The organism is Robinsoniella sp. RHS (assembly GCF_001029355.1).
In the GTDB taxonomy this organism is placed as follows: domain Bacteria; phylum Bacillota; class Clostridia; order Lachnospirales; family Lachnospiraceae; genus Robinsoniella; species Robinsoniella peoriensis.
In genome coordinates this window covers 115,344-212,116 of the sequence record NZ_JNGB01000018.1, presented here as the reverse complement: position 1 = coordinate 212,116, position 96,773 = coordinate 115,344, and the positions used below count along the sequence as shown (strand labels likewise).

General features: G+C 41.6%; 70 protein-coding genes, 1 pseudogene and 1 riboswitch (1 of these 72 only partly in view). Of the genes and pseudogenes, 7 read left to right on the top strand and 64 right to left on the bottom strand.

The genetic code is table 11. The annotated features are described in order from the left end of the window. Positions 1–124: 124 nt before the first annotated feature. The 25 genes from RHS_RS10375 to RHS_RS10250 form a co-directional block, all read right to left on the bottom strand. A complete protein-coding gene (locus RHS_RS10375) occupies positions 125–592 on the bottom strand; it encodes a hypothetical protein (protein WP_047833123.1) in 468 nt (155 codons plus the stop codon). Positions 593–1,137: 545 nt separating this feature from the next. Next, positions 1,138–2,103 (bottom strand): glycosyltransferase family 2 protein, encoded by a 966-nt coding sequence (locus tag RHS_RS10365; protein ID WP_047833121.1) that lies wholly within the window; start codon positions 2,101–2,103, stop codon positions 1,138–1,140. Positions 2,104–2,195: 92 nt separating this feature from the next. Next, positions 2,196–3,506, bottom strand: coding sequence for a UDP-glucose/GDP-mannose dehydrogenase family protein (locus tag RHS_RS10360; RefSeq protein WP_044296689.1), 1,311 nt, complete (start codon positions 3,504–3,506; stop codon positions 2,196–2,198). Positions 3,507–3,920: 414 nt separating this feature from the next. Then, the gene (locus tag RHS_RS10355) at positions 3,921–5,519 is read right to left on the bottom strand and encodes an aldolase catalytic domain-containing protein (RefSeq protein WP_044296690.1); all 1,599 of its coding nucleotides are present in this window, start codon (positions 5,517–5,519) and stop codon (positions 3,921–3,923) included. A 207-nt stretch (positions 5,520–5,726) separates the two neighbouring features. Then, positions 5,727–7,484 (bottom strand): glycosyltransferase family 2 protein, encoded by a 1,758-nt coding sequence (locus RHS_RS30750; RefSeq protein WP_027296786.1) that lies wholly within the window; start codon positions 7,482–7,484, stop codon positions 5,727–5,729. 180 nt (positions 7,485–7,664) lie between these two features. Then, a complete protein-coding gene (locus RHS_RS10345) occupies positions 7,665–8,315 on the bottom strand; it encodes an HAD hydrolase-like protein (RefSeq protein WP_047833120.1) in 651 nt (216 codons plus the stop codon). Between the two features lie 8 nt (positions 8,316–8,323). After that, positions 8,324–9,061, bottom strand: a complete 738-nt coding sequence (locus RHS_RS10340; protein ID WP_027296784.1) for a 3-deoxy-manno-octulosonate cytidylyltransferase — start codon at positions 9,059–9,061, stop codon at positions 8,324–8,326. Then, positions 9,058–9,969 (bottom strand): 6-hydroxymethylpterin diphosphokinase MptE-like protein, encoded by a 912-nt coding sequence (locus RHS_RS10335; RefSeq protein WP_027296783.1) that lies wholly within the window; start codon positions 9,967–9,969, stop codon positions 9,058–9,060. The genes RHS_RS10340 and RHS_RS10335 overlap by 4 nt, the downstream gene beginning before the upstream one ends. Positions 9,970–10,040: 71 nt before the next feature. Next, complete coding sequence (locus RHS_RS10330) at positions 10,041–11,321, bottom strand: CDP-glycerol glycerophosphotransferase family protein (protein WP_395022004.1); 1,281 nt, start codon at positions 11,319–11,321, stop codon at positions 10,041–10,043. Positions 11,322–11,334: 13 nt separating this feature from the next. After that, a complete protein-coding gene (locus RHS_RS10325) occupies positions 11,335–12,066 on the bottom strand; it encodes an ABC transporter ATP-binding protein (RefSeq protein ID WP_027296781.1) in 732 nt (243 codons plus the stop codon). Beyond that, complete coding sequence (locus RHS_RS10320) at positions 12,067–12,858, bottom strand: ABC transporter permease (RefSeq protein WP_027296780.1); 792 nt, start codon at positions 12,856–12,858, stop codon at positions 12,067–12,069. A gap of 14 nt (positions 12,859–12,872) precedes the next feature. Next, a complete protein-coding gene (tagD, locus tag RHS_RS10315; RefSeq protein WP_027296779.1) occupies positions 12,873–13,262 on the bottom strand; it encodes a glycerol-3-phosphate cytidylyltransferase in 390 nt (129 codons plus the stop codon). Positions 13,263–13,525: 263 nt separating this feature from the next. Then, complete coding sequence (locus RHS_RS10310) at positions 13,526–14,767, bottom strand: CDP-glycerol glycerophosphotransferase family protein (protein WP_395022001.1); 1,242 nt, start codon at positions 14,765–14,767, stop codon at positions 13,526–13,528. A gap of 65 nt (positions 14,768–14,832) precedes the next feature. After that, entirely contained in the window at positions 14,833–16,020 is a 1,188-nt protein-coding gene (locus RHS_RS10305; RefSeq protein ID WP_047833119.1) for a CDP-glycerol glycerophosphotransferase family protein, read from the bottom strand. Between the two features lie 8 nt (positions 16,021–16,028). After that, on the bottom strand, positions 16,029–16,901 hold the full coding sequence (locus RHS_RS10300; RefSeq protein WP_395021997.1) for a glycosyltransferase: 873 nt from the start codon (positions 16,899–16,901) through the stop codon (positions 16,029–16,031). Continuing rightward, positions 16,847–18,238: a sugar transferase gene (locus RHS_RS10295; RefSeq protein ID WP_027296776.1), complete on the bottom strand. Its 1,392-nt coding sequence runs from the start codon at positions 18,236–18,238 to the stop codon at positions 16,847–16,849. Before RHS_RS10295 ends, RHS_RS10300 begins: the two co-directional genes overlap by 55 nt. 114 nt (positions 18,239–18,352) lie before the next feature. Beyond that, entirely contained in the window at positions 18,353–19,162 is an 810-nt protein-coding gene (locus tag RHS_RS10290) for a hypothetical protein (protein WP_027296775.1), read from the bottom strand. Positions 19,163–19,174: 12 nt separating this feature from the next. Beyond that, positions 19,175–20,212, bottom strand: a complete 1,038-nt coding sequence (locus RHS_RS10285; RefSeq protein WP_027296774.1) for a DUF6077 domain-containing protein — start codon at positions 20,210–20,212, stop codon at positions 19,175–19,177. A gap of 56 nt (positions 20,213–20,268) precedes the next feature. Beyond that, positions 20,269–21,123 (bottom strand): dTDP-4-dehydrorhamnose reductase, encoded by an 855-nt coding sequence (gene rfbD, locus RHS_RS10280; RefSeq protein ID WP_027296773.1) that lies wholly within the window; start codon positions 21,121–21,123, stop codon positions 20,269–20,271. A gap of 83 nt (positions 21,124–21,206) precedes the next feature. After that, positions 21,207–23,204: a DUF2142 domain-containing protein gene (locus RHS_RS10275; RefSeq protein WP_047833118.1), complete on the bottom strand. Its 1,998-nt coding sequence runs from the start codon at positions 23,202–23,204 to the stop codon at positions 21,207–21,209. Next, positions 23,197–23,577: a DUF2304 family protein gene (locus RHS_RS10270; RefSeq protein WP_047833117.1), complete on the bottom strand. Its 381-nt coding sequence runs from the start codon at positions 23,575–23,577 to the stop codon at positions 23,197–23,199. Before RHS_RS10270 ends, RHS_RS10275 begins: the two co-directional genes overlap by 8 nt. 70 nt (positions 23,578–23,647) lie before the next feature. After that, positions 23,648–24,337: a glycosyltransferase family 2 protein gene (locus RHS_RS10265; protein WP_027296771.1), complete on the bottom strand. Its 690-nt coding sequence runs from the start codon at positions 24,335–24,337 to the stop codon at positions 23,648–23,650. A gap of 13 nt (positions 24,338–24,350) precedes the next feature. After that, entirely contained in the window at positions 24,351–25,145 is a 795-nt protein-coding gene (locus RHS_RS10260) for a glycosyltransferase family A protein (protein WP_047833135.1), read from the bottom strand. A gap of 115 nt (positions 25,146–25,260) precedes the next feature. Beyond that, the gene (locus RHS_RS10255; RefSeq protein WP_047833116.1) at positions 25,261–26,505 is read right to left on the bottom strand and encodes an oligosaccharide flippase family protein; all 1,245 of its coding nucleotides are present in this window, start codon (positions 26,503–26,505) and stop codon (positions 25,261–25,263) included. A gap of 9 nt (positions 26,506–26,514) precedes the next feature. Next, positions 26,515–27,390: a phosphorylcholine transferase LicD gene (locus RHS_RS10250; RefSeq protein ID WP_044289764.1), complete on the bottom strand. Its 876-nt coding sequence runs from the start codon at positions 27,388–27,390 to the stop codon at positions 26,515–26,517. A gap of 295 nt (positions 27,391–27,685) precedes the next feature. On the opposite strand from RHS_RS10250, the gene RHS_RS10245 reads away from it, so the two are divergent. Beyond that, a complete protein-coding gene (locus RHS_RS10245) occupies positions 27,686–29,251 on the top strand; it encodes an MBL fold metallo-hydrolase (RefSeq protein WP_047833115.1) in 1,566 nt (521 codons plus the stop codon). Between the two features lie 56 nt (positions 29,252–29,307). Here RHS_RS10245 and RHS_RS30745 read toward each other — a convergent pair whose 3' ends face one another. The 3 genes from RHS_RS30745 to RHS_RS10230 all read right to left on the bottom strand — a co-directional run bounded on the left by RHS_RS30745 (position 29,308) and on the right by RHS_RS10230 (position 35,035). Beyond that, positions 29,308–31,539 (bottom strand): N-acetylmuramoyl-L-alanine amidase, encoded by a 2,232-nt coding sequence (locus RHS_RS30745; protein ID WP_395021990.1) that lies wholly within the window; start codon positions 31,537–31,539, stop codon positions 29,308–29,310. A gap of 117 nt (positions 31,540–31,656) precedes the next feature. Continuing rightward, complete coding sequence (locus RHS_RS10235) at positions 31,657–33,201, bottom strand: BCCT family transporter (RefSeq protein ID WP_047833114.1); 1,545 nt, start codon at positions 33,199–33,201, stop codon at positions 31,657–31,659. Further along, positions 33,182–35,035, bottom strand: coding sequence for a phosphotransferase (locus RHS_RS10230; RefSeq protein ID WP_395021988.1), 1,854 nt, complete (start codon positions 35,033–35,035; stop codon positions 33,182–33,184). The genes RHS_RS10235 and RHS_RS10230 overlap by 20 nt, the downstream gene beginning before the upstream one ends. Positions 35,036–35,171: 136 nt before the next feature. On the opposite strand from RHS_RS10230, the gene RHS_RS30740 reads away from it, so the two are divergent. The 3 genes from RHS_RS30740 (at position 35,172) to RHS_RS10220 (ending at position 38,922) form a co-directional block, all read left to right on the top strand. After that, a complete protein-coding gene (locus RHS_RS30740; RefSeq protein WP_395021986.1) occupies positions 35,172–35,294 on the top strand; it encodes a hypothetical protein in 123 nt (40 codons plus the stop codon). A 407-nt stretch (positions 35,295–35,701) separates the two neighbouring features. Beyond that, on the top strand, positions 35,702–36,565 hold the full coding sequence (locus tag RHS_RS10225; protein WP_047833112.1) for an NTP transferase domain-containing protein: 864 nt from the start codon (positions 35,702–35,704) through the stop codon (positions 36,563–36,565). A 125-nt stretch (positions 36,566–36,690) separates the two neighbouring features. Then, on the top strand, positions 36,691–38,922 hold the full coding sequence (locus RHS_RS10220; RefSeq protein ID WP_047833111.1) for a L,D-transpeptidase family protein: 2,232 nt from the start codon (positions 36,691–36,693) through the stop codon (positions 38,920–38,922). Positions 38,923–39,070: 148 nt separating this feature from the next. Here RHS_RS10220 and RHS_RS10215 read toward each other — a convergent pair whose 3' ends face one another. The 7 genes from RHS_RS10215 to RHS_RS10185 form a co-directional block, all read right to left on the bottom strand. Then, positions 39,071–39,334: an HPr family phosphocarrier protein gene (locus RHS_RS10215; protein ID WP_027296760.1), complete on the bottom strand. Its 264-nt coding sequence runs from the start codon at positions 39,332–39,334 to the stop codon at positions 39,071–39,073. Between the two features lie 2 nt (positions 39,335–39,336). Then, a complete protein-coding gene (locus tag RHS_RS10210; protein WP_027296759.1) occupies positions 39,337–40,662 on the bottom strand; it encodes a YbbR-like domain-containing protein in 1,326 nt (441 codons plus the stop codon). Further along, a complete protein-coding gene (gene cdaA, locus RHS_RS10205) occupies positions 40,640–41,503 on the bottom strand; it encodes a diadenylate cyclase CdaA (protein WP_044289762.1) in 864 nt (287 codons plus the stop codon). The genes RHS_RS10210 and cdaA overlap by 23 nt, the downstream gene beginning before the upstream one ends. A gap of 44 nt (positions 41,504–41,547) precedes the next feature. Further along, positions 41,548–42,579: a hypothetical protein gene (locus RHS_RS10200; protein ID WP_395021983.1), complete on the bottom strand. Its 1,032-nt coding sequence runs from the start codon at positions 42,577–42,579 to the stop codon at positions 41,548–41,550. Continuing rightward, a complete protein-coding gene (locus RHS_RS10195) occupies positions 42,557–43,033 on the bottom strand; it encodes a hypothetical protein (protein ID WP_044289761.1) in 477 nt (158 codons plus the stop codon). The genes RHS_RS10200 and RHS_RS10195 overlap by 23 nt, the downstream gene beginning before the upstream one ends. Before the next feature lie 71 nt (positions 43,034–43,104). Then, entirely contained in the window at positions 43,105–43,824 is a 720-nt protein-coding gene (locus RHS_RS10190) for a ComF family protein (RefSeq protein WP_047833110.1), read from the bottom strand. Between the two features lie 58 nt (positions 43,825–43,882). Then, positions 43,883–46,120, bottom strand: coding sequence for an ATP-dependent RecD-like DNA helicase (locus tag RHS_RS10185; RefSeq protein ID WP_047833109.1), 2,238 nt, complete (start codon positions 46,118–46,120; stop codon positions 43,883–43,885). Here RHS_RS10185 and RHS_RS30735 point away from each other — a divergent pair. After that, positions 46,091–46,354, top strand: a pseudogene (locus RHS_RS30735) (DUF6783 domain-containing protein). The gene RHS_RS10185 and the pseudogene RHS_RS30735 sit on opposite strands and share 30 nt — an antisense overlap. A 58-nt stretch (positions 46,355–46,412) precedes the next feature. Here RHS_RS30735 and RHS_RS10180 read toward each other — a convergent pair. The 28 genes from RHS_RS10180 to addB all read right to left on the bottom strand — a co-directional run bounded on the left by RHS_RS10180 (position 46,413) and on the right by addB (position 92,365). Then, positions 46,413–47,402 carry a rod shape-determining protein gene (locus RHS_RS10180; RefSeq protein WP_044296560.1) on the bottom strand — a complete coding sequence of 330 codons (990 nt, stop codon included), beginning with the start codon at positions 47,400–47,402 and terminating at the stop codon, positions 46,413–46,415. 283 nt (positions 47,403–47,685) lie between these two features. Beyond that, positions 47,686–50,826: a hypothetical protein gene (locus RHS_RS10175; RefSeq protein ID WP_047833108.1), complete on the bottom strand. Its 3,141-nt coding sequence runs from the start codon at positions 50,824–50,826 to the stop codon at positions 47,686–47,688. 4 nt (positions 50,827–50,830) lie between these two features. After that, a complete protein-coding gene (locus tag RHS_RS10170; RefSeq protein ID WP_047833107.1) occupies positions 50,831–52,333 on the bottom strand; it encodes a response regulator in 1,503 nt (500 codons plus the stop codon). 55 nt (positions 52,334–52,388) lie between these two features. Continuing rightward, entirely contained in the window at positions 52,389–54,179 is a 1,791-nt protein-coding gene (locus tag RHS_RS10165) for a histidine kinase (RefSeq protein ID WP_044296557.1), read from the bottom strand. A gap of 124 nt (positions 54,180–54,303) precedes the next feature. Next, positions 54,304–55,134, bottom strand: coding sequence for a carbohydrate ABC transporter permease (locus tag RHS_RS10160; RefSeq protein WP_027296751.1), 831 nt, complete (start codon positions 55,132–55,134; stop codon positions 54,304–54,306). A gap of 2 nt (positions 55,135–55,136) precedes the next feature. Next, a complete protein-coding gene (locus RHS_RS10155) occupies positions 55,137–55,994 on the bottom strand; it encodes a carbohydrate ABC transporter permease (RefSeq protein WP_027296750.1) in 858 nt (285 codons plus the stop codon). Positions 55,995–56,161: 167 nt separating this feature from the next. Then, positions 56,162–57,598: an ABC transporter substrate-binding protein gene (locus tag RHS_RS10150; protein WP_027296749.1), complete on the bottom strand. Its 1,437-nt coding sequence runs from the start codon at positions 57,596–57,598 to the stop codon at positions 56,162–56,164. Positions 57,599–57,725: 127 nt separating this feature from the next. Beyond that, positions 57,726–59,513: a glycoside hydrolase family 2 protein gene (locus RHS_RS10145; RefSeq protein WP_047833106.1), complete on the bottom strand. Its 1,788-nt coding sequence runs from the start codon at positions 59,511–59,513 to the stop codon at positions 57,726–57,728. A gap of 126 nt (positions 59,514–59,639) precedes the next feature. Then, positions 59,640–60,464 carry a carbohydrate ABC transporter permease gene (locus tag RHS_RS10140; RefSeq protein ID WP_027296747.1) on the bottom strand — a complete coding sequence of 275 codons (825 nt, stop codon included), beginning with the start codon at positions 60,462–60,464 and terminating at the stop codon, positions 59,640–59,642. Next, on the bottom strand, positions 60,461–61,357 hold the full coding sequence (locus RHS_RS10135) for a carbohydrate ABC transporter permease (protein ID WP_047833105.1): 897 nt from the start codon (positions 61,355–61,357) through the stop codon (positions 60,461–60,463). Before RHS_RS10135 ends, RHS_RS10140 begins: the two co-directional genes overlap by 4 nt. A 35-nt stretch (positions 61,358–61,392) precedes the next feature. Further along, positions 61,393–62,817, bottom strand: coding sequence for an extracellular solute-binding protein (locus RHS_RS10130; protein ID WP_027296745.1), 1,425 nt, complete (start codon positions 62,815–62,817; stop codon positions 61,393–61,395). Positions 62,818–63,244: 427 nt separating this feature from the next. Continuing rightward, positions 63,245–64,165: a transcriptional regulator gene (locus RHS_RS10125; RefSeq protein ID WP_027296744.1), complete on the bottom strand. Its 921-nt coding sequence runs from the start codon at positions 64,163–64,165 to the stop codon at positions 63,245–63,247. A 142-nt stretch (positions 64,166–64,307) separates the two neighbouring features. Further along, a complete protein-coding gene (locus tag RHS_RS10120) occupies positions 64,308–66,953 on the bottom strand; it encodes a family 78 glycoside hydrolase catalytic domain (RefSeq protein ID WP_047833104.1) in 2,646 nt (881 codons plus the stop codon). Between the two features lie 130 nt (positions 66,954–67,083). Continuing rightward, positions 67,084–68,085 carry an AraC family transcriptional regulator gene (locus RHS_RS10115; protein WP_047833103.1) on the bottom strand — a complete coding sequence of 334 codons (1,002 nt, stop codon included), beginning with the start codon at positions 68,083–68,085 and terminating at the stop codon, positions 67,084–67,086. Positions 68,086–68,331: 246 nt separating this feature from the next. Further along, positions 68,332–71,181: an excinuclease ABC subunit UvrA gene (gene uvrA / locus RHS_RS10110; protein ID WP_027296741.1), complete on the bottom strand. Its 2,850-nt coding sequence runs from the start codon at positions 71,179–71,181 to the stop codon at positions 68,332–68,334. A gap of 1 nt (position 71,182) precedes the next feature. After that, positions 71,183–73,165, bottom strand: coding sequence for an excinuclease ABC subunit UvrB (gene uvrB / locus RHS_RS10105; protein WP_047833102.1), 1,983 nt, complete (start codon positions 73,163–73,165; stop codon positions 71,183–71,185). 316 nt (positions 73,166–73,481) lie between these two features. Beyond that, the gene (locus tag RHS_RS10100; RefSeq protein ID WP_044296550.1) at positions 73,482–74,222 is read right to left on the bottom strand and encodes an ABC transporter ATP-binding protein; all 741 of its coding nucleotides are present in this window, start codon (positions 74,220–74,222) and stop codon (positions 73,482–73,484) included. Positions 74,223–74,350: 128 nt separating this feature from the next. Beyond that, positions 74,351–75,466 carry an ABC transporter substrate-binding protein gene (locus tag RHS_RS10095; protein WP_044296549.1) on the bottom strand — a complete coding sequence of 372 codons (1,116 nt, stop codon included), beginning with the start codon at positions 75,464–75,466 and terminating at the stop codon, positions 74,351–74,353. A 114-nt stretch (positions 75,467–75,580) separates the two neighbouring features. Next, on the bottom strand, positions 75,581–76,345 hold the full coding sequence (locus tag RHS_RS10090) for an ABC transporter permease (protein ID WP_027296737.1): 765 nt from the start codon (positions 76,343–76,345) through the stop codon (positions 75,581–75,583). Beyond that, the gene (locus RHS_RS10085; RefSeq protein ID WP_027296736.1) at positions 76,314–76,610 is read right to left on the bottom strand and encodes a thiamine-binding protein; all 297 of its coding nucleotides are present in this window, start codon (positions 76,608–76,610) and stop codon (positions 76,314–76,316) included. Before RHS_RS10085 ends, RHS_RS10090 begins: the two co-directional genes overlap by 32 nt. A gap of 106 nt (positions 76,611–76,716) precedes the next feature. Next, a riboswitch (TPP riboswitch) is annotated at positions 76,717–76,827 on the bottom strand. Between the two features lie 14 nt (positions 76,828–76,841). Beyond that, positions 76,842–77,096 (bottom strand): HPr family phosphocarrier protein, encoded by a 255-nt coding sequence (locus RHS_RS10080; RefSeq protein ID WP_027296735.1) that lies wholly within the window; start codon positions 77,094–77,096, stop codon positions 76,842–76,844. Further along, the gene (gene whiA / locus RHS_RS10075) at positions 77,089–78,057 is read right to left on the bottom strand and encodes a DNA-binding protein WhiA (protein WP_027296734.1); all 969 of its coding nucleotides are present in this window, start codon (positions 78,055–78,057) and stop codon (positions 77,089–77,091) included. Before whiA ends, RHS_RS10080 begins: the two co-directional genes overlap by 8 nt. Positions 78,058–78,068: 11 nt before the next feature. Next, positions 78,069–78,926 (bottom strand): RNase adapter RapZ, encoded by an 858-nt coding sequence (gene rapZ / locus RHS_RS10070; protein WP_027296733.1) that lies wholly within the window; start codon positions 78,924–78,926, stop codon positions 78,069–78,071. 2 nt (positions 78,927–78,928) lie between these two features. After that, positions 78,929–79,840 (bottom strand): UDP-N-acetylmuramate dehydrogenase, encoded by a 912-nt coding sequence (gene murB, locus RHS_RS10065; protein ID WP_047833101.1) that lies wholly within the window; start codon positions 79,838–79,840, stop codon positions 78,929–78,931. Positions 79,841–80,150: 310 nt separating this feature from the next. Further along, entirely contained in the window at positions 80,151–81,317 is a 1,167-nt protein-coding gene (locus RHS_RS10060; RefSeq protein WP_047833100.1) for an aminotransferase class I/II-fold pyridoxal phosphate-dependent enzyme, read from the bottom strand. A 222-nt stretch (positions 81,318–81,539) separates the two neighbouring features. Continuing rightward, on the bottom strand, positions 81,540–85,037 hold the full coding sequence (locus RHS_RS10055; RefSeq protein WP_047833099.1) for a YfhO family protein: 3,498 nt from the start codon (positions 85,035–85,037) through the stop codon (positions 81,540–81,542). A 129-nt stretch (positions 85,038–85,166) separates the two neighbouring features. After that, the gene (gene addA, locus RHS_RS10050; RefSeq protein WP_047833098.1) at positions 85,167–88,925 is read right to left on the bottom strand and encodes a helicase-exonuclease AddAB subunit AddA; all 3,759 of its coding nucleotides are present in this window, start codon (positions 88,923–88,925) and stop codon (positions 85,167–85,169) included. Positions 88,926–88,927: 2 nt separating this feature from the next. Next, a complete protein-coding gene (gene addB, locus RHS_RS10045; RefSeq protein ID WP_047833097.1) occupies positions 88,928–92,365 on the bottom strand; it encodes a helicase-exonuclease AddAB subunit AddB in 3,438 nt (1,145 codons plus the stop codon). A 613-nt stretch (positions 92,366–92,978) separates the two neighbouring features. On the opposite strand from addB, the gene RHS_RS10040 reads away from it, so the two are divergent. After that, positions 92,979–93,659, top strand: coding sequence for an ABC transporter ATP-binding protein (locus RHS_RS10040; RefSeq protein WP_027296726.1), 681 nt, complete (start codon positions 92,979–92,981; stop codon positions 93,657–93,659). Then, positions 93,659–96,337, top strand: coding sequence for an FtsX-like permease family protein (locus RHS_RS10035; protein ID WP_047833096.1), 2,679 nt, complete (start codon positions 93,659–93,661; stop codon positions 96,335–96,337). Before RHS_RS10040 ends, RHS_RS10035 begins: the two co-directional genes overlap by 1 nt. A gap of 45 nt (positions 96,338–96,382) precedes the next feature. Here RHS_RS10035 and RHS_RS10030 read toward each other — a convergent pair whose 3' ends face one another. Continuing rightward, a protein-coding gene (locus RHS_RS10030; RefSeq protein ID WP_047833095.1) for an ATP-binding protein crosses the window boundary here: on the bottom strand, positions 96,383–96,773 show its final stretch. The gene runs 782 nt beyond the window's last position; only the last 391 of its 1,173 coding nucleotides appear in the window; the start codon falls outside the window, past its right edge; it ends in the stop codon at positions 96,383–96,385.

The following is a 96,773-nucleotide window of genomic DNA, read 5'->3' as shown; positions in this document are numbered from 1 at the left end:
ATCGACAATAAAAGTAGACTTAAAAAAATAACATGCAATATTTCTTTTCCATCTATTCATAATAACAATATTATATAATCCCAATATTATAATGGGTGTTACTATAACCTGTAGAATCTGAACATTAAAAAATTCCGTCGCTTCCAGTGTCATTCATATAATAAAATGTTGAAATAAGAATCATCATTATCGTAATTATGGAAACATAAAAAATTATTAATGAGGACCTATTCTCTATATCTTTCCATTCTTTTTTATTAAAATATTTTATAATGTAACTTACACCAGGCATAAATATCAGTAATGTATTAAGGGATAATGCGTAAATTTTCCCCAATATACTTTGTACAAATACTAAGGCTCCATTATCCCAGGCTTTTATTATACTATTAAATAATGTATATAAGCTGCTATTAATAATGTTTCCACTATCTTGATAAATTCTGTTATTCCATAAAAACTCAATTATAACACCAATCGCTAGTAAAAAAAGAACTATTACCCCCAAAAAAATAGCCTGATATTCTGTAAAAATTTTTCTTTTTACTAATAGTAAAATAAAAGGAATCGTGGCAATAATTACAGCGATCATTAGTGCATGTATCCACACACCAAACGCAAGTAAAAAAAGCTATACAAACAATCTTCCATGACTCACTTTTTTTAAACAAACTTATAAATAGAGCTAATATCATCCAAAAAACAACCATAATTAACAAATATGGTAAAGCAAGAGATTTAATAATTACAAGTCCTGGGCATAAAGCCATGAATAAACTTATTATAGTTAATTTCATTTTATTAACTTGGGGTAGCATATTGTAAAATACATATAATGATAAAATATACGCAACACATAAAAAACATATATTTAATATAATGGATATTTTATATACAGCTCCTGCACTATGAAATAAAGTTATTATAGGAACTAGAAAAAGACTATATCCAAATGATAATAATGAATTCTGCTCCATATATGGAGACCAATCTATTCCTTTTGTTGTAAACGCCATTCCCCATACTTGGACTTCATCTTTCATATCCAATATTTGTGAATGTGAATTCAAAAAAATCAAGCTTGAAATAATAATTATTCCAAGCATTATTAACTGTACGGTCCTTAATTTAAAATCACTATTCTTTATCATCCTCTTCTTTAACTCCATCATAATCCAACTTTCTAACATGATACTGAATATCTTCTAATAACTTTCTATTTCCCGAAATTATATCAGCCTGCAAACCAACAATTCCAGTCATTACACCTAATATAATCATCATACTTGCTAATATAAGAGATTGGGTATGTCCATTTCCCTGTCCGATTATAAGAAAGTACAAAAACCTTACCCCCAACCCTATTCCAACAATCGATATCAAACTCCCAATCACCGAAAAGAAATACAACGGCCGATACATCATAAACGCCCGCACAATCGTCAGCATAGACTTCTTCACATACCCAAACATACTGCTAAACAATCTCGACGGTCTGAGTTCTCCATTCGTTCTAATTGGTACAGAAGTACAAGCCATCTTATTTCTCCCAGCCTGTACAATCGTTTCTAATGTATACGTATACTCATTAATAACGTTCATCCGCAGCGCAGCTTCCCTGCTATATGCACGAAATCCACTTGGTGCGTCCGGAATATCCGTCTTAGAAGCCTTACGAACAACCCAGCTTCCAAAATGCTGCAGTCTTTTCTTTAACGGCGAAAAATGTTCCGTATTATCAATCGGTCTTTCCCCAATAACAATATCTGATTCCCCATCCAATATCGGTCTTACCAGTTTTTCAATATCTTCCCCGCAATACTGATTATCAGCATCTGTATTAACAATTATGTCCGCACCATGTCTAAGACAGGCATCCAGGCCTGCCATAAAGCCTTTTGCAAGTCCTTTGTTTCTTTTGAAATTCACTACATAGTGAACCCCCCAGTTTTTTGCAACTTCTACCGTATTGTCCTTGCTTCCATCGTTTATAATTAAATATTCAATCTCATCGATGCCGTCAATCTGTTTCGGCAAGTCATTCAGTGCAATTTCTAAGGTTTGTGCTTCGTTATAACATGGAATCTGAATAATCAATTTCATAATTATTTATCAACCCTTCCTTTGTTCTCTTTTTTCTTTCAACCACCCAAAAAACGGATATCTGCAAAAACGGATATCCGTAATTTCTTGTCCTACATTAACTCACTATTCACTGTTTTACGGCCGATCGAATTATATACTATTTTTGTATCTGCAAACGCATCTAAGGAATAACAATTTCTTCCATCTAATACGATAGGTTTTCTCATGAGTTGTTCGTACTTCTTTATATCAAATTTCTTTACTTCATCCCACTCGGTAAAGATAAAGCAGATATCCGCATCTTTTAAAGTCTCTTCGATGCTTGAACAATAATCAACTTTCTTTGGATAGAGCTTTTTAAAATTCTCAGCTCCTACCGGATCCCAGGCTTTCACATGGGCACCGTCTTCCAGAAGGATAGGAACATTCACAAGTGAAGCTGCTTCCCTCAGATCATCGGTTCCAGGCTTAAAGGTAAGACCCAATACTGCCACATTAAGATCTGTGAAGTCTTCATAATATTTTTTTGCTTTTTTCACCAGTTTTAATTTCTGGTTTTCATTTACATCAATGGCCGCTCTGATTGTCTTTATTTCGTTGTCATTAAAACTTGCCAGCCAGCTTAAGGCTTTTGTATCTTTTGGGAAACAAGAACCTCCATAGCCGATTCCTGAGTTTAAGAACCGTTTTCCTATACGGGCATCATATCCCATTCCTTTTGTAACATCTTCAATATCTGCACCTACGATTTCGCAGAGGTTAGCGATCTCATTTACATATGAGATCTTCAATGCAAGGAAATCATTGGATGCATATTTTATCATCTCTGCACTTCTTCTGTCTGTAACAATAATCGGTGCATCGAATTTTTCATAAACATTCTTTAAAACTTCACCGGCTTTTTCATCTTCCACACCGATGACAATACGGGATGCATGAAGTGTATCCAAAACTGCGGTTCCCTGAGATAGAAATTCAGGATTAGACGCTATATCTACTTTGACATCATGTACCAAACGCTCCCGAAGATAGGATTCCACCTTGTCGTTGGTACCAATCGGAACAGTAGATTTTACTACAACTACACAATCCCGTTCTACGGATTGCGCGATCTGTTTTACTACTTTAAAGACATAAGCCAGATTTGCGGAACCATCCTGTTTTTCCGGAGTTCCCACACCAATAAAAATGGCCTCCGCATCCTTATATGCAGCGCCATAGTCCGTTGTAAACTGCAGATGATCCATGCTTTGCTGCATTAATTCATCCAGTCCAGGCTCATAGATAGGGGATATCCCCTTTTTCATTTTTTCAACTTTTTCTTCATCAATATCAACACAAGTTACATCGTGTCCTTTACTCGCCAGGCACACACCTGTGACAAGGCCGACATAACCGGTTCCTGCAACTGCAATTTTCATTTTATCTTCTCCGCATAATATTCACAATATAGTGTTTAAATTATATCATATGTTTTAAAATTTTACCACCCTATATAAGGTTATTTTTTACATATTTTTTGCTAATTTTGACATTCCGAGGCATTTTAGTTCATACTTTTATAATATTTGCTTCATATTTCACGCTAAAGACAGATCAAAAAAGTACTGTTTCTATTTAAATAGGACACGCTCTAAGGCCCATCTACCTGATTCTGAACATACCGTTCTCCGGGCATACCTCTTCTCATTGAAAGAGCTATCAGGTCAAATCACCGATAGCTCTTACCTGCATTTTATAACTTTTTCAAATTTCAAATAAAATATGTTGTATCAAAATATTCAAAATGCCATTTCGAAAAGAAACTTCTGCACGTTTTTTGTAAAATGATAATTCTATTTCTCATAGAATGTATCTGTTATAAATTCCACAGAGATATGATCATCCATCTTTTTCAGGCAGTCAATCACATACTGGTTCATACTATTTGACTTCTCTTTTTCAATCCTGTATTCCATGCTGGAATTGTAGTAATTATCTTCAATCGGTGAATAGCCATCAAAGCCGGCACATGCCACATGATCTACTTTTACTTTCATCAATGTTTTCAGGAGCATGATAAATGCATTATCAATAATCTCAGCATCTTCATCTACCAGTGAACTATAGTTTAAGGTGTAGTCAAAGCTCCCTTTTGTGTTCGTTACGTTTGATGTGGCAATTACCTTGGTATCACGGTTCTTATACTCTGTGATCACGCTGTTCAGCTGAACATACCTTCTTGAATTGCTTAGGAATACGTAATCAACCATAAGGGCTCCCGGTATATAATTTGTAGAGATGACAACCGGATGATTTGCTTCAATATAAGCTTTGATTTTTTCTTCCTGAGCCTGGACATTTTTACCTGGTCCAACTAACAGAATTTTCTTTCCTGCAAACTGTTCTTCCAGTTTTACCAGATCATCCAGATCATTACATTCTGAATTCTGATACTGATTATACAGATGTTCGATATGCTTCTGATCGTATAATAATTTCTTTTCAAATTCAATGCTGTCCAGTATTTCATTTAAGGACTTCAGGGATAATGTATGCTTGTCCATTAAATATTTTACATAACTTGGATGGCAGTTATTGGATGCCGACAGATAGAAGAAAAGATTATACCCCCATGGACTCTTTTCATAAATATTCATGATGTTGATATCGATTGCTTCTAACATCTGGCTGATATCATAGTTTTTTCCACAATTGGTGTTCAAATACATTGACAGCAATTCCATCGGCGCATTACCAGCACTTTTGCCCATTCCATAAAGAGTTGCATCCACTACTACCATACGGTCTGTGTGAGCTTTCAAAACTTCCATACAGTTGGAATACGCCAGCTGGAAGTTGTTATGGGAATGATATCCTACACCAATTTCCGGAATGAGGTTATGGTCTAATAATTCAAAATAGTGCATCAGATGTTCCTGATGAAGTAATCCATAGGTATCTACAATGGATACTGCGTAAGGTTTTAACTCATTTACGAGATCGATAAGATCCAGCATTTCTCTGTCTGAGTAACTTGTAATCGAAACTGCCTGGGTAAATACCTGATAGCCCAATTCTTTTACCTGACGGCAGAACGCAATTGCTTCATGCATCAGATGTTTTTTAAAGATTACCCGGATACCATCCAGATAACTGTCCTTGCAGGGAGACAGATTTTCTATTCCGCAGGTTCCGAAATCGATCATTCCAACAACCATTGCCTGTCTTCTGTCAAGCCCGCCATAGATTTTTTCTACGCAGTCCGTGTTCGGCATGATGGTACGGTCGATATCAAACTCGTGTCTTTCATCCAGGAATCCGACTTCGATCATGTCTACATTTGTGCTGACCAGTCTTTCAAATAAACTCACAATGTTGTCATGTCCAAATCTCCAGTCATTAACATAACCACCGTCACGTAAAGTACAATCTAATAATTTTATATTATTCATTTTATTCTCCTGTTCTTAAAATATATTGACTCTTCAATATATTGTTTTACAAAAACTGATATAGGTTACTGTAATACAGAACCTATTATACAGGTAAATTAGTATTTTGTGAAGTATTTTCCTATTTATGGTCAGCATTCAGACTTTTGATATATTATATTCTGTGCTTTATTCTTTTGCAATGCTGCAAATTTCTACTGATCTATTCTATCTGCTTCCCAAAATCTTCAGACACACGCGCATAATCAATCTTCCAAATCCATTCTTTTTCAACGCATTGCCTACACGGTATTCATCTGTATTCTTTATCTCTTTTAATTCAGCTGTACATTTCTTATATTTTTTCTTAAGCTCATCACACTGCTTTTTTGTTTCTCCATATTTAAACTTCCAATTCTTAATCTGAGTACCCTGCCACGGCACCGGATAATTTGCAATTCCGGCAAGGATTGATTTTGGAATTGTAAATAATTCTTTCGGATTCATGTCAAACTGCGTACATTGACTCAGATCTAATATGGTTCCTTTGACCGGCGTCATTGTTGCCAGTGGTGATAATAATACAAATGGATGTTTTGAATAAGTGGTTCTTCCATTCATCTCTACAGCATACTTCCCTTTAAGCACACTCTCTATCTGTCTTTCCGGATCTGCCTCTGTCTGGGTTTTACAATTGACCAACCCGTTAATTATCTCTTTTATAACAGGGTTGCCCTTTGCTGCGCCAAATACCTTATCTGTAAAATGTTCTTCATCAAAAAAGCTAAAGAATGCCGGATAACAGCGCATACAATCAAATGGTCCATTTATTTTCATGTTGGAGCCAAGATAAAATCCGCCTTCTGCATAAATTTTCTTTAACGCAAAATATCCGACTACCAATTTAAAATTCTTTTGAAGAAATGCCTGCTCTATCATCTGGTTTTCATGCACATCGCAGTTTTGCGGACTTAACACCACTGCCTCCCCCTCTTCACGAAAGGCCTGCTGTGCTGCTTCTGACGCCTGTTCGGATGTGATTTCCTGTGAAAATCCATCCAGATAAATTCTCTTAGGCATTGCCTGCTCTGTTAAGCTCAGATAATAGGTGATTTCCTTATACTTCTCCGGCTTAGCCAGATAGCATGGATTCTTTTCAATCAAAGATGTAAGTGACTTGAAATACGAAAAGAACTCATCCCCAAAATACCACATTGCTTTCGATTTATCAATGGTCTTTTCTGCCATATTCATTACGATTTCATTACGATATTTTGCATCAATATTCTCAATTGCCATTTTTGCAGCTTTTACAAAATCTAAAATTTTCTTTTCTTTTGTGCGGTGTACTGTGGAGTCTTCCCGATCCATCCAGTAATAAACCGGAGCCGGCTCATATCCGACTTTTACAGCCGCTGCGATCAAGATTGGAATATAGGCTACATCCTGGTAAATCATGTCTGCTGTTCCGCCCGTTTTTTCCCAGAGTTCTTTTTTTACCAGAAGGCTCCATAATGTAAATGGTGTAATATCCAGAAGCATACTTTCTTTGGTAACCGGTCCCGGCAGCAATCCCAACAGATATTTTCCGTTACCCCTTACCCGGTAGGAAGCGCCATAGATCAAATCACAATTTTCTTTTTGGGCACGTGCATACATGCGCTCTAAGGAATTCTCGATCATGTAGTCATCTGCATCACAGAACGCAAGATATGTACCTTTTGCTTCTTTAATTGCCAGGTTTCTTGCAATTCCCTGCCCATGGTTTTCCGTATGCAGAACCTGCATGATCTCCGGATATTTCTTTTTGTATTCATCCAGAATCACACCTGAACTATCTGTCGATCCATCATCGATGGCCACTACCTCTATTTCTTTCATGGTCTGGTTTACAGCAGAATCCAGACATCTTCTCAAATATTTTTCCACATTATATACCGGTATAATTACCGAAATCAGTACTTTTTTATCCATTCTTTTATCCATCCTCTTATCTCCCTGACTCATTTATATTTTTCTGTTCCGGAGCCTGTTTGAAAATCGCTTAATTCCATTCATTCATTCCGCAAACCGCAGCAGATTGTTGCTAATACTTTCCAAACTGGTTCTAACACAAAACCCCGCGAACAGACATCCTTTCGAAAAAGCATGTCTGTCTGCGAGGTTCTATACCCCAAAAAATTCCCTGATGTCCCCAACTGTATCAGCAGAAAACACATACGGATACTCTTTAACATCATCTTCAGTTCTAAATCCAAAACCAAAAGTGACCGCCATAAAATCAACCCCGGCTTCAAAAGCTCCCACTGCATCAGAAGTCGTATCCCCGATCAGGATTCCTTCTTTTGAAAATGCAAGCCCCATGAGGGATTCACAGCGTTGAAGTACATCTTTTTTTGTCATTTTGCTGGCAAAATCTGATCCGCAAATTATGTCACAGTGTTTGCTTATTTGAAAATGTTCTAGTATTTCGATTGCATAGTCTTCTCTTTTCAAGGTAGCAACCCCGATTTTGTAACCATTTAAATGCAGGGCATTCAGCAAATCATAGATACCCTCATAGGCTTCAGCCAAAAACAGATCATGGTTTTTATACCGATCCCGGAAAATTTCCGTTGCCTGATCGGCTTCTTCTTCTGATAATCCATACTGCTTCATCAATGATTTTTTAATTGGCGGGCCAATAAAAGTGCGCTTTACTTCTTCAGCGAGAGGCTGATAACCCATCTTTTCGATCGTATAGTCCACACTTTTCAGTACGCCTGCTGAAGTGTCCAGCAGGGTGCCGTCCAGGTCAAATATTACAGCTTTATACATAAAAACTCCTATCCTACAATTCCTTCAGCAACCATTAGGTCCTTTACCATTTCCAGATCCTTAGGTGTATCTACAGACACTGTTCTGCAGTCTACATCCACAAATTTCACTTTTTTATGATGTTCGATGTAGCGGATCAGGTCGCACTCCTCTACCTTCTCCAGCAAGCTCTGTGGAGTGGTGACGAAGAAATCCAATGCTTCTTTTGTAAATGCGCAGATTCCAACGAATTTCTTATAATCGAACTCCAGACTCCCCTTTGGATAGGGAAGCGGGCTTCTGGATGTATAAAGGCCGTCGCCTGCTTCGTTTGCAATCATTTTAATATTTGTAAAATCAATAACTTCCGGTCCTGTCTTAATCGTGGTCATTGCATTTGCCACAAAGAATTCCGGTGTGTTTTTCGCTGTTTCCACTACTTTCTCAATTGCCTGGGCTTCGATTAACGGCTCGTCTCCGCCGATAAACACGTAGATATCTGCAGGAATCTTATCGGATACTTCGTGCGTCCGCTCTGTAGGATTGGTGTGCTTTTCACTTGTCATTAGCACCTTGAATCCATATCCCGTGCAGACATCGTAAATTTCCTGATTATCCGTTGCTACATACACTTCATCAAAGTTTCTTACCTTGCTTACCTGCTGATATACCCACCAGATCATTGGTTTGCCATGAAGATCCGCCAATGGTTTTCCCGGAAATCTGCTTGATTTGTATCTTGATGGTATTACTCCTACTACTTTCATGCGTTCACGCCTCCTAGTATGTCACTCAGGTTTACTCTTTCAAATGACTCCAGAGCGCCTCCTCTGGTTGCATTGTAAATCTTGACATCTCTCTCATTTGCAAAATCATTTAATTTATTATAAGCAAAAATCGCTTTCTGCCTGTAATATTCAGATACCTCTTCTTTTGTCAGATCCTGAGCTTTTAATCGGTTCTCAATCCGTTTTACGTCCATCTGTTTCATATCATCACTCAGATAATCTTTGATAAAATGGCTGTCTTTTGCTAAGCTGGATGTACAGTCCACACCAATCAGATAGATTTCTTTAAATCCCATGTAAATGGCAAGCTCTATCATAAATGACATAACCGTAGCACCCGACGGAACATAATATGACAGAAAATTGTTACTGATCTTATAGGGTTCTTTTGCCACATTGTAGACATAGGTGCTGTCCTTCGGCCTTTTTTTCATATAGTGATAAGCAGTAAGATTTACAAAGAAAGGTGCCTCTACATTGTCTGCAATCTCCTCTGACAGATTTTTTGCAAACATCACATCAATAAGGCAATGGTAAGTGGGCCTCCACTCTGTCTGGTCAAATATTTTATAAACCATATTGCAGCCAATCGTTGTCTCATCTTTAATCAGGTCCAGATCGCTGCTTGTTAAGCTCGGACCATTTCCCACCAGAAAGCACCGTTCACCCTGATGCTTATCCTTATAAGACTTTAATCGTTTACTGTTTGCCAACAGACAGATACCTCTGCCGCGAAATACACCGGATAATCGAAAGTAACCTTCTTTTGTTTTCTTAAAAACCAGTTTTATCAGCTTCTTAATACGTCGAAAACCTTTTTTTATGAATCGAATTATCTTTTTCACGCGCCAGCCAATGCCGACTTTCAGTTTTTCTGCGAATCCCATTATTACACCTCTGACTTCTATAATTTCGTAAATGATATCTTCCATGCATTTCGGATCTGTAAAAATTTATTTTACTTCGCCGGAATACAGATATCCAAAACTTTCTTACTGGTATCAGGTCCATCCAGATAATTAAATTTCTGATTGAATGACTGATATTTTTCATCTACCGTAAAGTTAGCAAACAGATTCGTGATGGCATCCGCAAGCTTGCTTTCTTCCTGAATAATTGGTCCTGGAAGTTCTTCCAGCTCCAGATAGAAGCCGCGGATCTGGTTCATATATTCATCCAGATCATACATATAGAACAATACCGGTCTTTTCAAATTTGCAAAATCAAAAAATGCACTGGAATAATCGGTTATCAGCATATCGCTGACAACATACAGTTCATTGATATCATTATGTTCCGATACGTCCACGATTCTTTCCGGATAGCGGTATTCACCCGTGAATTTATTCAGGTGATGGGTACGGAATAAAATTACGTATTCATCTCCCAGTTTCTCCGCCAGGGCATCCAGATCCACATGCTGCTGATAGAGATATCCCTGTCCTTCCACATACTGATTATCTCTCCAGGTTGGAACGTATAAGATCGCCTTTTTATCCTTCCCGATATGGAGCTGTTCTTTTAAACGCTCCACATCCTGACTGGTGTGTGTGAAAAGAAAATCATTTCTGGGATATCCGGTTTCCAGGAGAATCCCTTCTTTACCGAACCGGGAAATTCCAAAAGAAGTATCAAATTTTTCACTTGCAAACTTAGAAGGAGACAGGAAATAATCCAGCTTCTTCACATGCTGTTTGTATTTATGATAGTTTTCCTTTAGGGAACGTTTTTTATCACTGTCAAATTCAATATCCAGTCCAAGCCTTTTTAAAGGGGTACCATGCCATGTCTGTATGACTACCTGGTCCCTCTTCGGATAAAGATAGTTGGTCACAGATGCATTGCATACCCAGTATTTCGCTTTCGCATGATATTCATAATACTTTTTGGAACGCACTTTTGTAATAAAAGTATTTTTGTTTTCTTTTAAAAACTCAAAATTCTTTGTATTCTTAAACACCCATACAAATTGAAAATCTTTATAAGCTTCATCTGCCAGCATCGCCTCATACAATGCCCTTGGGCTGTCACCATACTGTGAGCCGAAAAAGCCCGTAAAGATAACCATATGGCTGTCTGTTGGTGTCTTAATACCATACCAGGTACATTTCAGTCTACGCATCAAATACACATATTTCCGGTAGAATTTTAATACTGCAGGATGATTGCTGCTGCATTTTTTCAGAGTTCTTTTTATTTTACCATGCAGTCTCCCTGCTAAACTTTTGTTCTTTGACATGCCTAATGCCTCCTTACTGCATAAATTCTTCATATACCGGCAAAACTTCTTCTGCAGTTCCAAGCATCTTAACTTCCCCGTCATGGAGCCACAGGATCCGGTCACACAGTGATCTGAGGGTATCGTTATTATGGGATACAATGACTACGGTACGATCCTTTTCACTGATCAGTTCTTTCATCTTGCGGTAACTCTTCTTTTTGAATTTTGCATCACCAACACTTAATACTTCGTCAATGAGCATTATGTCGGTCTTTAAAATAGCGGTAATGGAAAATGCCAGCTTGGAATACATACCGCTGGAATAGGTCTTCACCGGCATGTTAATAAATTTACCAAGTCCTGCAAATTCTATAATCTCTGGCATCTGTCTGCGAACCTCTTCTTCCGTAAATCCAAGGAGCATACCGGAAAGCATAATATTTTCCTTACCGGACAGGCTTTTCTGAAAACCAACTCCAATGGACAGGAGTGATACGGTATGTCCAAAGAGGTCAATGGTTCCGGAATCCGGTGAGAAAATTCCCGCAATCGCCCGGAGCATTGTGGATTTTCCACTGCCGTTCTTCCCAACAATACCGAGAATTTCTCCTTCCCGCACCTGAAAAGAAACATTTTTTACCGCCTCATGGACTTCCGTCTTTGTCTTCTTTAATTTAAAAAAGTTCTTTTTGATGGAATATGCATTTAAGCATTTATAAGAAATATTCAGGTCTTCCACCTTAATCGCATTTTCAACACTCATCTATATCACCTTCACGTAACTGTTCTCATATTTGTAAATCACCCGCACACCTATGCACGACAGAACAAAACCGATCACCAGCCACATTAACATAAATTTATGGTGAGGGAACTGGGAATACAGCATTGTGCGTCTCAGAGAATACATTATAAATGCAGCAGGGTTAAAATTAAGCAGGAGATTCTTAATAGGTGCCGGTATCTGATTCATAGAATCTATTGCATAAAATACTCCTGACATATAAAAGATCAATTTCAAAAATACCGTCAAAATATTCTGCAGGTCTTCGATAAATACACCAAAATGGCATACGATTGCACTTATACCAAAGGTAAACAGACAAAGAATCAGGATCAGCGGTATGAAATATAAGATCTTAAAACTAAATGGTACTCTCCAGATAACCATCATGATAATTACCAGTCCAAAAGAAACCATCATTTTAAATCCGTTTACCAGCATATTTTTTAAAATCAGCATATATTTTGGTACATACACTTTAGAAACAACCGCACTATTGCTTTTTACAACCCTTACACTGCTGATGACCACCTTATTGAAGAAATTCCAGACAGAAAGGCCGATAAATACATAGATTGGGAAAAAATCTATTTTTTTATTGCTGAACACTATCTGAGCAATAAAAGTATATACCATCATAAAAAGCAGCGGATCTAATATCCACCACAGCCAGTTTAAATAAGAACTGGCAACTTCCGATTTCAGCTCAGATCTGGCAGCATACATGGTATATTGATAAAATTTTTTAATATCATTAATAAATCGTTTCATGAATTTTCCGGCTCCTATTTCTTTAAATCCTGTTTTATCTGGGTTGTGGAAATCTCAGGCGTTCTGGGCAGATATACCACATCACAGTATTCTTTCAGGAAATCAAACTTTCCTTCCCAGTCATCCCCCATTACAAAGGTATCCACTTTGAATTCTTTCACATCACTGATCTTCTGGTCCCAGGAATTTTCAGGGATCACAAGATCCACGTAGCGGATCGACTCCAGCAGACGTTTTCTTTCACTATATGGAAAATAACATTTTTTCTGTTTTTCATCCCAGTTAAATTCATCCGTAGACAATGCTACGATCAGGTAGTCTCCAAGCGCCTTGGCTCTCTGAAGCAGATTAACATGTCCATAATGGAGTAAATCATATGTTCCATAGGTAATAATTTTTTTCATCTTTATGCCCATTGCATACCGCAGGTTTTCTGCGATACTGCCACAAATAAAACAAGTTGAAAGAATTACAGCGTGGCTTCCTTTCCATTTCTTATTTTTTCTTTCAACGTTTCACCTCATCTAAATGTACGTTCCGTAATAAACATTCCAGATATTATATCATACAACATTTCCAGGTGCAACTCCCGGCGCAGTTTCACAGATGTTTCAAATTTCATGACACGTCTGCCTCACTGCCTGAACATATCACGCATCATCCCCTCTTAGGATCTGATACAGGTTTCCAGCACGGCACGGCTTGCATTTTCTCCGTAGTGCGGATTGTAAATTTCATTGAATTGTCTGTACTTTTCATCATACCGGAACTCGTCCATAGCTTCCCGGATAGCACCGGGCAATTCCTCTTCTGTCTTTATAATTTTCCCTGGCAGGGTGTCCACATCTATATAAAAGTCCCGCATCTCGTTTTTATACTGTTCAAAATCATACATGTAGTAAATGATTGGCCTCTTCAGGTTAGCGTAATCAAAGAATACACTGGAATAATCCGTCATCAGCAAATCACTGACAATATACAGATCATTAATATCTCCATACTCTGAAACGTCGATGACAAATCCTTCAAACTGCTTTAGATCAATGACATTTTTAATGAAGTAATGGGTCCGGAACAAGATGACACATTCTTCTTTAAATTTTTCCTGCAGAACTGCAAAATCCAGTCCAAGGCTATAGGTACATCCAATGCCCACCTCCTGCATGCTGTCACGCCAGGTAGGTGCATACAGAATCACCTTTTTCCCTTGTGGGATATGAAGTTTACGCTTGATTGCTTCTGCCTGGTCTTCTGTATACTGATACAGAAAATCATTTCTGGGATACCCTTTTTCCACAAAAATATCCGCTTTTCCTAGCGCTTTCAGATTAAATGCGGATGTAATCTTTTCTGTATAGAACGGTGACGGAGATATAATATAATCATATTTCATAGCATCGTATTCATACTCTCTGTTCAGTTCCCGTTCTTCCTGGGCACCGCCTTTATGCACTTTCACATCAAACCCTAATCGCTTCAGCGGCGTACCGTGCCAGCACTGAATATAGACCTGATCCTTCTTTTTCTGTATTTCATCCAGCATCCTGCTGTTTGTCACCCAGTATTTTGCCTGTGCCGCATAACGGAAATACTTTTTACTTCTATGCCGGATCACTATGGTATCTTTTCTATCCGCTAAATCCCGGTGGCACTCAGGATCTTCAAAGGCCCATACTTTCTTATATTCGTCATACCTGCTGTCCCGGATCATCTCTTCATAGACCGCCTTTGGACTGCAGCTGTAACTCTTACCCTTATAGGCCTCAAATAAAATTAATTTTTCCTGGGTAGCATAACGCCTTTCATACTCCAGCTTGTTACGCGTCCTCCGGTAAAAACTGCGCAGCCTTACACAACCTTCCCGCACAGCGGGATTGGCGCTTAGCATTTTCAGTATTTCTCTTTTCATGGGTACCTCTTTTTCTTTCATTTCAAACACGTTCCAGCCCCTTTAGAGACTGCTTTAAATTGCTCCTATTTGCTAATGCCCGCAAATTCCAGCAGCCTTCTGCAGTTCCCTCCGCCTTTGTAATGATTTACCTTATCATTAATTTCAAGACGTTTTTCCTTATAAGCATCCTCACCTGCAATACAATCTTCTAAAAATCCATAGAAACCTTTCTGGCTTTCAATAATCTCTCCAGGCATGTAATCCAGGGGATTGTCCACTACAAAACCTCTGTGGCTTCCATATTCTTTCATGTCTTCTATGATAAAAGCTTCCGGTTTATCCAGAAGTAAATAATCAAAATATACAGATGAATAATCGGTAATCAAGGCATCGGTATCTTTCAGCAGTCGATACAAACGGACTCTTTTCTGATCCAGATAAGCATTTGTCAGTATCTTAATATTGCTCATATCCTTAATCGCCAGCGCCTCCAGATTCTGTGCCGGATGGAGTTTGATCAGCAGCAGGCTGTTATGCTCCTTCATAAAAGCATTTAGTTTTGTAAAGCTCTCTGCCGTATGAAACAAGGGAATGCCTGCATTTTTTACATAGTCCTCACTAGAATCCATAATCAGCTTATCCCGTGAAATACGATAGGTCGGCATCCAGGCAAATACCTTTTGATAATCTCCCTTTACAATTGAAAGCTTATGAAATTCATCTTTTTTTGAAAACAAATCATCATTCCGAGGATGTCCGGCAATGATTACCTGATTCAGTTTGCAGTTAAAAGCTTCCGCCATAATCGGACGGAACATTTCACTTGGCGCTGTTAAATAGGTAAAAAAATCATAGTGGTAATCTCCCAGCTTGTCCTCCAGCATATGATTGATCTTTTTTAAAGGGGTTCCATGCCAGTAGTCAATCGACACCTGATCTTTTGTGGGCATGATTGCCAGAATTTCCCCATGGTAAAAAATAAATCCCGACGTCATAATTTCCTTTAAACTTCCCGCCAGATTTACAAACCGGACATTTTTTCTCACCAGTTTCTGATAGTCCCGGGGTCTGCCAACTGCACAGACAATCTCATATTTTTCATAAAATTTATACTTCATCAGATAGCAGAACAGTGTTTCGCTGTTATCATAAAGTTCTCCTTTACAGAAGATCAGGATTTTTCTCTTATTTTTAGGAATCACCTTATTTACTGCCGATAATACTGATCCTCCGGCAAAATATATTTTCCGTTTTGCTTTTCCTTTAACCATAAACGCTCCTACTTTGTCTTTCTTAAAATTACTTCATAGAATTTCTTCCGGAAGCCATTGGGTAAAATGCAGATCAGAACCTGTCCGCCTGCCGAAATCAGAAAATCCATCCAGGTAGAAATACCGTTCTTCTTTAAATACCACCTGAACTTCACTGCCAGTTTTGCATAAGCCATACCGCCCCGTCTTGCAAACATGCTCTCTCCTGTTCGCACATAAACAAGCGGCTCTTGTATATTATATCCAACAGCACCGTTTTTCAACATTCTGGCCCAGAGATAATAGTCCTCAAAATAAGGGAAGTCCTGATAACCACCGGCCTTTATCACCGCGCTTTTACGATACATCACCGTTACGTGGTTAAATGGATTTCTCCTGCCTGCACACTTTAAAATGGCCTCATTGGTCTTCGGCGTTACCCTTTTCCCGGAGATTTCATGCATATCACTTGCAAATTCCTCGATAATCCCACCTGTAATGTCCACCTGTTTTTTATTAAATATATAGAGCTGCTTCTCACAACGGTCATTCCGGCTGATATCATCGCTGTCCATGCGGGCAATCAACTCATTTCTGCAATGCTTTATTCCGGTCTGCAGCGCCGGCCCCAGTCCGCCGCATTCCTTTAAACGTACAACAAGGAACACCTCCGGATATTGCTCCTGGAAATGTTCCACCACTTCGTCTAATGCTTCTGTTAAAGGTCCGTCACAGACCAGTACAAACTGGTCCGGAAGCACTGTCTGATCCATCATACTGGAAATTGCCGCTTTTAAAAATGCGGGTTCTTCCTTTTTATATACAGACATTAATACAGAATATTTATTTATTTGTTCTCTTTTTTTGCTTCTTCCTCTTTTGTCGCCGCTGTCACCTGCCATGCCTCTACTCCTTCCGTATTTTCTTTCTGAAAGAGAATTTTAACTGTCATCAGCATAAGCTTCCAGTCCAAAAGATAGGTATAATTTTCAATATACGCTAAATCCAGTTTGAGCTTATCGTAAGGAGTGGTATTATACTTACCATACACCTGTGCATATCCGGTGAGTCCGGCCTTCACCTTTAAGCGGTAATCGAACTCCGGAATCTTTTCTTTGTATTCCTTTGTAATCTGCGGACGCTCCGGTCTTGGACCCACCAGAGACATATCCCCTTTCAAAATATTGAATAACTGAGGCAGCTCATCAAAATGAATGTTACGGAGCACCCTTCCAACCGGTGTTACCCTGCTGTCCTGCTTCATCGCAAGGCGTGCTCCCTCTTTCTCAGAATCTACTCTCATGCTTCGAAACTTCAGTACATAAAATGTCCTGCCGCGCTCGGTCAGTCGTTCCTGACGGTAAAACACAGGACCTCTGTCATAGCATTTGATTAAAAGCGCAATGATCAGCATAAACGGAGATGCAATTACAACTCCAAGACCGGAAATAATAATATCGGTCAGACGTTTTGCCGTCTTCTGTTCAATCGTAAGGCCTCTGTTGCGAAACAGCAGAAGCGGTGTATCAAACAGATGTATGCTGTCGGAACTCATAATCATTACATCCGATATTTTTGGAATACAGTAACACCGGATATCTTTTTCAAAACAGTATTTTAACAGCAGATTTCTTTCATGGGAAGGCATATCTCCCAGAATTACTGCCTTATAGCAATCAATTTTACTTTTCAGCTTATCCATGCCATCTCCCAGATGAATAGACTCGCAAATATCATATTTATCTTCCCTGGAGGAAATCTTGCGGATCAGATCCTTTGGATTTTTCTCTCCGTATATCAGCAGCATCTTCCTTGGGGGATATATATGCACGTAAATCCAGCGCATCATAAGCACCCACAAAACGACGATTACTAAATCAATTGCCGTAATATAGAACATCGGCAGCACATGCGCTCCAAAAGTCCAGCGGCCAATCAATGCCATCTGCAGGTAAGTTATTCCGTTCACACATAATACGGATGCAATCTGGGAATAGAGCACATCAAGTACCCTTAAATAACCTACTTTGAATCCTCCGTACAATTTGTAGAAGAAAAACAGCATCAGTGCATACATTCCCACAACTACCCAGTTACCTCTTACAAACGTTGTACGGATAACCCCTCTGGAGTCATAATAGGAAAACCAGACATATGCATATATTGCTGTCTGTACTGCCAGAATAAGCGCAGAAGCAAAAAACATGATGACTCTTTTATATTGTTCTCTTCTCTCCACTAATATTTACCCCTCTTTATTTTTCAATGGTTCATCATAATTATACATCAATACTTGCCAGACTCTATATTACAACAAATTTTACAAAAATACAACAAAAAAGACGTGGCAATCTCAGGCATTATTGGAACTGGCTGTCTCTTCTTTGGGTGTTAACGGTGCAGTATCCTTATAGATTATATAACCATTGGTCTGTCCAATTGCCTTAAACTTCCTTAATTCTATTTTCTTTTTTGAGTCCGCCGTGTCATAATATACCAGATAATTGCACCCGGCCTTTCTCGCCTGCCTGATGATGACCCTGAAATCCGGATTTTCCGATATCATCTGTTCATGTATTTTCCTGTCTCTCTTGCTAAATCTTCCTTTTCTTCCGTATGCCAGTCCAATGCCTGCATCATACTGGCGTATATAACCAGCCAGATCATCGGGAACCACAGCCTTTACCGTCTCACCTTCACCACGGTTCTGTGTAATGATTTCACAGATAGCGTTTGCTGCCGAAGGCAGTTTCTGCAGATTTTCCGTCTTATGAAGAACTGTCCCTGAGACGTAGACAAAATTTCCGGTTACGGCAAGAACACCCATCAGCGCCACAAGCATAACCCCTCTTTTTAATTTTGTATTCTGTGAATACCAGGCTCTTACTGCCACATAGGATAAAACAAGGGGTATGGGCAGCAGCCAGAACATCCGCCAGTAAACATCTCTTCCCACACAGTAATCCATAATAATTTTAGCTGTCAGAGGAAAGAAATAGATGCATCCAAAAGTTACCGCATATCCCACAAATAATTTTTTATTTTCTTTTTCTGCTTTACTACAGGCAATGTAGATAATTGCCGCAAGAAATAATCCCACATGCATGCCGTCAGCCACATACATCCTGTAACGTTCTAATGTCAATCCAAATATCTCCAGCATGTATACAGCCTCCTAACGTATCAAAAGATACATTCCCGCACAAATCAGGCAGGGAATGCAGCATATTACTGCTTTTATAAATTTTCCTAAGTCTCTGCCGCCAATCCCATACAGAATTGCAAAAATGCCAACCATAACCGGCGCCAGCATGATTCCCATGGATGAAACCAGACAGCAGGAAAGCAGAAGGCAAAACAATAATGACCATTCACGCAGGCTGCCGTTTTCTTTCAGCAGACGGATACACATGTAGAAAAGTGCCGGAAGCAGAATCGCTGCCAATACCGCTTTCCCCTGCCAGATACGCACCAGCATAAACGTCCCCTGGGTGTACACGGAATAATAGGAAAACACGTGTATTACGGAAAGGAAGCACAGGAACAGCCCACTTGCCTTGCGGTCCCCCGCAAACAGTTTTTCACCTAAGAGGGAATATACCATATAAGCCAATGGCACGAAAAACACCGGCATAATCGTATGTGCAACAATTGCCGGATGCATCTGCACGCTTTCACTGATAAATGCCAGGAAGATTGGAAATGGAGAAAGAACATAGCGGGAAGGCAGACTTTTTAGCAGGTCTCCCGTATAAGCATCAAAACGAAACATTCCATTTGTATGCACTGTGGTTGTAGCCGTTGCCACATAAAAGGCATCATCCAGATCGTCCAGCCTGAAAATCAGGTACGCCGCTACCTGCACTGCAATCAAAATCAGCGCCAGATAGACAGACCAGGGGGTTTCTTTCATGCCTTTCCACTGGAATACCACCATTTCTTTCGTTCTTCTTACATTTAAAATAATGGAAATTACTGCAAGCAGCAGCATACTTCCGCCATAGATATACATCAGTACATGAAAACTGACTTCTGCGAAAATAAGGGGAAGCGCCAGCACTTCAAACACGGCAAACATGGTAATATAACCATACAGCGCCGCCATTTTTAAACTATTTTTTTCTTTATCTTCCACCCGGGTAAACAGCATACCGATACACACCGGTATTACTGCAAACCACAGGAGGATGAGTAAGGCTTTTACCAGATACACGTCCTACCACCTTTTCTTACGGTCAGCGCAGTAATTGCGCAGACCTGATATATAAGTTACAGTGTTTTCATATATGCAGCCAGGGCATCTTCCCAGGGCGCAAAGCTGTAATCTGTAGTCAGCTTCAGCATATAGTTTTCCAGTACAGAATAAGCCGGACGTACGGCCGGGGTTGGATATTCTGCAGTAGTAATACTATCCACCTTTGTATCTTTACCTGCCAGGCGGAATATTTCCTTTGCAAAATCTGCCCAGCTGCACATACCCTCGCAGGTACCGTGAAAAATCCCATAATTAGATGTCGGAATGAGATATTTAATTGCTTTTGCCAGTTCAACCGCACTGGTAGGTGTACCATACTGGTCTCCCACAACCCTTACCGTGTCGTTTGTCTCCGCCAGACGAAGCATGGTTTTCACAAAATTCTTTCCTTCTCCATAGAGCCATGCGGTACGTATTATAAAGAAGTCTTTGGCAAACTGCTGTACAAACTGTTCTCCCGCCAGCTTCGTTGCCCCATACATCCCCTGTGGGTTTGGCGCATCAAATTCCATATATGGTTTTGTTCCATTTCCTTCAAATACATAATCGGTAGAGACATGTACCATTTTAGCACCTGTTTTCGCCGCTGCAATACTTAAGTTTCTGGGGCCGATGGCATTAATGCGATATGCCGCATCCTGCTGGGATTCACATAGGTCCACGGCAGTATGTGCCGCACAGTTAATGATTACATCCGGTTTTACTTCCTCAATGACAGACATTACCTTATCAATATTAGTAATATCCAACTCCATTACATCGGGCTGAAATACATCTGTATTGATAATTTCTACATCCGCATCGTCTGCATACTGCTGATTAATTGCTCTTCCTAATTGTCCGTTACATCCTGTTACTAAAATTTTCATGTTTTTATTCTCCTTTTATTTTTTCGTAATTTTTAACTATATAAATTATCGGTACTGTTTAGCATTCTATCTGCTGGTAAAAATTATCTTGTTATGACTTTCTGGAAGATTTCCCAGACTACCATAAACTGTATCAGCCCAACGCTCATGATCAGATTCATGTTAATGCTCTTTTTCAGGGTTATATTTCTGCTTCGCAGAAGGAGTACCACAAGCGGGAGCACCGGAAGGAAATACCTTCCCTGAGTTCCTTCAATTACTTTAGAACCAAATGGCGTCCATGTCAATAAGAACACCATCATCAGTGCACCAATAACCCCGGCACTGATCAGTGCCATGATCCACTTATCCTTTTTTTCCAGATAAAACGGTTCTTTTTCTTTTACAAACACAGAAAGTATCAATATAATTGCCAGTGCAAAAATCAGAACATCTGAAACTTTTATATCCAGCCAGCCCAGTTGCCCGCCCATCATTGTTTCAAAATAAAAATCCGCATATTTCCGAAATGATTCGTAATACATCTGGATAATCGTGAATGGCTGGGATAACAGCCCACTTAAAGTGTACCCGGAACTTTCAACATAAGACAGGGTATTTTCCTGTCTGCTCAGATATTCTGCCATTGTAACAAGTCGAACGACAGCCAATGACAGCACCCCTCCCGCACAGACGCTTAATCTTCCCAGAATACAGCCGATTCTGGTAGCCGATTTCTTAACCGGGATCAAAAGTACCAACAGGCATAAAAGCACGTAGACAATCTTGCAGGGTGCCATTAGCACAGCCAGAATAATTAGTAATATCCAGTCTGCCCGGTCAACATTATCCTTTTCATATGCCAGATAAAGGCAATGTGCGGTAAACCATGCGCATATTCCTATAATAAAGGAATCATAAGAGAAAGATCCGCCTAATTCCAGGGAAATCGGAAGCAGTAAAACCGTCAGCATCAGTACTTTTGCAAATGGCATCCGCTTTACTGCAAAATATCCGCACAACAGGTAAAATGCCAGCGCAAACAGTCTTCCCAGCATTAATAAACCTACATTTCCTATATTCAGCAGCCGGGCAAGAGAAATGCCTATAATCTGAGGTGTATATACAAATGCAGGTACTCCTGACAATGGCCCACCCGGAAAAGCAGACAGTCCCTTTGCTCCTGCAGTATCAAGAAGATGATCTGCAACCAGTCCGTAAGTTTCCGTATCCGGACGCTTCTCCAGGACTCCCATTAACAGATCGTCCTCTCTTGCAATAGTATTCCCTTCATCATTCACCGCTTCTTTTCCCATTAAACTATTAGAAAACGCATAGGCAGTATAGATATGTGCCTGTTCATCCGGCGTTGAATAAGGCGGAAGAACAAAGATATAGAGTACGCCCAGGCAGATACCCATTAACAGAAACAGCCTGTGAGCCTCCCACTTCATGCCATATCCCAAAAACCAGAGCAATACCAGCATTGCAAAAAGTACAACTGTGATACCCACAAAATAAATTTTCAAATAGGACTGGTCACCATACGTAAAGGTTATATGCAGGCTTCCTTCTTTTTTCTGTCTTCCTACAATTAATTTCTGTCCTTTTATAGATTTGTCAGACTGGTAAACCGTAACTGCATTCCCTGCAGTCCCATCTTCCGAAGCAATCGTTAATATAAACTCCTCTTTCTCTTTTACTTCAATGGTATTTTTCAGAACAAATTCCACCGGGGTATTATCCTTAAGATCTTCCGTGGAGACATCCCAGTTTCCCACTAATATACCTGACTTTATATTCTTCAGCTGAATATTCAAGTGAGCATCATTTTTCCTGTCATAAGTAGCAAAAGTCAGCCTGATTCCGGAAAAACTGACGTTTTCCATTCGGAAACTCTGTTCAATCTTGGTATCTTTAGTGATCTCACCAACTACTGCTTTGTTGCCTCCAATTTTAAAAATCTCTCTGGGCCGGTTCAGACTGGGGCTGACGTATTCCCGGTACATCACGACAGTATGAAATATAAGCATCAGGAAAACCGCAAAAATCAGCACCGGAAAGAATATATTCTGCTTCTTTCTATATTTCTCCCTATTCATCTGCCTGCTCCTTTATCTTCATTTCTTTCATCTGCATCTCCTGCATCGTCCGCTCAAGCAGCGCCTGATGCTGGGCAAGAGCTTTTACACGTTTTGAAAGTCTGGAAACCGCAAGGCTCAATGAGAAAATAATAACCAGTGAAAAACAAAAGCCCATAAAAAATATCATATTGACCGGCAGGGATACGCCCAGCAGGTTCGTAAGCCGGTCAGTCAAAACCGGAAAACAGGTTAATACCGTTACACCAATTGCCAGTAAAGTCCACGGCAAAGCATATCTTAAGCTAATCGTTCTTTTTTTTACCATACATGCCAGCACAATCAGTGCTGCAGCAACAGTAATCATAATGATAATCTGCGATCTGATACTCATATTCACACCTCTCTGCCTGCATGGGAATCACAGCAGGACGCATTTACATAAAAGCAATTTTCTTTCAACCTCAGCCTCTCCATGCGGCCATAAAAATAGCCAGAGTTACCTTTATCATATAATACACCGACTTCAAGGGCGATATGGAAGATACCCCCTCCTCCCGCTGTTTCATGACAACCGGTACCTCACCGATTTTTCTGCCTGCTTTAATAATTGCTACCGCACTTTCAGGCTCTGGATAATCCTTGGGATATTCCCTTGTAAATACTTCTATTACATCACGGCTCATCATACGCATTCCTGACGTAGGATCTGTAATCCTCACCTTGGTCAGTGCATAAATCAGCCAGGAAAAATATCGAATTCCCATTCTTCGGATTCCGGAAGACTGAAATCCCTGTTTTTCTATAAATCTTGACCCAATCACCATATCAATCTGATTACAGATGAGACTTTGCTCCATCTCTTTTAAGAATCGGGCATCATGCTGTCCATCTCCATCCATCTGCACCGCCAAATCATATCCTCTGCTGGCAGCATAGAGAAGACCGGTCTGCACCGCCCCTCCAATCCCAAGATTAACCGGCAGATGAATCACGGAAAAATCATGTTCTTCACAAATATCCTTTGTATTATCAGTTGAACAGTCATTGATAATGACATAGTCATAATCCGGTGCCTGTTCCTGAATACTCCGGACCGTTGAATAAATACTGGCGCCTTCGTTATAGGCTGGTATAATAATCAGTTTCTTCATAGGTGCTCCCCAACTACATATTATTTGATTCCTCACTTCTCCCGTAAACAGAAGCTAAAAGCTTTGCAACCGGCAATGGCCAGAATTTACGGAACATGGCGATATCCTCGTCCCGCCTGCCCGTATCTTCAATAATTCTGGTAGTCGCAGATTCTTCATGTATCCGGTGATACACCAGACGCTTCTTACAGTAAAGAAAAGCCCCTTCCTCCCTGGAAATCTTCTCCCATGCCTGCCAGTCTTCATTACTTCGAAAACCCGGCTGAAACACAGGTGCTTTTACATTTTCTTTTGCAAATCCCACAGACGGACAGCAAATCGGTGAACCCAGGGAAAGAATTCTCCTTCGGATAAACCTGCTGTTCTTTGCCGCCTTTATTTCCATTGGAATCAGCATCAGCCTTTTCACTTTTAATAATGTGTTTGAAACAACGATTTTCCCTTTTCTGATTTCCCCGTAATCAGTAAAAAAAATCAATGGCCGTTTTGCCGAATCCATCATCCTGCATAGTTCTTCTGTATATTTTTCATGATAGATATCATCCTGATGGGCGATCGTAACATACCTGGTGTCAGCCTTTTCATATGCAAAATTCCAGTCCTGGATGATTCCCTTTTCTCCTCTGTTTATAAACAGTGATATCTCATTTTCCCTGCTGATACGCTCTATATAGGTGCTGGGTGTTGAAGTCACCATAATGATTCTGCCGGGATGTGACTGCTTTTTCAGTGAGCGAATACATGCCGCAAGATAGGGGCTGTCCCCATAGGCACATATTGCAAATGTGTGTTCATAATTATCTTTCATATTTATACCCATTACATATTACAGACGAATCTGCAATACTGCTATTTCTTTTTTCTTTCAGCCTGGCAGTCCATAAAACCTGGTTACTTTCGGCCAGAGTTATTGTATCATAAAATTAAGATCTTGACAACGACGCTGATTTTCCGATCCGATTCTGCAGAAATACAAACAAAAGTACAATTTCAACGGTAAGACCCAGAATCGTAGCAAAACTCGTGCCCTGCATGCCCCATAACTTTATGAAAACTACCGATGATACTGCTCCTGACACAACGGCAGCTACATTACTGATGATCAGTCCTCTAAAGTCCTTAACAACCGTCAGTACACCGCACAGCAGCCAGCTGAATGCAGTGAGAATGGTACACGCTACCAGCGGCAGTAACAAATCAGTATAAGGCAGTATTTTTTCTCCGATTAATATCAGAAGCCCCCACTCCCCTAAAAGCGCTGCACCTGCCATAGCAGCCACAGATACTGCTCCTACTACTTTTACACAGGTGAACAGAAGCTTCCAGAATCCAGCCCGGTCCCCTGCATGATACTTTTCCGCAAAAGCCGTTACGAAAGGATTAAAAATGTAAGTAGATGCCATCTGCACAACCAGGGTAGGCGCCGCAATTGCCGCATACACACCCAGCTTGTCATTTCCGCAGAATTTCTCCAGGAAATACCTTGGAATAGAGCTGATTGCAGCGTTTAGAAACAAATAAACCACTAACGGAAAACACCTGATAAGCAATTCCTGTACTTTTTTTAAATTACCATCAGATTTTATATTGGTTATACGCTTCACATTCCTGCGGTCATAGAATATAATAACGAGAAATGTAGAAAGCGCCATTGCCCCAAAAGCAACCGGAAGACTATTGAATAATCCCAGAAAAACTAAATAAGAGCAAAGCATTACCACACCGCGGATTACCATAGATTTTCCCAGATAATCCATACGCCAGTATTTTTGAAAAAATCCGGCATAGACATCAAAAAGAGCTTCTCCCAGACGGAAGACCATATAGATTATAATACTTAAACTGGATATCTTGTCGTATCGGTTTATCACTACAAATGCTGTACAAAGAATAAATGCTGTTAAACCGGTCGCTGCCCTGCTCAGTACATAGGTTCCCTGGGAATATTCATTCTCCGTATCTGCCACCTGGAAAGTACGCATCCCATAGACTGCTATGCTATAGAACATATTGGTTATGGACATAGCCAATGTCAGAATACCTGAATTTTCAAATCCGGATATACGGATCACCAGAACGCTCAAAAGCCATTGACACCCCAGATAAACCAGACTTCCCCAGGTATTCCAGAGAATACTGGTTTTAATCGACATTTTTTTATCTTCCATAGTCATCCCTTACTTTTTATCAGGCACTTCTGCTTCCTGTTTCCCAAAATCCAACTGGTATGGACAATGATTATACCTTTTTTCCACCGGTGGAAGCTGCATATAATCGCCATAATAAGCAGACAGCATTTCGTGCATATCATTGGGAAACGTGAGTTCCAGATGTTCAAACTTCATCTTCTTCAACGGATACAAATCTTTCCTGTCTATCATGCTTGCAAAGGGTCTCGCCTCAGGCAGGTATGCCAGCCTTTTAGTCTTCTGCTTATTATATTTCGTACAGCATCTCTTTCCACGCAAAAAAACGCCTCTCTTGGAAATATGCATCGCTTTCATAAGCTTGTTCCCAACCTGGCACGCAGCCAAAACCAATTTTAATTTTTTACCTTCCAGCAAAAGGCTTGGCTTTGAAATACTGCATAAAATCAGCAATTTACTGTAAATCCATGCCCCATATGCCTGAAGTTTCATCTTCCAATTACAGTCCGGAACATTGTCATAAGCATACAGATCCAGAAAAATCCCAAATTCACAATCCACATCCTTCATTGCGTATTCCCTGAAAACCGTTCCCTTTTTACACATACGCGCAGTAAAAAGCGGATAATTTTCATCGGAATCTCCGCGTAAAATCGTATATTTATCTTTCAGTTCCTCTCCTGCAAGTTTACAAAACCGCTCATAATTTTTTCTTGTAAATGCCAGATCTATGTCGTCATCCCAGGGAATAAACCCCTGATGCCGCAGTGCTCCGATTGCAGTTCCTCCAATTCCAAAATACGGTATCTTATGCTTCTCACAAAAATCCACAAAATCCTCCAGCATCTCCAGCTCCGTTGCCTGAAGCCTGCGAAGTGTCTCATCATCATATTTCTTTCGCTGCATAATTTTCCCCTCAAAATGTATTTATTACAAATCTTTTAATTCCTGTTAATTATAATATAACATTTTAATAAGAATTAGACAACTGTTAATTGTGATGAGGGATGTTACAAAAATGAAATTGGGTATTGCTGGGTAAGGGACGCATACAAGTTTTCCCCAGACACTTGTAAAGAACTTTCTCTTAGGGTATAATCTAACCTGTATCATATAATGCTGACTATGTCTGAATAAGGGGGAATGTCATACATTTTGCAGCAGTACTGATTTAATACCAATGAATAAGGGGATTTAGATAATGAAAAGAAAATTTAATGTAATGTTTACGGCAGTGGTTATCTGTCTGGCTTTTCTATGCCTGCCACTGGCAGCTGATGCATCCGCTAAGAGCAAAACACGGATTCATTTTATTTGTATTGAAGGCAATAACGATGCCATCCTGCTGGAGAGTAACGGACACTTTGGAATGGTGGATTCCGGCGAAGACAGTGACTTTCCAAATGGAAATAATTCGAAATACCCTATGCGTTCCGGTACCAACACTTCCGGGGGGCACGAACAGGAAGTCATTAAGTATTTGAAAAAGGTTGGCGTAAAGAAGCTGGATTTTTATATCGGCACTCATGCTCACAGCGACCATATTGGAAGCGGGGATGAGATTTTAAAAGCTTTTAAAACAGAACGCCTGTATCTCAATAAATACAGTGACAAATACATCTCAGTGAAAACAAATCTCTGGGACAACCAATATTGTTATGATACGCTGATCTCTGCAGCTAAGAGACGCGGTACGAAAATTATCCAGAACTTTTCCAAAAAATCGAATCGGGAATTTACCCTGGGAGATATGCAGATCGAAATTATGAATTATAAGCGCTCCACGGATTCCAAAGGAAACATCGCCAAACGGCCGGATGACAATTTTAATTCACTGGGTGTGAAAGTAACAGTAAATGACCTCACTGCTTTTTTAGCGGGAGATATCAACAATCTGGCACCTGATTACGATGAAAGTAAGCTGGCAAAACAACTGGGGCCTATTGATCTGTTAAAATTGGGACATCATGGTATCGGCGATGCCAATTCACCCAGCTATCTGCGTATGATATCACCGGATTATGCAGTTGCAACCGGTTTAATTACCAATATGTCCGCCTCCGTGAGAAATACGCTGAGCAATATAGAATGTAAGCTCTTTACCACAAACGGACAGCCAAAAAATTCAGCAATCATAGCCGATATGAGCAATGGTAATACACTGAATATGATCTCTCCCGGGAATCTGACCCTGAAAAAGAAAAAGGTCGGATCCAAAAAGCAGTCAGCTTTTTATACATCCAATAACAAAAAGTATTCCAGAAAGAACACCTGGATCTACTATAATGAAAACTACTATTACATAAACAGCAAAGGCTATATAGAAAGAAACAGCTGGAAAAAAGAAGGAAATTACTATTATTACCTGGATAACAATGGTATCATGCAGATGAATGCATCAAAAGTTCGTGGTATACCATACTCCTTTGATGCCAGCGGCAGACTGTCAGAGGGCGGCTGGACAAGGGGATCTACTTCCTGGTCCTATGCAGATAATACCGGAAGGGCTAAAACAGGTTGGGCAAAACTAGACGGCAAATGGTATTTCTTTAATAAATCAGGAGTCATGCAAACCGGATGGATTACCCTTAAGAAAAAACAGTATTTCTTAAGATCCAATGGACAGATGGCAGCCAATACCTGGGTTACCTTCGGCGGTGTTAAATATTATGTAGGCAGCGACGGTGTCATGCTCCGCAATACAAAGAAAAAAATCAAAGGCAAGATATACCGTTTTGATGACGGTGGAGTTTGTATCAATTATTAAACAGTATAAAAGAGCCGCATCGGTAGAACTTTACCGATACGGCTCTTTTCATGCTTTTATTTCTTATTTTTACAAACTCCGTTGGCATCAAACTTATATGTCTTCTTACCTATTTTTAATCTTTTTCCTACAGCTCTTACGCCATCTGACTTCACATAATACCATTTTTTCTTATAATGAATCCAGGACTTTGTCTGCATTTTTCCCTTTACGAGATAATACCACTTTCCGTTGCTTTTCAGCCAACCGTTTTTTGCAGAACCATCTGAACGAAGGTAATACCAGTTTTTTCCAAGCTTAATCCAACCGGTCTCCATATAACCCTTTTTATTGAAATAATAACGTTTTCCTTCAATGGTAACCCATTTTTTCTTAGGATAAGTACCATTGCCATAGCGATACCACCAGCCAACATTATCCTTGACCCAGCGATTTGACAATAGGACACCTTTTTCATTCAAAAATACGGTTTCTTTATTGATCACCTGTTTTCCGGTCAGGGCCGCGCCATTATCTCCAAAATAACAGGTTTTGCCGCCCAACGTCCGCTTTCCGGTAACCATATAACCATTTCCGCTGAAATAATACCATTTCCCCTTAATCTTCTTCCAGCGCTTTACCATGGAACCGTCCTTATTCAGATAACATTTCCTGCCCTTATAGGTGATCCATCCGGTCGCATTCTTTCCATCCCATTTTTTAAAATACCAGGTGCTGCCTTTCAAAGTCCAGCTACCGGCAGGAATTGCAATTATAACACCTTTTTCATCCAGGGATACTTTTTTCCCTCCTATGGTCTGCACTCCGGTCATAGCTTCTCCGGAGGGCTGAAAATAATGAATTTTACCGGATATCTTCTGTTTGCCTGTAAGCATGATTCCTCCGGCATTAAAGTAATATACCTTTCCGTCTATGGTCTGCCATCCGGTAGCTCTGCTTCCATCCTGCTTCACATAATATGTATTGCTGCCATCCTTTTTCCATCCGGTATCTACAGCCGGCGGCGGATTCGTTCCGGAAGAACCGGAATCTTTCTTTTTCAGTCCATAATATGCTGCAATTGCCTTGGCATCTGCAACACCAATCTTCTTGATCTTCGAATTGCTGCCGTAAAATTTCACACAGTCATTGGGATTATTGACAAACCCATGCTCAACGATCATTCCCGGAAATCCGGCAAGGACACATCTTCTTACGATTCCATAATAATCAGCCAGAGTCCCGTTTGGATACTGATCCCCTGTCTCCGATAATCGGTACTGTATTCCCTGATTCTTAAACCCTGCCGCATTCAGCTTATCCAGAATCGTATATGCGATATCGTGGGAAGCCTGTGTGATATCGCCCCGGTACTGACCTTTTGATAAAAATACCAAAGCCCCGGATACGCTGTACTGCTCATTACTGTTAGTGGAATTAATATGCTGGCTGATAAATACGGTCGCACCAACAGATGCTCCAAAATCCACTCGCTGATATAATTCCATATACTTGTCGGTAGAACGGGTCAGATATACCTTTACCCCTTCATACTTTTCCAGTTCTTTTTTCGTGTACTTGGAAATCTTTAGCGTAATATCTTTCTCAATATAAGCTTTTCCATTCCAGGTTCTGCACGCTCCTGATTCTGAGCCTCCATGCCCCGGATCCAGAACTACTGTAATTTGCCCATCCGAACCGGCTCTCGGTGCCGAATAACCTCGCAACTTTGGCGCTTGTGCACCCGCCAGTGCCTGCGCCTGGTTCAGTGCATTTGTAATTCCTGCAGAATCATCTGCCAGAACTCTTTTTACGGTATTCTCTTCTGCTTTTTGATCCGCATCAGACTGAACGCTTTTCGCCCTGCTTTTGGAAGATTCGCCATGGCTTCCTTCCACTTTTGAAACAGCAGTGTCACCGCTGGCACGATATGCTTTTAAATCAATATTCCGGTTAACACCTCCGCACACCAGCTCTATCCTGCTAAGGCTGGTATCCGCAAGCCCGCCTCCTTTAACAAGAAACGCAGCATAATTGCCGGATATCTCTGTAACATTCATTTCTCTTTCCGTTCCCGAACCATCCCGGTAATATAACCTGGCTCCGGTCAAAGTTCCATTTCCATCCGCAATCTCCGCCACGATCAACTGTCCCGCTTCACTTGCCATAGACTGCGGCTCCACGTACATCATTTTCAGAATATCTGTGGCTGGCTTTTGCTCCGCTGCGCCGGCAATTTCTGCCGGGATCATGCTAAAGAGCATGACAAATGTTAAAAGCCATGCAACAACTCGTACTCTCCTCTTCATATGCATCTTTTCCCCTGTCTTACCTTTTGTGTGTTAGCTAGTAACTATTACCATTATAATTTTGGAAATCATTATTGTCAAGAAATCATTACAAATTTATAAACTAATTATTACAGTTTATTTGTTAATTTTGCCATTATCCTGTTTGATTTCTTTTATAAAACTCACCACAACCAAAATCATAATAATCCCCAGAGGAAAAGCGGCAATAATGGAAATCGTCTGGAGCATGGATAACGTACTATCAGAAAACAAAAGTGCTATTGGTAGCAGCAGAAATACCAGTGCCCAGAATGCCCGGAGCTTCTTACGGGGTTCTTCTCTTGTTTCCATATTCTTTTCCGAGTACCCTGCCACAACCAGGGTAATTGCATCAAATGTACTTGCATAAAATGCAATCATCGCCAAAATCAGAATCAGCAGCACAACATCGGTTATCGGAAATTGCCCAAAAACCTGCATAATTACTTCTGATGGAGATTTTCCGGAAGCAAGCTGTCCAGCCAGATCCAGTTTACCGCTAGTCTGCAAATGCAGCCCGAATCCTCCGAACACAATGAAGGATGTATAGGTTCCAAGCAGTCCGCATGAAATCCCGCCAAAGATCGTCTGGCGCAGAGTCCTCCCTTCTGAAATCCTGGCAATAAAAAATGGAGTAGCCACAAACCAGGCGATCCAGTAAGCCCAATAGAATATCGTCCAGTCCTGCGGAAAACCGGAGCCGCCGCTTCCAGACAGACGAAGGGGATCCATCCACGTTGCCATACGGAAGAATTCATTCATAACCGTTCCAATAGCTGTTACTCCGGTTTCTATAATATAGATTTTCGGACCAAAAACTAAGAATACACCAATTAACAGAACAAAAATTACCACACAGATTCCCGCCAGATGGGAAATCGCTTTCATCCCTTTCATAACAGCCACAATGAAAACCAGGCCGATGACTGCCAGAATTACTATGGATAAAAATGGTGTGGGCTCAATCCCAAGTATTTTCCCCACAGCCTGGGCAATCAACGGAGTGGCCAGGGAAAATGTAGTTGCTGTTCCCGCCAGCAGACCTACGATGGAAAAAATATCAATTAACTTTCCTGCCTTTTTATCCACATGATCTTTTAAGACCGGTCTGCATGCTTCTGAGAGGGTTTGTCTTTTTCTCTTTTTCACAAACATCATATAGGCATAGGCACAGGCAGGCAAAAGATAAAATGCCCAGGGTATCGGACCCCAGTGAAACAACGGATAAGCAGAAGCATAATCCTGGTGCTGGGCAAGCGTCATCGCTTCTTTTGCAAATGGTTTTGCACTGTAGTAATAACACCATTCAATCAACGACCAGTAAACAATATCGGCAGCCATGGTAGAAGTAAAGATCATTGCACCCCAGCTAAAATTATTGTATCTGGGTTTTTCCAGATTTCCAAACCGGATATTTCCATGTCTGGAGAATGCCAGTCCGACTGCAGTAAATAAAATGCCCAGACCCAATATAATATAGAAGAAACCCAGTTTATTTACAAACACTTCCCGGAGCATACCGGTAATACTCCCGGCAGTTTCCGGAAACAGCATCAATACCACGGAAATAACAGCAATAATCCCTAATGGCAATAAGGTAATCGTCCAATCAATGGTTGGATCAAATCTTTTCTTTTTCATATTCTGCCTCATATTCTTTCTTCATGATTAAAGCTCTTAGGAATCTTCCTTCCCCATATGCTCCAAAATCTTCACCTTTCGTTTCTTTCGCAATTGTCCAGGCACTCCAAAGGACATCCTGGCAAATTTGAAACATCAAAAGCTTCTGTTTCTCCAGCCGCCCGGGTTCTTTCTCCAGATAATACTGTAAATACAATTCTTCTTCCTCTTTAGAAAATTCACATTCCAGCAAATGTGCCGCCACATCCCACAAGGGATCATTATATCCAGCATACTCCCAGTCAATCAGGTACATCCTGCCTTTCTCATCAGACACAAAATTTTCTGCTACCAGGTCATTATGACAAGGCCTGCGATCTGCCTTGATCTGATTCAGATCAGATTTCAGATGATAAAAAAATGATTCCAGCTCTTCAAATCCTTTATAAAATCTCCCGCCGTTTTTTAAAATCTCACGTTTATATTTATCATACTCCTCCCAGACATTGAAATCCCCCTGCAGTTTTACTTCAGAATTATGAAGCTTTTTCAAAATAGCCGTGGTTTTTCTCATATAAGCTTCCAGCCTGGCACTACCGGGATTTAACGTTCTGGCACCGGTTATGTATTCGGTGACTTTAACCCCTTTTACCGGGTCGAAATACAGAATGGGTGGATTTAATCCAAGTCCGGAAGCTATCCGGCTGTTATACTGTTCGGCACAACGATCAATAAATACTTCCGTACAGGCACCCGGTATCCGTAAAATATAATCCCTCCCTTTTACCCTTACAAAGAAATTCTGGTTGGTCATCCCTCCGCCTATGCTGACCTGTTCTATTTCCTCTTCCTTTAAATGCATACATTCCTGCAGTGTTTCTCTAGCCTTATTTTCCTTTCTTAAAACTGCTCTTTTCTTCATTTTAGGAAATAAAATACTGGATGCTTTCTGATACAGCGTCTCATTTTCTATCACACTCCAGATCAGATCATCCACCAGGATTCCGGCTATACGATAAATCCGACCTATACTTTCAATTGCATATTCATAATTCAAATATGGATTTTCATTCTTTCCATAATACTGCACCATTTTTTCAAACAGTTCCCCTGATATCTTACTGACACCAATCAGTTCAGCATCAATACGGTTCAATTGCTTAATATCCTTGGAAATACGGAAAATGCTCCCATTTTCATCCAGTTCCACATATGCCTCGTCCATGGAATCACTGGGGCCTGCAAGCAGCATACAGTTTTGCTCTTCTGATTTTAGAATCTTTTCAATTGCAACTTCTTCCAGGATCTGATTACTTTCTACCAAAAGAAAATCTTCCGTCAGATATGCTTCAGCCGCAAACAGGGAAGCCATCGTTCCGCTCCATTTATATCTATTGTTTTCCACCAGAATAATTCCCCGGTGGTCAAAATAAGTCTCATACTGTTCTTTCCGGTCCCCTACCACAACGACTATTTTCTCTATTCCCTGATTATGTAATGCCTGTATCATATGTTCAATCAGCGGCATTCCGCCAATCTCTAAAAGTCCTTCCGGTTTATCAAAGGCAGGATTATGCCCTGCCGCCAGAATTACTGCAAGCTTCACACCGTTTGCATTTCCCGAAAAATCTATTTTCTCTGTCTGTTGGATACGAATTTTTTCTTCCAGATGCTTTTTTCCGGTATCCGAAACCCGATAGATCTTACCCGTCTTTTCCAGTAGACCTTTGTCCGCCATTTCCTTCAGGAGATAATTCACCTGACCCAAAGAAATCCCCATAGAATCCGCCAGCTTTCTCTGACTCTGCATCCCCTGCTGATTTATAATATATAACATGCGATCGTATTTATTCAATGCCTTTTCACCTCCGTTCAAAATTTGAACATATTTATTGTACAAAATTTGAACACTGATGTCAAGTTGATTTGAGTTTCTACTGGGAGAAAATTGGGGTTTTGCTGAGGAAGGGGACGCTTTGTGTCAGGAGATAATGCCCGGAAAGATGGGAGTGGGAAACTTGTATGGACTCCGTCAGCTGGCCGCAGAACTGGTATTTTCTAACCTTTCCGAAGCGCTTTTTGGCGGCACGCGGGCATTCACCGAGACATCCTGATGCATTTCCCGGTTCAGTGCCCGCTTAGTATCCGATGGGAGCCAGTCGGATACTATCCGCCAAAAAAACACTTCGGAAAGGTAAGTAAATACTCAGCTCTGCTCTACGCTTCCTCCGTCCATACAAGTTTCCCACTCCCATCTTTCCGAGATCCAGGTTTTTGCCACAAAGCTGGTTTTCTCAGCAGGGCGTAGACCCCTGGGCTGTGGCAGGCTGTTCGTTTTTGGATGTAGTAGTGTGTGTTTCAGCAGTTCTGCGGTAAGCCTTCCAAAACGCCTGCCATGGTCCGCGCACTACATCTATCTACAAAGCGTCGCCCTTCTCAGCAAAACCCAAATATTTTTCTGGACTTTCTCTCCTAATTCTTCTACAATAGTCACATCAAATATCACACAGGAGATTTCATAATGAAAATCAAAGTCGAAAACGCCATTATTCTGGCTGCCGGATTTGCTTCACGTTTCGTACCTCTTTCACTGGAGTACCCCAAAGGGCTTACCGTCGTAAAAGAAGAGGTTCTCATTGAACGGCAGATACAGCAATTGAAAGAAGCCGGCATTAACGAAATCATAGTCGTTACCGGATACCTTAAAGAACAGTATAATTATCTGAAAGAAAAATATGGGGTAATCCTGATTGAAAATACAGAGTATTCTACCCGTAATAACCATTCTTCTATCTATGCAGCCAGAAAATATTTAAAAAACAGCTATATCTGCTCTTCCGATAATTATTTTCCTGAGAATCCATTTCACAGTCAGGAAGTCCATGCCTTTTACGCGGCAGTGTATGCGGACGGACCTACAGATGAATGGTGTATTGCAGCAGATCCCAACGGATTAATTACTCAGGTAAATATCGGCGGAACAGATGCCTGGTATATGCTTGGACATGTATTTTGGGATGCCCGTTTTTCTTCGCGATTCCGATCAATTCTGGAAAAGGAATACCAGGATCCTTCTATTCAGAATTTTATGTGGGAACATTTATATATAAGGCATATTTCCGAACTGGATCTATATATAAAAAAATATCCCCGGGATTCCATTATGGAATTTGATTCTTTGGAGGAATTACGCAGCTTTGACGACTCTTATTTAACCAATAGTAAATCGGCAATATTAGAAGATATATCATGTCAATTGTCTTGTCAGGAGTCTGAAATTCGTAACATACAACCCTTTCATGATGGTTTTGGAGTTTTAGGATTTACATTTACATGCAGAAAATGCACATATTGTTATTGCAACGGATGTCTTACCGGAAACTGACGTTCTATTTAATAAGTTTTTCTTAATTTTTCCGGTATAGGGGGATTTCTCATTGAAAATATAAAGTTAATATATTACACTAGTGGGGAGAACGTTTATGCACAATTAGAAAAGGAGCTTTATTTATGAAAATGAAAAAAGTATTAGCGGCTCTTTGTCTTTCTGCATGTCTGACTTTAGGCTTGTCCTCCGTAGCCTTTGCAGCTGAATCACCCGATGGTTCTGCTCCAAAGACTGTTCAGACAACCAACGTCAACACGGCATCAGAGACAGAGTCTAACACAGAACCTGTTACGGAAGAAACTGCCACTCAGCTTACTAATGAACGTGATTCGGAAACAGAAACACCGGAAAATACAGAAAGTACAGAAGCTGAGACGACATCCGAACCTGTTACAGATGCTACCGAACCTGTTACGGAACCTGCTACACCACCTGCAACAGAAGCTCCCATTCAGCCATCCACAAATGCTCCTAAGCAAGCGGACGAAACCGAAGCTGTTATTGAAGAAAACGGCTGGCATACCGTAGATGGCAAAACATATTACATTCAGGATGGAGAGCGCCTGAAAGGGATAATAAAGGAAATCGATAACAATAAATATTATTTTGATGCGAACGGTATTCGTGTATCAGGTCAGGTTACCATCGAAGGCAAACAGTACTATTTTGATGCGGATGGCATCATGAGATTTGGCTTTCAGACGATCAACGGAAAAAAATACTTCTACAATGCAGACGGTTCCATGCTGATAGGAAGCAATGCACCACAGAAGATCAATAACACTCTGTATTTCGTTTTGTCCACCGGAGAAATCAAGCTTAAAAGCTGGAACACTTATGCAAACAAAAAATACTACTCCAATCCGGACGGTGTATTAGTAACTGGTTTGCAGACAGTAGACGGCAAAAAGTATTACTTTAATGGCGATGGTTCTTTAATTATCGGTAAGAACAGTGCTATGAAAATCAACAATGCATACTATTTTGTGATGACGAACGGGGAAATCAAAACAAACGGCTGGAATACAGCAGCGGATAAGAAAAAATATTATTCCAATCCGGATGGAACACTAGTTACAAAAACAGTCAAAAAAATTGGTTCAAAGTACTATGCATTTAATGTTTCCATGTATAAAAACTGCCTGAAAACAATAGGTGGCAAAAGATACCTCATTTCTTCCAGTGGTGTTGTTCGTACAGACAGAATCACTACATACAAAGGTAAAAAATATTACTCAGACAAATATGGACGTATTAAAACCGGAGTTTTTAAATACAAAGGCAAAAGATATTTTGCAAACAGTAAAGGTCAGATCCGTATCGGACGTTTTACAGATTCCGGAAAATCCTATTATTCAAATAAAAAAGGGCAGTTGTATACTGGCTGGGTAAAATACAAAAACAATTATTATTACTACAACAAATCCACCGGCGTTATGCAAAATGGGTGGCTTAAAAGGGGTAAGAGTACTTACTACCTGAATTCCAAGGGTGTTCGCCAGACAGGCTGGGAAAAGATTAAAAAGAAATGGTATTATTTCGCTTCTAACGGTAAAATGCTTACCGGCAGAAGAGTCCTTGGCGGATCTACTTATTACTTAGATTCTAAGACAGGCGCCATGAAAACAGGATGGCAGAAAATCAGCGGCAAGTATTATTATTTTAACAAGAGCAGCGGTGCCATGAAAAAGGGCTGGATGAATCTTGGATCCAAGACCTACTACCTGGAAACAGATACGGGAGCAAGACGTACCGGCTGGCTGACCTATGATGCTAAGAAGTATTACTTCAACAGTAAAGGCGTTATGTTAAAAGGCAGACAAACCGTTGATGGAAAAGTATACAACTTTGGTTCCAGCGGCGGAATTGATTTATTATCCACCGGAACACTTACCGTGAAAGTAAACCGTGCAGCAAACACCATTACCGTGTATGCAGACGGTGAACCAATCAAAGCAATGCTTTGTTCTACCGGTATACAGGTTGGATGGACTCCACTAGGTAACTTTACAATGCTGGATAAACTGCGTTGGCATGAATTAGACGGACCCAGCTGGGGACAGTATTGTTCTCACCTGACCCCGGAGATCCTGTTCCATTCTGCACCGGTAACCAGATACAGAGATCCGAACTCCTTACCGGCAGCTACTTATAATCAGCTTGGAAAACCTGCATCCCACGGATGTATCCGGCTGACTGTAGCAGATGCAAAATGGCTCTATGATCATTGTCCAATTGGTACAAAAGTAACCATCTATGATGATGCAAGTAACCCGGGACCACTGGGAAAACCTGCATTACAGTATATGGATGCCAATGCAACACATGATCCGACTGATCCGTTATTTCACTAGAGCGTATTTAAAAGTTGAATTGCGCAAGGATGTACTGGATGTATACAAGAAAAGCTGCAGGATTAAACATCTCCTGCAGCTTTTCTTTTTTGCCTGAATAAATTACTGATATAAAAAACCCTGCAGATTGAACTCTGCAGGGTTTTCCTTATTCTCCCAGTCCGCTCTCTATGGCATTTACAAGTGTTTCCAATGCTTCATTCTCATCTTCACCTTCGCAAACCAGTTCAATTTCATCGCCGCATTTGACACAGGCACCCAACACACTTAATACACTTTTTGCATTTGCCGTACTGCTGTCTTTTGTAAATGTGATTAAGGACTTAAATTGCATCGCTTCTTTACAAAGTACCCCTGCCGGCCTTAAATGAAGGCCCGTCGCATTCTTCACTGTTACCTTTTGACTAACCATAATTATTCCTCCACCGTACTTTTTTCTGTAATTGCAGTTTCTTCTTTTTTCTCCAGATTCACAACAATTATTACATCAGATGCCAAAACATATCCTTCTGGCAGTTCCACTTTTAATGTTACTTTATAAGTTCCAGCTGTTTTATAATCGCTTAAATCCAGTGTCGCCTTAATATCTTCTGCATCAAACTCATTTAGCTCACCTGTTGTAGTTGTGATTATGATTGGAATCTTATCCGATGGCGTCAGTGTTATCTTTAAATCTGTCGGAATATTTTTCGTATTTAGCCTGTTCACCGGTAAATACACCGTTTTTGTTCCTGCTTTTTCAATCCCGACCGTTACAGTAACGGTATCCGTTGCTGTCTCCACCAATTTCAAATCATGCTGTTCCGCCAACATATCCTGAAGCTCAATCTTCTTTGTAACATCAGAAGTTGCCCCTTCTACTGAAACATCCTCATTCAATTGCAAATGACCGTTCAATTCCTTTAAAGCGCTTTCTGTTCCTGCAAGGCTGATTGTTTCCGGTGTTATCGTAGTATCTGTCTTCTTATAACCAACTGCCGGCATACCCACTACATTCACATCCAGCTTGATATCGGGCTGTACCCTCCACAGATCTGCAAAGACCTCCACAGATCCTAATTCTGTGATTGGAACACCACTGGATGTCTTACATTCCATACTCTTCATTTTCGTCTCAGCAAACTCTTCATCATTTTTATCGATGATTTTGAGTGTACCTTTCAGGCTTTTACTTTCATTCAGTCCGTTAACATCCACTGCAACTACGACACGGCTGATAATATTAATCAAAGACTGTGGTCCCGCTACAATAATCGAATCCCCCTGCTTTACGGTTGCATTTCCGATAACATAACCTGTTTTGGGGTTTCCCGTAGTCACAGCTTTTACCGCAAATGATTTTTCTACCTTGGGCTCAATTCTGACCTTTAGGGAAGACGGCTCTACCTTTATATTTTCTTTTTTAATGGATGAGTTCTTACAGGTTATTACATACGGTACGGTCCCCAGGTCATTAAGATTCTCAAGATCAGCCGTTACTCTGAAATCAGAGTTGTCCAGTTCCTTTATCACTGAATTTCTTCCTGTAACATACACGGTAACCGTATCTGTATTATTCAGAACCTCATAGACCTTACCCAGCTTTTCCATACTCTCCTGATTTTCCATTTCTACCTGTATATTGGTAAATGGCTTCGTTTTTTCCGGATCATTATCCTGAACCACGATCATCCAGATAAAAAATGCCAGTACAATGGAAATCAGTTTTAGACCAAAGTTATTCACCAAGCTTTTCTTCATTTTTACCCTTTCCTTTCCAAAGTCTGAACTTTTTCGTGTCTACGGATTTATCCTGAAGAATCACTAATTGCTGTCTCAATACTGCTGCGTCAACATCCCGCATTAGTTTGCCCTTGCTGGCAAGTGAAACGCTTCCCGTCTCTTCTGAAACAATAATTGTCAATGAATCAGTCTCCTCACTGATTCCAACACCGGCTCTGTGTCTGGTTCCAAGTTCTTTGCTGAGCGCCAGGTTATCCGATAAAGGCAGGTAACAGGTAGCGGAAATAATCCGGTTCCCCCTTACAATCACTGCCCCATCGTGAAGCGGCGTATTATGCTCAAATATATTAATCAGTAACTGGCTGGTTAATATGGAATCAATAGCGATCCCCGTTCTTTCATACTCAGCCAGCGTAACATTATTTTCAATGACAATTAATGCACCCGTCTTAACCTTTGCCATCTCAACTGTTGCTTTCACCAATTCATTTACCGTTTTATCACTAAAACGTTCTCTGATATCTCTGGCTGTATCAAATGGCGTTAATGTTGTAAATATCTTTTTCTCTCCCAATTCTTCCAATGCCCTGCGAAGCTCCGGCTGAAAAATTACCATTACTGCCATAAATGCAAAACCAATTCCTTTATTAATCAAAAATGTTATGGTATCCAGTTCGAAAATATTGGCTATTAAAACAAACAGCCCCAGGAGCAGGATCCCCTTTAACAAAGTCCATGCCCTTGTATCCTTTATCCATACCAGAAGTCGGTAAACGATAAATGTCAGGATAATTATTTCGATCACATCTCTGTAGTTAATATTGGAGATAGGCTCCGTCAGCTTATAAAGATTTACCATAAAAAATCTCTTTATAACCTCCACTGCTCTCACGCCCCTTCTAATTAATAATCTTTAATATCCAAATCCGACCTTCCCGGTTCCCCTCTTCGAACCCGATTCGGCCTCTTGGCAGCGCCGCTCCCCTCATTTCTTGATTTACGCGCCGGCTCTTCATGCCGTATCTCTTTTTGCCTTGGCTTTACCATCGTCTTCGGCACGGCTTTCACAAAATAGTAATAATCATCATCTTCAAATTGTACCTTTTGTGTCCTCTTATAATCTACTTCAAATAAAAACAATTTTACTAAAAATCCTATAGCTGCCGATACTGCTGTGCCAAGAATGACTGCCAGGAAATTTTTTCCAGTTCCCATAACCATTCCACCCATCAGGGTGCTGATCAGGAATATGAATGTTCCTACCAGTATAGCAACAGACCAGGCATATCTAATCGCCATGCGTCGAATTACATAGACCATAACAATGACTGCCAGCATCGTTATAATGGCGATAATCATCTCCGGATTTTTTAAGATGCTGTCCAACAGGCCCGTCAATTTCTGAACCATGGCCTCGGTAGCATCTTTCGCCGTTGCCGATACGCCTTTTGCCTTGTCATCCAAAACAGATACGGTATAAAATCCTATGGTTCCAAATGCTATCCCGATTCCAGCAAAAGGTGTCCTGACAAGCCCCAGTACCAAAGGTACCGCACAGGGAATATTAAGCCCACATGCAATTGGTGTCAGAATAATTGCCAGACTCTCTTTGGGGGCAATCCCAAAGTAAAGCAGCAGCATTACCACCAGTATTCCGGTGCCAATCAGAAAAGCTTCCAGTGACAGAGCATATAAATGCCCGATTATAAATGCCGCGCCAAACAAAACAATTGCATTTAACGGCAAAAATGAACAAACTAATGCTAATATTATTACAATGACCGGATTATTCAGCAGATGCATCTGCCCCAGTTTGAAATTAATCATCATAAACGCACATAGTGCTATTAAGAACTTTCCAATGGAAACCAGATAGGAATCATACTTTCCATAGAAATTCTTTATAATTTCCTTAAACTCCAGTAACGTTCCCATGCCTGTCTCCTCCCAGTGTTTTACTTCGATCCCTGTTGATACCCGATGCAGATTGCAGGCCTGCTTCCTCACGTTCATATTCTTTTTCCAGTTTTTCCAGCAGTATCTGGTAATACTCAAGGTCTTCCTTTGCCCTGATATATTGAAATGAAAAAATAATATAGGTAATGATTGAATAAACAACCAAAACCACTACATATACAACAACAATCCGCATTACCAGTGCGCCAATGTCCATACTGGTTATCTCTTTTACCAGTTTGTCCATATTATAACAGCCCCATGCCAATAACCCCAGTAAAAAAACAATTGTTATACGGATTGCATTTTTAATCATATGTACGCCAATATAATCACTGCGGAAATAATTCTTTACTTTATACAATTCCTCTTCATTTCTACTCTCAAAAATGGCCATTCTTGTCATGAGCTTTATGCGTTTTTCATTAATCATACAGGCCTCCTCAAACATAGCTATACTTTATTTAGTATAGCACAAAAACAGTCTATTGAAAAGTTTATTGTTCAGGAACTTCCTTTTCCGATACACAGACTGATATAATATACCTTTCCAACTCCATGCTCCCGCAGAACTTTTGCAACGGCATCCACCGTACTGCCTGTGGTATAAACATCATCAATGATCAGAACCACATTTAATTTTACATCAGGCTGTTTGATTTTAAAAGCATTTTTCAGATTCTTTTTTCGCTCTTTGCGGCTTAAATCCTTCTGGGAATCTGTATTTATTACCTTTTTCACCAACTTTTTCCGATAGGGAACGGAAAGGAGGTGCGCCGTTTTCCGGGCAAGCACTTCTCCCTGATTATATCCTCTCTTCTGCTGCTTCCTCCAATACATGGGAACCGCAATGACAGCATCCGGATTCCATTTGTGAACCCGGGTTCCCAGATGCTTATAGATTTCTTCAGCAAAAAAGTCAGCGTATTCTCTTTTATTATTGTATTTTAACTGACGGACAGCTTCCTTCATCTCTTTCTCATAAAGATACACTGCCCCTCCGCACTCATAAGTATGCGGGTGCCGGGTGCAGTCAAAGCAATATTCTGCCTCTTCCCATAACATTGGCTTTCCGCACTTTTTGCAGAGAGGCTCACTGAGGGGTTTTACTTTTTCCCGGCATTTTCTGCATGCCGTTCCTTCTGTCCGCTTTACAATTTTTCCGCAGAGGGGACACCTCCTGGGAAATAAAATGCCAAGAAGCAGCTCTTTTATTTGATTCATTTTCTACCTGAAACTCTCTCCCAAGGGTTTTTCAGTATTAAAGAGTTTTTCAGAATCTTTATTGTAATTCTCCCTGCCTAAGATCGTTTAATTCTTTGATCCGCTCCTGAAGTGTCGTATAACGTTTCTGTTCAAATTCATTTTCTACCATCTGATAAAACGTATTTGGGCTTCCTACCAGCGTTACGCATTTTCTCGCTCTGGTTACTGCCGTATAGAGCAGGTTACGGTTCATCAGCATTCTGGGGCCATTTAGCAGCGGGATGACTACAGCGGGATATTCGCTGCCCTGGGCTTTATGGATGGTAATCGCATAGGCAAGCTCCAGTTCATCCAGTTGTTTAAATGAGTACTCTACAAACCTGCATTCATCATATTCTACGGTTAGCAGTTCCGAAAAAGTGTTAATCTCGCGGACAATCCCCATATCACCGTTAAAAACACCATCACCCTTTTCAATGGGAATTCCGTATCTTCCGCGTTTTTCCCACTGAATCTGGTAATTATTTTTAATCTGCATGACCTTGTCCCCTTCCCGGAACAGACCGTCCCCATGTTCCCGCTCATTCTTGCTTTTCTCCGGCGGGTTCAGATACTGCTGCAGTATACCGTTTAAACGATCTACCCCAAGCAGTCCCTTGCGCATGGGTGTCATAACCTGAATGTCAAACATAGAGGCATCTACAAATTTGGGAAGCTTTTTCTGTATCAATGTCAAAACCACGCTTATGATAACATTTGCATCATTGCGCTGCAAAAAGAAAAAGTCCATACTTTTGTTATCCAGTACCACTTTTTCTCCCTGATTAATCTTATGGGCGTTGACTACAATATCGCTTTCACTTGCCTGGCGGAATATTTTCGTAAGGCGCACTACCGGGAAACAACCGGAATCTATCACATCCTTTAGAACGCTTCCAGGTCCCACCGACGGCAGCTGGTTCACGTCACCAACCAGAATCAGCCTGGTTCCCACAGTTATGGCACTTAAAAGAGCATATATCAAATGTATATCTACCATGGACATTTCATCAATGATGATGACGTCTGCCTCCAGGGGATTCTGGGCATTCCGCTCAAACTGTACCCTGCCTGCCATTTCCTCCATCCCTCCGGATAACTCCAGAAGCCGGTGTATGGTCTGAGCCTCGTAACCGGTAGCTTCCGTCATACGTTTCGCAGCTCTTCCTGTGGGAGCCGCCAGGGATATCATTAATCCTTCTGTTTCAAAATAATCAATCAGGGCATTAATCGTCGTTGTCTTACCGGTACCCGGACCTCCGGTGATAATCAGAAGTCCGTTTCTGACTGCTTCTGTGACTGCAGACTTCTGCATTTCGTCCAGCTCTGTTTCATTTTCCTTTTCTATGGTACTGATCCGGGAAAGGATCTTTTCCTCAGAAACAACGCTGGAAATATTCAGATCATGAAGCATTTTTGCCGTATTGAGTTCCAGATAATAATAGGATGCGCTGTATACCAGCACTTTACCTGCTTCTTCCTTTAAAATGACTTTACGGTCGACTGCCATATCCATCAGATGTTTATTCATCAGATCCGGCGCAATGCCAAGGAGTTCTCCTGCCCTCTGAAACAGGATTTCTCTGGGCAGATACACATGTCCTTCCTGGGATGCCTGCAGCAGACTATAAAGAATTCCGCTCTTAATCCGAAAATCAGAATCAGTATGTATACCAACCTTAGACGCAATCTCGTCTGTGATGCGGAATCCCACCCCATCAATATCATCCGCCATTTTATATGGGTTTTCCTGGATGATCTGATAGAGGTTCTGTCCATATTCTTTATAAATCTTCACTCCAAGGGCAGTGGAAATACCGTATTTCTGTAAAAAAATCATCGCTTTACGCATATCCCGTTTTTCTTCAACCTGAGCTGAAATCTCTCTGGCTTTTTTTTCACTGATCCCCTTAATTTCTGCCAGACGTTCCGGTTCTTCTTCAATAATCCGAAATGTATCATCTTTAAAACGGCGCACAATCCTGGCTGCCAGCGCCACGCCGATTCCCTTAATTGCACCGGAGCCCAGATACCGTTCTATCGCCATGGCATCTTCCGGCGCCTTAATCTCATAACTTTCTATCTGGAACTGGCGGCCATAGGTAGCATGCTCTGTATAATGCCCCTGGGCTTCGATTAATTCACCGTCTCCTATATACTGAAGCATGCCAACGCAGGTAACTTCATCCCCTTTGCTGACAACAGACATCACCGTATATCCATTATCGCTGTTCCGAAATACAATATGATCTACATAACCTTCAATTCTTTCCATTCAACTTCTCCTGTGGCTGCTGTCTGCACGCACCCGTGTTATTTTCAGACACGCTCCGGAGCATGTCTGAAATTTGCTTTCCGGCAGCTGTGCGTCACACTTTGTGGGAGATTCGTGTCAAATGAAGGGCGCATAGCGGGCTATGTAACCTGAATTTGGTGCGAATATACCGCAAAGCGGGACGTGCAGATGGCGGGAATGAATTTTCAGACACGCTCTGAGGCTGTCGCTTAAGTTTCACGGCGTCAGATCACTCTGCTTGTCCGGCAAACCTAAACCACAGCCTCATTTTTTAATTTTTCTCTGCAGACATCAACTCTATATATCTTCCGGTACCAACAACTACTGCAGTCATGGGTTCCTCTGCAGTCATGGTGTTAATGCCTGTTTTTTCTTCTATTAATTCTTCCAGTCCATCCAGCAGCGCGCCTCCTCCGGTAAGCACAATTCCTCTGTCTACCACATCAGCCGCCATCTCCGGAGGGGTCTTCTCCAGTACATTTCTGACTGCATCCACAATCTGTGTGGTTGCTTCTTTCAGCGCTTCCCTCACTTCTTCTGAAGTAATCTTCACTGTTTTCGGAAGGCTGGTTACCAGATCCCTTCCTTTCACTTCCATCACCTTTTGCTGAGGACGCTCAATTGCCGTTCCTACATGAATTTTAATATCTTCTGCCGTTCGTTCTCCAATAAGCAGGTTGTGCTTTTTCCTTACGTAGCGGATAATCGCCTCATCAAAATCATCTCCTGCCACTTTGATGGAAGTACTTACCACTATTCCATTCAATGAAATAACTGCAACATCGCAGGTGCCTCCCCCGATATCCACAATCATATTCCCGCAGGGCCTTGATACATCAATGCCCGCACCGATTGCTGCCGCTATAGGCTCATCTATAATCTGCACTTCTCTGGCTCCTGCCAGATATGTAGCATCTTCCACTGCCTTCTTCTCAACTTCCGTAACGCTGCTTGGAACACTGATGCTGATCCTTGGCTTGCGAAATGACAATTTGCCGATTGCCTTTTGTATAAAATATTTTAACATCTGCTCCGTAACAGTATAATCGGATATTACTCCTTTACGAAGCGGACGGATCGCTACTATATTACCCGGAGATCTGCCAAGCAGTACTCTTGCTTCTTCCCCGATTGCTTTAATCTTATTTGTGTCTCTGTCAAAAGCCACCACTGAAGGTTCTTTTAATACGACGCCCTTTCCCCTGACATACACAAGGATACTGGCCGTACCCAAATCGATACCGATATCTGACGACGCCATCTTACTACCCCTTTCCAAAAACTGTTGTGCCTTTTATTATATACAATTATTACAAAAATGAAAAGCATTTTTTAGTAAATTAACATTTTCTTTATAATTAGAACATAGTTTGAACACATTTATGTTTTATACTATGTTTATATTAGCAAACAAGCTAATATATTTCATAACTCACACTTCGCAGCCCCCACACGCTGCGAAGTACTCCCTCAAAATATTTTTAATTTTTTCTCTTTCCTTTAGAAAATCCTCAGCGTGCGTTGCTGAGGATTTTCTTTTTGTGCTATTTAATTATTACGTTTCTTTTTGTTAATACCGGTGCCTTTAAAAGTCCGGTCTCCCGCAGCTGATATTCATATGCCCAGCTGCTTCCTTCTGTTCTCCAGGCATTCGGTCCGATCCAGTCTTCTGTGCGGTTACAATTGTGTATGGTACCAAATGTGTTTACCCGGTTCCCAAATGCCGTCAGATCTATTCTATGGATTCCGGCATCTGCTTTCCCAAGTTCCAGACGATAAGGCGAATAACAGATATATCCTGCTTCTTTTCCGTCTATTGCTGCCTTTAATACCGGGTTGCGGAACATGGTGGCTTCCAGTGCCAGGAACGCTTCTTCCGTATTTACGGTGATATGATAGGTAACATTACCTCCATAGAATGGCAGTCCCTGTCTTGTTATATCCCCAAAATAAAGGGATGTCACCGGGCTTATGACCACTGCACTGCTGCCCTGTGCCCTGACGCCAAAATCTCCCAGAAGATACATTGCTTCCACATTCCTTTTAGAGTTGTAGGGGATTTCTGTAATCAGTACATTTTCACCCTTTCTAAGCTGTGACAGCTCTATCACATCGATTTCCCTGTCCGTATACCATCCGGTTCTTTTTCCGGCCATCTGCTCACCGTTGAAAAAGACAAGGGTGTCTTCCCCATTTTCCAGTGCCAGACTTACCTTCGGTAATTCAATTTCAGAATATATGCTAAAACGAAGACTTAATTTATGTTCATAAGGTTCCTCCTCCTGATTGAGCCACGGCTGCGCAAAGGCTTCCATGCGAAGGGGATATGCTAATTTTTCCCGGAACAGATTATCAATTCTCAGAATTTCTTCTTTTTCCTGCCAATCCTCTTCATCAAACCGGTACTGCGCCATATCCAGAAGGTATACATTTGGCTCACTTAAGGTTACCGGTACTTCTTCCGGAAGCTGAATCTGTTTCTCCCTGCTGCAGTCTTTTAGTGCCTCTTCCTTCCGATTCTCTGCATCACATAAATTCTTGCCGCAGTTTACTGCTTTTAAATGCAGAAGAAGGCTGTCATGTTCAAACATGCTTCTTTCCAGTACCGTATAACCATTTTCCAGCACTGTATCCACCTGGTGAATCTCCCCGGTAAGGGCATCGTAGCGGGTTATCCTATAATTTCCCCGGATGCGTATAGAAAGTTTTTCCTCTGCCGGAATATCACTGTTAGGCATAGGCATCACATGTGCCAGGAACAGCCAGCGTTCTTCTCCTTCATTACGGAGCTGGTAGATGATGTTCCCCGTCCGGTTTCCATCTTCATTTCGGATATCCAGTTCCCGTTCTTCTTCTAATGCCCCAAGCAGGGAATTACGGTTATAGGGAATACAGAGGCATTGCCGTGCCAGTTCTTTAACCTCATTACTTGGTTCTACCTGAACCATCTGCGCAGCCTCTCCCATGAAAATAACCTTTCCTCCCTGTGCCTTAAATTGTTTCAGGATCTCCAGGGTAGAACGTCTGATGGTTACACATCCCGGAACCAGAACCGTCTCGTATTCCATCTCTCCTACCTTAAGCTTCTTACCCTTCACCTGTATCTCATTTGTCAGTTCCGGCAGCAGAGACTCTGCAAGGAAATCAAAATCTACCAGGCCATAGAGCATCCATTCAATCAGATTCTTGAAATTTTCATCCATTTCCCGGCGGATGCCTCCCGTATGTTCTTCCGTTCCCCAATAGAGCCAGTAAGATTCAATGGGATGGATGACACCTACTTTTACGGAAGGTTTTCCTCTGGTAAGGGCTGTATTTAATCTTGCAAAATAATCTTCTACATAATGATACTCTTCATACCATGGGGACTGGTAGCCGATGGCAGCCGGATAATCCCTCTTCGCCTCTCCCGCCATTGATGTCCAGGTAAGATGGGGCACCCGCACGGTTACTCCCAGCGCAGCCTGCCAGTCACCCTGAAGCTTATGTCCCCGGAAATCAAAATCCCAGTTGGTCACCCCGTAAAGTTCGCTGATGACACCGGGTCTTCCGTACTGCCTTGCTGCGCTTTCTGCCTGCTTTGCGGTGGACAATTCTCTTCTGTCACAGAGCATATCAATTCCGGGCAGTGTAAAAGAGCGGTAGGATCGCATTGCTTCTCCCAGTGCCGCTGTCTGGGATTCCAGCGTAGGCTCTTCCATCATATGTCCGGTAAGCAGAATATCATGTGCTTTACACCAGTCGCCAATGGTATCTGCAAATGCATCTGTAAAACGTTCACAAATGTGGTCGTGGTAGTTATACCGGATCTTTGAAAACTTTCCTTCTCCCAGCTCCCAGAACAATTCGGGAAGCCCTGCTAAAAGACTGTGTCCGTATACATCCCTATAGGTATCTTCCAGATCATCCGTAAATGGTATGGTAACCTCTTTTCTTTCCTTTGCAAATGCCAGCCTTGTCTTATGGGAAAACTGGGGTTCATCCGTAAATATTCCCGGGATGGATTTACCGAACTCATCTCCCAGTTTCTCATAATATTTCTCATGTGTCACTTCTACAAACCGCTTCACAGCCGCTTTATCCAGTGTGTTCAGATACGCCTGATTATTAAACCATGGATTATCACCCGATATTTCCAGATATGCATACCAGGGCTGGTAACCGGAACGGATTTCTTCATTCTCTTTAAGCATCTGGTAATCATTTAGAAAACCATTCTCTATTTTTACCTGATAATGTGCCAGGAGTCTGCGGTTGTTGCTGCGTACCGCCTGTCCGCTGGAAGATAGCTGATTGGATTTCTCATTCTTGTCTTCCAGCGGGACGGGACTAAAAACCAGGAACCGGATACGGTACTTTTCTTCTCTGGTCACAAGCCCTCCGCCTGCTCCGGATGGCCAGCGGTCTTCATCGTAAAGCCACGCCAGCATTCCTCTCTTTTTCGCTTCCTCATCTGTATAGCGCACCAGATCCATAAATTCTTCGCCCAGATATTCATTTGCCATCCCTGTCCTGCAATGAATGTGACCGCCTCCCATGCCCATTTTCTGTAACTCTTCTAAGGTATGGTCAACTTTTTCTTTGTCCATTTTGCAATTCCATGCCCAAAATGGCGCCCCCCGGTATTCAGAAGACGGATTCTGAAATGTTTCTTTTGATAATTCCCCTGTTTTTTTATACAGCATCGCTCTACCTCTTTTCTTGTTTTTCTATATTTTCAATAAAGTCAGTGGGACAAACTCCTGTATAGGAGCGAAAAATACGGCTGAAATAAAACTGGTCGCTATATCCCACCTGTAATGCAACATCCTTTACAAACACCTTGCCGCCATTACTCATCAGATCTTTTGCCCGCTCCATACGCAGCATTGTCAGATAGTTGTTAAAAGACAACTCTTCGTATTTTCGGAACAGTTTGCTCAAGTATGTCTGTGATACTCCAAACTCCTTACATACCATGCCCAATGTAACCGGTTCGGCTACATGCTTTTTCAGATATTCTTTAATGCTTTCAAAATAGCCCTGGGTATCCAGTTTTGTCTGGCTCTGGATTTCCTCTTTTTTATCTTTAAAAAGGACTTCATTCACATTTTCAGCCAATTCCTCTACGTTCCCGGAGTAGAAAAAAGCTTCTTCCAGCATAAATTCATAGTCGTTGTTCTCTTCTATCTGCCCACTGTAACGCTGCATCATATAAAATATCTGTCTCACCATCCCCTCTACCCAGATCTGGGGCCGGTTTTCATCCTGCCATAAGTTCAGCAGACGCTTGACTTCTCCTTTCATTTTATCATATTTTTGCTTTTCAGCCAGTATCTCAAATTCCCTCAGATACTCAGGATGGTTTTCAAACTTCTCCCCGGCACATCTTTTATCAAGCTCGTCCATAATCAGAATCTGGGTCTTTCCCAGTACTGTCTTTTTATCAATCATCCGGTACAGACGCTTAACCGTTTCCTCCATTTCCATTACTTCAAAGGGATTACGCATAATCACAGCTGTCATATAAGCCGATACCGGCTGTTCTTTTGCGATCTTTCCCCGTATCATGCTTTCAAAACTGGTCATAAAAATCAATTCAGCAGGACAGATGTACAGAGCTTCCATTTCATCCCTGCCATATACAAACATCATTTCATGAATATCCGAAAATATTTCCCGTCCTGCCCCATTCATAAAACGCCTGGGCAGTCCATTGAGTCTCACCACTGCTCCATAATACTGGTTTTGTGGAAAGTACCGTTTCAAAACCGCCTCATCTATGTCAATGCCCCGGCATATTTTACGCATGACGTCATTACGCTCCAGATAATAACGTTTTCTCAGCTTTTCCTCCAAAAGGTCAAACAGGCTTTTCAGCTCTGAGGGCATAACCGGTTTTAAGATATAATCCGTAACACCTGATTTGATCGCTCCCTGGGCATATTCAAAATCCTGGTATCCGCTTACAATAACGGAAATCATCCAGGGAAATTCTTTTTTAATCCCGGCAACCAGCTCCAGCCCATTCATAATAGGCATACGAATGTCGGAAATTACCACATCCGGCTTATTTTGCCTTACCTTGTCCATTGCTTCTTTTCCATTCTCCGCCCGTTCAATCACCTGGAACTCCGGACACTTTTTTTCTATAATAGTACAAATATGATTCAGTGCAGCCGGTTCATCATCTACAACGATTACTGTGAACATCTCTTTTTCTCCTTACCTTCTCATTACTTCCCATGGCATAGCCTGCAATACAGCCTCAGTTTTTTAACTTTCCACCTATCTTTACTACTGCTCCCGTATCACAATTATTAATTTCAAATACAAGATCTTCATTATATAACAGGTAAAGTCTTGCATAGGTATTAATCAGTCCCATACCTCCGATTTCCATTTCCACGTTGCTGCGTTTATTGCCCAGCCTGTCCCGAATCCTGGCTATTTTATGCTGCAGATCTTTCAGCACCTCCTCTTCTATCCCCTGTCCGTTATCCGATACCTGAATATACCAGAATCCGTCCTCTTTCCAGCCTTTGATATCTATCTCCATAATATGGGAGGTCTGGGTAAATCCGTGGTTGATACTGTTCTCTACAATCTGCTGCAATACAATTTTGGGAATAATCTCTGCTTTGATTTCTTCCTCCACTTCCATATGGTATTGCAGTTTGTGTTCATACCTGGATTTAATCAGATAAAAATACTGTTCCAGATACTGCAGCTCCTGACCGATGGCAGCATAGCGCTCTACCGTACTGGTAGCATACCGGAGCATTGCAGCCAGACTGCCGCAGATCTCACAGATTGTTTCGTCCCCGCTGTTCATTCCCCTGTTTGCAATTACGTTAAGAACATTATACAGAAAATGCGGATTTACCTGTGCCTGAAGAGTATCAAACTGCGCCTGAAGCTGCAAAATTGACAGCCGCTTTTCCTTAACAATCGATTCATCCAGACGGGTTAACACCTTTTGATAGGATTTACTGAGCGCCTCCATCTCATCGTTAGATGTATCTAAATACACCTCCTGATCCAGATTCTCGATCCTGGTATTCTCCATTTGCTCTCTTAATTTTTGAATAGGTTTTGTCAAATGCCCGGATACAATAAACACAAATACCATGGAAATCATAAAAAAGCATCCCGCAATCACAAAGGTTAAGGGTGCTACATATCCGATTTCCCGTTCTAGCTGGTTCATATTTTCTATGACCATGATCTTAACACCGGTTTCTTTAGAATTGCTGATAGCTATCAGTTCTTTGTTATTTGTAACATCATTCCGGTATTCGGCCACTCCAAGCTTATCTTTTTGGGCCAGCTTTCGGTAAAAATCATTCTGGTTTCCTTTTAAAGTGGAATACAGTATCTCTCCGTCTTCGGTCACTGCTGCCACATCCATTCCTGATTTCGGCAGCTCAAACAGCTCTTTTAAGTTATTTACGCCGGGTGGCACTACAGTTCTCTGTACTTCAATATACCCCATAGATTTTCCCTGTATTTCTCTGGCAATTGAATAGACCATTTCCTGACTTTTCAGTCCCCAGTCATCTTTATGTATCCCGATCAGAACTGGTTTTCCACGATGTCCCTCTACTTTAGAGAGCCATAACAGATCCTCCGTTTTTTTATTTTGATTTATTATCCTGTTTTCATAATTGGAACTTCCCACTACATCTCCGTATTGATTGAATACCAGAACACGATAGAAATTCTTGATCATATAGTCCGTATTGATCCCGGACTGAATTGTCGTCTTCGCTTCTTCAATATAACCCGACTGGCTTTCGTTGTTGTGATCTGTACTTGCCAGCATCCGTATGGAAGACAGCATTCCGGTATCTGACAATATGTAGTCTGTAATAGATTTCATGGTTTTTATGGATTCATCAAACTGATTTGCCAGCCTTTCTGAAATAAACTGCGTATCATTGTATTCGTTATTCTTATATTCCCGAATTGTATAACGGTTGTACGCAAGCCCTAGTATAAGCGCTGCCATCAACACAAATACTGCATAAGATAATATCATTCTTGTCCGAAATCTCATATGTCCCTCCTATGTCTTTTCACCATTTTATTACGGGAATATTATAACTGCAGATATGCTAAAATACCAGTACAAGTAAAGAATAAACCTCTTCTCCCTTGTACCGGTTATTTACTTTTCTTTTTCAGCCCTTCACGGCTCCGGCTACCATACCATCTACAATTCTTTTGTTAAAAATAATAAACAGAATTAACATTGGTATTGTAATTATCAGAACATCTGCAAAAAGCAGGTTATAGGAACTTGAATACTTGCCCATGAAGCTGTATAGCGTCAGCTGGACAGTTGCGTTTTTATTTCCGGGAAGAAAATATAACGGATTAGTAAAGTCATTAAATACCGTAACTGCGTTCAGAATTGTAACCGTTGCAGTTACCGGTTTCAGCAGTGGAAAGATCACTGCAGTAAACAGTTTGCTTCTTGTACAGCCATCGATATACCCCGCCTCTTCCAGCTCTGTCGGAATTGAACCCATAAATCCACGGTAAAGCATAATTGTGAACGGTATCTGTAATGCTACTTCTACCATGATCATTCCAAACATGGTTTTATAAATATGTAAACCCTGCATTACCCAGATTGTAGGAAGAATAGCCGGCGGAACCATAAGACCAGACATTACGAGAGCATTTACAACACCAGTGGTTTTATCATTTCTTCTTTGCAGAACATAGCCTGCCATAGCGCATACTATAATCAAAACTACAACAGATCCTGCCGTCAGAATAAAACTGTTCTTAAATGCCGTAATTACAATACCATTACTGGTTGTCAATACCTGCTTAAAGTTATCCCACTGTAATTCTTTCGGCCATGCAATGCTGAGCAGATTGGCTTCTCTTCTCTCTTTCAGGGAATTTACAAACATGAAGATAAATGGAATAATAAAGATAAAAAATGCAACTACAATTCCAATCACATCTCCTGCTGCATAAAGCGCTTTCTTTCTCTTCATATTTAGTCAACCTCCTTACTTAACAAGAATCTCTGTAACGGGAATGCCAGAATCGCAATCATTACAAACATAATAACATTACCCGCCGTTGATAATCCATAAAAACCAGCCGCATACTGTTTGTAAACTATGGATGCTACAACGTCTGTAGCAAAACCGGGACCGCCGCCTGTCATTGCCCAGATCAGGTCGAAGCAGCGCATACCACCGATAAATGCCAGTATAATAACAGAGTTCATTGCCGGACGGCAAAGTGGAATAGTTACACTCTTCAGCTGCTGCCACGCGCTTGCTCCATCGATGGAAGCTGCTTCATAATATGTTTTGTCTATGGACTGCATGCCCGCGATATAGATCACTGTTGCAACACCGACTCCTTTCCAGACATCGACACCAATTACGGAAAAGAGAGCCAGATGGGTATTCCCCAGCCAGTCTACCCCATTTAATCCAATTGCCTGAAGCGCTGTGTTAATGAGTCCTTTGGAAGGATGCATCATGGCACTGAATACAATACCTACCGCAACGGTACTCACCAGATTTGGAAAAAATACGATGGAACGCAGAATATTTTTACTTTTTATCTTGCTTGTGAGAAATACGGCAATAAAAAATGCAATTACTACTTTTAAACTACAAGTTAAAAATGCATAGATTAATGTGTTCTTGATACCGATATTCAAAGACCTCTCTGAAAAAAACATTTTAAAGTTGTCCAGTCCAACAAAGGTGAAATCTTTAAAGTTCCATACTGTCAAGCTGAAAAACAACGACGTAAGCATTGGAATAATGAAAAAAATAGTAAATATGATCAGTGCCGGTGCCATAAACCAGGTTGTATAAATCTTCTTCTTATTCATACATTTTCCCTTTCTCTCTTTTATAATTATTGTCTGCAGTACTTATGTAATTCCAGACTGATAACCATGCATGGGAAACAGTCTTTATTAACAGCACGTCATACATGCTTATCAATTTGGAAAGGGCTGTTGCAATTGTTTTGCTCCAGCCCCTTTCCGAATGTTTATTATTTCCAATCCAGACCTAACTGTACTGCCTGTTTTAAACAATCTTCGTCATATGCTTTCGCTGCCTCTTCTGCTGTTGTCTGACCAGAGCCGCATTCCTGGCAGATTGCCGGACAATTTGACCCTTTTACTGCTGTCTGGAATTCCAAAGCTGTAGATGTCTTTCCTGCATCAAAGTATGCCTGTTCCTGTTTTACCGCATCATATGCGTTGTCCGGAAGTTCGTATCCTTTTACACAGTATGGTCCATCCGGTAATATTGCAGACGTATATGCATCTAATGCTTCGTCAGAGATGTAAAATTCCATGAATCTCTTGATGTCATCTACTTTATCAGAATTTTTATTTCCATACCATGATGTAGGCATCCATACTGTTAATCCGTTATCATTCGCGTCATCGCCAGGTACTGCAAATACACCTACTTTATTAACATCTTCCCCGTACAGTTCATAGATATTGGATAATGCCTGTGTCAGTATGATCCAATGAGCACCTTCTCCATTTACGATCATATCGCAGCCGTCATCATAGGTAGTTGCAAGATAATCTGAATTATAATACTGTGTTGTATCTGCTAATTTCTCAAAACTTCTGAGGGCTGCAGGAGTCGTTGCATATTTTGCTGTTCCAGCCTCAAAATCTTTTGCAAAGTTAGGTTCATTTGCCTGAACATTGTAGTGATCTCCCAGATACAATACCTGTGATGTCCAGCTGTCTGCAAATGTACCGATAAGGGCTGTCTCACCTGCTTCTTTTAATACATCACAATTCTTTTTAAACTCATCCCATGTCTTAGGAATTTCCAGATTATATTTTTCGTATAATTCTTTGTTATAAAGAATAGCGCCTGCCTGTGTGGAAGCTGCCGGGACACCGTATACCCCATTTTCCACGGTAACGGATGCTTTGTATGTATCATCCAGCTTACTTGCCCACTCTTCACCGGAAATGTCAATGAAGTATTCTGCAGGATTGAGTGCTGCCAGAAGAGAACCTGAATTGTATCCGCATAAATCTGCCATATCGCCGGATGCAAGGCGAGTCTTAACAATATTATCACCATCTGCTCCGCCAGCTCTGGTTTCGATCTCTACTGTAATGCCTAATTTCTCTTTTGCCAGATTACAAACTGCCTCAATACCGGCCAAAGTCATATCGGTGTCAATCAGCATGGTCAGGTCTGCTTCTTTATATTCCCATTCCCCATCTGCTTTTGCAGCCGTTGTAGAAGCTTCGGAACCTTCTTCTTTACTCGCTGCCTCTGTCTCTGTGTCTTTTGCTGCATCGCCTGGTGCTTCTGTCTTTGCCTCAGTTGCTGCGTCCGTGGCTTTTGATGCTTCTGTCGTCTTTGTTTCACTTCCTCCGCATCCCATAATACTGCCGGCTGCCATTGCTGCTGCAAGTAAAAGTGCTGTTACCTTTCTGATCTTCATTTTGTTTCCTCCCTTTTCTTTACTTCGTTTTGTTGTTTCCTGATGTATTTAATTTAACATAAGGGTAAAAAAAAGAACATGGAGAATCAAATCTTTCTCCATGCACTTTTCAGCACAAAATGATATCTTATTCTGCTCTCCAGCATCCCCCGGGGCGTTCATTAATCTCTTTAATCACCTCAGGATCTACCTTAAAGCTGCGGTCAATGTTCATAAGTCCATTGATCTCCTGCTGTACATCCGTTACCTGGGTATAACAAAATCCGCAGATATAGGGCGTCTTTTTTATTGCTGTGGTAATCGAATCAAATCGCTTAATAAATTCTGCTTCATCTCCTACCTTATTGCCATATCCCCAGCCTGATTCCCCATTTTGAAAAGCAATTCCGCCGTATTCACTGATGATAACTGGCTGTCCTTTATATGCATATCCGTCCGCCATAGCAGATTTATGATTACTGTGATAGATATCGGTACTGAGGATTTCCTCCTTATAACGGTTATAACGGTCGAAGAAGAGATCTCCATATTCTTCATAATCATGCAGCGTAATAATATCAGAAACCGTATGTTCCCATCCATCATTTACAATTACAGGCCGGAACCGGTCAAATGATTTTGTCAGATGATAAACCGCCTCTGTAAAGTGCTGCTGCTTTCTGTCTGTTTCCACCTTGGATATTCCCCAGGATTCATTAAAAGGTGTCCAGGTAATGATACTTGGATGATTATAATTCTGCCTTACAATATCCATCCATTCCTCAGTAAATTCCTGGACAGCGTCATCAGAAAAACGGTAAGCCGCAGGTACTTCACTCCAAACCAGCATTCCCTTCACATCACACCAGTACAGAAACCGCTCGTCTTCTACTTTTTGATGCTTCCGAAGTCCGTTGTATCCCAGTTTCATAATCTTCTCGATATCTTCTACCAGCGCTTCCTCATTTGGAGGGGTCAGATGGGAATCTTCCCAATATCCCTGATCCAGAATCAGACGCTGATAAAGAGGTCTTCCGTTTAACAGAATATTACCCCTGTCAATTCGAATTTCTCTCATTCCAAAGTAAGACAGAACCTCATCGCATACCTTTCCATCTTCCAATATTCGAATGGAGATGTCATATAAGTCAGGACGTTCCGGTGACCATGTACGAACGCCCCATTCGTCTGCTTCCCGGGAGAATACATTCATTCTGGTTTCCACACGGCTTTCCAAAACGGAAATTACCGTTTTATTCACAATCGTTCCCTGAAATGAAATTTCTACTTCTGCCGCCAGATTCCCTGGATATGAGTCAGCCGTTATCTCCAGTTCCAATTCTACGCAATCCTTTTCCAGCAAAGGCGTAATCTTTACTGATGACAGATTCATAACAGGTACATATTCCAGCCATACAGTTTTCCAGATTCCCGTTGTCTGCACATACCAGCAGCCAAAATTCTCGTCTTTCCAACGCTGTTTCCCTCTGGGCTGCGCCATATCAAAGGAGTCATCCGCTTTTACTATGATTTCATTTTCACCATCTCTTATAAAATTGGAAATATCAAAGGAAAATCTGGAATATCCGCCTCTGTGGGCGCCAGCCAGTTCCCCGTTAACCCACACTTTTGTCAGGAAATCGCTTCCTTCAAAATGAAGCATTAATTTTTCTTTTTCCAGACGATTTTTGTCAGCAGTAAACTTTTTCCGGTACCAGACATGATCATGCCTGTTCTCATCTCCAATCCCGCTCAACTTCGTTTCATAGGTAAATGGAACCTCAATCTTAAGTTCTCCGGGAAACTTAGTATAAAACTTTTCTTTTTCTCCCACGTTTCTGTCATCAAACAGAAAATCCCATGTACCGTTTAAGTTCTCCCACTCCTGACGTACCAGCTGGGGTCTGGGATAATCTTTTTTGTAACTTCTCATCATATATACCTTTTTGTCACAATTTTTATGACACTGCCACATATAGCAGGATGAAAGAATGATATTGTGGCATTTTCCCTTCTCTGATTTTATCTTTCATCCTTTTTCATTTACCTTCATTATATCACATCATCCTTTTACACCGGACATGGTAATCCCCTGTACGATCTGTTTTTCAAATAAAATATACAATAGAATGATAGGAACAGATGCCACCATATTTGCTGTCAGAGGTTTCACATAATCTACGGTGTAAGTACCCGCAAAAGTAGGAATCCCGATTGGAAGTGTAAACTTCTGACTGCTCATGGCACATAACAAAGGCCAAAGATAATTGTTCCAGCTTCCGATAAACGCAAATATGCATACGGTTGATATTACTGCTTTGGATAATGGCAGTAATATCCGGAAGAATATGGTCATTTCTCCGCCTCCATCGATTCTTACTGCCTCCATTAATTCATTGGGCAGTCCACGGAAAAAAGTAACCATTATAATCATATTCATAGACCCTGCCACAGCCGGTAAAACCAGGCCTGCATAAGAATCAATCAGATTCAGGCCATTCGCCGTAATAAAAAGAGGAACAATGGTTGCTTCTGCCGGTACCATAATACCCAGCAGAAAATAAAAATATATTGCCTTACTTCCTTTAAAATTTATTTTAGCGATAGCGTAAGCTGCCATTGCCGATAATAATACCGTCAGACCCGTGGTAATAACTGCAATAAACAAACTGTTCATCAGCCATCTTGCCACCTCACTGTGAAGAATGATTTCCGGATAGTTACTAAGCGTATAGGGCGGAAGAAACCAATCCACAACCGAAGTAATCTGCTTTCCTTCTATTTGAAATGATACTGCAAGTGACCATAATACCGGCGCTGTAAAAATAATTGCAATTACTATGGAAATCGTCGATAATATCACATTTCCAGGTTTTATTTTCTTCATGAATCCCGTTCCCCCTTCCTCTGTATCATTTGTTGTACCAGCGAAAGTACGACCAGAATCAGGAATAGGACATAGGACATTGCCGAGGCATAGCCCATGTTGTTTTTCTTAAAGGCATTTTCATAGATATACTGGATTAAAGGCCTTGTAGAAGATGCCGGGCCACCTCCCGTTATCATATAAATCTGTCCGAATACTTTAAAGCAGGCAATTACCTGCAGCAGCACTACCAGATACGTGGTAGATTTTAACAGTGGCAATACGATGGAAAACAATTGCTGCCGTTTCGTAGCCCCGTCGATTGCTGCTGCTTCAAACACCTGGGGCGAAATATCCTGTAACGCTGACAGATAAAGCATCATACTGAATCCTACTGTCCACCATACCGTCATGGATGTAATCGTCCCCCAAACCAGGTTTCCATCCTGCAGCCACTGGAGTTCCTGGTTTGCCCCCAGAACTCCTATGGCATGAAGAAATCCATTGATAAACCCCCTGTATGGTGCGAACATATATTTTGCAATAAATGCCGCCACCGAAACGGAAAGGACACTTGGCAGATAATAACAGATTCTGAGGCCTTTTTTTATCCTGGTAGGGCGGTTTGCCAGCAGTGCCAGAACCATAGCAGTAATCACCAGAAGCGGTGCAGTGATCAGCACAAATACCGTAGTATTCTGAAGCGCTCCCCAAAAGTTTTTATCTCCTATAAATTTCAGATAATTATCCAGTCCTACAAATTTTAATTTCCCCATCAGTGTCCACTTATGAAGACTGACGTAAACCCCCTGAACCACAGGCCATATGGTAAATACGGTATACAAGATAAAAAACGGTGCTACAAAACCAAGTGCAATGAAAAGCTGTTTTCTTTTATTTCTTGTTTTATGCATTTCTTAACCTCCCGTTTTCCTGGAAATTGAATCTGTTATTCCAGATTCGCTTCCAATTCCCCGTAAAGATTATCGATTGCACCCTGCGCATCGGTCTGTCCCGTCCAGTATGCATTCAGACTGTCTATCATACCTGCTTTCATACCATAGAAATTAGGATTTTTAGTTGGCATTACCGCTTTGTCTAATGCACTCTTATAATCACTTCTATAAGGCAGTTTTAAATAATCATCACTTTCCAGAACCTTGAGGTTTGCCGGTATCTGACCGGATTTTGCCCAGGTCGCACCGCCGTCTGAAGATGCAGCCAGTGCGAATTCCACTGCCGCAAGAGTCTCGTCTTCTGTCCTTTCTTTGCTGAAAGGAATAATCAGTGTATGGGAGTCTGCCCAACAAGCATCATTATCAAACAACTGTGGAAACGTCTGTGCACCAAACTTCAGGTTTTCCGTACTCTCAAGCGCTCCTGTCGCCCATGTTCCCGCAAACAGCAGACCTGCTTTACCGCTTTGGAAAAATGCCTGATGATCATCTATTCCTTCTAATATGTATCCTTTGTCATAAAGACTTTTCACAAATTCTGCTGCCTTTACGGCTATTTCTTTATCCATTGTTACCTGTGTGCCATCATCGCTGACCAGGGCTTTTCCACCCATCTGATAGTAAGAAGCCCACCATAAACGGTATGGATCATCACCGGAATTAGTTAAAGATAATGCACTGCTGCCTTCCGGGATAACTGCTTTTATTTTATCCAGGACAGCATAAAACTCGTCTGTACTTCCAATATCCAGCTGACCGTTTTCATTTAACTCCACACCGGCATCCGTCAGAATATCTTTGTTAAAATACATAATTTCAGCATGTGTATCCAGAGGAACCGCATATACATCTCCGTCAAAAGTTACACTGTCCAGTGAGTTTTGTGAGAACAGACCGGATAAATCCACGCCCAGCTGATCCAGATAGTCATTTAATGCAATTACTGATCCTTCATTTACTAATTCGGGCAGTTTGGACACATGGGATATTCCGATATCCGGTCCTTTCCCGGCAGCAACAGCTGTTTGCAGCTTTGTATAATAATCATCCCACACTAACATGATTGACTGCACGCCCATTTTGGGACTTCCCCCATTATAATCTGAAATAATCTGATCCATAAATGTTCCGTCACCGCCACTGAACAGGGACCAGAAAACCAGCTTTCCATCATCTATTTTCACATTTTCCGGATTGTTCACGGTACCATCCTCGTTTACATCTGTTACAGCACCTGACGCTGTTTCTCCATCAGATGAACTGTCTGATTGTGCACCAGCGCTGTCAGCCTGGGTATTTATTTCTGTTGAATCTTTGCTCCCTTCCTTATTATCTGCCGTTGTACTGTTTCCACATCCAGCCAATGCTGTTCCTAAAACGCAAACCGCTAAAATCACACTCACTATTCTTTTTTTCATAAAGAACCTCCAACATTATTATAGGTTTTTAAGCTGCTCCCTGTTAGTTTTGCCGGCACTAACGAGTTATTTAAACATATTTACTGTTTAAATAGATAAAATAGAGAATCAAAAAATATTATTATAACAATATTTCTGTTTCTATATTTTGTATATTACGTTATTTTACCATTTTTGTCAATATGTATTTTGCATTAATTGTATAATTTCACATTTATTTTGCTCTATTATTTTTTATCACCATAAATCATGTCATAATATGTATATTTTTCTCACATAGTTCTATTTTTGCAGCACAGATTCTTCACGTCCCTCTGTCTGTAATCAGGTAAACAAAAAAAGATCAGCCCTAAAGGCCAATCTTTCTTTGCCGTTTATTTAAAACAGCCATTACCTGTATTTTAATTTCAAATACTGTTTACACTTTTTAATATTCGATATTCATTACGATATCCTGTTCAAAGTCTCCATATCCTCTGCCAAATATATTGAATCCACCCACATATTTTGTATGTTCCTTATTTCCAATCTTTACATCTATATACGGCAGAGACATTAGATTCAATTCCTCTACTTTGATATCTGAAGCCCTGGCTTCGTTGATATATGCCCCATCCTTGCGAACTTCCCATGTCATGAGCAATCCATATTGTGTAGAACCATTGGGCCATATGGAAGGATTCAGCCTTCCCCGCCTCGCCCCAAAATCTCCCGGGCTTGTCCAGGTTCCGCACTCCGTACCATTAATCCAGACTGTTATATCAGATTTCCAGTCCTCTCTGTAGTTTGGCGCTTCGGAACAGATTTCTAAAGAAACGCTGATACGTTTCGGTAATCGTTTTTTAGGCACTGCGTTTGCAAACTTATATTCCACAAAACCTGAGGATGTCCATAAGAGCTGGGCATTTACCCTTTCCGGCAAATAAAAACTGTACTCCGCATCTTCCATTCCAATCACTCCGGATCTGCTGTATAATCCACAGGTTGGCGATACATTGCACGCGCAATAGGCACCTACCGGCATCTCAATGCTTGTGATTTCATCAATATCCGTATTCACTGCTGACAAATCAATCGTAATAAAATCTCTTTTTCGGTTACAGAGCTTTGTAGACCCCCGGGTTCCCGGCTGCGTCTCCATTCTAATCAATCCCGCCTTCTCCAGAATCTTCAAGTGCAGCGCCGCACTTGACGCAGGAATATCCAGTTTCTTTGCAATGTCTCCAATAATTAACCCCTCTTCATACAAGAGTTTTAATATCTCTATCCGAATAGGTGAAGACAGCGCCTTCCCTACATTGCAAAGTTCCTCTTCACTTGTCATATCCAATTCTAATATCTTTGCCAAGTCTGCTCCCCCTCAAATGCTGTAATATTTCATTTAAAATGGCTTTAATTTTTCCCTTTAAACTCCATTATTATACCGCATCCAATCTGTAAATTCAATGAGAAGCTGAGAGCTGCCAGGTGAAACTCAGAAAGGGAGACAATCATTTTCTAAAGCGTATACTATAACATCCTGATCCTGCACTTGCGCTCATAAAACCATTCTCTGCCACAAACTCCAGACCATCCCCGTCCAGGACTTCTTTTGCCTGATCCAGACAAATCTTAGCCTGTGTATTATGAGGAATACGTACTTTCATAGTTACCTCATCGCCGGAAACATTCCATTGGGAGGTTATATCTCCATATACCGAACTGTAATTTGCTTTCACATAATCCAGTCCGCCGCCAATTCTTGGATATATGGTGGTGAATTTATAACCACTTTTTTCTTCGTCTGCTTCGATTCCGGCAACTACACGGTACAGCCATTCACCAATTGCACCATAAGCATAATGGTTAAAGGAGTTCATGTCCGGGCTCCACATGGTTCCATCCGGTTTCATGCCATCCCAGTGTTCCCAGACTGTAGTCGCTCCCATTTTTACCTGATACAGCCAGGATGGGAAATCATCTTTTAACAGCAGTTCAAAAGCTTCTTTTGTATGTCCGTTCTGGCTTAAAGCATGGCAGAAATACGGTGTCCCCACAAATCCGGTAACCAGATGTCCATTTTCTTTATCCAGTAATCTCAATAACCCTTCCACTGTCTTTTCCCGGTATGCTTCCGGAACCAGGTTAAAATACAGGGCTACAATGTGCGCTGTCTGTGTCTGGGCAGTCATATTCCCTTCACTGTCAAAGAAAGTTCTCTGGAATTTATCCACTATTTTTTCATACAGATCACTGTATTGCTTCTCATCTTCGCTGTTCCCAAGTATCCTGGCAATCTTCACAAATAATCCGGTTGAATATGCAAAGTATGCGGTACAGGTCAGGTCATTTGGGGTAGCCCCAAAGTAGCTGCCTTCTTGTGCATCCAATGCCACCCAATCACCAAACTGTAATTTATAATTCCAGATATAGTCTTTTGCATGTTTTTCCATGAAACCGATCCATGCTTTCATACTGGAATACTGATCTTCTAATATCTTTTTATCTCCATAAGTGAGATACATTGTCCATGGGTTAATAACTGCTACATCAGCCCATGCCGCTGCAGAATGACTTCCCTGTTCTAACAGCCAGTCACCATCTGTTTTACCGGAAAGAATGTCTGGTACTACATGGGGAACTCCTCCCTCTGGTGTCTGATCAGCTGCTACGTCTTTCAGCCATTTTGCAAAGAAATGATAAGTGTTCATGAGATAACTTGCAGTACGGCAGAAGATCTGAGCATCTCCGGTCCATCCAAGTCTTTCATTTCTCTGCGGGCAGTCTGTAGGCACATCTACGAAGTTTCCTTTTAACCCCCATAAAATATTATGCTGAAGCTGGTTGATATCCGGATTAGAACATGTAAAGGTACCTGTCTGTTCCATATCAGAATGTACCGCATATGCAGTGAAATCCTCTATTTTAGGTTCACCCGGATAAGCTGCAATCTTCGCAAACTGGAATCCCATAAATGTAAAATTAGGATGGTATTCCGCTTCCTGATCATCTTTGCAAATATATGTAAGAGTCTCTTTTGCCCCTCTTAAGTTATCCAGATAGACATTTCCGGCTGCATCTAATACTTCAAAGCAGTTAAGTTCTACTCTATCTCCGGCTTTTCCTTTTACCTTTACATGAATCCAGCCGGTCATATTCTGACCAAAATCAATCACGGTATCACCCTGTGGTGTTTTAAAAATTCGTTTTGCCGCTACCGGCTCTACCTCTGTTACTTTGCTGAAACTCTGTGCTTCCAGCACTTCTTTATTGAAAGAAACAGTTTCTACATCCCAAAAGCCTTCTGCTGCAAATCCGGCTTCTGCCCAGCCTTCTATTTCCTCTCTGGCATCATAAATCTCTCCATCATAAATCTCGGAAAACAAAACCGGTGCATTACATCCCTTCCAGGAAGAATTGGTCACTATTGTATCTGTGGTTCCATCTTCATATGTAATACATATCTGTCCTAAAAATGCTGTCTGATCACCATAATTATTGCGGTTGCCCACAAATCCCATTTTACCTTTATACCATCCTGCTCCCAGCATTGCTCCTACACCATTTTCTCCTTCTTTCAAAAGCGTGGTGATGTCGTATGTCTGGTAAGTTAAATGCTTCAGATAAGAAGTCCAGCCCGGTGTTAATTCATCTGTTCCAACTTTTTGACCATTAATATAAAATTTATATAATCCCAGGGCAGTAGTGAATGCATAAGCTGCTTTAACTTTTCCTTTCACTCCGAAACTGCTTCTTACATAAGTCCCTTTGGACTCACCTGCATTCTCTTTTGTCTCTGCCGAGATGAATTCTGCTTTCCATTCCTCACTTGTGAGCAGCGCCGTCACAAAATATCCTGTCTCACTCCATTCGCTGGATTCTCCATCTGCATCAGAAGCTTTCACACGTACAAAATATTTTTCAGAAGATTTTATCTGTAACCCATTTGCAAACACGTGAGCGGATTCATCGCTTGTAATCTTCCCGCTGTTAAAAAGCAAACGTTCAAATTCTTCGTCGGCTGCAATCTGCAGCTCATAAGATGCCTGCATAACACTGCGTTTATTACTTTCTAATATCCAGCCAAACTGTGGTACCTCAGTAACTCCCACGGGATTTTCCTGGTAATTCATTTTTAACTTTGCTATTTTCAACATTGTACTACCTCCATTTTTATATTTGTTTCCATGCCCATCCAACATTCAGTTACCATATTTATATTATATAGATTACATGAAAACAGCAGGTTGTACAATAACGGTTCTTTATGCTTCTATTGACCATTTTTTAGGTTGTGCTTTTCCGGTAATCTCCGGGAGTGCATCCCACAGCAGCCCTGAATTTCTTATAAAAAAAGTTCATATTGTTATATCCGCACATGGTTACAATTTCCGTTACCGGAAGGTCCGTATTCTCCAGCAGGATCATCGCTTTATTTAAACGCTGTTCCTGAACATGCTCTACAAAGCTCCTACCCGTCTTTTCCTTTAGGAGATTGGTCAGATACGCAGCATTGAATCCAAAATATTTCGCCATCCCGCTCAGTGTACAATGTTCATAGTTTTCTTCTATATACGATAATACTGAGAGAATCTGAACATTGTGGGAAACATCCTTTTCTTTTTCTTTGGACGCATCCCGGTAGGTTCTCAAAAGTTCTGTGAAAAGTATGACCATATAACTGTCAAGTACTTCCTGTACTCCCAGGTCTTTATTATAATATTCCAACAGAATCTCAACCATGATCTTTCTGACCCTTGGATTGTTATGTGATGGAAAGTATAAATAATGCTTTTTCTGCTGATTTCTTGTCACCGCTTCCATCAAAAACTGGGATAAGATCCCTTGTTTGGTCATTCGTGACAAAAATGCAGATGCAAAAAATTCTTTTCTCATCAGGATATTCAGTATAATGTCATTCTCACCTGCTTTTTCTATGGAATGCACCACACTGGTATCGAAGATACACACATCTCCTTCCTGACTGACTACTTTTCTTCCTTCAATCATCTGGACACAAGTTCCTGACCACACATAATTCAATTCAATATAGTTGTGGGCATGGGGCTTAATATCCACAAAACGGTCCTGCCGGTTAACACCGATATTCTCATAAGGATTCATAAAATAATCCCCTTCAAATAAATATGCTCCCTTTTCCATGGAACTATATTTACTATATTCTCTATGAATCCTGGGATTTTCAAAATCCACTGTCCCCTTTACCAGATTTTCCTTCTCCTGTTCCGTAAAAGAACGCAAAAAAATATCTAATTCATCTTGAGTCATATTACCTCCTGATCTGTTGCTCATCCAGCTCTAACTTAGAATGTGCCTGAAGCACACTTTAGTAATCATTCTAAACAATATATCGAAGTTCGTCAAATACCTTCCGAAATAATCTCATTTTACCTAAAGCAAAAACCCGGTATCATGCCGGATTCCACAGATAAGTTTTCTTATTATTTATATATAGAAAACTTATCTTGAAAACCAGGATGATACCGGGTTCTGTTTCACCCTTACCGTTTACCACTATGCTTCTTCTAAATTCAGGTATTTAGCTACATACTGTCCGGTATAAGATTTTGGATTACGGGCGATTTCTTCCGGTGTACCACTAGCGATAACGGTACCACCTTTGTCTCCGCCTTCCGGGCCGATGTCGATAATATAATCTGCCGTTTTAATTACATCCAGGTTATGCTCGATTACCACTACCGTATTCCCACCTTCTGACAGACGCTGTAATATCTCGATTAATTTATGAACATCCGCAAAATGAAGACCTGTAGTCGGCTCGTCCAGAATGTATATCGTCTTTCCTGTACTACGCTTACTCAATTCTGTTGCCAGCTTGATTCTCTGGGCCTCTCCACCTGATAAGGTGGTTGACGGCTGTCCCAAACGGATATAGGATAATCCCACATCGTATAGAGTCTCTATTTTCCTGCGAATGGATGGAATATGTTCGAAGAATGTCATAGCTTCTTCCACGGTCATATCCAAGACATCATAGATACTCTTACCTTTATATTTAACATCCAGCGTCTCACGGTTGTATCTTTTCCCCTGACATACTTCACAGGGTACATATACATCGGGAAGAAAATGCATTTCTATTTTCAGGATACCGTCACCACTGCAGGCTTCACAACGGCCGCCCTTGACATTAAAACTAAATCTTCCCTTCTTATATCCTTTCGCTTTTGCATCAGAGGTAGATGCAAATAAGTCACGAATCTGGTCAAACACGCCGGTATAAGTAGCCGGGTTTGATCTTGGAGTACGTCCGATTGGTGACTGGTCGATATCAATCACCTTATCCAGCTGGTCAATTCCTTCGATAGTTACATGCTTTCCGGGTATCACTCTTGCCCGGTTCAAATCCCTTGCAAGCCTCTTATATAAGATCTCATTTACCAGAGAACTTTTACCGGATCCGGATACACCGGTTACGCATGTCATAACTCCAAGGGGAATCTCTACATCTATATTCTTCAGGTTATTCTGTGCTGCACCCACGACTTTAATAAATCCTGCCGGCTCTTTTCTTATTTTCGGAACCGGAATCTTAATTCTTCCGCTGAGATATGCACCTGTCACAGATTTTTTATTTTTCATAATCTGTTTTGCCGTTCCTTCAGCCACGACCTCACCGCCGTGTTCTCCTGCCCCCGGTCCAATATCCACGATATAATCTGCCGCCAGCATTGTGTCCTCATCATGTTCTACTACAATCAGAGTATTTCCCAGATCCTTTAAATTATTTAGTGTACGCAGCAGCTTATCATTATCCCGCTGATGCAGTCCTATACTTGGCTCATCCAGAATATACGCAACCCCTACAAGCCCTGACCCGATCTGCGTAGCCAGACGGATACGCTGTGCTTCACCACCGGATAAAGTTCCGGTTGCCCTTGCCAGTGTCAGATATTCCAGTCCAACATCGATGAGGAAGCCGATTCTTGCTTTAATCTCTTTTAATATTTGATGTCCAATCATTTCCTGGTGTTCTGTCAGCACCATACTATCCAAAAACTTCTGGAGTTTCCGTATAGACATTGCCGTCACCTGAAAAATATTGGTATCGTTAATTGTAACCGCCAGGGCTTCCTTTTTCAGTCGCTGTCCTCCACAGGTCTTACAAGGTGTTACTCTCATAAATGCTTCATATTCCTGTTTCATGGAATCGGAACCTGTTTCCCGGTAGCGGCGTTCCACATTACGGATCAGCCCTTCAAACGCAACATCATAGACACCTTCTCCACGCTGTCCGCGGTAATATACTTTCACTTCTTTTCCATTTGTCCCATGAATGAGCATATGGCGGATATTTTCCGGCAGATCCTGATACGGCATATTCAAATCAAATTTATACTCTTTTGCCAGTGCATCCAGAATCGCTCTGGTATAACTGCCTTTATCAGTACAAGACTGCCAGCCCATCACCGTAATCGCTCCGTCCGCAATACTCAGTGACTTATCCGGAATCATCAGTTCTTCATCAAACTCCATCTTGTATCCCAATCCATAACAATCCGGACATGCACCGAAAGGATTGTTAAAAGAAAAGCTTCGGGGCTCGATCTCATCAACACTGATACCGCAGTCCGGGCAGGAAAAACTCTGGCTGAACCGCACCGGTTCTCCATCCTGGACATCTACTAGAACCAGTCCTTCTGCCAGATTCAATACATTTTCCAGGGAATCTGTCAGCCTTTTCTGTATCCCTTCTTTTATAACAAGACGGTCTACAACAATTTCGATATTATGCTTTTTATTTTTATCCAGTTTTATTTCTTCAGATAACTCATACATATTCCCATCTACACGGACACGGACATAGCCACTGCGCTTTGCCTGCTCAAACAGTTTCGTATGCTCGCCTTTTCTGCCCCGGATTACCGGTGCAAGAAGCTGAATCTTTGATTTTTCCGGCAAGGACATGATCTGATCCACCATCTGGTCCACCGTCTGCTTCGCGATCTCTTTCCCGCACTTCGGACAGTGGGGGATACCAATTCTGGCATACAGCAGACGGAAGTAGTCATAAATTTCCGTAACCGTTCCAACTGTGGATCTGGGGTTTCTGTTCGTTGATTTCTGATCAATGGAAATCGCCGGCGGAAGACCTTCAATACTCTCTACTTCAGGTTTTTCCATCTGTCCCAAGAACTGTCTTGCATAGGATGACAGAGACTCCATATATCGTCTCTGCCCTTCTGCATAAATAGTATCAAATGCCAGGGAAGATTTACCCGATCCGCTTAGCCCGGTCAAAACCACAAATTCATTTCTGGGAATATTCAAAGTAACATTCTTTAAATTATGCTCGTTAGCTCCTCTTATTTTTATATACTGCTTACCATTTTTTACTGCCATTCTATTCTATCTCCTGTAATTGTTTCTTTAGTGTGATCATCTTGTCACGTAAATCTGCAGCTGCTTCAAAGTTTAATTCTGCCGCTGCCTGCTTCATCTGTTTTTGAACCTCTCCAACCAGTTTTTCCAGTTCTTTTCTGCTCATGGATTCCGGATCTTTTTCGAATTCCATTTCATTTTTAGCCACTGCCTTGGATATACTGATAATATCACGTACCGCTTTTTTAATGGTCTGAGGGGTAATTCCATGCTCCTGGTTATAAGCTTCCTGCACGGCACGCCTTCTCTGTGTCTCGCCAATTGCCAGTCTCATAGAATCCGTTATCACATCTGCATACATGATAACATGCCCGTCTGAGTTTCTGGCCGCACGTCCTATTGTCTGTATCAGACTGGTAGCGGAACGCAGGAAACCTTCTTTATCCGCATCCAGAATTGCAACAAGGGTAATCTCCGGAATATCCAGACCTTCTCTTAACAGGTTAATTCCAACCAGAACATCAAATACACCCAAACGCATATCGCGGATAATTTCAGACCGCTCCAATGTATCGATATCCGAATGCAGATACCTCACTTTAATTCCAATTTCCCTCATATAATCTGTCAAATCTTCAGCCATGCGCTTAGTAAGGGTTGTAATCAGAATCTTATTGCCTTTATCTACTTCTTTATTTACTTCTCCAACCAGATCATCGATCTGGCCTTCTACCGGGCGAACTTCAACCTGGGGATCCAAAAGTCCCGTCGGCCGGATAATCTGCTGTGCTCGCAGCAGTTCATGCTGTTCTTCATAATCTCCCGGTGTTGCAGAGACAAACATAATCTGATCAATTTTATTTTCAAATTCTTCAAAGTTCAATGGTCTGTTGTCTTTTGCAGAGGGCAGCCGGAATCCATAATCAACCAAGGTACTCTTTCTGGACTGGTCACCTGCATACATTCCCCGAATCTGGGGTACCGTCTTATGAGACTCATCTATAATCATCAGAAAATCATCCGGGAAATAATCAATCAGTGTATGAGGGGTCGCTCCCGGCTCTAATCCCGATAAATGTCTGGAATAATTTTCAATACCGGAACAGAATCCGGTTTCCTTCATCATCTCTATATCAAAATTCGTTCTCTCGGAAATTCTCTGAGCCTCCAGTAGCTTGTCTTCACTTTTGAAATATGCCACTCGTTCCTTCAGCTCTTCTTCAATATTGGCTGCTGCTTCCAGTATTTTCTCCATGGGAACAACATAGTGGGATGCCGGGAAAATGGCAATGTGCTCCAATGAACTTTTAATCTCACCCGTTAATACATCGATTTCTACGATACGGTCAACCTCATCTCCAAAGAACTCCACTCTTACAGCCGTATCACTGGAATCTGCCGGAAATATTTCAAGTACATCCCCTCTTACCCGGAAGGTACCACGCTTAAAGTCCATATCATTCCGGTCATACTGAATGTCAATCAGCTTATGAACCACTTCGTCACGGTCTTTTTCCATTCCCGGGCGCAGTGAGATTACCATCTCCTTATAGTCTACCGGGCTTCCCAATCCATAAATGCAGGAAACACTGGATATAATGATAACATCATCTCTCTCTGCCAGGGATGTGGTCGCTGAAAGCCGAAGCTTATCTATTTCATCGTTTATGGATGAATCCTTCGCTATATAGGTGTCCGATGAAGGGACGTAGGCTTCCGGCTGGTAGTAATCGTAATAGGACACAAAATACTCCACCGCATTCTCCGGAAAGAACTCCTTAAACTCACCGTAAAGCTGGGCAGCAAGGGTTTTATTATGTGCGATAATCAGGGTTGGTTTTTGTAGTTGCTGGATGACGTTTGCCATCGTAAAGGTCTTACCGGAACCTGTGACTCCAAGTAACGTTTCAAATTGGTTGCCTTCTTTAAAGCCCTGAACCAACTCGGCTATAGCCTGCGGCTGGTCGCCGGTGGGCTGATATTCTGATTGTAATTTGAACTCCATAATGTATTTTACCTCCGTGGTGACCGAAAAAGTATAGGTTCAAAGAATGTCTGTCTTTTGCAGGTTACGCTAATCCTTCACTGCTTTCCAACAATAATCCATCATAATTGCTCACATACTCTTTGTCCTGCAAAATCCGATATTATTCAAATTCGCTTTCTGCAAAAACTTCAGATTCTTTTTTCATCATTATTAACTGTGTCCTAGTATACCACAGCCCACACTATTTTTCAAACATTTGTTTGCTTTTTTACAATATTTCTCATTCCTAAAAAAAGCCATTATATCAAGGTCTCCCTTTATATAACAGCTTTTCTTATTGTTCTAACGCTTTTATAATCTCCCGCTTATAATCCAGAAATGTATCTGTCAGGTTGAAATCAGCCCTTCGGGGCTTTGGCTCCTGTATCCGGATTTCTTTTGTAATCTGCCCTGGCTGCCCGGTTAATAAATAGATGCGGTCTGACAGGATAATGGCCTCGTCTATATCATGGGTGATAAATATGGTTGACAGCCGGATATGTTCCATGACATCCAGATACCATTTATGCATTGCACCTTTTGTAATCGTGTCCAGGGCACTGAACGGTTCGTCCAGAAGTGCCACTCCCTGAGAAAACATATAGGTTCTTAGCAGCGCCGCTCTCTGCCTCATTCCACCGGAAAGCTGGCTGGGATATTTTTTCTCTGTTCCTTCCAATCCAAATTCTTTAAAATAGGAAGATACTTTTTCTCTCGCCGCTTTTTTCCCGATACCTTTTACCAGAAGGGGGAGCGCCACATTATCTTCAATTGTCCGGTACGGAAGCAGCAGGTCTCTCTGAAGCATATAGCTAATGTACCCGGCCTGTCCGGTAATATTTTTTCCATCCAGTAAAATTTCTCCGCCATCCGGTGAAGCCAGCCCTGAAATAACGTTAAAGAGTGTGGTCTTTCCCACACCGCTGACCCCCAGAAGGCAGACCAGTTCCCCTTCACTTACCTCTATTGATACATCTGATAATATCTGTTTATCTTCAAATGCCTTTGATATATGGTTTGCCGCTAATTTTATCATTTTGTCCCCCTGAATCGTGCAAGCTGGCTTGTGCTATTCCTTAATCAGCAGTGTGAAAGCTGTGCTATATCTTAATCAGCAGTGTGAAAGCGATTTTCTTTCACACTTGTCCCACTGAATCGTGCTGCTTATTGTGGTAAATACTCGTTGGAAAAACCGTATCCTGCAGGAATTTCTTTATCTGCCAGCTTGTTTTCATTAAGCCAGCCATAAAACCCATCCCATCTTGCCGCATCGATATATCCCCAGCTCTTTGCATCCGACTGATATTGGTCCTTTAAATATTCCTGGCTCGCCTGAACCAGTTTGCTGTCCAATTCCGGTGCTGCCTTGCAGAGAATATCCGCCGCACCAGCCGGGTCCTTAATGGCATCCTCATATCCCTTTGCCAGAGCCGACATAAATGCCTTTGCTGCATCCGTATTATCTTTCAGAAAATCATTATTGGCTACAATAACAGGGGTATAATAATCAAATACCGGGTTGATATCCTTAAATGCGAAATAATCTGTTGGCAGGTCATTTACCTCTGTAGCAATACCACCCCACGCATAATATACCCATATAGCATCCACCTGTTTTGATTTCAGAGCAGTCACTTCATCTGTTACTGTGCTTGGAATCAGTTTCACTTTACTGAAATCACCGCCATCCTGTTCTACTACATTTGCAATCATCGCTTTTTCTACCGGTAGATCCCAGGTAGCATAAACATGGTCTTCCATCCCTTTGGGTGCGTCCATGCCTTCCCCTTTTCTGGAAATAATTCCGGATGTATTATGCTGGATCACAGCTGCAACTGCCGTTACCGGAAGCGGATCTTCCCTTGCAAATGCAGGAGCCAGCGAATCCTGGAAATCCACGCCAAACTGTGCTTTTCCGGAAGCAACAAGTGCCGTAGCACCATCTTCCGGAGGCTGTACAATCTCAACTTCCAGACCGGCTTCCTCAAAATATCCCTTTTCCTGAGCTACATAGAGTCCGGTATGGTTGGTATTCGGTGTCCAGTCCAGTACAAATGTGAGCTTTGTCTTTTCTCCTGCTGTTTTTGCCTGGCTCTCTGACTGCGCTTCTCCGCCGTCTTCTGCCGTACTGTCCTTTTGTGCTGCAGGATTTTCTGTCTCTACAGCTTGTGTATCACCGGATGCACCGGTTATTTCTCCTTTTGACGCACTGGTTCCGCAGCCTGCCAGAGCCATAACCATAGTCAGGCTTAACGTAACCGCCAATAAATTCTTTTTCATTTGTATTCTCCTCTAAATTCTCTGTTTCAAATATATTCACTAATCGAATTACATTCACTGTTGCAAATATTTGCAAATGTTTTTACTATTTATAAATCACATTTTTTTCATGTATTATTCTAAATGATCCCAGGGCATCAACTTCTTGCGCAGTATTGTTACCAGCCACATCAGAACCAGACTAATTGCTGATATCAGAAAAATTACTGCAAACATTTTATCAAAAGAATAAGCACTCCGCACCCGGGTCATGTATACTCCAAGCCCCTGAAATCCACCCAGCCATTCCGCAATCACTGCTCCCACTACAGAATAAGAGACTGAAATTTTAAGACTTGTAAAAAAATTGCCCAACGCACCGGGAAGTTTCACATAGCGAAAAATCTGTCCCTGGCTTGCCCCCATGGATCTCATAAGATTCATGGTATCTTTATCCGCCGCCCGGAAACCTTCTAAAAGTCCCACTGCAATCGGGAAAAAAGTTACGATTACAATCAATGTAACTTTCGGCGCAACATCATATCCCATCCACAATACTAAAAGCGGTGCAATGGCAATTGTAGGGATCGTCTGGGTAATCACCATGATCGGATAAAATGCCTTATACACCCCTTCAAAACGATCCATCAACACCGCAGCCAGAAATCCGGTCAATATGCCGATTCCCAGACCCAGAAAAGCCTCAATCAGCGTTGTCCCCAAATGCATCATCAATAAGTTGAAATCACTTACAAATGCTTTGATGACAGCCACCGGCGACGGCAGCATAAAAGAAGGCACCAGTTCAAATGATGATGCCGCCTGCCATAAAACAAGCAAAGCCAGGATCGCACTGATACAATAAAGCTTACTGGTGATGCTTTGTAACTTTCTTTTCAATCGTAAGTACATCTCCTTCCGGCTTATAGGAAACTTTAATATATGCCGCAACAGACGGTGCACCTGCGCGTATTGCAATGTGCTGGCATTCTTTGATAATATCCATTAACTCATCATAATCACCTTCGATTGCAGTCTCAAAAGGTCCTACATAATAATTTAAACCCGTGCTTTTAATATACGCAATTACTTCATCTACAATACGGATTAATTCCTCATCATTTTTTGCTTCCGGTAAAGTTTGGATCGCTACACTTGCATTCATCTTTCATTTCTCCATTTCTTATATTATTATTTTATATAAAACAAAAACCCTATCTACTCGATAGGGTTTTATCAATCAGCTGCAATTTATCTAAAGTTACGAAAACTGCTCCATTGGTATATTTCCCTACGCTGGTATGATCCAGATCAGGTTATGGGTCTAAACATTGGTGTAGTTTACTCTCAGCCGGGTTCTCCCGACTCCCCTTATTTCTTGTTGCTTTTATAATTATTATTTGCTGCTTAAATATTTTTCAATATTGTTCATAGCTTCCTGCTCATCGCTGCCTTCTACAATGACATTAACATTTTCACCTGCTACCAGGCCCAAAGTCATCATACCCATTATACTCTTAGCATTCACTTTCTTGTCACCACATTCTACATGGATATCGCTCTCATACTGGCTTGCCACCTGCACCAAAAGTGCTACCGGTCTTGCTTCCAATCCACTTGGAATCTGAATTGTGATAGGTTTTTTAATCATAATGTTTCTCCTCCTTGTTCTCTCTTAGCTCATCCGCTAAATTGCTTAATTTTCTCAATCTATGATTTACTCCTGATTTTCCAACTTGAGGTGTTAACAACATTCCCAATTCCTTTAGTGTCGCATCCGGCTGGGCTAACCGTAGTTCTGCCATTTCAGCCAATCCTTCGGACAGACTCTCAAATCCTGCCGTTGACTGAATATACTTGATATCTTCTATTTGTTTTACTGCCGCGCTGACTGTTTTATGAATATTAGCCGTCTCGCAATTAACCTTTCGGTTCACCTCGTTGCGCATGTCCTTCAAAATCCGGACATTCTCTAAATTCATAAGTGCCACATGTGCCTCCATGATATTCAATATATCGACTATTTGTGCGCCTTCTTTAATATAGACAACATAATATTTCTTTCTGGCTACGATTTTGGCATCCAGATCGAAACTATTTATAATCGCCTGCAGCTGTTCTGCCTTATGTATGGTCGTGCAGACAATTTCAAAATGATAAAACTTCTGCGGATCACTGATCGAACCTGCTGCCAGAAAAGCGCCTCTGATAAATGCCCTTTTACAGCATGTGTTCTGAATCACCATATTATTCACTATGGAAAGATTTTCTTCTACTTCCATATCCTTATTCAGGAGCTTGGCAGCCTTCAAAATCATAAGTGAATCTTCGTGTCGTTTTACCAAAACCATATACACGCGGCTTTTTCTTACAGACACATTCTGTCTGATAGAAACCTCCGTCTCTATATTAAAGGTTTTTCTCAATAAAGTAAAGTACTTTCTTGCGACTGCGATATTTTCTGTCTGGATTCTTACACTGTATTTGTCTTTGCTGGAGATGGATATACCACCGCACATACTTATGATTGCGGTAATTTCTGCAATTTGGCAATGTCTCGCGCTGCTGGACTGTCTTGATAATTCTTCTTTGACATCGCTTGAAAAAGACATAACACACCCTCTTATCTATTAATATCCCTGTGTTCTATTTTCAGTCCGTATTCATCCTTGGGACCAAGGGTTTCGAACAGCCTGTTTGCCAATGTTACTGAACGGTGTTTTCCTCCCGTACAGCCAATGCTGATGACCAACTGGTTTTTTCCTTCTATAATGTAATTCGGTATGAGAAATTCTACCATATCGGTCAGTTTATTCAAAAATTCATGTGCTATGTCATATCCCATAACATAGTCCTGTACTTCCCTGTCATTTCCGGTCTTGTGCTTTAACTCTTCAATATAGAAAGGATTTGGCAGAAAGCGTACATCAAATACCAGATCTGAATCACTTGGTATCCCATATTTAAAGCCGAAGGATAAAATAGTAATCATGATATTTTTAAATTCCTGGTTTTGCACAAATATCTTATCCAGTTCCAGCTTCAGCTCCCTGGTCAGCAGCTGACTGGTATCCAGGATATAATCCGCATGCTGTTTTAAGAAAACCAGCTGTTCCCGCTCTGCGGCAATTCCCTTATCAATTCTGCCGTTTTTTGCAAGTGGATGGGCTCTTCTGGTTTCCTTGTAACGTTTCACAAGAACTGCATCTGCCGCATCCAGAAAGAGGATCTCATAATGGAATCCTTCTATTACCATTGACTCCAAAACATGTTCCAGTTCCTTTAATGCCCTGCCGTTTCGCACATCTACGCCCATTGCCACTTTATTTATCTCGTTTCCCGGTGTACAGGCCAGTTCTGCAAACTTACGCAGGAGCTGTATTGGCAGATTATCTACACAAAAATAACCAACATCCTCCAGCATCTTAAGCGCCGTACTTTTACCTGCTCCGGACATTCCCGTAACAATTACGAATCTCATCCTTAGAATTCTCCTAATCTTTTCACTTCCGGCTCTAATGTCACACCGAACTGTTCTTTCACACGTCCGGTAACTTCATCCATCAGTGCCACAATGTCTCTGGCAGAAGCATTCCCTTTATTAATCACAAATCCACAATGCTTTTCTGAAACCTGAGCATCTCCAACGGAAAATCCTCTCAGTCCTACATCCATAATCAGCTTTCCGGCAAAATACCCTTCCGGCCGTTTAAACGTACTGCCGGCGCTGGGGTACTCCAGAGGCTGTTTTGTAACTCTTTTATTTTTCAATTCTTCCATGAGGCTTCGGATCTGGTCCGGATCACCTTTTTTTAATTCAAGACTTACTTCCAATACAATATCATTCTGTCTGGCTACCAGACTGGTTCGATACCCTAACTGAAGTTCCTGATTTGACAGCTTTTGAATGCTGCCTTCCTGTGTCATGACCGTGGCAGAAAGAATTACATCTTTCATTTCTCCGCCATAGGCACCTGCGTTCATAACTACCGCACCACCGATTGTCCCAGGAATCCCTGATGCAAATTCAAATCCGGTAAGTCCTGCATCTAAAGCTTTCTTAGCTACTTTCGACAACAAAGCCCCGGACTTTGCAGTGATCTGCGTTCCTTCTATTATAATATCACTGTAATTCTTAAAAATTTGAATAATGACTCCGCGATAACCTTTGTCACCCACCAAAAGATTACTGCCGTTTCCTAAAACATAAAACGGCTCTCCGGTGTTCTTACACACCTGCACCACACGTCCAATTTCATCTTTGGAATGAGGCAATACATAAAAATCTGCCGGACCTCCAATTCGGAAAGTGGTATGTTTCTTCATTTCTTCATCTACATGTACATTGTCACTTCCGACAATCTCACACAACTGATTATACAAATCCTGATTCACTTTTTACCCCTAATCTGTTTTTATATCCAGTACCATATATACCCTTAAACCGGAAAAATAGACCAGCAATTTGACCGGCTGCCCGGTATCGTTGTACCGATTTATAAAAGTCATTTTATTTGGCCTGTACTTTACTCCCTATAATACAATAAAGAGGGCTTTATTTCAAGCCCTCTTTTTGATGGATTTCTCTTACTATGTGAATTTTACAGAAATATATTCTATCATTAAGTACTTTTAAATGTTCTCCTTGATACAATAAATGTAATCTATAAACACTAAGTAATACGAAGTAAATTTATCAGACTATTTATAAGATCCCACTGGCCCGAATACTCTCCACAATCTCCTCTATCCGCTCCACATTCTCCACCAGGGCAAATCTCACATATCCTTCACCCAAAGTTCCAAAGCTGCTGCCCGGTACACAGATGACGCCGGATTTTTCCATCAGTTCCATTACAAATTCATTCGAATCTGTATAACCATCCGGCAATGGCGCCCATACAAACATTGTGCCCTCACTGTCTGGCACATTCCAGCCGATGCTGCGAAGTCCGCCGCAAAGCGCCTGATTTCTTTTTTCATATTCCCGGCACTGCTCTTCTACCATATAAAACGGTCCATTCAGTGCTGCCGCTGCCCCATATTGAACAGGCAGAAATACACCGTAATCGATCTGGGTTCTGACCGCCCGGAATTTCTCGATAATTTTTTTATTTCCAATGGCAAAGGACATTCTGGCACCGGTGTAGTTAAATGATTTAGATAGGGAATAAAATTCAACACCTACTTCTTTTGCCCCTTCAAACTGCAAAAAGGAACCTCCTTTTCTTCCGCCATAAATGATATCGGAATAGGCATTGTCATGTAAGATTACAATTTCATACTTTCTGGCAAATGCGACCAGCTCTTCATAAAAACTGTCAGGAGCAACTGCGCAGACCGGATTTGCCGGATAATTTACTACCATAAATTTTGCGGCTTTTGCTGTTTCTTCCGGAATTTCATCCAGCCGGGGTAAAAAATTATTTTCTTTGTATAATGGATACTGTATTGTCTTTGCATCGCATAGGGATGGACCAATATTGAATATAGGATATCCAGGATTCGGAACCAGCACCACATCCTGCGGGTTGCACAATGTCCATGCAAAATGTGCCATTCCTTCCTGGGATCCATTCATGGACATAATTTCATCCGCTTCCAGCGCAACCTGGAATCTTTTTTGGTAGAAGTCCTGTACAGCCTGTATAAGCTGCGGAATATCTACCAGGGCATATTTGTAGTTGTCCGGGTCTTTTGCAGCCTCAGATACGGCTTCTATGATGTGTGGAGCGGTTTTAAAGTCCGGTGTACCTACCGAAAGATTATATATTTTCTTTCCCTGCCTTATTAACTCTTCCTTTTTTTCATTGAGCACGGCAAATATTCCCGCTTGAAACATATTTGACTTATTGGAAAATGTAATATTCATAACGTTTTTAACCCTCTTTTCTCCGATGTATGTGACACTACTTAACTAATTTACCTGATTAGCTTTTATTTGTTCATTTTCAATAAATTTATGGTTCAAATACACATGCAGTATCTGCTGTATATTTGAACCATATTATTTTTACTCTTATACTTACTTCGTTTTTGCTCAGGTTCTCCTATAAACGCATTACCTTATTCATAGCCAGATGCTAATGAAGACTTATTTACTTTCTTTATATTCCGGTTTCCCTGCAGACTCATTGCTTTCTTCATATTCAGATTCATCACCCGCTGGCTCATAGTTTTCCTCATACTCAGATTCATCACCTTCAGGCTCATAGTCTTCCTCATATTCAGATTCATCACCCACAGGCTCATAGTTTTCCTCATACTCAGATTCATCACCTTCAGGCTCATAGTCTTCCTCATATTCAGATTCATTACCTGCAGACTCATAGTCTTCCTCATATTCAGTTCCATCACCTTCAGGCTCATAGTTTTCCTCATACTCAGTTTCATCAACTACAGGCTCATACTCTTCCTCATATTCAGTTCCATCACCTTCAGGCTCATAGTCATCCTCATATTCAGTTCCATCACCTGCAGACTCATAGTCTTCCTCATACTCAGATTCTCCTGCAGTCCCATATCTTGTTTCATACTCAGATTTTCCTGAATCCTCATAACTTTCTCCAAACCCAGATTCTTCGTAAGCTCCAGTCATACCTTGATAATCATTTTCATAATCTTCATCATAATCATCGTCATCGATATCTTCTTCTTCGCTTTCAGCTATTATGCCTTTTTTCCTTCTGCTTCTTCCTTCCAGCATAATTGTAACCATAAACAGAACAATGCTGGCAATGCTGATAAAGCTTCCGGACCATAATCCTTCCGGCGTAAAGTCAATAGTAATCTCGTGTGCGCCCTCATTCAGGTCAAATCCCATGAGCGCGGTACCAACAGCATACGTTTCGATTTCTTTTCCATCCACCATTACTTTCCAGCCGGTATCATATGGAATGGAGGTAAGCAGGGTTCCTGCTGTTTTCACATCGATATTGCCTCTTATTTTTCCATCTTCCGCCGTTGTTACATTCATCTGGTTTGCTGAAAGTTTTTCATACATCTTCGCATAATCTTCATCCTTGCAGGTATAGACACGGACTCCAACCGGATTTTCGTTTCCTTCTTTATAAGTGATGGTCACGTTAGCTTTGCCATCCTCGGTTACTCTTCCCAGATCAAAGAGATTGGTGTTATAACCGTTAATCGTCTTCTCATACTGCGGAGTCTTGATCACCAGTTTTTCCACATTGGAGGTCATTTCCAGATAGGTCTGTTCGCCCGGGTACAGACGGATAATATATGTGGGACCTTCTTCAATGTCGTACTCTTCTCTCAAAGTATACATCGGATCACTGCCCGTAGCCAATCCGGCAAACTGATCCTGGATTTCCATAGGAACCAGTCCTTCAATCTGCCAGTCCTTAATGGCTGAATCCACCATAAAGCCCAGTGACAGTGCATTTTCATTTTTATAAAGGGCCAGTGGCTCTTCATAACCGACGCGGTTCATATTATAAAGAGTATCTGAATCGGCTTTGGAAACCAGATAACGGACTCCAAATACATCATTAAACAATTTTGTCATACCGTTATAGCCATTCTTATTTGTGCGGGCTTCCATACCAATACCTTTGCACATATTTACCGTAGCAGCCGGCATTGTGGATGAAAACAGCACTACACCATTACCGCCCATGAACATCGTTTCATTCCGCATTCTCTGACTGTCAATTTCACTTCGGTAGAAATCTTTATCTCCCTGCTCCGCCATTAATTTCTTATAGGCACTCTGCTCATCCAGATAAGTACTTCTTCCAACAGTACCATTACTGCAGACACCATAGATCCCCATTGTGATCATCTCCGCCAGCATAACACCCAGAATCACGTTCTGTACAACCACCGCCCGAAGTTTCATAAAGCGGTAGAGCAATAACAGGATACTGTAAATCACAAGCAGTCCCAGCGTTACCAGATAAACATACATATCTCGTTCCCCGGCTTTTGTAATCATGCAGTATACCACAAATCCAATGGGCACAAGACAGGATATTATAATTTTGACTGCATGCATATTTTTCACATGGGTGAAAGCTTCATACCCCATGATCAGAATTAAGCAGATATAAATAAATGAAAAACGGTTAGGCAGACCATTCTGAGTATGGAATCCATGCCATATAAAGTTAAGCATATTGAAATTAAAACTCAGCACCAAAAGTGCACAGAGCAGAATTTTTGAAATTCGTTCCCGCAGGCTCACCTTTTTATCCAGCAGATAAAGTACTACCAGGATCAGTATAATGACGCCGCAGTAAGCATTTACCCCAGCCTGGTCGTCCGCAATGTTGATAGGCTCAACAAAGGCAAAATGGCTGGTGAGCTGATCGATGGTACTGGTGAAGAACTTGATCTTATCCGGAAATCCATTGTCATCCATGGATTCTGTAATTCCCAGCGCCTTATATGCCGGCATCAGAACAAGCGCTGCCATTCCACCGCTGAGCAGTGCATACCAGGCAAAGTTAATTCCGGATTTAAAAAATGCCTTGATGGTAAATCTCTTTGCTGCGATCCACTGTACCAGAAAATATAGACAGGAAAATAAACACAGCATAAATCCGATATAATAATTACAATAAAGCCCCAGGAACAGTGAAAGACCAAAGGTTCTTCCGCTTTCCCCTTTTACAATCCGTTCAATGCCGAGCATGACAATAGGAAGAAGGGCAATGCTGTCCAGCCACATCAAATTGAAATAATATCCAATCATAAAGCTGCTGAGGGCATACATTACGGCAAACACTACCGGAGTAAAATTCTTCCCTTTATTGCGCGTGGTTAAGTAATATCCAAAACATCCCCCGCATAAAGCGATCTTGATAATGATCAGGTAAGCCATCACATCCATCATATTCCTTGCCGGGAATAATACGATCAGGAAATTCAGCGGGCTTGCCAGATAATAAGCATACGTTGCCCAGAAATTATATCCCAGACCTCCGCCAAAAGAATAAAGTAAAGACTCACTGGCAGCGAGCTTGTCATGAAAATCCGTAAAAAACGGGAGATACTGATGCAGGGAGTCAATAATTAATACACCATGATCCCCAAACGGAAATACTCCATTCGCAATGTATGCAATCAGCATTACAATTGCCGGAATTCCCGCAGATGCAATGACACACCATTTCTTTGTCCTGCGGATCTTCAATTCTTTTTCCGTCAATTCAGAAATATCCTTTTTTTCTTTAAATACAAACGCTTTGCTGAAAACATAATTTAATACTAATACTACAACCTGAATTACCAGCTTGGCTATTAAATCATTCATGCCCCAGACACAGCTCAGCAGGACGACCCCAAATACTTCAATATACATGGTCAAAAGCCGCATTCCTACAAACTGCGCACATTCTTTAATGACTTCCCAAACGGTATTTCGCTTACTCTCAAATACAAAGATTTTGTTTACCACATAGGCAAAAGCAATTGCCAGCAATATGGAAATAAAGTTGGCTATAGTAATGTCGATGCCCAATACTGTACGCATAAGCGTATAAGAAACCAGGTTAACGAGTGTGGTACATCCGCCAAAGAAAATGTAACGGACCGCCTGATTTTTAAACAATTTTTTTATCCAGTTCATTTTGCACTCCTCATTTAAAATACTGTCGTGTTAAGTATAGCTTTTGATATTTGAAAAATCAACCATAATTGTGTGAAATCCCCTTAAAACTTCCTTAACATGGAAAGGAACAAAAAGGTCCCTCCCTTCTTATTTGATCCGGATTCCCTTCTGCATCCAGAAGGAATAAAGAATTTTCTCCTTCACCTTTTTCCGTGTCATACGCTCCAATGCCCGGGCATAGCAGTCCAGCTGGATCTTATATTTGTCCACCAGTATTTCGGCATGGTCATCCGGTACATAATCCGTCTTATAGTCAACCAGAATTATTGCCTCATCTTCGTAAAAAAATGCATCAATGATACCCTGAATCAATACTATTTCTTCATTATCCCCAGGCATATCGCAGGCCGGATTGTGATACTGCCCGGGTAAACGGCCTGAAAGTGCTCTTATTTCAGATGCCGGAACCCCCAGGACAAACTGTTGTTCCCGGTACAGATTCCCCTTCTGTTCGGCCTTTGCCATCCGTTTTCCCAGAACCGAATTGGCAAAGCGGACCATCTTCCTTTTATCAATCAGATCTATTTCCTCCCCGGTCATCTTTCCTTCTTCTAGGAGCCGTTCAATCTGTTCATCCAGTTTCTTACCGCTGGAAGCTGCGGCAAAGTCCAGTTCCTCTAAAAGTTTATGATATGCCGTACCACGTACTGCTCCGGGTACTTCGGTTTTCTGCTGCATAAACCGGGGTATGAAAGGAACAATATCCGGTTCTTCGTAAATAGAAAATTCTTCTTCCCCCATACTCAGCAGATTATCCATTGACTGACTGTATTTTTTAAGTTCGGAAACCGTAATTTTACCATGAATATCCGCATCCTGTTCATAGGGATATAACGGATCCATACGCATATTCAAGGCTTCCAGCTGTTCTTCACTCAGCATCCGGTGTCCCCGTTCCAAAAGTTCTTCTTTGGAAACTTTAATTGCCATTTGATGAGCCGCCTCTCTCGTGACCAGCTCTTTCACCGGACATACCCGGATGGAAAAGTATGCTTCTTTTTGATACAGCTCATGTGCCGGGTTATTGGTAAACCCATAGGCTTCCAAAAGCTCCCGGGCGGACTTGTGACGCATAAGTGCAGGCATCACCCAGTCCAGATAGGCAGATGCACCTGATAACTCGGTAAAAGATAGTTTTTCCTCTTCCCTGCGGCAGATCTGGCTCCATTTTTTTATCTTATCGACGATCCTGGTTACTGCACCGGTCATAATCAGCTTTTCTTTTGCTCTTGTGAAAGCCACATACAATACACGCAGCTCTTCTCCCAGGTTCTCATTGATGGTTTCCCTCTGTATGGTTTTCTTCAAAAGGGTCGGGCTTTTTACACGGAGAACGGGATCAATATAATCACAGCCAATTCCAAGCTCCGGATGCAGCAGCACTCTGCTCCTGCTGTCCTGCTGGTTAAATGTCTTGCCCATTCCTCCTGCAAACACAATCGGAAACTCCAGTCCCTTACTTTTATGGATACTCATTATACGGACCGTATCTTCCTGTTCCCCCACAGTGCTCGCCTCGCCGTAATCTACATTGTATTTCTGTAAATTCTCGATATACCGGATAAAGTTAAACAACCCCCGGTAGCTGGTAGTCTCATAGGTCATGGCTTTCTCCACCAGCATTTTCAGATTTGCAGTCCGCTGTTCTCCTCCAGGCATTGCAGCTGCATAGTCCCCGTATCCGGTGATCTCCAGCACCTGCCACAAAAGTTCATGCATAGGTGTATAGGGTACCAGCATACGGAAATGATCCAGAATTTCGAAAAATTTCTTTAACTTTTCTTTCAGGAAAGAATGATCATTGTCCTCTTCTGCTGTCTCAGCTGCATACAGCCTGCAGCATTCGTAAAATGGCATATCCGGGTTTGCACTTTTTATAGCCGCCAGTTCCCTGGCATCCAGTCCTCCAATCGGAGACTTCAGAACTGCCGCCATGGGAATTTCCTGTCTTGGATTGTCTGCAATCTTCAGAAATGCCAGGATCGTCTGTATCTCAACCGTTGAAAAATATCCGGTCTGTGATCCGGTATATGCCGGTATTCCCTGACTTTCTAAAACTCTTGCAAAAGAATCCGCCCATCCTGAAATGGTACGCAAAAGAATCACAATATCCCCATATCTGGCTTTTCGGTAAATTCCGGTAGATTTATCCAGCACTTCTTCTTTTCCAACAATCTCCAGAATGCGGTTGCCAATGGCTCTGGCTTCCAGTTCTCTGGCATTCTCTTCTACATCCTCTACTACCTCATCCAACGTATCCAGATCTACCAGGAGCATCTCCGTATTCGTAAAATCATCCACCTCATTTTGCTTTTCGGGAAAATCTGCGCCCGGATAAAGGGCCGCATCTGCATCGTACTGGATATTTCCAAGATATCTTGCCATAATCTGCTCAAAGATATAGTTTACACTGACCAATACCTGGCTTCTGCTTCGGAAATTCTTATGCAGGTCAATCCTCTGGCATATATTGTCAGTGACAGGATACGTATCATATTTTTCCATAAACAATTCCGGCCTTGCCAGTCGGAACCGGTAAATACTCTGCTTGACATCCCCTACCATAAAAATATTATATTTTCCCAAACATTTCTTAGATATGCTGGTCAGGATCAATTCCTGGACCAGGTTGCTGTCCTGGTATTCATCAATCAGAATTTCTTCATAATGTTCTGCCAGATCCTTTGCAGTCTGTGTAGGCACCGCTTCCCCTTCCTTATCCTCTACGAGAATATCCAGGGCAAAATGTTCCAGATCACTAAAATCTACCACGTTTTTTTCTCTTTTTTTCTGTGCATAACGCTCCGTAAATTCACATGCCAGATCAATCAGAACGCCCATGACTTCCCGGCTTTCCTGCATATCGGAAATCACGGATTCTAAATCACCAAAAAAGTACTGCTCCTGCAGTCCCTTCAGGCTTTTTTTCACCTGTTCCCGGATTGCTTTTACCTGTTCTTTCTTGTTTTCAGAGACAGCTTCATCCTTTTTTGTGGAGAGTCTGGCGTATTTACCCATTGCTGCAAATGCCTGTGCGTAATCCCGGTAATTATCTGCCTGACGTATCTTCCGGATCATCGCCTGATCCTGGCATAAAGCATCTTCATACATATAAGGTCCATCTTCCGCCCTGACAATGCGAAGTGCCTCTTCTGTCTTCTCTTCTATGTCCTTTAGCTGGCGCTTCAGGTTATCGGTTAATTTCTTCAGCCAGTCCGACTGCAAAAATTCTTCCGCAGATTCTATTTCATAAGCTTTCTTGCATTGCTGCAGCCATTTTTCCGGCCAGGGATAGCTCATAGAGAAATTGTAGAGTCCAAAAATCAGGTCTTCAATCCCCTGATCATTTTTTCCGGATGCATAGCATTCAATAAATTTCAGAAATGCCTCTTCCTTTTTCTCATAACAGTCTTCAATTAACTGCTCTGCCACATCTCTTTTTAAAAGCTTCAGCTCTCCTTCATCCGCTACACGGAATCCGGGATCCAGTCCGATTGCATGAAAATGATTACGGATAACATACTGGCAAAAGCTGTCAATAGTGGTAATCTGAGCATTATGCACCAGCGTAAGCTGGCGTTCCAAATGAACATCCAGCGGATTTTCTGCTGCTTTATTGTCCAGTGCCTTTGCAATACGTTCCCGCATCTCGCCTGCCGCCGCTTTGGTAAAGGTTACAATCAGCAGCTCATCGATATCCACCGGATGCTTTTTATCCGTTACCATGGTTACAATACGCTCCACCAGCACCGCAGTTTTACCTGAGCCCGCAGCCGCTGATACCAGAATATTACGATTTCTTAAGTCTATGACCTTTTGCTGGTCTTCGGTCCATGCTACTCCCATGCTTACCTTTCCTCACTTTCTGCTTCGGCTTGCGTCTGCCCACTTATTTTTTTCCATATTTCGTCCGGCTTATATTCTTTTAAACGATTATAACGGGTGCCCGGTATTCTCACATCAAATCCGCAAATCTCCCGGTATATGCAGTAATCACAGGCGGTCTTGTCCTTTCGCTCATAGGGAAGAGCTTCCATGTGCCCGTCTACAATCTGTTTTCCAATCTCCGTAATCTTATCATTGACAAACTTAGAAATCTGTCCAAACTGTTCCCTGCTGGCAATACTGGATGCTTTCGAGGGACTGCCATCCTTATTATAGGAAACCGGTATAACGCTGGAATCTTTTCCAATCTGAGTATCCAGATTCTCAATGATTTCTCTGCGATCATTCACAAGTCCGTCCAGCCGGAGTTTTTTCAGGATTTTCTGATTAATGATTTCCTGCGTATCTCCCCCTTCACGGTCCAGCATGGGATCCTGCATATTGTAATAGAAGATTCCCGCGGGTACAATTTCCTTATCTGGATAAATCCGCTGTTCCAGTTCCATTGCTGCATTGAGATAAACCACCAGCTGCAATTGGAGTCCATAATACAGTGCAACCAGATCAAAACTTGTATTTCCAGACTTATAATCGATTACCTTCACAAATACTTCATCCTCTTCCACCTTCACATCAGTCCGGTCAATCCTGCCACGAAGCTTCATCTTGTCCTCCTCTGTCAGCGAAATATTGACTGCTTCCAGATCCTCCACCATGGAGAAAGATACCTCGTAATTGCTGGGCACAAATGTCCCGGCTTTAATCTGTTCATGTAGTGCCCACACCGTGCGGCGCATAATACGCTTCATCCGCTCGATGGCATATTCATTCCGCGCAGAGCTGTAGAGAATCTTTGCCCCATATTCAGACGAAACTTCCTCTACCGTTTCTTCAATCATGGAATCCCTTATTTCTTCCGGCAGACTGAACCAGTTGTATTGGCTGTGTTCCACCTTTTTGGAAAACAGCTCGATCACACGGTGAAAGATATTCCCCATATCCATCGGCCGGAACAGATAAGTTTCCCGCTCCTTTAAGTCCAGTCCATACATCAGAAAATGCGAAAATGCACAGGCTGCAAATCGTTCCAGTCTGGTTACGCTGTTTTCCAGCACACTTCCATAGAGGGAAGAAGCCACTGCCTTTGGAAGCCCTTCATCCTTCCGCTTATAAAATGCGGCATCCACCAGGCCTTCTATCTTCTTCCTGTAATTTTCATTCTGATTATACCAGTCAAACATCACCATCCATTCATCCACCGGCATGGGACGTCCTTCCCTGATATTGCGCAGTCCCTCTATCAGATACGGAATTCCGCTGCCAGGTGATGCCACCCGGTCCAGCATGCTGTCGTACAGATCTTCATCCTTTTGGGGCACCGCCGGAAACAGTCTTGCCATATCATGCAGCACGTAAGAGGGACGGAGTGTCTTTCCATCTGAATCCACTTTGCTGGAAGACAAATACAGCCGGCTGGAAGGCTTTGTTAAATTCAGGTATAGATAAAACTTCTGCGTATACATATTTTCCCTTGCGGTAGGAGCCAGTTCCACACCGCTTAATTCCAGGGCATTTCGTTCCAGGTCAGATAATATCCCCCCTGTTCCTCCTGCTTTTGGCACCCAGCCATCATTAAGCCCTACAAAAAAGAGCGCCTTTATGGCTTTTAACCTCGTTCGCTCGATATCACCAACAACAACCTGATCTACCGCAGGGGGAATAATTCCTACCTTCGCTTCTTCAAAACCTGCATCCAGAATCTGAGCAAAATCCTTTAAGGATAAGCACTCCTCCCCCAGAAGTTCCACTAATTTATCCAGAAGATTCATCACAATCCCATAGATCTGACTGTATTCTTTTGCCATATCCAACCGGTTCTGCTCTTTGAATTCCTCTTCATAAATCGTTAGCTTACGCTGAATATCACAGGAAACAATAAACTCATACAAAGCCGCCGTACATTTGGCTACGGTTGCATTTTTATTTTTCAGCACCTTTGTAAATGGCACCAGCTTCTCCATAAGGGCTGCACGGATTTCGTTACACTGTTCTAACACCTGTTCATCATTTCGCTGGGTAACTTTTTCAAATGGTTTCTGCCATTTATTATACCCCCGCACACCTGCCGCCAGTATATAATTTTCCAGCAGATCCGTTTCCTCCCGTGACACATCACAAAGCCCGGTGCGCATCAGACGAAATACACTTTCATAGGAATAGTTTTTCTGCACCAGCTCCAAAGCCGCACGGATAAATTCTATGAAAGGATTTAACAAAATAGTCTTAGTCTCATCAATAAAACATGGAATCCGGCAGGCTTCAAAAACTTTACGGATATAACTGCTGTAAGCCGCCATATCTCCGGTGATTACAGCGATATCCTGATAGCGGTACCCTGCACCTGTAAGCTGCTTAATCGTGCGCGCCACAAAATTAGCCTCTTCCGTTGGATTTTTGGCATTGTGAATAGAAATTTCATCTATGGGGAACTCGTATTTCCCTCTCCTTCTCCGAAAAAGGTTCTGTTCCAGAAATCCCAGTACCGGGGTATCTTTAAAACGATAAACCTGCCCCTTTCCCAGTAAAACCGGATCTGATATCTCTACATGCTTTTCTTTTGCAATTTTAGTCAGGCTGCGGATCGTTTTCTTACTCAGATAAAAAAGCTCATGCTCTCCATAAATTTTAAAAGGATTTTCATTGGCATCCATAGTTATGGTCACCATGACCCTCTTTGCCAGCACCATAAGCCGCTCCAATAATTTTTGCTGAATCGGGGTAAATCCGGTAAAACCGTCCAATGCAAGTACACTGCCCTTTAAAATCTCAGACCGGTCAGCCACCTGGCAAAGGGCTTCCAGCACTTCTTCTGCCGTAATATACTGCCCCTGCAGTTTTTCCCGAAATCCGGCATACAAAATACCCACATCCTGCAATTTATAATACAGCTGCTTTTTTTCTCCGGCAGCAGCGATCATCTGATCCATCTTATCCATGGTCACATCATATTGGGTCAGCTCCGATATCATAGATTTCATCTGAGTGATATAGCCAAGCTTATTTAAATGAGCTCCCAGCACCTGAAGTTCATCTTTTTTCTCGATTGCAACTTTACGCATCAGCAGATTCTTCCCGGTCTCTTCCAGAACCGTACGTTTATCCGATCCCAGTTCCTCAAATATGCGGTACGCGAGTCTCTGAAAACTAAGCACATCTATATTCAAAATCCCTTTTCTGGGATGAAGGCTGACTAGCTCTTTCTGGGTCTGCATAGTAAACTGTTCCGGTACAATCACGATAAAATGCCCCTTTGGATCAGCGATAGAAGCTTCAATTACCTTATTATATAGTTCATAGGACTTTCCGCTTCCGGAATTTCCCAGGATTAATTGTAATGACATAAATAGACCCTCCAAGTTTCATTTATAGTCAATTCTAACCCGTCAGGCCGGTATTTGGCAACCTTTTTTCAAATACTATGGGAATTTTAAAATGGGTACTAACACTACTTTGGATAATTCAAGGTTTAAATTTGGGTTTAGCTGATTAAGACGCTTTGTAGATGTAGGTAGTGTACGGAAAGAGAAGGGGACGGACCAGGACATTGGTTTGGAAGGCTTACCGCAGAACTGGCATTTTCTAACCTTCCCGGAGCACTTTTTTGCGGATAGTATTCGATTGGCTCCCATCGGATACTAAGCGGGCAGTGAGCTGCGAAATGCATCAGGATTTCGGAGCGAATGCCTGCGTGCCGCCAAAAAGCGCTCCGCAAAGGTTAGAAAATACCAGTTCTGCGGCAAGCTGACGGAGTCCATATCAGTTTCCCACCCCCATCTTTCCGTACACTACCCATCATATACAAAGCGTCCTTACTCAGCTAAACCCAAATTTATACGTAATAGTAACCCCTCTAAAACCTACTAGGCAGAAAAGGAAACAATTACACTAATTGTCACTTTTTTGTCACTTAACACAGTTAATATGATATCATCAATACGGAAGGGAGTATTATAAATGGAAATACTGCGATGTAATAAACTTACGAAAACTTATGGAAATGAATCCAATAGGATTACTGCTCTGGACCACGTCAGCCTGGCTTTGGAAAAAGGAAGCTTCACGGCGATTATCGGGGCGTCAGGTTCTGGAAAATCCACACTTTTACACATGCTGGGAGGTGTAGACCGCCCTACCAGCGGTAATATCTACATTGAAGACACAGATATCTCAACGCTCAGCATGGAGCAGCTGGCGGTCTTTCGAAGACGTAAGGTGGGTCTAGTCTATCAGTTTTATAACCTGATTCCCACTCTGAATGTGCAGAAAAATATTTTGCTGCCAATACTGCTGGATGGAAAAAAACCAGATAAAAACAGATTTGAACAGATTGTCTCTTCCTTAGGGCTAACTGACCGTCTCACCCATCTGCCACAGGAATTATCCGGTGGACAGCAGCAGCGTGTGGCAATTGCTAGAAGCCTGATCTACCAGCCGGCGATCCTTCTTGCTGATGAACCTACGGGTAACCTGGACCGAAAAACTTCTGAAGAAACCATTGAATTGCTCAAGCTTTCCAACCGGCGATATGACCAGACGATACTTCTCATAACCCATGATGAAAAAACTGCCCTGCAGGCAGACCGGATCATCACACTGGAGGACGGTAAAATCTTACATGATGAGGTGGTGTCCTGATGAAAATATTACGTGAGTATGTCTGGGATACGGTCCGTAAGAACAAACGGACCAGCCTGGCAATCATAATCGCCCTGTTCTTAATGACCACACTTATGTCCTGCGTCTGTGGTTTCTTTTATACCATGTGGACAGATGCTATCACGCTTAGCAAATGGGAGAACGGAGACTGGCATGGGGAACTTTTTGATATTACTTATGGAAAAGATTTAGAACATATTGAAAACTATGCTTCCGTTTCCGCTGTCATGATAAAGGGAAACTGGGAAGTTGCCAGACTGGATGAAACCGGCAAGCGCAGCTATCTTATTACCCGGGGTGCCAACAATGAATATTGGGAGTCTATGTCCGAAAAAAATATTATCATCCAAGGTCAACGTCCCAGAAGTGAAAATGAAATCGCCTTATCAAAACAATATTTTGACAACCACCCTGAAATAAATATCGGCGATACCCTTACGCTGCCCGTCGGCAAACGTATCCTGGACGGAAAAATCCGCGTGGAAACAGAAGGCTTTGATGAGGATGAAACCTTCCGGCAGACCGGTACAAAAACTTATAAAATTGTCGGAAAAATGGATATGACCACCTCCTCTTCCGTTCCTGCATATACCGGCCTTGGATATCTGGATGAAAATTCCATACAGCCTGAAGATGAGATTACCGTATATCTTCGCTTTGATCCAATGAGAAAAACTTACGAAGAGCTTCCGGCACTTGCCGCATCCATCGGATATGAACCGGATGAATATGGAAAATATAATCTCAAATTTAATGGGGATCTGTTATCCAAGTACGCCATCTTCTCCAACGAACAATTAAGCTCTATGAATCAGCTTAGCGCATTGGCATTTCCGCTGATGATTCTGATAGTAGCCATAATGCTAGTGGGCCTGTTTGTATTGGTTATCCACAATGCTTTTGCACTTTCTGCAAACGAAAAGCTTTCCCAGCTTGGAACACTGGCCGGAATCGGGGCTTCTCCACGGCAGATTAAGTCCGCCGTAATTTCAGAAGCGCTGATTCTGACCATCTTCCCGCTGCCACTTGGGGTTATCTCCGGTTGGATATTGGATATGAAATTATTCCAGCTCATCAATACAAATAACGATATTGGCAGAACCGCCCCGGATATTGTTCTGACTTTTGGACTACCGGCAATCCTTCCCGCTATTCTCCTGTCCCTGCTGACCGTATGGCTTTCTGCGCTCATACCTGCACGCAAAATTGCGAAACTGCTTCCGGTGGAAGCCTTGAAACAGGACGGCAGAATAAAAAAGAAAAGATTACGGAAAAGCCGCATTACCAGCCGCCTCGGAATCACCGGTGAACTGGCTGCCAATGCAGTGTCTGCAAGGAAGAACTCATATCGGACGGCAACGATCTCCCTGTGTCTTTCTTTCCTGCTGTTAACCGGATTTTTATATATTATTTCAACTCAGAAAGCAGCACAGAACATCTATCAATACGGACTCGATAAGATTCGCCACATACAGTTTAACATTAGTGACGGCCGTACTCCGGATATGGAGGTTCTGGAAAAAATAAAACAAATTCCGGGGATCACCAAAACCGTCATTTTTGATAAACTTCCCTGCGCCACCTGGATAACCGAACAGGACGCATCTGATGATATAGAAACTTATTTTGGTGGTTATGATGAAATTGTTGCCAGAAAAAAATATTCTCCCATTGAAAGAGACGGCAAATTTAGAATTTCCACCACAGTAATTGGGTTGGAAGAAGACAGCTTTATAGACTATTGCAATGAACTGGGTATTGACCCAAAACCTTATCTGGAAGACTCTTCCAAGGCTATCTTCTATAATTATACGGAAGACCCGGATGTAAGTACCAGAAAAAAAAGTGTCCTGAGGGAACTCTTAAATCTGCGTTTGGGCCAGGAGCTTACTTTTACGGAAAAGGCATACGATGAGGATACCGGTGACTTTACCTTCAACCTTACTGCCGGTCTATTGGCAGAGAAGCTGCCGAATATCGATCTCAGACTTTCCAGATTCACACTGGCAGCAATCATGCCTATGGATCATGTTTTAGAAATCGGTGCCTCCTGCAGCAGCAAACGACAGTCAACAGCGAACAGTGTCAACACTCTGCTCCTGACAGACAATAATGGCGGCATCTCTTACCCCTTAATTCAGAAAGTATCCGCAGAGGTGGAAAACCTTCTTACCCGCTATTATGGAACCGGAGACTACCTGATCACTGACCTTGCCATGATGCAGGAAATGGATGAATCTGAAATAAAAGTAATGAATCTGATCGTTGCCTTTCTCACAGGTCTTTTAGCTGTGATCGGATTGTCAAATGTATGGGCAAGCATCTCGGGAAATCTTCGACAGCGAAGAAAAGAATTCGGTATGTTAAAATCCGCGGGCCTTTCACCCCGGCAGTTTTGGAAAATGTTATTTCTCGAAGGAATCACCCTTGGACTCAAGCCTCTGCTCTTAAGCTTACCTTTCCAGGTAATCATATTGACCTTATTTCTTTATATCAATGAGGTTACTTTGCCGGAATATCTGCCTTATGCACCGTTTGCAGCCATTCTTGGCTACACGGTCTTAATCTTACTGGCAATTATAAGCGCCTACTTTATAGGAGGGCAGAGAATACAAAAAGATAATATTATCACTGCTGTAAAAGATGACACGATATAAGTGATATCTGCCGATCATCTATCAGCGTTTAACAGCAGTTCGTTTTCACACATAAAACCGAAGCCGGAAACGGGCATGTCCATCAGAAGTATTTTCTGCGTAGATATGTCCGTTTTGCCTTTCAATAATCAGTCTGGCAAGTGCAAGCCCGATTCCTGCACTGTCCTTTGATGCATCTTCACCCCGGTAAAACCGCTCAAACAAATGGGGAAGATCTTTCTTGGAAAACCCGGAGCCGCTGTCAACAATCTGTAATTCTGCATAAAGCGGGTTCTTCTCATAAGATACCTGTATGGCTCCTTTTTCCGGTGTATGTTCCACACAATTTTTTAATACGTTCAAAAGTGCTTCACTGGTCCACTGCATGTCTGTCAAAATCCAGGATGGCGGCCCCCCTGGTTTTCCGCATTTTACTTCCAGTGAAATTTTTTTACGA

Excerpts from the sequence above, each read along its gene's own strand:
- RHS_RS10200 (WP_395021983.1), bottom strand. The coding sequence starts at position 42,579 with ATGGGAACGTTACTGGAGTTTAAGGAAATTATAAAGAATTTCTATGGA.
- RHS_RS30745 (WP_395021990.1), bottom strand. The coding sequence starts at position 31,539 with ATGAAGAGGAGAGTACGAGTTGTTGCATGGCTTTTAACATTTGTCATG.
- RHS_RS10170 (WP_047833107.1), bottom strand. The coding sequence starts at position 52,333 with ATGTTCACAGTAATCGTTGTAGATGATGAACCGGCTGCACTGAATCAT.
- rapZ (WP_027296733.1), bottom strand. The coding sequence starts at position 78,926 with ATGAGATTCGTAATTGTTACGGGAATGTCCGGAGCAGGTAAAAGTACG.
- RHS_RS10320 (WP_027296780.1), bottom strand. The coding sequence starts at position 12,858 with ATGAAACGATTTATTAATGATATTAAAAAATTTTATCAATATACCATG.
- RHS_RS10130 (WP_027296745.1), bottom strand. The coding sequence starts at position 62,817 with ATGAAAAAAAGAATAGTGAGTGTGATTTTAGCGGTTTGCGTTTTAGGA.
- RHS_RS10180 (WP_044296560.1), bottom strand. The coding sequence starts at position 47,402 with ATGGCGTCGTCAGATATCGGTATCGATTTGGGTACGGCCAGTATCCTT.
- RHS_RS10225 (WP_047833112.1), top strand. The coding sequence starts at position 35,702 with ATGAAAATCAAAGTCGAAAACGCCATTATTCTGGCTGCCGGATTTGCT.
- RHS_RS10325 (WP_027296781.1), bottom strand. The coding sequence starts at position 12,066 with ATGAGTGTTGAAAATGCGATTAAGGTGGAAGACCTGAATATTTCTTAT.
- cdaA (WP_044289762.1), bottom strand. The coding sequence starts at position 41,503 with ATGGTAAATCTTTATAAGCTGACGGAGCCTATCTCCAATATTAACTAC.
- RHS_RS10310 (WP_395022001.1), bottom strand. The coding sequence starts at position 14,767 with ATGAAAAGAGAAATACTGAAAATGCTAAGCGCCAATCCCGCTGTGCGG.
- RHS_RS10275 (WP_047833118.1), bottom strand. The coding sequence starts at position 23,204 with ATGAATAGGGAGAAATATAGAAAGAAGCAGAATATATTCTTTCCGGTG.
- RHS_RS10140 (WP_027296747.1), bottom strand. The coding sequence starts at position 60,464 with ATGAAGAAAATAAAACCTGGAAATGTGATATTATCGACGATTTCCATA.
- rfbD (WP_027296773.1), bottom strand. The coding sequence starts at position 21,123 with ATGAAAATTTTAGTAACAGGATGTAACGGACAATTAGGAAGAGCAATT.
- uvrB (WP_047833102.1), bottom strand. The coding sequence starts at position 73,165 with ATGGAGTTCAAATTACAATCAGAATATCAGCCCACCGGCGACCAGCCG.
- RHS_RS10145 (WP_047833106.1), bottom strand. The coding sequence starts at position 59,513 with ATGATGAGAAGTTACAAAAAAGATTATCCCAGACCCCAGCTGGTACGT.
- RHS_RS10165 (WP_044296557.1), bottom strand. The coding sequence starts at position 54,179 with ATGAGATTTCGGACAAGAATGATATTATCTTATGCAGTATTTGTGTTG.
- RHS_RS10155 (WP_027296750.1), bottom strand. The coding sequence starts at position 55,994 with ATGAATAAGAAGAAGATTTATACAACCTGGTTTATGGCACCGGCACTG.
- RHS_RS10365 (WP_047833121.1), bottom strand. The coding sequence starts at position 2,103 with ATGAAATTGATTATTCAGATTCCATGTTATAACGAAGCACAAACCTTA.
- RHS_RS10220 (WP_047833111.1), top strand. The coding sequence starts at position 36,691 with ATGAAAATGAAAAAAGTATTAGCGGCTCTTTGTCTTTCTGCATGTCTG.
- RHS_RS10100 (WP_044296550.1), bottom strand. The coding sequence starts at position 74,222 with ATGATAAAATTAGCGGCAAACCATATATCAAAGGCATTTGAAGATAAA.
- RHS_RS10250 (WP_044289764.1), bottom strand. The coding sequence starts at position 27,390 with ATGCAGCGAAAGAAATATGATGATGAGACACTTCGCAGGCTTCAGGCA.
- RHS_RS10260 (WP_047833135.1), bottom strand. The coding sequence starts at position 25,145 with ATGAAAGATAATTATGAACACACATTTGCAATATGTGCCTATGGGGAC.
- RHS_RS10215 (WP_027296760.1), bottom strand. The coding sequence starts at position 39,334 with ATGGTTAGTCAAAAGGTAACAGTGAAGAATGCGACGGGCCTTCATTTA.
- RHS_RS10185 (WP_047833109.1), bottom strand. The coding sequence starts at position 46,120 with ATGGAAAGAATTGAAGGTTATGTAGATCATATTGTATTTCGGAACAGC.
- RHS_RS10345 (WP_047833120.1), bottom strand. The coding sequence starts at position 8,315 with ATGTATAAAGCTGTAATATTTGACCTGGACGGCACCCTGCTGGACACT.
- uvrA (WP_027296741.1), bottom strand. The coding sequence starts at position 71,181 with ATGGCAGTAAAAAATGGTAAGCAGTATATAAAAATAAGAGGAGCTAAC.
- RHS_RS10330 (WP_395022004.1), bottom strand. The coding sequence starts at position 11,321 with ATGTCAAAGAACAAAAGTTTAGCAGGGAGACTGCATGGTAAAATAAAA.
- RHS_RS30750 (WP_027296786.1), bottom strand. The coding sequence starts at position 7,484 with ATGGATAAAAGAATGGATAAAAAAGTACTGATTTCGGTAATTATACCG.
- RHS_RS10360 (WP_044296689.1), bottom strand. The coding sequence starts at position 3,506 with ATGAAAATTGCAGTTGCAGGAACCGGTTATGTCGGCCTTGTCACAGGT.
- RHS_RS10095 (WP_044296549.1), bottom strand. The coding sequence starts at position 75,466 with ATGAAAAAGAATTTATTGGCGGTTACGTTAAGCCTGACTATGGTTATG.
- RHS_RS10305 (WP_047833119.1), bottom strand. The coding sequence starts at position 16,020 with ATGGTTAAAGGAAAAGCAAAACGGAAAATATATTTTGCCGGAGGATCA.
- RHS_RS10290 (WP_027296775.1), bottom strand. The coding sequence starts at position 19,162 with ATGCTGGAGATATTTGGATTGACATTAGAACGTTACAGGATGTATGTG.
- RHS_RS10080 (WP_027296735.1), bottom strand. The coding sequence starts at position 77,096 with ATGATTAAAAAACCTATCACAATTCAGATTCCAAGTGGATTGGAAGCA.
- RHS_RS10235 (WP_047833114.1), bottom strand. The coding sequence starts at position 33,201 with ATGAAAAAGAAAAGATTTGATCCAACCATTGATTGGACGATTACCTTA.
- RHS_RS30740 (WP_395021986.1), top strand. The coding sequence starts at position 35,172 with ATGCCCGGAAAGATGGGAGTGGGAAACTTGTATGGACTCCGTCAGCTG.
- RHS_RS10265 (WP_027296771.1), bottom strand. The coding sequence starts at position 24,337 with ATGAAGAAACTGATTATTATACCAGCCTATAACGAAGGCGCCAGTATT.
- RHS_RS10135 (WP_047833105.1), bottom strand. The coding sequence starts at position 61,357 with ATGCATAAAACAAGAAATAAAAGAAAACAGCTTTTCATTGCACTTGGT.
- whiA (WP_027296734.1), bottom strand. The coding sequence starts at position 78,057 with ATGTCTTTTTCAAGCGATGTCAAAGAAGAATTATCAAGACAGTCCAGC.
- RHS_RS10270 (WP_047833117.1), bottom strand. The coding sequence starts at position 23,577 with ATGAGTATCAGATCGCAGATTATCATTATGATTACTGTTGCTGCAGCA.
- RHS_RS10340 (WP_027296784.1), bottom strand. The coding sequence starts at position 9,061 with ATGAAAGTAGTAGGAGTAATACCATCAAGATACAAATCAAGCAGATTT.
- RHS_RS10055 (WP_047833099.1), bottom strand. The coding sequence starts at position 85,037 with ATGAACTGGATAAAAAAATTGTTTAAAAATCAGGCGGTCCGTTACATT.
- RHS_RS10115 (WP_047833103.1), bottom strand. The coding sequence starts at position 68,085 with ATGACTCAAGATGAATTAGATATTTTTTTGCGTTCTTTTACGGAACAG.
- RHS_RS10300 (WP_395021997.1), bottom strand. The coding sequence starts at position 16,901 with ATGGCAGGTGACAGCGGCGACAAAAGAGGAAGAAGCAAAAAAAGAGAA.
- RHS_RS10085 (WP_027296736.1), bottom strand. The coding sequence starts at position 76,610 with ATGAATGCAAGTGTAGCGATCCAAACTTTACCGGAAGCAAAAAATGAT.
- addA (WP_047833098.1), bottom strand. The coding sequence starts at position 88,925 with ATGGGAGTAGCATGGACCGAAGACCAGCAAAAGGTCATAGACTTAAGA.
- RHS_RS10245 (WP_047833115.1), top strand. The coding sequence starts at position 27,686 with ATGAAAAGAAAATTTAATGTAATGTTTACGGCAGTGGTTATCTGTCTG.
- RHS_RS10035 (WP_047833096.1), top strand. The coding sequence starts at position 93,659 with ATGAAAATATTACGTGAGTATGTCTGGGATACGGTCCGTAAGAACAAA.
- RHS_RS10210 (WP_027296759.1), bottom strand. The coding sequence starts at position 40,662 with ATGAAGAAAAGCTTGGTGAATAACTTTGGTCTAAAACTGATTTCCATT.
- RHS_RS10255 (WP_047833116.1), bottom strand. The coding sequence starts at position 26,505 with ATGGAAGATAAAAAAATGTCGATTAAAACCAGTATTCTCTGGAATACC.
- RHS_RS10375 (WP_047833123.1), bottom strand. The coding sequence starts at position 592 with ATGATCGCTGTAATTATTGCCACGATTCCTTTTATTTTACTATTAGTA.
- RHS_RS10175 (WP_047833108.1), bottom strand. The coding sequence starts at position 50,826 with ATGCTGTATAAAAAAACAGGGGAATTATCAAAAGAAACATTTCAGAAT.
- RHS_RS10060 (WP_047833100.1), bottom strand. The coding sequence starts at position 81,317 with ATGAATATTACATTTTCCAATAAGTCAAATATGTTTCAAGCGGGAATA.
- RHS_RS10150 (WP_027296749.1), bottom strand. The coding sequence starts at position 57,598 with ATGAAGATCAGAAAGGTAACAGCACTTTTACTTGCAGCAGCAATGGCA.
- RHS_RS10120 (WP_047833104.1), bottom strand. The coding sequence starts at position 66,953 with ATGTTGAAAATAGCAAAGTTAAAAATGAATTACCAGGAAAATCCCGTG.
- RHS_RS10160 (WP_027296751.1), bottom strand. The coding sequence starts at position 55,134 with ATGAAGAGAAAGAAAGCGCTTTATGCAGCAGGAGATGTGATTGGAATT.
- addB (WP_047833097.1), bottom strand. The coding sequence starts at position 92,365 with ATGTCATTACAATTAATCCTGGGAAATTCCGGAAGCGGAAAGTCCTAT.
- RHS_RS10335 (WP_027296783.1), bottom strand. The coding sequence starts at position 9,969 with ATGGGATTCGCAGAAAAACTGAAAGTCGGCATTGGCTGGCGCGTGAAA.
- RHS_RS10040 (WP_027296726.1), top strand. The coding sequence starts at position 92,979 with ATGGAAATACTGCGATGTAATAAACTTACGAAAACTTATGGAAATGAA.
- tagD (WP_027296779.1), bottom strand. The coding sequence starts at position 13,262 with ATGAAAAAAATTATTACCTATGGAACATATGATTTACTCCATTATGGA.
- RHS_RS10190 (WP_047833110.1), bottom strand. The coding sequence starts at position 43,824 with ATGAATCAAATAAAAGAGCTGCTTCTTGGCATTTTATTTCCCAGGAGG.
- RHS_RS10355 (WP_044296690.1), bottom strand. The coding sequence starts at position 5,519 with ATGAATAATATAAAATTATTAGATTGTACTTTACGTGACGGTGGTTAT.
- RHS_RS10195 (WP_044289761.1), bottom strand. The coding sequence starts at position 43,033 with ATGATTAATGAAAAACGCATAAAGCTCATGACAAGAATGGCCATTTTT.